The organism is Aeromicrobium changchenzhani, assembly GCF_057586615.1.
Genome location: NZ_CM172480.1, coordinates 3,423,827 through 3,538,280 on the forward strand (window position 1 = coordinate 3,423,827; position 114,454 = coordinate 3,538,280).

At 61.0% G+C, this 114,454-nt stretch carries 109 protein-coding genes and 1 riboswitch (2 of these 110 cut by a window edge); of the genes, 40 read left to right on the forward strand and 69 right to left on the reverse strand.

Features of this window, described 5'->3' with window-relative positions:
* On the reverse strand, nt 1–116 hold the 5' end (the start) of the coding sequence (locus tag AC2YB9_RS17225; protein WP_487266591.1) for a HelD family protein. The gene continues 2,005 nt to the left of window position 1, outside the view; the window shows 116 of its 2,121 coding nt (coding positions 1–116); its start codon is at nt 114–116; the stop codon falls past the left edge of the window.
* Between the two features lie 96 nt (nt 117–212).
* Nucleotides 213–2,444 carry a fibronectin type III domain-containing protein gene (locus tag AC2YB9_RS17230; protein ID WP_487266592.1) on the reverse strand — a complete coding sequence of 744 codons (2,232 nt, stop codon included), beginning with the start codon at nt 2,442–2,444 and terminating at the stop codon, nt 213–215.
* 246 nt (nt 2,445–2,690) lie between these two features.
* Between AC2YB9_RS17230 and AC2YB9_RS17235 the strand changes: the two genes are divergently transcribed.
* Nucleotides 2,691–4,439 (forward strand): O-antigen ligase family protein, encoded by a 1,749-nt coding sequence (locus tag AC2YB9_RS17235; RefSeq protein WP_487266593.1) that lies wholly within the window; start codon nt 2,691–2,693, stop codon nt 4,437–4,439.
* An 83-nt stretch (nt 4,440–4,522) separates the two neighbouring features.
* Here the strand turns inward: AC2YB9_RS17235 and AC2YB9_RS17240 are convergent, their stop codons facing one another.
* The 12 genes from AC2YB9_RS17240 to AC2YB9_RS17295 all read right to left on the reverse strand — a co-directional run bounded on the left by AC2YB9_RS17240 (nt 4,523) and on the right by AC2YB9_RS17295 (nt 20,608).
* Nucleotides 4,523–7,960: a carboxypeptidase regulatory-like domain-containing protein gene (locus AC2YB9_RS17240; RefSeq protein WP_487266594.1), complete on the reverse strand. Its 3,438-nt coding sequence runs from the start codon at nt 7,958–7,960 to the stop codon at nt 4,523–4,525.
* Nucleotides 7,961–8,206: 246 nt separating this feature from the next.
* Nucleotides 8,207–8,536: a hypothetical protein gene (locus AC2YB9_RS17245; protein ID WP_487266595.1), complete on the reverse strand. Its 330-nt coding sequence runs from the start codon at nt 8,534–8,536 to the stop codon at nt 8,207–8,209.
* 88 nt (nt 8,537–8,624) lie between these two features.
* A complete protein-coding gene (locus AC2YB9_RS17250) occupies nt 8,625–9,371 on the reverse strand; it encodes an enoyl-CoA hydratase-related protein (protein WP_487266596.1) in 747 nt (248 codons plus the stop codon).
* Between the two features lie 109 nt (nt 9,372–9,480).
* A complete protein-coding gene (locus AC2YB9_RS17255) occupies nt 9,481–10,641 on the reverse strand; it encodes an acyl-CoA dehydrogenase family protein (RefSeq protein ID WP_487266597.1) in 1,161 nt (386 codons plus the stop codon).
* Entirely contained in the window at nt 10,638–12,608 is a 1,971-nt protein-coding gene (locus AC2YB9_RS17260; RefSeq protein WP_487266598.1) for an acetyl/propionyl/methylcrotonyl-CoA carboxylase subunit alpha, read from the reverse strand. Before AC2YB9_RS17260 ends, AC2YB9_RS17255 begins: the two co-directional genes overlap by 4 nt.
* Before the next feature lie 2 nt (nt 12,609–12,610).
* Nucleotides 12,611–14,200: an acyl-CoA carboxylase subunit beta gene (locus AC2YB9_RS17265; RefSeq protein ID WP_487266599.1), complete on the reverse strand. Its 1,590-nt coding sequence runs from the start codon at nt 14,198–14,200 to the stop codon at nt 12,611–12,613.
* Complete coding sequence (locus tag AC2YB9_RS17270) at nt 14,201–15,373, reverse strand: acyl-CoA dehydrogenase family protein (RefSeq protein ID WP_487266600.1); 1,173 nt, start codon at nt 15,371–15,373, stop codon at nt 14,201–14,203.
* Nucleotides 15,370–17,184, reverse strand: a complete 1,815-nt coding sequence (locus AC2YB9_RS17275) for an acyclic terpene utilization AtuA family protein (RefSeq protein ID WP_487266601.1) — start codon at nt 17,182–17,184, stop codon at nt 15,370–15,372. The genes AC2YB9_RS17270 and AC2YB9_RS17275 overlap by 4 nt, the downstream gene beginning before the upstream one ends.
* Nucleotides 17,181–17,975: a TIGR03084 family metal-binding protein gene (locus AC2YB9_RS17280; protein ID WP_487266602.1), complete on the reverse strand. Its 795-nt coding sequence runs from the start codon at nt 17,973–17,975 to the stop codon at nt 17,181–17,183. The genes AC2YB9_RS17275 and AC2YB9_RS17280 overlap by 4 nt, the downstream gene beginning before the upstream one ends.
* Nucleotides 17,972–18,607, reverse strand: a complete 636-nt coding sequence (locus AC2YB9_RS17285) for a TetR/AcrR family transcriptional regulator (protein ID WP_487266603.1) — start codon at nt 18,605–18,607, stop codon at nt 17,972–17,974. Before AC2YB9_RS17285 ends, AC2YB9_RS17280 begins: the two co-directional genes overlap by 4 nt.
* Before the next feature lie 70 nt (nt 18,608–18,677).
* Nucleotides 18,678–19,865: an alpha/beta hydrolase gene (locus AC2YB9_RS17290; protein WP_487266604.1), complete on the reverse strand. Its 1,188-nt coding sequence runs from the start codon at nt 19,863–19,865 to the stop codon at nt 18,678–18,680.
* 89 nt (nt 19,866–19,954) lie between these two features.
* Nucleotides 19,955–20,608, reverse strand: coding sequence for an SIMPL domain-containing protein (locus tag AC2YB9_RS17295; RefSeq protein WP_487266605.1), 654 nt, complete (start codon nt 20,606–20,608; stop codon nt 19,955–19,957).
* 86 nt (nt 20,609–20,694) lie between these two features.
* On the opposite strand from AC2YB9_RS17295, the gene AC2YB9_RS17300 reads away from it, so the two are divergent.
* The 3 genes from AC2YB9_RS17300 to metX all read left to right on the forward strand — a co-directional run bounded on the left by AC2YB9_RS17300 (nt 20,695) and on the right by metX (nt 23,651).
* The gene (locus AC2YB9_RS17300; RefSeq protein WP_487266606.1) at nt 20,695–21,030 is read left to right on the forward strand and encodes a CAP domain-containing protein; all 336 of its coding nucleotides are present in this window, start codon (nt 20,695–20,697) and stop codon (nt 21,028–21,030) included.
* A 222-nt stretch (nt 21,031–21,252) separates the two neighbouring features.
* On the forward strand, nt 21,253–22,545 hold the full coding sequence (locus tag AC2YB9_RS17305; RefSeq protein WP_487266607.1) for a bifunctional o-acetylhomoserine/o-acetylserine sulfhydrylase: 1,293 nt from the start codon (nt 21,253–21,255) through the stop codon (nt 22,543–22,545).
* The gene (metX, locus tag AC2YB9_RS17310; protein WP_487266608.1) at nt 22,542–23,651 is read left to right on the forward strand and encodes a homoserine O-acetyltransferase MetX; all 1,110 of its coding nucleotides are present in this window, start codon (nt 22,542–22,544) and stop codon (nt 23,649–23,651) included. Before AC2YB9_RS17305 ends, metX begins: the two co-directional genes overlap by 4 nt.
* A 39-nt stretch (nt 23,652–23,690) precedes the next feature.
* Here the strand turns inward: metX and AC2YB9_RS17315 are convergent, their stop codons facing one another.
* From AC2YB9_RS17315 to AC2YB9_RS17330, 4 genes are all read right to left on the reverse strand, one after another.
* The gene (locus tag AC2YB9_RS17315; RefSeq protein ID WP_487266609.1) at nt 23,691–25,352 is read right to left on the reverse strand and encodes an alkaline phosphatase family protein; all 1,662 of its coding nucleotides are present in this window, start codon (nt 25,350–25,352) and stop codon (nt 23,691–23,693) included.
* A gap of 79 nt (nt 25,353–25,431) precedes the next feature.
* A complete protein-coding gene (locus tag AC2YB9_RS17320) occupies nt 25,432–26,190 on the reverse strand; it encodes an SDR family oxidoreductase (RefSeq protein WP_487266610.1) in 759 nt (252 codons plus the stop codon).
* Nucleotides 26,191–26,225: 35 nt separating this feature from the next.
* Nucleotides 26,226–26,867 carry a histidine phosphatase family protein gene (locus tag AC2YB9_RS17325; RefSeq protein WP_487266611.1) on the reverse strand — a complete coding sequence of 214 codons (642 nt, stop codon included), beginning with the start codon at nt 26,865–26,867 and terminating at the stop codon, nt 26,226–26,228.
* Complete coding sequence (locus AC2YB9_RS17330) at nt 26,867–27,667, reverse strand: SDR family NAD(P)-dependent oxidoreductase (protein WP_487266612.1); 801 nt, start codon at nt 27,665–27,667, stop codon at nt 26,867–26,869. The genes AC2YB9_RS17325 and AC2YB9_RS17330 overlap by 1 nt, the downstream gene beginning before the upstream one ends.
* A 112-nt stretch (nt 27,668–27,779) precedes the next feature.
* On the opposite strand from AC2YB9_RS17330, the gene AC2YB9_RS17335 reads away from it, so the two are divergent.
* Nucleotides 27,780–29,207: a hypothetical protein gene (locus tag AC2YB9_RS17335; RefSeq protein ID WP_487266613.1), complete on the forward strand. Its 1,428-nt coding sequence runs from the start codon at nt 27,780–27,782 to the stop codon at nt 29,205–29,207.
* 22 nt (nt 29,208–29,229) lie between these two features.
* Here the strand turns inward: AC2YB9_RS17335 and AC2YB9_RS17340 are convergent, their stop codons facing one another.
* The 3 genes from AC2YB9_RS17340 to AC2YB9_RS17350 are packed head-to-tail and all read right to left on the reverse strand — an operon-like array spanning nt 29,230 to nt 31,207.
* On the reverse strand, nt 29,230–29,895 hold the full coding sequence (locus tag AC2YB9_RS17340) for a nitroreductase (protein WP_487266614.1): 666 nt from the start codon (nt 29,893–29,895) through the stop codon (nt 29,230–29,232).
* Nucleotides 29,892–30,755 carry an alpha/beta fold hydrolase gene (locus AC2YB9_RS17345; protein WP_487266615.1) on the reverse strand — a complete coding sequence of 288 codons (864 nt, stop codon included), beginning with the start codon at nt 30,753–30,755 and terminating at the stop codon, nt 29,892–29,894. The genes AC2YB9_RS17340 and AC2YB9_RS17345 overlap by 4 nt, the downstream gene beginning before the upstream one ends.
* Nucleotides 30,756–30,766: 11 nt before the next feature.
* Nucleotides 30,767–31,207 carry a hypothetical protein gene (locus tag AC2YB9_RS17350; protein ID WP_487266616.1) on the reverse strand — a complete coding sequence of 147 codons (441 nt, stop codon included), beginning with the start codon at nt 31,205–31,207 and terminating at the stop codon, nt 30,767–30,769.
* 68 nt (nt 31,208–31,275) lie between these two features.
* Here AC2YB9_RS17350 and AC2YB9_RS17355 point away from each other — a divergent pair, with 68 nt between their 5' ends.
* On the forward strand, nt 31,276–32,136 hold the full coding sequence (locus AC2YB9_RS17355) for an SDR family oxidoreductase (protein ID WP_487266617.1): 861 nt from the start codon (nt 31,276–31,278) through the stop codon (nt 32,134–32,136).
* 2 nt (nt 32,137–32,138) lie between these two features.
* On the opposite strand, the gene AC2YB9_RS17360 is transcribed toward AC2YB9_RS17355, so the two are convergent.
* Entirely contained in the window at nt 32,139–33,056 is a 918-nt protein-coding gene (locus tag AC2YB9_RS17360) for an alpha/beta fold hydrolase (protein ID WP_487266618.1), read from the reverse strand.
* Between the two features lie 45 nt (nt 33,057–33,101).
* A complete protein-coding gene (locus AC2YB9_RS17365; RefSeq protein ID WP_487266619.1) occupies nt 33,102–33,542 on the reverse strand; it encodes an OsmC family protein in 441 nt (146 codons plus the stop codon).
* Nucleotides 33,543–33,674: 132 nt separating this feature from the next.
* On the opposite strand from AC2YB9_RS17365, the gene AC2YB9_RS17370 reads away from it, so the two are divergent.
* Together AC2YB9_RS17370 and AC2YB9_RS17375 are read left to right on the forward strand one after the other, a co-directional pair.
* Nucleotides 33,675–33,986 carry an amino acid permease gene (locus tag AC2YB9_RS17370; RefSeq protein WP_487266620.1) on the forward strand — a complete coding sequence of 104 codons (312 nt, stop codon included), beginning with the start codon at nt 33,675–33,677 and terminating at the stop codon, nt 33,984–33,986.
* On the forward strand, nt 33,946–35,010 hold the full coding sequence (locus AC2YB9_RS17375) for an amino acid permease (RefSeq protein WP_487266621.1): 1,065 nt from the start codon (nt 33,946–33,948) through the stop codon (nt 35,008–35,010). The genes AC2YB9_RS17370 and AC2YB9_RS17375 overlap by 41 nt, the downstream gene beginning before the upstream one ends.
* A gap of 27 nt (nt 35,011–35,037) precedes the next feature.
* Here the strand turns inward: AC2YB9_RS17375 and AC2YB9_RS17380 are convergent, their stop codons facing one another.
* Nucleotides 35,038–36,312, reverse strand: a complete 1,275-nt coding sequence (locus AC2YB9_RS17380) for a DUF222 domain-containing protein (RefSeq protein ID WP_487266622.1) — start codon at nt 36,310–36,312, stop codon at nt 35,038–35,040.
* A gap of 154 nt (nt 36,313–36,466) precedes the next feature.
* Here AC2YB9_RS17380 and AC2YB9_RS17385 point away from each other — a divergent pair, with 154 nt between their 5' ends.
* Both AC2YB9_RS17385 and AC2YB9_RS17390 read left to right on the forward strand, forming a co-directional pair.
* Complete coding sequence (locus tag AC2YB9_RS17385) at nt 36,467–37,756, forward strand: integrase core domain-containing protein (RefSeq protein WP_487266623.1); 1,290 nt, start codon at nt 36,467–36,469, stop codon at nt 37,754–37,756.
* 164 nt (nt 37,757–37,920) lie between these two features.
* Nucleotides 37,921–38,571 carry an MBL fold metallo-hydrolase gene (locus AC2YB9_RS17390; protein WP_487266624.1) on the forward strand — a complete coding sequence of 217 codons (651 nt, stop codon included), beginning with the start codon at nt 37,921–37,923 and terminating at the stop codon, nt 38,569–38,571.
* On the opposite strand, the gene AC2YB9_RS17395 is transcribed toward AC2YB9_RS17390, so the two are convergent.
* From AC2YB9_RS17395 to AC2YB9_RS17405, 3 genes are read right to left on the reverse strand one after another with little or no spacing between them, the layout of a single operon-like run.
* Nucleotides 38,513–39,328 carry an ABC transporter ATP-binding protein gene (locus AC2YB9_RS17395; protein WP_487266625.1) on the reverse strand — a complete coding sequence of 272 codons (816 nt, stop codon included), beginning with the start codon at nt 39,326–39,328 and terminating at the stop codon, nt 38,513–38,515. The two genes, AC2YB9_RS17390 and AC2YB9_RS17395, sit on opposite strands and share 59 nt — an antisense overlap.
* On the reverse strand, nt 39,325–40,353 hold the full coding sequence (locus tag AC2YB9_RS17400; RefSeq protein ID WP_487266626.1) for a FecCD family ABC transporter permease: 1,029 nt from the start codon (nt 40,351–40,353) through the stop codon (nt 39,325–39,327). Before AC2YB9_RS17400 ends, AC2YB9_RS17395 begins: the two co-directional genes overlap by 4 nt.
* Nucleotides 40,353–41,438 carry a FecCD family ABC transporter permease gene (locus tag AC2YB9_RS17405; RefSeq protein ID WP_487266627.1) on the reverse strand — a complete coding sequence of 362 codons (1,086 nt, stop codon included), beginning with the start codon at nt 41,436–41,438 and terminating at the stop codon, nt 40,353–40,355. The genes AC2YB9_RS17400 and AC2YB9_RS17405 overlap by 1 nt, the downstream gene beginning before the upstream one ends.
* Before the next feature lie 95 nt (nt 41,439–41,533).
* Here AC2YB9_RS17405 and AC2YB9_RS17410 point away from each other — a divergent pair, with 95 nt between their 5' ends.
* Complete coding sequence (locus AC2YB9_RS17410) at nt 41,534–41,923, forward strand: MmcQ/YjbR family DNA-binding protein (RefSeq protein WP_487266628.1); 390 nt, start codon at nt 41,534–41,536, stop codon at nt 41,921–41,923.
* Nucleotides 41,924–41,937: 14 nt separating this feature from the next.
* On the opposite strand, the gene AC2YB9_RS17415 is transcribed toward AC2YB9_RS17410, so the two are convergent.
* The 6 genes from AC2YB9_RS17415 to AC2YB9_RS17440 all read right to left on the reverse strand — a co-directional run bounded on the left by AC2YB9_RS17415 (nt 41,938) and on the right by AC2YB9_RS17440 (nt 50,145).
* Entirely contained in the window at nt 41,938–42,651 is a 714-nt protein-coding gene (locus AC2YB9_RS17415; RefSeq protein WP_487266629.1) for an ABC transporter ATP-binding protein, read from the reverse strand.
* The gene (locus AC2YB9_RS17420; RefSeq protein WP_487266630.1) at nt 42,648–44,396 is read right to left on the reverse strand and encodes a branched-chain amino acid ABC transporter ATP-binding protein/permease; all 1,749 of its coding nucleotides are present in this window, start codon (nt 44,394–44,396) and stop codon (nt 42,648–42,650) included. Before AC2YB9_RS17420 ends, AC2YB9_RS17415 begins: the two co-directional genes overlap by 4 nt.
* A gap of 1 nt (nt 44,397) precedes the next feature.
* On the reverse strand, nt 44,398–45,273 hold the full coding sequence (locus tag AC2YB9_RS17425) for a branched-chain amino acid ABC transporter permease (protein ID WP_487266631.1): 876 nt from the start codon (nt 45,271–45,273) through the stop codon (nt 44,398–44,400).
* A 69-nt stretch (nt 45,274–45,342) separates the two neighbouring features.
* Entirely contained in the window at nt 45,343–46,512 is a 1,170-nt protein-coding gene (locus tag AC2YB9_RS17430; RefSeq protein ID WP_487266632.1) for an ABC transporter substrate-binding protein, read from the reverse strand.
* A gap of 181 nt (nt 46,513–46,693) precedes the next feature.
* Nucleotides 46,694–48,895: a 3-hydroxyacyl-CoA dehydrogenase NAD-binding domain-containing protein gene (locus AC2YB9_RS17435; RefSeq protein WP_487266633.1), complete on the reverse strand. Its 2,202-nt coding sequence runs from the start codon at nt 48,893–48,895 to the stop codon at nt 46,694–46,696.
* Between the two features lie 35 nt (nt 48,896–48,930).
* Nucleotides 48,931–50,145 (reverse strand): acetyl-CoA C-acetyltransferase, encoded by a 1,215-nt coding sequence (locus AC2YB9_RS17440; protein ID WP_487266634.1) that lies wholly within the window; start codon nt 50,143–50,145, stop codon nt 48,931–48,933.
* Between the two features lie 126 nt (nt 50,146–50,271).
* Between AC2YB9_RS17440 and AC2YB9_RS17445 the strand changes: the two genes are divergently transcribed.
* The gene (locus AC2YB9_RS17445; protein ID WP_487266635.1) at nt 50,272–50,991 is read left to right on the forward strand and encodes a MerR family transcriptional regulator; all 720 of its coding nucleotides are present in this window, start codon (nt 50,272–50,274) and stop codon (nt 50,989–50,991) included.
* 23 nt (nt 50,992–51,014) lie between these two features.
* Here the strand turns inward: AC2YB9_RS17445 and AC2YB9_RS17450 are convergent, their stop codons facing one another.
* Nucleotides 51,015–51,983 (reverse strand): alpha/beta hydrolase, encoded by a 969-nt coding sequence (locus AC2YB9_RS17450; protein WP_487266636.1) that lies wholly within the window; start codon nt 51,981–51,983, stop codon nt 51,015–51,017.
* A 36-nt stretch (nt 51,984–52,019) separates the two neighbouring features.
* Complete coding sequence (locus AC2YB9_RS17455; protein WP_487266637.1) at nt 52,020–53,792, reverse strand: glycoside hydrolase family 15 protein; 1,773 nt, start codon at nt 53,790–53,792, stop codon at nt 52,020–52,022.
* 30 nt (nt 53,793–53,822) lie between these two features.
* On the opposite strand from AC2YB9_RS17455, the gene AC2YB9_RS17460 reads away from it, so the two are divergent.
* Nucleotides 53,823–55,199, forward strand: coding sequence for a glucose-6-phosphate dehydrogenase (locus AC2YB9_RS17460; protein ID WP_487266638.1), 1,377 nt, complete (start codon nt 53,823–53,825; stop codon nt 55,197–55,199).
* A gap of 1 nt (nt 55,200) precedes the next feature.
* Here the strand turns inward: AC2YB9_RS17460 and AC2YB9_RS17465 are convergent, their stop codons facing one another.
* Both AC2YB9_RS17465 and AC2YB9_RS17470 read right to left on the reverse strand, forming a co-directional pair.
* Nucleotides 55,201–56,343, reverse strand: coding sequence for an acyl-CoA dehydrogenase family protein (locus tag AC2YB9_RS17465; RefSeq protein ID WP_487266639.1), 1,143 nt, complete (start codon nt 56,341–56,343; stop codon nt 55,201–55,203).
* An 8-nt stretch (nt 56,344–56,351) separates the two neighbouring features.
* Nucleotides 56,352–57,515 carry a CaiB/BaiF CoA transferase family protein gene (locus AC2YB9_RS17470; protein ID WP_487266640.1) on the reverse strand — a complete coding sequence of 388 codons (1,164 nt, stop codon included), beginning with the start codon at nt 57,513–57,515 and terminating at the stop codon, nt 56,352–56,354.
* Between the two features lie 110 nt (nt 57,516–57,625).
* Between AC2YB9_RS17470 and AC2YB9_RS17475 the strand changes: the two genes are divergently transcribed.
* The 3 genes from AC2YB9_RS17475 to AC2YB9_RS17485 all read left to right on the forward strand — a co-directional run bounded on the left by AC2YB9_RS17475 (nt 57,626) and on the right by AC2YB9_RS17485 (nt 59,802).
* Entirely contained in the window at nt 57,626–58,477 is an 852-nt protein-coding gene (locus AC2YB9_RS17475) for an alpha/beta fold hydrolase (RefSeq protein WP_487266641.1), read from the forward strand.
* Nucleotides 58,474–59,292, forward strand: coding sequence for a hypothetical protein (locus tag AC2YB9_RS17480; protein ID WP_487266642.1), 819 nt, complete (start codon nt 58,474–58,476; stop codon nt 59,290–59,292). The genes AC2YB9_RS17475 and AC2YB9_RS17480 overlap by 4 nt, the downstream gene beginning before the upstream one ends.
* An 87-nt stretch (nt 59,293–59,379) precedes the next feature.
* Complete coding sequence (locus AC2YB9_RS17485) at nt 59,380–59,802, forward strand: universal stress protein (protein WP_487266643.1); 423 nt, start codon at nt 59,380–59,382, stop codon at nt 59,800–59,802.
* A gap of 1 nt (nt 59,803) precedes the next feature.
* On the opposite strand, the gene AC2YB9_RS17490 is transcribed toward AC2YB9_RS17485, so the two are convergent.
* Genes AC2YB9_RS17490 through AC2YB9_RS17505 form a run of 4 tightly spaced genes read right to left on the reverse strand, consistent with a single transcriptional unit; the run spans nt 59,804 to nt 63,279 of the window.
* The gene (locus AC2YB9_RS17490) at nt 59,804–60,823 is read right to left on the reverse strand and encodes an alpha-hydroxy acid oxidase (RefSeq protein WP_487266644.1); all 1,020 of its coding nucleotides are present in this window, start codon (nt 60,821–60,823) and stop codon (nt 59,804–59,806) included.
* Between the two features lie 14 nt (nt 60,824–60,837).
* Nucleotides 60,838–61,563 carry an amino acid ABC transporter ATP-binding protein gene (locus AC2YB9_RS17495; protein ID WP_487266645.1) on the reverse strand — a complete coding sequence of 242 codons (726 nt, stop codon included), beginning with the start codon at nt 61,561–61,563 and terminating at the stop codon, nt 60,838–60,840.
* Nucleotides 61,564–61,567: 4 nt separating this feature from the next.
* Entirely contained in the window at nt 61,568–62,344 is a 777-nt protein-coding gene (locus AC2YB9_RS17500; RefSeq protein ID WP_487266646.1) for an amino acid ABC transporter permease, read from the reverse strand.
* A gap of 59 nt (nt 62,345–62,403) precedes the next feature.
* Nucleotides 62,404–63,279 carry an ABC transporter substrate-binding protein gene (locus AC2YB9_RS17505; RefSeq protein WP_487266647.1) on the reverse strand — a complete coding sequence of 292 codons (876 nt, stop codon included), beginning with the start codon at nt 63,277–63,279 and terminating at the stop codon, nt 62,404–62,406.
* 104 nt (nt 63,280–63,383) lie between these two features.
* Between AC2YB9_RS17505 and AC2YB9_RS17510 the strand changes: the two genes are divergently transcribed.
* Nucleotides 63,384–63,929: a PadR family transcriptional regulator gene (locus AC2YB9_RS17510; RefSeq protein ID WP_487266648.1), complete on the forward strand. Its 546-nt coding sequence runs from the start codon at nt 63,384–63,386 to the stop codon at nt 63,927–63,929.
* Here the strand turns inward: AC2YB9_RS17510 and AC2YB9_RS17515 are convergent.
* Nucleotides 63,902–64,144: an SCO4848 family membrane protein gene (locus AC2YB9_RS17515; protein WP_487266649.1), complete on the reverse strand. Its 243-nt coding sequence runs from the start codon at nt 64,142–64,144 to the stop codon at nt 63,902–63,904. The two genes, AC2YB9_RS17510 and AC2YB9_RS17515, sit on opposite strands and share 28 nt — an antisense overlap.
* Before the next feature lie 49 nt (nt 64,145–64,193).
* Between AC2YB9_RS17515 and AC2YB9_RS17520 the strand changes: the two genes are divergently transcribed.
* The 6 genes from AC2YB9_RS17520 (at nt 64,194) to AC2YB9_RS17545 (ending at nt 70,548) form a co-directional block, all read left to right on the forward strand.
* Entirely contained in the window at nt 64,194–64,595 is a 402-nt protein-coding gene (locus AC2YB9_RS17520) for a nuclear transport factor 2 family protein (RefSeq protein WP_487266650.1), read from the forward strand.
* A gap of 1 nt (nt 64,596) precedes the next feature.
* Nucleotides 64,597–66,621 (forward strand): oxidoreductase, encoded by a 2,025-nt coding sequence (locus tag AC2YB9_RS17525; RefSeq protein ID WP_487266651.1) that lies wholly within the window; start codon nt 64,597–64,599, stop codon nt 66,619–66,621.
* A gap of 140 nt (nt 66,622–66,761) precedes the next feature.
* Nucleotides 66,762–68,204: an MDR family MFS transporter gene (locus AC2YB9_RS17530; protein WP_487266652.1), complete on the forward strand. Its 1,443-nt coding sequence runs from the start codon at nt 66,762–66,764 to the stop codon at nt 68,202–68,204.
* A gap of 98 nt (nt 68,205–68,302) precedes the next feature.
* Nucleotides 68,303–68,845, forward strand: a complete 543-nt coding sequence (locus AC2YB9_RS17535) for a DUF1697 domain-containing protein (RefSeq protein ID WP_487266653.1) — start codon at nt 68,303–68,305, stop codon at nt 68,843–68,845.
* On the forward strand, nt 68,832–69,653 hold the full coding sequence (locus AC2YB9_RS17540) for an NAD-dependent protein deacetylase (RefSeq protein ID WP_487266654.1): 822 nt from the start codon (nt 68,832–68,834) through the stop codon (nt 69,651–69,653). Before AC2YB9_RS17535 ends, AC2YB9_RS17540 begins: the two co-directional genes overlap by 14 nt.
* Nucleotides 69,654–69,687: 34 nt before the next feature.
* A complete protein-coding gene (locus tag AC2YB9_RS17545) occupies nt 69,688–70,548 on the forward strand; it encodes a patatin-like phospholipase family protein (protein ID WP_487266655.1) in 861 nt (286 codons plus the stop codon).
* A gap of 24 nt (nt 70,549–70,572) precedes the next feature.
* On the opposite strand, the gene AC2YB9_RS17550 is transcribed toward AC2YB9_RS17545, so the two are convergent.
* The 5 genes from AC2YB9_RS17550 to AC2YB9_RS17570 form a co-directional block, all read right to left on the reverse strand.
* A complete protein-coding gene (locus tag AC2YB9_RS17550; protein ID WP_487266656.1) occupies nt 70,573–70,848 on the reverse strand; it encodes a hypothetical protein in 276 nt (91 codons plus the stop codon).
* Complete coding sequence (locus AC2YB9_RS17555; RefSeq protein WP_487268640.1) at nt 70,845–71,531, reverse strand: RNA polymerase sigma factor; 687 nt, start codon at nt 71,529–71,531, stop codon at nt 70,845–70,847. The genes AC2YB9_RS17550 and AC2YB9_RS17555 overlap by 4 nt, the downstream gene beginning before the upstream one ends.
* A 192-nt stretch (nt 71,532–71,723) precedes the next feature.
* The gene (locus AC2YB9_RS17560; protein WP_487266657.1) at nt 71,724–72,449 is read right to left on the reverse strand and encodes a hypothetical protein; all 726 of its coding nucleotides are present in this window, start codon (nt 72,447–72,449) and stop codon (nt 71,724–71,726) included.
* A gap of 190 nt (nt 72,450–72,639) precedes the next feature.
* On the reverse strand, nt 72,640–73,884 hold the full coding sequence (gene serA / locus AC2YB9_RS17565) for a phosphoglycerate dehydrogenase (RefSeq protein WP_487266658.1): 1,245 nt from the start codon (nt 73,882–73,884) through the stop codon (nt 72,640–72,642).
* 56 nt (nt 73,885–73,940) lie between these two features.
* A riboswitch (ZMP/ZTP riboswitch) is annotated at nt 73,941–74,027 on the reverse strand.
* A gap of 9 nt (nt 74,028–74,036) precedes the next feature.
* Nucleotides 74,037–74,456, reverse strand: coding sequence for a PaaI family thioesterase (locus AC2YB9_RS17570; RefSeq protein WP_487266659.1), 420 nt, complete (start codon nt 74,454–74,456; stop codon nt 74,037–74,039).
* Between the two features lie 56 nt (nt 74,457–74,512).
* On the opposite strand from AC2YB9_RS17570, the gene AC2YB9_RS17575 reads away from it, so the two are divergent.
* The 3 genes from AC2YB9_RS17575 to AC2YB9_RS17585 are packed head-to-tail and all read left to right on the forward strand — an operon-like array spanning nt 74,513 to nt 77,210.
* Nucleotides 74,513–74,803, forward strand: a complete 291-nt coding sequence (locus AC2YB9_RS17575) for a metal-sensitive transcriptional regulator (protein ID WP_487266660.1) — start codon at nt 74,513–74,515, stop codon at nt 74,801–74,803.
* An 11-nt stretch (nt 74,804–74,814) separates the two neighbouring features.
* The gene (locus AC2YB9_RS17580) at nt 74,815–75,039 is read left to right on the forward strand and encodes a heavy-metal-associated domain-containing protein (protein WP_487266661.1); all 225 of its coding nucleotides are present in this window, start codon (nt 74,815–74,817) and stop codon (nt 75,037–75,039) included.
* A complete protein-coding gene (locus AC2YB9_RS17585) occupies nt 75,036–77,210 on the forward strand; it encodes a heavy metal translocating P-type ATPase (protein WP_487266662.1) in 2,175 nt (724 codons plus the stop codon). The genes AC2YB9_RS17580 and AC2YB9_RS17585 overlap by 4 nt, the downstream gene beginning before the upstream one ends.
* Before the next feature lie 27 nt (nt 77,211–77,237).
* Here AC2YB9_RS17585 and AC2YB9_RS17590 read toward each other — a convergent pair whose 3' ends face one another.
* Both AC2YB9_RS17590 and AC2YB9_RS17595 read right to left on the reverse strand, forming a co-directional pair.
* On the reverse strand, nt 77,238–77,942 hold the full coding sequence (locus AC2YB9_RS17590; protein ID WP_487266663.1) for a response regulator: 705 nt from the start codon (nt 77,940–77,942) through the stop codon (nt 77,238–77,240).
* Nucleotides 77,932–79,569: a sensor histidine kinase gene (locus AC2YB9_RS17595; protein WP_487266664.1), complete on the reverse strand. Its 1,638-nt coding sequence runs from the start codon at nt 79,567–79,569 to the stop codon at nt 77,932–77,934. Before AC2YB9_RS17595 ends, AC2YB9_RS17590 begins: the two co-directional genes overlap by 11 nt.
* Nucleotides 79,570–79,729: 160 nt before the next feature.
* Here AC2YB9_RS17595 and AC2YB9_RS17600 point away from each other — a divergent pair, with 160 nt between their 5' ends.
* The 3 genes from AC2YB9_RS17600 to AC2YB9_RS17610 are packed head-to-tail and all read left to right on the forward strand — an operon-like array spanning nt 79,730 to nt 82,760.
* On the forward strand, nt 79,730–80,713 hold the full coding sequence (locus AC2YB9_RS17600; RefSeq protein WP_487266665.1) for a Bug family tripartite tricarboxylate transporter substrate binding protein: 984 nt from the start codon (nt 79,730–79,732) through the stop codon (nt 80,711–80,713).
* Nucleotides 80,710–81,219 (forward strand): tripartite tricarboxylate transporter TctB family protein, encoded by a 510-nt coding sequence (locus AC2YB9_RS17605; RefSeq protein WP_487266666.1) that lies wholly within the window; start codon nt 80,710–80,712, stop codon nt 81,217–81,219. Before AC2YB9_RS17600 ends, AC2YB9_RS17605 begins: the two co-directional genes overlap by 4 nt.
* A gap of 14 nt (nt 81,220–81,233) precedes the next feature.
* Nucleotides 81,234–82,760, forward strand: a complete 1,527-nt coding sequence (locus AC2YB9_RS17610; protein ID WP_487266667.1) for a tripartite tricarboxylate transporter permease — start codon at nt 81,234–81,236, stop codon at nt 82,758–82,760.
* Between the two features lie 7 nt (nt 82,761–82,767).
* Here the strand turns inward: AC2YB9_RS17610 and AC2YB9_RS17615 are convergent, their stop codons facing one another.
* Complete coding sequence (locus AC2YB9_RS17615) at nt 82,768–83,661, reverse strand: homocysteine S-methyltransferase family protein (RefSeq protein WP_487266668.1); 894 nt, start codon at nt 83,659–83,661, stop codon at nt 82,768–82,770.
* Between the two features lie 263 nt (nt 83,662–83,924).
* The gene (locus AC2YB9_RS17620; RefSeq protein WP_487266669.1) at nt 83,925–85,007 is read right to left on the reverse strand and encodes a fatty acid desaturase family protein; all 1,083 of its coding nucleotides are present in this window, start codon (nt 85,005–85,007) and stop codon (nt 83,925–83,927) included.
* Between the two features lie 66 nt (nt 85,008–85,073).
* Here AC2YB9_RS17620 and AC2YB9_RS17625 point away from each other — a divergent pair, with 66 nt between their 5' ends.
* From AC2YB9_RS17625 to AC2YB9_RS17645, 5 genes are all read left to right on the forward strand, one after another.
* On the forward strand, nt 85,074–85,988 hold the full coding sequence (locus AC2YB9_RS17625) for an SDR family oxidoreductase (RefSeq protein ID WP_487266670.1): 915 nt from the start codon (nt 85,074–85,076) through the stop codon (nt 85,986–85,988).
* Nucleotides 85,989–86,006: 18 nt separating this feature from the next.
* Complete coding sequence (locus tag AC2YB9_RS17630) at nt 86,007–86,318, forward strand: YbaY family lipoprotein (RefSeq protein ID WP_487266671.1); 312 nt, start codon at nt 86,007–86,009, stop codon at nt 86,316–86,318.
* Nucleotides 86,315–88,285 (forward strand): ABC transporter ATP-binding protein, encoded by a 1,971-nt coding sequence (locus AC2YB9_RS17635; protein WP_487266672.1) that lies wholly within the window; start codon nt 86,315–86,317, stop codon nt 88,283–88,285. The genes AC2YB9_RS17630 and AC2YB9_RS17635 overlap by 4 nt, the downstream gene beginning before the upstream one ends.
* Nucleotides 88,286–88,356: 71 nt before the next feature.
* A complete protein-coding gene (locus AC2YB9_RS17640; protein ID WP_487266673.1) occupies nt 88,357–88,989 on the forward strand; it encodes a hypothetical protein in 633 nt (210 codons plus the stop codon).
* A 4-nt stretch (nt 88,990–88,993) separates the two neighbouring features.
* Entirely contained in the window at nt 88,994–89,335 is a 342-nt protein-coding gene (locus AC2YB9_RS17645) for a DUF488 domain-containing protein (protein WP_487266674.1), read from the forward strand.
* 237 nt (nt 89,336–89,572) lie between these two features.
* Here AC2YB9_RS17645 and AC2YB9_RS17650 read toward each other — a convergent pair whose 3' ends face one another.
* A complete protein-coding gene (locus tag AC2YB9_RS17650; RefSeq protein ID WP_487266675.1) occupies nt 89,573–91,027 on the reverse strand; it encodes an NAD-dependent succinate-semialdehyde dehydrogenase in 1,455 nt (484 codons plus the stop codon).
* 44 nt (nt 91,028–91,071) lie between these two features.
* Nucleotides 91,072–91,740, reverse strand: coding sequence for a DedA family protein (locus AC2YB9_RS17655; RefSeq protein ID WP_487266676.1), 669 nt, complete (start codon nt 91,738–91,740; stop codon nt 91,072–91,074).
* Between the two features lie 4 nt (nt 91,741–91,744).
* Between AC2YB9_RS17655 and AC2YB9_RS17660 the strand changes: the two genes are divergently transcribed.
* The 3 genes from AC2YB9_RS17660 to AC2YB9_RS17670 all read left to right on the forward strand — a co-directional run bounded on the left by AC2YB9_RS17660 (nt 91,745) and on the right by AC2YB9_RS17670 (nt 94,871).
* Nucleotides 91,745–93,202 (forward strand): hypothetical protein, encoded by a 1,458-nt coding sequence (locus AC2YB9_RS17660; RefSeq protein WP_487266677.1) that lies wholly within the window; start codon nt 91,745–91,747, stop codon nt 93,200–93,202.
* 122 nt (nt 93,203–93,324) lie between these two features.
* The gene (locus AC2YB9_RS17665) at nt 93,325–93,738 is read left to right on the forward strand and encodes a Crp/Fnr family transcriptional regulator (protein ID WP_487266678.1); all 414 of its coding nucleotides are present in this window, start codon (nt 93,325–93,327) and stop codon (nt 93,736–93,738) included.
* Nucleotides 93,735–94,871 (forward strand): adenylate/guanylate cyclase domain-containing protein, encoded by a 1,137-nt coding sequence (locus AC2YB9_RS17670; RefSeq protein WP_487266679.1) that lies wholly within the window; start codon nt 93,735–93,737, stop codon nt 94,869–94,871. Before AC2YB9_RS17665 ends, AC2YB9_RS17670 begins: the two co-directional genes overlap by 4 nt.
* Nucleotides 94,872–94,895: 24 nt before the next feature.
* On the opposite strand, the gene dnaB is transcribed toward AC2YB9_RS17670, so the two are convergent.
* A complete protein-coding gene (gene dnaB, locus AC2YB9_RS17675) occupies nt 94,896–96,296 on the reverse strand; it encodes a replicative DNA helicase (RefSeq protein ID WP_487268641.1) in 1,401 nt (466 codons plus the stop codon).
* A 346-nt stretch (nt 96,297–96,642) separates the two neighbouring features.
* Between dnaB and AC2YB9_RS17680 the strand changes: the two genes are divergently transcribed.
* A complete protein-coding gene (locus AC2YB9_RS17680; RefSeq protein WP_487266680.1) occupies nt 96,643–97,950 on the forward strand; it encodes an MATE family efflux transporter in 1,308 nt (435 codons plus the stop codon).
* 9 nt (nt 97,951–97,959) lie between these two features.
* The gene (locus AC2YB9_RS17685; RefSeq protein WP_487266681.1) at nt 97,960–98,622 is read left to right on the forward strand and encodes an alpha/beta fold hydrolase; all 663 of its coding nucleotides are present in this window, start codon (nt 97,960–97,962) and stop codon (nt 98,620–98,622) included.
* A gap of 48 nt (nt 98,623–98,670) precedes the next feature.
* Here the strand turns inward: AC2YB9_RS17685 and AC2YB9_RS17690 are convergent, their stop codons facing one another.
* The 7 genes from AC2YB9_RS17690 to AC2YB9_RS17720 form a co-directional block, all read right to left on the reverse strand.
* Nucleotides 98,671–99,384, reverse strand: a complete 714-nt coding sequence (locus tag AC2YB9_RS17690) for a gamma-glutamyl-gamma-aminobutyrate hydrolase family protein (RefSeq protein ID WP_487266682.1) — start codon at nt 99,382–99,384, stop codon at nt 98,671–98,673.
* Entirely contained in the window at nt 99,381–100,148 is a 768-nt protein-coding gene (locus tag AC2YB9_RS17695) for a 3-oxoacyl-ACP reductase (protein WP_487266683.1), read from the reverse strand. Before AC2YB9_RS17695 ends, AC2YB9_RS17690 begins: the two co-directional genes overlap by 4 nt.
* A 115-nt stretch (nt 100,149–100,263) precedes the next feature.
* Nucleotides 100,264–101,625 (reverse strand): aldehyde dehydrogenase family protein, encoded by a 1,362-nt coding sequence (locus AC2YB9_RS17700; RefSeq protein WP_487266684.1) that lies wholly within the window; start codon nt 101,623–101,625, stop codon nt 100,264–100,266.
* A 5-nt stretch (nt 101,626–101,630) separates the two neighbouring features.
* On the reverse strand, nt 101,631–103,058 hold the full coding sequence (locus tag AC2YB9_RS17705; protein ID WP_487266685.1) for a glutamine synthetase family protein: 1,428 nt from the start codon (nt 103,056–103,058) through the stop codon (nt 101,631–101,633).
* The gene (locus AC2YB9_RS17710; protein WP_487266686.1) at nt 103,024–103,743 is read right to left on the reverse strand and encodes a FadR/GntR family transcriptional regulator; all 720 of its coding nucleotides are present in this window, start codon (nt 103,741–103,743) and stop codon (nt 103,024–103,026) included. The genes AC2YB9_RS17705 and AC2YB9_RS17710 overlap by 35 nt, the downstream gene beginning before the upstream one ends.
* Before the next feature lie 70 nt (nt 103,744–103,813).
* Nucleotides 103,814–106,267: a GcvT family protein gene (locus AC2YB9_RS17715; protein WP_487266687.1), complete on the reverse strand. Its 2,454-nt coding sequence runs from the start codon at nt 106,265–106,267 to the stop codon at nt 103,814–103,816.
* Nucleotides 106,264–107,202, reverse strand: a complete 939-nt coding sequence (locus AC2YB9_RS17720) for a phosphotransferase (RefSeq protein WP_487266688.1) — start codon at nt 107,200–107,202, stop codon at nt 106,264–106,266. Before AC2YB9_RS17720 ends, AC2YB9_RS17715 begins: the two co-directional genes overlap by 4 nt.
* A 73-nt stretch (nt 107,203–107,275) precedes the next feature.
* Between AC2YB9_RS17720 and AC2YB9_RS17725 the strand changes: the two genes are divergently transcribed.
* Nucleotides 107,276–107,953 (forward strand): HAD family hydrolase, encoded by a 678-nt coding sequence (locus AC2YB9_RS17725; protein WP_487268642.1) that lies wholly within the window; start codon nt 107,276–107,278, stop codon nt 107,951–107,953.
* Here the strand turns inward: AC2YB9_RS17725 and AC2YB9_RS17730 are convergent.
* The 8 genes from AC2YB9_RS17730 to AC2YB9_RS17765 all read right to left on the reverse strand — a co-directional run.
* The gene (locus tag AC2YB9_RS17730; protein WP_487266689.1) at nt 107,925–108,746 is read right to left on the reverse strand and encodes a GntR family transcriptional regulator; all 822 of its coding nucleotides are present in this window, start codon (nt 108,744–108,746) and stop codon (nt 107,925–107,927) included. The genes AC2YB9_RS17725 and AC2YB9_RS17730 overlap by 29 nt on opposite strands.
* Before the next feature lie 38 nt (nt 108,747–108,784).
* Nucleotides 108,785–110,326, reverse strand: a complete 1,542-nt coding sequence (locus AC2YB9_RS17735) for an amino acid permease (RefSeq protein ID WP_487266690.1) — start codon at nt 110,324–110,326, stop codon at nt 108,785–108,787.
* Between the two features lie 274 nt (nt 110,327–110,600).
* Nucleotides 110,601–111,047 carry a 50S ribosomal protein L9 gene (gene rplI, locus AC2YB9_RS17740; protein WP_487266691.1) on the reverse strand — a complete coding sequence of 149 codons (447 nt, stop codon included), beginning with the start codon at nt 111,045–111,047 and terminating at the stop codon, nt 110,601–110,603.
* Nucleotides 111,048–111,058: 11 nt separating this feature from the next.
* On the reverse strand, nt 111,059–111,295 hold the full coding sequence (gene rpsR, locus AC2YB9_RS17745) for a 30S ribosomal protein S18 (RefSeq protein WP_487266692.1): 237 nt from the start codon (nt 111,293–111,295) through the stop codon (nt 111,059–111,061).
* Between the two features lie 30 nt (nt 111,296–111,325).
* Nucleotides 111,326–111,856 (reverse strand): single-stranded DNA-binding protein, encoded by a 531-nt coding sequence (locus AC2YB9_RS17750; protein ID WP_487266693.1) that lies wholly within the window; start codon nt 111,854–111,856, stop codon nt 111,326–111,328.
* Between the two features lie 118 nt (nt 111,857–111,974).
* The gene (rpsF, locus tag AC2YB9_RS17755) at nt 111,975–112,265 is read right to left on the reverse strand and encodes a 30S ribosomal protein S6 (protein ID WP_487266694.1); all 291 of its coding nucleotides are present in this window, start codon (nt 112,263–112,265) and stop codon (nt 111,975–111,977) included.
* Between the two features lie 225 nt (nt 112,266–112,490).
* A complete protein-coding gene (locus AC2YB9_RS17760) occupies nt 112,491–113,483 on the reverse strand; it encodes a hypothetical protein (RefSeq protein ID WP_487266695.1) in 993 nt (330 codons plus the stop codon).
* A 174-nt stretch (nt 113,484–113,657) separates the two neighbouring features.
* Nucleotides 113,658–114,454: the final stretch of an ABC transporter permease gene (locus AC2YB9_RS17765; RefSeq protein WP_487266696.1), read on the reverse strand. 1,759 nt of this gene lie beyond the right edge of the window; only the last 797 of its 2,556 coding nucleotides appear in the window; its start codon lies beyond the right edge, outside the window; it ends in the stop codon at nt 113,658–113,660.

Genomic DNA, 114,454 nt, shown 5'->3' on the forward strand with positions numbered 1-114,454 from the left:
ACCAACGATTGGGCGACTTTGGTTGATTCGTCGAGTTGTTCGTAAACCGCATCGACATAGGCCTGCTCGGCGGCAATTTCCTGCTGTGCGACGTACTCAGCGTTGCTGGAAGACACCCGACTCCTTTGGCCCGTTACCGAACTCATAAGTCTATGCCGTGGGTGACTTATTCCCTACGCCTGCCCGGAATTCGCAAGCGTCGGACGCATCAATCATTTTTTCGATGTTGTAGCGGATCGGGTTTTCGAGATCTTGCTCAAGAGCTTCGTAACCCGTGCATCTACGACATAGACCGTGAAGTAATACTTCGTGCTGGCCTTCAACCCCTTGATCGTCCCCGACGACTTAGTGAACGTGTAGTACTTCGGCGAACTCATATTCGACGACCTCGACAGCCGCACGCGGTATTTCGGCGCACCCGAAACCGACTTCCAGTCCAGGCCGATCGACGATTTGGTCACGTGTGCCGCACGCAGACCGGCTGGCGCAGTGAAAGAACCCGACTTCGCCCGCGTTTTAGCGGTGGAAACCGGCGAGACCGGGCTCAGACGTGTCTTGACCCGTGCATCTACGACATAGACCGTGAAGTAATACTTCGTGCTGGCCTTCAATCCCTTGATCGTCCCCGACGACTTGGTGAACGTGTAGTACTTCGGCGCCTTCATACTCGATGACGTCGACAACTGCACGCGATACATCGGGGCACCCGAAACCGACTTCCAGTCCAAGTTCAACGCGCTCTTCGTCTGGCTGGTCGATTTCAGCTTTTGTGGCGCCGAATATGTCGCGGCATCGGCTTTCTTCGTCGCTGTCGTTGCGCTCGCGGTGGCGGAGATGCCGCTCATCCGCTTCTTGCCGGTCGCATCTGTGACCCAAATCCGGAGGTAATATTTTGTTGCGGACTTCAGGTCCTTGATCGTCCCGGACGTTCCATCGAACGTGGATGTCTTCGCCGACGTCATATTCGTTGAGGTCGACAGTTGGACCTGATACTTCTGCGCACGCGGCACGGCGGCCCAACTAAGGCTCAACGCGTCGGTCCCCTTTGCGGTGGCGCTGAGCGCGGTTGGCGTCGGCAGGCTCTCGCCGGCTGGCCTTGTCACGGCTTCTGCATTGGCCGATATTTCACTCAACCGATTCTTGACCGCCGCATCCACGACAAAGATCCGGAAGTAATACTTTGTACTGGCTGTAAGCCCGGTAACGGTACCGGTCGTGCCGGTGAACGAGTGATATTTTGACTCGGCCATGTCGCTTGTGGCTGATATCTGGAGCTGATATTTGGCAGCCTTCGGAACCGCATTCCAGGCGAGTGTCAGAGCAGTGTCAGCTTGTTCGGTCGATCGCAATTGATCCGGCACTGCGAAGGCATACGCCGCAGCGACTGCCGCCGTCTTCCCCGTCGTCACAGACTTGCTCGAATAGCCAGCCAATGACGCCCTGACCGTCGCGGAGATCTTTGTGGCCGCGTCTGTGGCGATCGGCGTGTAGGTCGATTCGGTGGCTCCGGCAATCGCAACGCCATTGCGCAGCCAACGATAGGAGTATCCAGCAGCCGCCGGCGCCCAGCCACCAGGCAGGACACTGAGCTTCGCGCCAACCTTCGGGGTCCCGGCGATCGTTGGACCTGCGGTGTTGGCCAAAGTACCGGCGCGGACCGCGTCAGTCGGTGCCGATGTCTCGGCTGCCGTTGCGTAACCAGTGCGCTTGCCGCTGACTTGCACCGCAAGTTTTTTGCCTAGGTCGCTCGCATCGGGTGTGTAGGTTTTCGCGTTCGCACCGCGGATCACCGTGTCATTGCGGAGCCACTTATAGGTGAACGCGACGCCCGTTGGCCGCCACGATCCAGCTGATGCGGTAACCCGTGAACCGACTGCCGCAGTTCCGCTGACGACCGGCGTCGCGCTAGAGATCAGGTCCTTGAAATGGATGAACTCGGTTGGATAGCTGCGGTCGCCCTTGTAAATCTTGAGCTTTTGGTAGATTCCCTTGGGGTAATAACCGGGGTAGTTATCTTCCTGGGTGATGATGTAGTTGGAACCGACCTCGACGACATACGTGACGTGGTTCTTGGTCTTGCCGTTCTTGTCCTTGCCCCAGGCACCGACCGATCCGACTGCTGGCGTCTTGTTGACCGTGTAGCCCTCTTTTTTGGCATTGGCGGACCAGTCACGTGCATTGCCCATCAACCGTTTGGGTGTGGGCACGCCGTTCTGTCCCAACTGCCAAGCCACATAGTTGACACAGTTGTGTCCGCCATACATGCGCCAGTGCATCTTCGACATGTCCTTGGCATAGGCGGGATTGCACTTCGCCACTTCTGCCTTCGAGACGCCTTTGCATACAACTTGGATCGTGGCGCTGACTGGCGCGACGGTGAGACCAAGACCAACCAAGGCGACTGAGGCGACCATTGTGGTGAGCCAGAACCGGAAACGATGCACCGGCACACTCTAGCGGCAAAACCCCACCAATAACATACGTATCTATAATTCACTTCTGCAACACGCTGAGTGTTGCGGGATTTTTGCGTCGGCGCTACGCGGCCATCACCCGGACTGTCTGGGTGATCGGCGTTCGAATCTCAGGAGCACGCCAACCTCTGGTTCCTCGCTGTCACACGGGAGACTGCGCTATGCAAAACGGGGAGTTTGGTGCCAATTCGTTCTGAATTCTGCAAAACTTCAGCCGTGTCCCTCAATCCGCTTGCCGTCCCCCGTTCCGGGACCGTGGCGATTTGGCTGATGGCCTGCGCCCCTATCGCCTTCATACCTGGCGGGTTTATCCGCTTCGTCTTTCCTAAGCTGTTGCTGGTCGCCCTCGCTATCGGAATCGGTATGTTCGCCAACCGCTCTGGACGGCTCCCTCGCACCGTCACGATCGGGCTGTCCCTCGGCACCCTCCTCATTCTCGCCGCTGCCGTCAGCTCTGAGAGTCCGGTCGCGGCATTGATGGGACGTTGGCCACGCTATGAAGGTGTGCTGGTGCTCGGCCTCTATGTCGGTTCGGGCTGGTTGGGCGCCAGGCTCCTTGGTGGAGAGAACCGCGGCCACAACAACACCACGCTTGGCCGCGCCATCGCGGTGATGGCGCTCATCCTTGCTGTGTTCGCAGTCCTCGACGCCGTTGGCTTATCACCACTCGGCCGGTCGGATGCCTACCGATCCGGCGCATTGCTCGGCAATGCGACCGACGAAGGCCTCGTCGCCATGTTCGCGGTCGCGATTCTGCTGCGTCCAGCCATTGAAGATCGTCATTGGTTGCTCAGCTCCGGGCTGATGGCAGCGCTGGTGACCGTCGCGCTGTCTGCCTCACGTGCTGTGTTGGCAGCAACCGCCATCATCATGCTGATCCATCTTTTGGTCATGACCGGGCGTTCGGCGAAGTACCTTTACGGAGGCCTGGCGACCTTGGCGCTCTTCGTTCTGGCCATTCCGCAGGCACGCGAACGGCTGTTCAACACGGCCACCTTTACTGGCCGATCCGTGCTCTGGAAGGAAACCGTCCGATTGGACTGGGATCACCTGGCGTTGGGGATCGGACCTAGTCGGTATGTCGATGCAATCGGGCGCTATCACGACCAGGAATGGGTTTCAAAGGTAGGCATCGCAAATCCCCCGGACTCCCCGCACAGTTGGCCGCTGCAGGCACTCACCGTGGGTGGCATTCCGCTCTTGATCGTCGCGCTCGCGCTTGCCGGCTGGGTCGTGTATCGCGGTTGGTTGACGATTCGTCAGGACCCCACCGATCTGTTCACTCTTGGCGCATTCAGTGCCCTGATCGGCTTCGGACTCGTGCTGCTGACACATTTCACAATTGCTGGCACAACATGTCTCGCGGCATTCCTGATCGGTGGTCTGATTGCCGACAACGCGGGCTCAACGGTCGACCACCGCTTGTTACGACCCATCGGCTCGGTGCTGGCCGGTATCGCGACCGTTCTGATGCTTCTCTCATCGCTCGCCGAAGTCTCGCTCGAGAATGGTGTTCAAACATCGTCCGCTGGGGACACAACTGCCGCCGATAATTCCTTCGGCCACGCCTACCGGCTCCGATTGGGCGACGGCGATGTTGCGATGATCGCAGCGCAATCATTGGCCGGCGCTGCCAGCCTCGGCAACGAGCAGGCCGGCCCGCTCGCCGAAATATGGGCCCGGCGAAGCCTGCAGCGCACACCCGAATCGTATGAGGCCAATGTCGCCCTCGCGGTTGCCCAGTTAGCAGCCAACGATTCGCGCGCGGCGCAGGCAACGCTCGACCCGGTAATCGAACTCTTCCCGACCGGTGCGACCGCCTTCGTTCAACGCGGCATCGCACGATTCGGCCAGCGCGATATTACCGGCGCCCGGTCCGATCTGCATACCGCGATCGAGTTGGACCCCAAGGACACGACTGCTCAGCAGGTGCTCAACGCGATCGAACAGCGCGTGCGCGGCTGAGCACATGACGGCGGCCCCGGAGCGATATTCACGCCCGGGGCCGCCGTCATGTCGCACCGGTTCCAGGGCGTCAGACTGCTGACCTACTTAATCTTCACTTTCTTGGTTGACACGACCTCGGACGTAGAGGAACTACCTCCATACGTGATCGTGAACGTTTGGGCTCCCTTCTTAAGCTTCGTTAATTTCAACGTCGCCTTGCCCTTTGAAAGTTTGGCCTGCTTCAGTGTCTTGTTGCCAAGCTTGATCGTGACGGTTCCAGATACGTACTTGACGCCCGACACACTCACCGAAATTTTGAACTGAGCCTTCTTCTTACCTGGCTTTGCTGACGTCGACACCTTCGGCAGATATTTCACCGCACTAGTTGACGCGCTCGACTTCACATACTGGACATAACCAGTTTTGCTGGCAGTGACCTTGACCGAAATCTTGTGCTTAATATCTGACTTTGAAAGCTTGTACGTTGAACTCGTTGCTTTAGCAACGGACTTTCCGTCCCTCAGCCACTGGTAGTACACCTTTACGCCCGGTGTTGACCAACTTCCAAGTTTGACCGCCAACGTCTTGCCGGCGTTAGAGGTACCAGTGATCGCGGGGGCGGCCGAGTTCGTGAAGGCTCCCTGTGCCACGCCCGCTGTCTGCGTCGTCGTCTTGGTCAACGACGTATAGCCAGCCTTCGAGCCGGTCACTTCGACCGTTATCTTCTTACCCACATCACCCACAGCCGGCGAATAGGTAGCACCATTCGCGCCACTAATGACGGCCCCGTTAGCCAACCACTGACGAGTAAACGCGACACCCGACGGCGCCCACGTCCCCTCGGATACGGTCAACACCTTGCCGACCTGGGCGGTCCCCGTAACCGTCGGCGCAACTGAATTCGTAATGTCACCTTGGACCACGCCCGCTGTCTGCGTCGTCGTCTTGGTCAACGACGTATAGCCAGCCTTCGAGCCGGTCACTTCGACCGTTATCTTCTTACCCACATCACCCACAGCCGGCGAATAGGTAGCACCATTCGCGCCACTAATGACGGCCCCGTTAGCCAACCACTGACGGGCAAACGCGACACCCGACGGCGCCCACGTCCCCTCGGATACGGTCAACACCTTGCCGACCTGGGCGGTACCCGTAACCGTCGGCGCAACTGAATTCGTCACCGCAGTCACGGTGGCCTCGCCGTAGACGATGTCGTGCGGCAAAGTTACAGAACCACCAAGAGTCGTCGCGATACCGACAGCCTCATTCGCATTAGCCGACGTTGCACCCGTTGCCTTGTTCGTCAGGTAACGGACCGGCCCACAATTGCCGCCCACTGCAATCTTGTAGATTCCAGTCGACAGGCCACCGATTGTGACGTCGTTACTGCTACCAACGGTATAACCCGTCCGTGTCACGAGTTTGTCGTCGCTCGTGTAGGCGGACAGGCCCCCGTCGCAATCCTCGGTGATGGACTCGCCGGCGCTGTTGACGATCGCGGCCTTGATCGTGCCACCCGTGGCCATCGTCGCGTTGACACCCGGTTTGGCCTGGCTCGTGGTCAGAGACACCGGTGTTGCAGCGCCAACGCCACTGCTCTCCGGCACGCTGTTGTAGAACTGCGCGGCCGTCGTCGACATCCCACTAGCACGGGCAAACTCGACGCGGTAGGAGCCGGCAGCCAGGCCGCCGATGGAATAGGTTCCATCCTCATCGTCGGCATAGCTCCGACGGATTTCCTCACCGGTTGTCGTATCGATCGCTGCCACCACGTGTGAAGTGTCGTCGTAGTCTTCCGGATCAGTCCCTGCAGGTTGTGTCACCTTGCCCGAGATTGATGCGCCGAGCGCCAAGAGTGCGTTTTTACCGGTGGTCACTTCACTAGTCGTGAGGACAATGTCCGTCGCGTCACTGAACGTGGCCTTGTTGTTCCAGTATTGCGTCTCATAGACCGCAGCGTCATCTTCGCCGTAGTCGACGAATTTGACACGGTAGGTGCCGGGAGGCAATCCGGCGACGTCATAGCTTCCCGAACTGTCCGTGTAAAAGCTGGACTCAATATCCCAGGTTGTCTTGCCACCGACGGTCTCTCCTTTATAAGCCATAACGTCGATGTTCGGCACACCCGCACCCCCAGCCTTCGTCACCTTGCCGGTAATGTGGCCCGCCTTCGCGAGCGTCGCATTGATGTTGGCCCTGGTCGCGGAAACACCAACCACGACATCATTCGCAACCTCAACGGTCGCCTTGTCGTTATAAAACTCATCAAGGTAGTTACCGTTGTGGTCCTCGAAACCGACCCGATACGTCCCAGCCGCTAGCCCGCCCAGGTCATAGGCACCAACTGCATCCGCATGGACTGAGTCGAACGAATCCCAGTACGTCCCGCCATCACCATCGTCGGTCAACTGATACACGTCAACGTGCGCACCGTCGATACCTGCGGTGCCATCACTGGTCACTTTGCCGATGATGTGGCTCGCTTTGGAGAGCGTCGCATTGATGTTGGACTTGGTCGCCGAAGCACCCACAACAACATCAGTCGCATCTTCGACAGTCGCCTTGTTGTCGTAGTACTCATCGAGGTAGTTACCACGATTGTCTTCGAAACCGACCCGATACGTTCCGGCCCTCAGCCCGTCCACATCGTAATTACCGTCAGCATCGGTGTTGGCATTGTCGAAACTGTCCCAGTACGTTCCACCATCACCATCGTCTTCCAATCGGTAAAGCGTGACGGTCACATCGTTGATACCCGCGGTGCCGTTACTCGTCACCTTGCCAGTGATATGACTCGCCGCCGCGAGCGTCGCATTGATGTTGGGCTTGGTCGCCCCGCCGCCAACCACAACATCATTCGCCGTCTCAACGGTCGGTTTGTCGTTGTAGAACTCCTCGACATAATTGACGCTGTAATCGTTGAAGCCGACCCGATACGTCCCTGCCTTCAGATCACCCACATCGTAATTGCCATCCTCATCCGTGTAAGAACTGTTGACGGAATCCCAATACGAGTCGTCACCATCGTCGGTCAACTGGTACACCGTGACGTTCACATCGTCGATACCCGCGGTGCCGTCGCTCGTCACCGTGCCGGTGATATGGCTCGCCGCCGCGAGCGTCGCATTAATACCCGACTTGGTAGCTGAGGCACCAACAACGACATCCTGCGCATCTTCGACAGCGGCCTTATCGTTGTAGAACTCACCGAGATAGTTACCGCTGTCGTCAGAAAAGCCAACCCGATAGGTTCCGGCCGTCAGATAACCCACATCGTAGGTGCCGTCCTCATTCGTATCGACGCCGACGACTGAGTCCCAATACATGTCCCCATCACCATTGTCGACTTCTTGGTAGACCATGGCGGTCACACCACCGATGCCCGTGGTGCCGTTGCTCGTCACTACGCCGGTGATGTGTCCGTCGTCCGCGGCGGAGGCCGAGGACACGGTTGCGCCAAGCAGCCCGGCGATCATAAATGTGGTGGTGGCGATGACGGTGAACCAGCGCGCATGCGCACGAGAGGGGCGAGTACTCATCAGGGAGCCTTCGGATCGGTGCGGGGAAGCGACAGATGAGAAGAAGATAGTGGGTTCCGCGACCTGCGCGCAGAAGAATCCAAGAAAAAGTCCCATTACCGAACAATGTTTTCGGCTTTCGTCCTGTCTCGGCCGCTGATGGGCCTACGTCACGCCTGCTGGCGTTGCCCACCAACCACGACCGTCGTGACGCGACCGCGATGGAACCTGTGGTGAGCCAAACCCCCAAATGGGGCAGCGTCGGCGCTACGGCCGAATGAGGCGCTGCAACATTTTTCCGATCACTAGGTAGGCGGCTGCTGCAATGCCCCAGTTGACCAACGCCGCCTTGATTACGGCGTTCTTGCCATCGAAGGTGAAGAGTCCGTTAGCGCGGGTGAGGGGCCCGTCGATCGCATCAGCGACACCGATGACGAAATTGCGGATGCTGCTGTCTGGGTTGGCCTTCAACGCGATCAGAAGCGCTCCGAGAACGAGGAAAACGGCGCAGACCGTGGCTACAAGCCCGACCACCCGGGCGATCTTCGTTCGAATCTCCAGGGCACTGCCCATGCTGTGCCGGCGCTCATCACTCATAGTTGCCTCCTTGGCGGCGAGTCAAACACTAAGTATTCCAGCAATCCGCGTTTCTGCAGGGGCGCACGGGATACCTTGCGCCGACCGTCTACTTCTTCCGACTCAAGAACGCCAGCATCGCTTCGCGTGCTTCGTCGGAACCAAACAGCGTCGCCGATTGTGCCGCGATCTGGTCGCCGCGTTCGTCGATCCGCGCGACGATATCGTAGTTGAGCAACTTCTTGGTTTCACGAAGCCCTTGCGGGTAGCCCTTGACCAGATCGCCGAGTACGCCAGTGACCACCGTGCCAAGGTCAGCAGTGGGTACCGCCCGGGTGATCAGGCCGATCGAGGCAGCCTCGATGGCGTCGAATTTGCGCGCGGTCAGGAACAGCTCCGCAGCCGCTCGGTCGGTGAAGCGTGGCAACAAGCTCAACGAAATGACAGCCGCGGCAAGGCCAAGGCGCACTTCAGTGAGCTGAAAGGTCACCGCCTCATCGGCGATCACGATGTCAGCCGCCCCCACAATGCCGAGTCCTCCGGCACGTACTGGACCGGCGAGCTCAACCACAACTGGCTTGTCGCCCACCGCAATCTGACGCTGCAGCGCAACGAGCGCTTTGGCGCCCTCCTCCATACCGCCGCTAGACGCTTCGGACAGGTCCGCGCCGGAGCAGAACACCGTGCCAGCCGAACGCACGTGGATCGCGCGCACGGCAGCGTCCGCATCCGCGGTCGCCAGATGAGCCGACAATTCGGTGAGCAGTTGACGGCTCAGCGCATTGCGATTGTGCTCGCTGTCGAGCGTGATGACGGCGACTTGGTTCGCAGTCTCAAGATGCACGAGTTCAGTCATTTGAGGATCTCCTTGGATGAGTAGTGACCATAACTGGCCCGCGGCCAGTGACCGCCCAAGGCGAGCGCCAGCGAGCCATGGATGCAGTGCGAGGAACGAGCACGAGCGGTCAGTAAGACTTGGGTAGGCCGAGGCTGAATTGGGCAATGAAGTTGAGCACCATTTCCTTACTCACCGGCGCAATGCGCGAAAGCCGCGAACCGGCCAGCATCTGCACGAGTCCATATTCATTGGCCAAACCGTTGCCGCCATGGGTCTGAATTGCCCGGTCGACTGCCGTGCACACTGCTTCACCGGCGGCGTACTTGGCCATGTTGGCAGCTTCGCCCGCGGCCATGAAATCACCGGTGACGTAGAGCGCGGCCGCTTTCTGCGTCATGAGCCGAGCCATTTCGATCTCGATATATGACTGAGCCAGCGGGTGTGCGATGGCCTGGTGTGAGCCGATCGGCGCCTTCCACACTTGACGGACCTTGGCGTATTCGCAGGCCTTTTCAAGCGCGAGGCGCGCCGTGCCGGTTGCGAACGAAGCGCCCATGATGCGCTCGGGGTTGAGCCCTGCGAACAGCTGCTCGATACCGGCATCCTCGCTGCCGACCAAGGCGTCGGCGGGCAGGCGTACGTCGTCGAAGAACAGCGTGAACTGCTTCTCCGGCGACACGATGCCCATGTCGATCTCCTGATAGGTGAAGCCTTCGGAGTCGGTCGGGATCAAGAACAATGCAGGCTTGAGATTGCCAGTCCGCGCGTCTTCCGTACGCGCGACAACCAGCACATGGCTGGCCTCGTCAACACCCGAGATGTAGGTCTTGGTGCCCTTGAGCCGCCAGCCGTCGCCGTCACGATAAGCCGTTGTGATGATCTTGTGCGAGTTGGAGCCGGCATCGGGTTCGGTGATCGAGAACGCGAATGTCGAGGTGCCATCGGCTAGGCCCGGCAACCAGCGTTCTTTCTGTTCCTGCGCGCCGTATTGGGCGATGATTGTGCCCACAATCGCAGGCGATACGACCATCAGCAGCAGCGGGCTGCCGGCTGCGGCGAGTTCTTCGCAAACCGCGGCGAGGTCGCCAATGTCGCCGCCACCGCCGCCGAATTCCTCGGGCACGGCAACGCCGAGGTAGCCGAGTTTGCCGGCTTCAGACCAGAGTTCAGTGGTCTTGCGACCTTCCTTGGCAGCCTTTTCGAAGTAGTCCCGGCCATACTTTTTGCCGAGATCGGCAACCGCCTTGCGCAGCGCGAGGCGCTCATCGGACTCACGGAAATTATTCATTCGGTTTCTCCTTGGCTGGTGCTGGATTCTATGACCGCTAGGACCGCACCGGACTCAACTTGGCTGCCCGCAGTGATGGAAAGCTCGGCGACAATACCGTCGCTGGGAGCGGTGATCGTGTGTTGCATCTTCATGGCTTCAAGGACGACGACAACATCGCCCTTCGAGACCTGTTGACCGTTTTCGACGTTGACGCTGACGACCGCGGCCGGCATCGGTGCCAACAGCGAGCCCTCTGCGACCTGTTCGGCCGGGTCGACGAACGTCGGCACCGGGACAAGATCGATCGAGCCACGCGGGCCATCAACATCAACCCAGCCGTCGCCGACGGCGACCGTGTAGGTCTCGACGACGCCGTTATTGTCGAGCGAAATGGTGGTCGGGTCAGCGGCGAGTACCGCCACGCCCTCAAGATCATGCTGCACCAGCCGATCGTGGTCGGCGGAGTAAGCAACGGTGATTTCCTCAGCGCCGAACGCATACGTCCGAGTACGCGGTTGCGATGGGACGTTGCGGAAAGCGGTCGGAATCCGGCCAAGAACCTTGGCGCCAGCGGTCGCATTCTTAGCTTCGGCCAGAGCTGCCGCCAGCGCGTACCGACGTAAGGTCTCGGTGTCGATCGCCGTCGCGACCCAGTCCTCGAGCCGCTCATCTAGCAGTGCCGTATGGACCCGCCCGGCGGCGAACTCCTCGTCGGCAAGGATGCCCAGCAACAGGTCAAGGTTGGTCTTCACACCATGCAGGCGGGTCCGACGCAGCGCGCTCGACAACTTTCGGATGGCCTGGCGGCGATCGGCGGCGTGCGCGACGACTTTCGCGAGCATGGCGTCGTAATGGATGCCAACGACCGAACCCGACTCGAAGCCGGTGTCGACCCGCAAGCCATCGCCAGTCGGAACGTCGAAGGTGCGAACCGTGCCGGTCTGCGGCTGCCAGTCATCGGACGGATCCTCGGCGTATAGGCGAACTTCCATCGCGTGACCGTTGGGGCCATCGGGCTCGCGCCCAAGCTGCTCACCTTCGGCAACGCTGATCTGGGCGGCAACTAGGTCGACCGAGAAAACTGCCTCCGACACGGGGTGTTCAACCTGAAGACGCGTGTTCATCTCCAGAAAGAACACCTTGCCGGTGTCAAGGTCGGCGTCCGCGACCAGGAATTCGACCGTTCCGGCGCCGACGTAATCAACTGCCTTGACCGCTGCCCGAGCCGCATCGTGGAGGATCGTGCGAACCGTGTTGGACACTCGCGGCGCCGGTGCTTCCTCGACAACCTTTTGGTGTCGGCGCTGGATCGAGCAGTCACGGTCACCGACGACCCAACACGTGCCGTGGGTGTCGGCCATGACCTGGACTTCGATGTGCCGTGCGGTCGGGAGGTAAGGCTCGACAAAAACAGTGCCATCGCCGAAGGCGGATGCTGCTTCGGCCTCGGCTTTGACCAATTCATTCGGCAGATCCTCGGCGCGCTCGACGACGCGCATACCGCGTCCGCCACCACCGGCCGAGGCTTTGACCAGCAGCGGGCCATTCCAATTCTTTCCGGCTTCTGCTGTGACCGTGGCGAGATCAACCGAGAGGATCGGTACGCCGCCGTTGCCCATAATTTCCTTGGCCCGAATCTTTGAGCCCATCGCGTCGATCGTCGCGGGCGTGGGCCCGATCCAGGTCAACCCAGCGGCAGAGACCGCACGCGCGAAGTCGGCGTTCTCGGACAGGAAGCCGTAGCCCGGATGAATCGCATCAGCGCCGGTCTTGAGTGCGGCCGCGATCACCAAATCACCACGTAGGTAGGTATCAGTCGGCGCGTTGCCCGGCAATCGCACAGCACGATCAGCCTCAGCAACAAATGGTGCACCGGCGTCTGCGTCGGAGAAGACCGCGACCGTGTCAATGCCCAACTCGCGGCAGGTACGGAAGACGCGTCGGGCGATCTCGCCTCGGTTGGCGACAAGAATTGAAGAAATCATCATTACATCCTGAAGACGCCGTAGGCCTCGGCGCCCTTGATCGGTGTGGTGTTGATGGCACTGAGGCAGATGCCAAGAATCGTGCGAGTGTCTCGCGGGTCGATAACACCGTCGTCGTACAACATGCCGGAGGTGAAGTAGGCGAGCGACTCCTCCTCGATCTGCTTCTCGATGAAGGCCCGCATCTGAACGTCAGCCTCCTCGTCATACGGCAGGCCCTTCTGTTCGGCCGCACCGCGAGCGACGATCGAGATGACACCTGCGAGTTGTGCCGGCCCCATCACCGCGGACTTCGCATTCGGCCAAGAGAACATGAAACGCGGATCGTAGGCACGTCCGCTCATGCCGTAATGGCCCGCTCCATATGACGCGCCGATGACGATCGAGATGTGCGGGACGGTCGAGTTGGAGACCGCGTTGATCATCATCGCGCCATGTTTGATGATGCCGCCCTGCTCATACTCGGCGCCGACCATGTAGCCGGTTGTGTTGTGCAAGAACAGCAATGGCGTGTCAACCTGATTCGCCAGTTGGATGAACTGGGTCGCCTTCTGCGCTTCCTCGCTGAACAGGACCCCCTGAGCGTTGGCGAGGATGCCAATCGGGTGGCCATGCAACTGAGCGAATCCGGTCACCAGCGACGTCCCGTAGAGCGGCTTGAACTCATCGAAGTCCGACCCGTCAACCAGCCGGTTGATGACCTCGTGCGGGTCAAACGGAATCTTGAGATCGGTCGGAATAACGCCGAGCAGCTCTTCCGGGTCATACACCGGCTCGGCGTAACCCGGCGCTGGCTCGATCCCCGTCTTGCGCCAATTGAGGTGCTTGATAATCGTGCGCCCGAGCCGAATCGCATCATATTCGTCGACCGCCAAATAGTCGGCGAGACCCGACGTACGTGCATGCATCTCGGCGCCGCCGAGCGACTCGTCATCGGACTCCTCGCCGGTTGCCATTTTGACCAGCGGTGGGCCACCGAGGAACACCTTCGCGCCCTCCTTGACCATCACGACGTAATCGCTCATGCCCGGGATGTAGGCACCTCCTGCGGTCGAGTTGCCGAAGACAAGTGCCACGGTCGGCACGCGTGCCGCGCTGGCTCGCGTGATGCTCCGGAATGAGCCGCCGCCGGGGATGAAGATGTCTTTCTGGGTGGGCAGATCCGCGCCACCGGACTCGACGAGGTTGATTGTCGGAAGCCGATTTTCGCGGGCAATCTGCGCGGCCCGCGCACCCTTCTTGAGGGTGCTCGGATTGGATGAGCCGCCCTTCACCGTCGGGTCGTTCGCGACGATCATGCACTCGACGCCCTCAACGACGCCGATGCCGGTGACGATCGAGGCGCCGACCGCGAAGTTGGTGCCCCAAGCAGCCAGCGGCGACAGCTCCAAGAAGGGCGCGTCCGGATCGAGCAATAGTTCGATCCGCTCCCGCGCGGTCAATTTGCCACGCTTGTGGTGCCGGTCAATATATTTTTCACCGCCGCCAGCCAATGCCTTGGCGTGTTCTTCTGCCAGCCCAGCGACCTTGGCAAGGTTGACTTCACGATTCTCGGCGTAGGCCGGTGACGTCGTATCGATTGTTGTTTTCATTCAGTACCCCAGGAGTTTGGCGGCTAGATCATTGAGCACTTCGGTTCCGCCGCCGCCGATGCCGAGGATGCGGGCATCGCGGTAGTGGCGGTCTATTTCGGACTCACGCATGTAGCCCATTCCACCGAAGATCTGAACGGCTTCGCTGACGACCCACTCGCACGCTTCGACGGCGGTGTTCTTGGCGAGCACCGCCTGCAAAATTGGTTCTTCGCCAGCGGCGGCCCGCTCGGCGGCTTCGCGAGTAATTGCCCGGGCAGCCCACGTACGGCGCTGCATCTCGACGAGTTTGTGTCGGATGACCTGACGCTGGATCAGCGGACGACCGAACGTCTCACGTTCGCGGGCGTAAGCAACTGCGAGATCAACTGCACGCTGAGCCGTCGCATACCCCTGGACCGCAAGACTGACGCGTTCGTTGACGAACTGCTGCATGATCAGCACGAAGCCACCATCGACCTCACCGACGATGTTGCTTGCCGGGACGCGAACGTTGTCGAAGGTGAGTTCGGCCGTGTCGGAGCAGTGCCAGCCCATCTTCTTGAGCGGCTTTGAGACCGTGAAGCCAGGCAGCCCCTTATCGATCACGAGCAAGGAGATGCCACCGAAGCCTTCGCCGCCGGTGCGGACCGCCGTTGTTACGAAGTCTGCGCGGACGCCTGACGTGATGAATGTCTTGGCGCCATTGACGACGAATTCATCGCCATCGCGAACCGCTTTCGTCGTGAGACCAGCGACGTTAGAGCCGCCGCCGGGTTCAGTAACGCCGAGCGAGCCGATCATTTCGCCGGCAAGCGTCGGGCGCACATAACGGTCAATCAACTCGACGCTGCCGCCGGCGATGATGTGCTGCCCCGTCGCGGCAGCGACAATATGAGGCAGCGCAATGCCGTGCGTGAATAGGCTCGCGAGCAGACCGCTCGAACCCCCGGCGCTGAGCACCGCTTCGGTCATAATTGAGGCGTCGATGATCGAGCCGCCTTGACCGCCAACTTCCTCGGCGAACGCAATGCCCAGCAGGCCCGCATCAGCTGCGGTCTTGTGGAGTTCACGTGGCAACAAGCCAGCGTCTTCCCAGGTCGGCATGTTCGGGGCGATTTCGTTCTCTGTGAACGCTCTGACCATCGCGCGCAGCGCCTTGCGTTCGGGAGTGTCCCAAATATTCGTACTCATGCGATCAGTTCCTTCGGCGTCAGTTCGGCGGGAATGTCCACATGCCGTGCTCGGATCCATTCGCCAAGAGCCTTGGCCTGTGGGTCGAATCTGGTCGACGAGGCAACGCCTTCGCCGAGCAGCCCGTGCACGATGATGTTGACCGCAAATAGATTGGGCAGCGGATAGATGTCGATCTCGAGCTCTGCGGCTTCAGGCAACAGCTGCCGGATTTTAGCGACGGTCAGCAGACCCTGCAACCATTTGAAGGCCGCCGCGCGATCCGGGTGTTCAGCTGGAATCCATACGCCGACATTCGCGTTGCCGCCCTTGTCGCCGGAGCGTGCATACGCCAGATTGCCCAGCGGCTGCCGCACAGTCTCCCCACTCCCCGCGACTGGCGCAGGGATGACAGATTCTGCCTGATTTTCCGTCATCCTTGCGCCACTCGAAGTCATCGTTGCGCCACTCGGCGGTGTGGTGGCGGTGGGGGGTGCGATGTTCAGGCGGGTGCCGTCAGCCAGCACCACAGCGTGTGGGACCTCGGCTTGCGGCACATATGCGGCCCGATAGATCCCATAGGGCGTCCCCGGTCCAGGCGGACGGGTTACGGCAAAGCCCGGGTATGACGCCAAGGCCAGCTCGATCGCAGCGCTGGTGAAGGCACGACCAACCGGCTCAGGGGCTGAACTTTTGACGTGACAGCGAAGCAGCGTCGTGGCTGCGGCCTGGGTCGCCGGATCAGCCACATCGGTGCGGTCGAGCTGCCACTCAACGACGTCGGGCCGGGTCGCCGCAAGAGCCACGTCAAGCTGGCCGCGAATCCACGCTGCCTTCTCCTCTATATCCAATCCGGTGAGAATGAATTCAACGCTGTTACGGAATCCGCCGAGCAGATTAAGACACACCTTCGTCGTGGCCGGCGGGGCCGAACCGGCGATGCCGGAAATCTCGACGCGATCGGCGCCATCCTGACTAAGCGTCATCGAGTCAAGATGCGCGGTGACATCGGGATTGAGATAGCGCTGGCTCTGGATCTCATAGACGAGCTGCGCCGTAACCGTGTCGACCGTGACGGCCCCACCAGTGCCAGCGTGCTTGGTGATGGCGACAGTGCCATCAGCAGAGATCTCGGCAATCGGAAAGCCCAGCGGCTTCGACCGGTTGATCGTGGCGAAGCCGGCAAAGTTGCCGCCGGTGGCCTGAGTTCCGCACTCGATGATGTGGCCGGCGATGACCGCTGAGGCCAACTGGTCGTATGACTCCCGCGCCCACTCGAAGTGTGCGATCGCCGGACCAACGATCACCGAGGCATCGGTGACTCGACCGGTGACGACGATATCGGCGCCCGCTTCCAGCGCTGCAGCGATGCCGAAGGCACCGAGGTAGGCATTAGCCGTCAAGGGTGAACCGCTGTGCCCCTCATTAAAGCCAAATTCTTTGGCGCGGGCGATCAGATCATCGCCCTCGACATGGGCGATCGAGACGTCCAGATCTTGCTCGGCGGCAATCTCGCGGAGTTTGTCCGCGCACGCTGCCGGGTTGAGCCCACCAGCGTTCGTGACGATCTTGACGCCCTTGTCCTTGGCCAATGCCATGCAGTCCTGCATCTGCCGGACGAATGTCTTAGCGTAGCCAAGATTGGCATCCTTCATCCGGTCGCGGCCGAGGATGAGCATCGTGAGCTCGGCGAGATAGTCGCCGGTCAAGTAGTCAAGCTCCCCGTCTTCGAGCATTTCGCGCATCGCCGACAGTCGGTCGCCATAGAAACCGGACATGTTTCCGATGCGCACAGGCCCAGTGCGTATCGAGCTGGTCTCCACGGCGCTCATCGGTCCGCCCGCCGCACTGGATCTGCGCCCGGTAAGCCGGCGAAAGCCTGCACGATTGTGAGCCAATGTTGGGCTTGTTCGCCGACCGCAGTGACATCGGCGTCGTCCAGGTGAAGGCGGCGGGTCGCCAAGAGGGCGAAGTCCCAGCCATCTCCGGTCACCCGTTGGACTGCATCCTCAGGACCCCAAACCCACACCGCGCCGCTCGGTGCAGTGAGTTCAACGCGGAACTCATCAGTCGGTGGCTGTTGCTCGCGCATGTGGTGAGCAAAGTCCCGGGTACGTACGCCCAGATGTGCGACGTGTTTGGCGCGATCGGTGCGCGGGACCTCGATACCAAGTGCTTCGGCGACATCGTGGGCATGTGCCCAGGTCTCCATCAGCCGGGCTGTTGCCATCGAGGTCGGGCTCATCGGCGGGCCGTACCAGGGCAGCTTGGTTCCCTCCGGCACCGCGCGCAGTGCTTCAACGAGGACGGTACGTGAGTGCTGCCACCGGACCAACAAGTCAGCCGGAGCCAGCGCGGCAAACTCGGCGGCAGCGGCATCGACGAATCCCTCGGGATTGGCCATCGCCGCAGTGACCGTTGCAGCGAAGGCTTCCGCATCCGTTGCGGCTTTGATCGAAGTCTCGTCGGTCCAGGCAAGGTGACCGATCTGGTGCCCGATCGTCCAGCCTGCGGCCGGTGTGGGGGTGGCCCACTGATCAGCGATGAGCGGGCTCACCCAGGTTTCAAGTTGTGCGCCTTCGGCGATCAGGTCGTTGAGAACCGCATTGAGTCTGTCGTTCATACGTTGTCCTTTACCGGCGTCGTATCGGGGATCTGGAGTTGAGCATCAAGTACGTGGGCCCAGGTATCAAGCAGCTGTTGACGGCGGGCGGCGTCATCGGAGAGCGCAGCGGCGAGGCCAAGCCCGCGCAACAGGTCGAGGGTCGACTGAACCAGCGCACGGTTGTCGCCGATCGATTCATCGACGTTCAGGAGTTCGACCGCATATTTGTGCGTCTCGCGGCCGACCCGCCGTTCGAGCGGTCCCACCGCTTCGAGCAACACCGGGTCCGTACGAGCAGCGACCCACAGCTCCAATGCGGCAAAAAACAGCGGACCCGTGAACTGTCCGCTGAGGGCGTCGAGCACGGCGCGCGTACGACCATGACCATGGGCCGGAAGTTCCTCGGCCGTACGTTCGAGCTCTTCGTGGCGGATCTGGGTGAGGTGCTCGACCGCAGCGACCACGAGGTCCTGCTTCGACGGAAAGTGATGTAACTGGGCACCGCGCGAGACGCCGGCGCGCTGGGAGACCTCGGTCGTGGTCGTGCCGGCCCAGCCGAGTTCGGCGAGGCTGTCGATCGTCGCGACCATTAGACGCAGCCGCATCGTTCGCGTGCGTTCGCCTTGTGGGGTTCGTGCTTGGGTGCTCACCTGTCAAGGATGACCCGATTTGTACAAACAGTCAAGCCTGATTGTTTATCTGGATCTACCACAGCGCGATTTACAACGCAGCGTAACTTTGCGATCGCCGCATGTCGTCCTCAACAACGCCACCAAGGATCCTGTCGACCGGGGCCTCGTCAGGTAGCAATTCGCCGATCACAACTTCCTCGCGCTCAACACCGAGCTCGCCGGCGGCACGGCGTGCGAACCGGGCGGCAAGTCGGAGCGCCTCGCGACCCTCGGGCAGGAGATCAGCGATAACTGGGAAGGCATGAACCCCGCGCCGCCAGATATGGGTCTCGACCTCGACCCCCTTGCCGGTAAGAAGCATCGACATTGCCTCGACCTCAGGGCGCAAGATTTCGTCCTCGACCACGGTCAGGAACACCGGTGAGGCGATGTAGGCACTCGCATGGAGCGGAGCTGCGAAGCCCTCGATGACCGCACCATTCGCGGTCCAGAGTTTGCGTATCTTACGAAATCGAGAGCGCGGGAGGTAGGCATCGCTAACCCGGACGATGCGCTCTACGGCCTTGTCTTCGCGTTCGGGGTCCAAACTCAGCATTGGCGAGAAGCCCAGAACAGCTGCCGGCGTGCAAAGGCCGCGCCGCGTGGCAAGCTCGGCAACCTTCATGGCGAGGTAGCCGCCCGCAGAGTCTCCGGCGACAACAATCTTGGTTGGATCGGGCGCCGATTGGAGCAGCACTTCATACGCCGTGATCGCGTCCTGAACCGAGTCGGCAATCGTGCCGTCCGGCAGTTGAATGTAGTCGACCGAAACCACAGTGGCGCCGGTCAATTTCGCCAGTGTTTCGCAGATCCGCCGGTGCGATTCGATACCGCAGGAGAAGAAACCGCCACCATGCAGGTAAAGGATTGTCATCGCGCTCTCGGGGCTGTAGCGATGGGTCATCGACTCCGCGGGAATACCGTTCAGTTCAAACCTGACCGGTTCAACATATTTCGAGTGCGGACTATCGGAATGCAAGCCGTCCAATCGCCGAATAGCGCGGATTGAGGAGTTCGTGAGGGGGACGACGCGCAGCATCGGTTGCAACACCAACCGCGCCGAACGCGAGATGATTCGGGCGCGATGACTATAAGTCTCATGCAGGATGGCACGGTCGTACGCGCTCGCCATCGGCCCCTGTCGACCAGGGACGAGGAGCTTGCTGCCGGCTCGGGCAGAGCGGCGACCGCGTCGGGTCAACCCGCTGATCCGCGCAAGAAATTGTGTCCAGTTCATTCGCCAACCGTACCGCCGGTATGTTCGTGCGCCAACTTCTCAACGTGTGTGCCTCGGCACATCTACGCAGGTCAGGCCGTTATTGACGCTCAATCCGTAATGAATTTTGCATCAACTTCGACGCGAATCACGAGTTCGCGCGGTGCCAATACGAGTCCCCCGGCATCGCCGGAGACCGCCGTCGCCATCCTGGCCATCGGTATATCGACCGATGCAGACGGTTCGTTCAGCATGCCCGGATCGGCGAGGCGGACCGCGTGTACGCGACCACCCCGCAAGGCATCGGAGTAGGCCTGCGCCTTGAGCACTGCGTCCTCGACCGCGGCACGGCGCATCTCGGCTTCGTACATGCGTCGGTTCTTAAGCGCCACGTCCCAGACAATCCCACCGATATCAACGCCCTCCCGGCCGGCCCAGTAGTCGATGAAGCCGCTGAGCCGCTCGAAGTCAATGAATTCCGCATTCACCACGACCGTCGCACTATGCGTCAGCGGCAGCCGGGCGTCGTCGGGGCCCCACGGCCGCTGACTGTGGACACGGACTTGGTCGCTGTCGTGGGACGTAACGGCATCCCGGCCGACCAATTCGGTCAACTGATCGAGGATCGGATCCTGGATCGCGACCGCATCGGCATAGACCTTTTGTTTGTCGAGTCCCTCGACCGCCGCGGACAAAGTCACCGTCGCCCGTTCAGCGGCATAACGCTTTTCTGCAAAGCCGCGAACTGTGATTTCCAACGCCATATCGTCATCCTCCCGCATGGTCCCAGCCAATAGCGACATCGCCGAGCTAAGCCGCCACTTCAATTCACTGCTATCTAGACCCTTTTTTGGGAAAGGCGCGAAGGTCACGCGCCAACGGAAAACCTGCGGTCAGACTCAGCTGCGGGATAAGCACCGTTGCTCGCAGCTGGGCGAAGCACCTGCACGACAAACGCATCTTCGAACACAACCCGAACTACTCCAAGCAGATTCCGAAGGGATGGACTCGGGCTGGCGAAAATATCGCCGCAGGTCAGACCTACAGCACCGTCGTGCAGGCCTGGATCAACTCGCCCGGCCACCGCGCCAATATGCTCGGCAACTTCACCCATATCGGCATCGGCTACTTCACTGGCCCGAATCGCTACCACACCTATTTTGTCCAAGACTTCGCAAAGTATTGAGCCGCCGCAGCCAGCGCGCCCCTGGTCCGCCTGCGAGTGACGCTCGGCACATCCACGTGATTGCCCGCGAAGATACACTGGCATCACACATCGGTTTCGTGGTCTAATAGCCAATGTCATCATATGGTCAGGCTGTCCAATATGTGAGACATGGCAAAGTGTCGGCACCTTCATGTCATTCTCGAAGGACACCCGAGACGTGCACGACGAGACGGAGAACCGATGAGCGAGAACTGGTCATTCGAAACCAAGCAGATCCATTCGGGTCAAACGCCTGACCCCACGACTGGCGCAATCGCGCTACCGATCTACCAGACCACCGCATTCCAGTTCGACGACACCCAGCACGCTGCCGACCTCTTCGGCCTTGCGAAGCCGGGCAATATCTATACGCGCATCATGAACCCGACGCAGGATGCCGTCGAGCAGCGCCTGGCCGCCCTCGAAGGCGGCGTCGGCGCGCTGCTGGTCTCCTCCGGCATGGCGGCAACCCACACGGCGCTGACGAATGTTGCCGAAGTCGGCGATCACATCGTGGCCGGCTCCAGCCTGTACGGCGGCACGGACAGCCTGCTACGCCACAGCCTCCCCAAGCAGGGCATTGAGGTCAGCTTCGTCGATGATCCGAATGACCCCGAGCAGTGGCGCGCTGCGGTCAAGGACAACACCAAGGCATTCTTCGCCGAGACCATCGGCAATCCGCGCGGCGATGTTCTCGACATCGAAGCCGTCGCAGCGGTCGCCCAGGAAGTCGGCGTCCCGTTGATCGTCGACAACACCATTGCAACTCCCTGGTTACTCAACCCGATCGCTCATGGCGCCAACACCGTCGTGCACTCGGCGACCAAATACCTCGGCGGACACGGCACCGTCATCGCTGGTGTCATCATCGATGCTGGCACTTTCGATTACGCCGCCCATGGCGACAAGTTCCCCGGTTTCACCGAACCGGATACGAGTTACCACGGGCTCAAGTACGCCGAAGCGCTCGGCCCGGCGGCATTCATCGCCAAGGCACGGGTCCAGATCCTGCGCAACCTCGGTCAGGCGATCAGCCCGTTCAATGCCTTCCTGCTCGCCCAAGGAATCCACACACTCAGCCTCCGCGTTGAGCGGCACGTCGAGAATGCAGTCAAAGTCGCAAACTGGCTCGAAGCCCGCGATGACGTCGCATCGGTCAACTACCCCGGCCTGGCCAGCAGCCCCTACAACGCGCTCGCCAAGAAATATCTGCCCAAGGGGGCAAGCGCGATCCTGACCTTTGAACTGCCCGGCGGCGTCGATGCCGGCCGTCGCTTCATCGACGCGCTCGAACTCCACTCCCATGTCGCCAACCTCGGTGACGTCCGCAGCCTCGCGATCCATCCAGCGAGCACGACGCACTCCCAGCTCACCGAAGAAGAGCAACTCGGCGGCGGCGTCACACCCGGAATGGTGCGCCTCTCAGTCGGACTCGAAGGCATCGAGGACATCCTCGCCGATCTCGAAGTCGGATTCGCTGCTGCCAAGTCGTGACTATCAACCCTGACGTCAATCCCTCTCTTGTCACCGGCGCGTGGCAAGAGGGGGATTTCGTCGGGTCCCGGCAGTTCGCCGATCTAGGTCCCATGGCCCTCGAGTCCGGTGCCGAACTGCCTGCCATACGCATGGCATATGAGACCTGGGGCCAATTCGACGGCAATAACGCGGTCCTCATTTTGCACGCACTTACCGGCGACAGCCATGTCGTTGGCGACGACGGTCCTGGACATGCCTCGCCAGGCTGGTGGGGCGATATTGTTGGCCCCGGCAAGGCGATCGACACCAATCAGTTCTTCGTCGTCGCGGCCAACATCCTCGGTGGCTGTCAAGGAACGACCGGACCGTCATCAATCAGTCCCGATGGCAAACCGTGGGGCAGTTCTTTCCCTGCGGTCACAATTCGGGACCAGGTCCACGCCGAAGCCGCCTTGACCGATCACCTCGGCATCGAGCGCTGGCATGGCGTCATCGGCGGATCGGCTGGCGGGATGCGTGCACTCGAATGGGCGATCGAATATCCCGAACGCGTCGAACGAATGTTCCTGCTGGCTGCTTCGGCGGCAGCATCGGCCGAGCAGATCGCCCTGTCCGGCACTCAGATCGATGCAATCCGGATGGATCCCAACTTCCACGGCGGCGACTACTACGACCAGCCAGCCGGCCCAGTCGATGGACTCGACATCGCCCGCCGCATCGCGCACATCAGTTATCGCAGCGAACAGGAATTGGCCGAGCGCTTCAGCCGGAAGGAACAAACCGACGGCCGGTATGCGGTTGAGTCTTACCTCCACCATCACGGCGCGAAGTTGCTCAACCGCTTCGACGCCAATTCTTACATCGTCATCAGCCAGGCCATGAACGACCACGATGTGGGCCGCGGCCGAGGTGGCACCAATGCCGCCCTCGCCAAGATCACCGCCCGCACAGTTGTCGCTGGCATTGACTCCGACCGGCTCTACCCACTCTCGCAACAGCAATTGCTCGCCGATGGGATACCGACCAGCGGACCGCTCGAAATCGTACGCTCGAGGGCTGGCCACGACGGCTTCCTCATCGAGACCGACCAGGTAGGCAAACTCGCCCTGAGCCTCCTCAACTGAGGTGGCTCAGGGCGAGTTGCCGCTTGTTGCTGCGCGTACTCAGCGGAGGCGCAGCTTGTAAGCCTTCCCGTCCAACTTATGCGTCGGTGTGATCTTCATTGCCGCAAGAATCGTGGGCATGATGTCGACCGACTTGATCACTGACTTTGACGTGGTCGGGCGCAAGCCACCACCAGCAAAGGCAATCGGAATCTGCTGCGCTCGGCGTTGAATACCACCGTGGTCACCGGCCACGCTGTATGTGGTGTTGTCACGCAATGCGGCAACCAAGTCTGGGCCATACGGCGCCGCCGACCCGTTGATCAGCTTGTTGGCATATTTGTTGAACCACTTCACCGAGGCCTTCGTCATTCCACGTGTTTTGGCCGTCGTGACGCGCTTGAACTTCGAACCATCACGAGAATAGACGGCAACGACATCTGGCATCTTCGCCATGATTGCGGCCGCCTCCTTGACCTTCGCTGGGCTCTGGTCCTTGAGATATACATGCAAACCGGAGTCGGAGTAGCTCAAATCGATGTTGCCAGTCGCGATCAGTTTCGACATGACCGGCGCAGGCTTCTCATAGTCGCCGTTGGCGGTGTTGCCGTAGTACCAGTTGTAGTAACCACGATCCTTGGTTCCATCGTCAACGCCGTGGAAATGACGCCCGGGAACTGAGCCGTGATCGGCAGTCAGAACAACCAACGTGTCGTCCAGTTGACCCTTGTCGCGCAGATAGTCCATCACGCGACCGATCTGAGCATCGGCGACCTGGGCCGCACGCTTCAGGTGAGTCATTGGCACCGCACCACCACGGTCATCGATGCTGCCCCACATGTGCGCGGCCTTGTCGACACCGGGAAGCGTCAGGAACACGCCGCTCCAGTTGGACTCGTGCTCCATGACCGATAGCGCAGCATCTGCCGCCCATACGTCGCCGCCCTGGTGCGCCGGATCAAAGCCGGTTGTGTAGCGATTTCCGTCGAGCGGATACAACCGCGCCGGCGACTCATTCGTGTCGTAGGTCTTCGCTTTGTCAGCATCGACATACCAGCGACCGCACTCGGGATCGCTCAGGTAGGACGGCACATTGACACCGTCCGGGCCACGCCAGTTCTTCACAGTATCGCCGTCACAGTCATACTTGGCACCCGAGAAGGTGACGACCATGTCCGAGTCGGCGCCACCGAGACCCCAGGCCGCGTAGCCCTTCGGGCTGATGGTCGCGACTTTGGAACCGGGCCTTTTCGCGTGCAAATATTCGGCCAGTTTGGGGTAGCCCGCGTGCGCCTGCAGCGCGAACATCTGCTCTTTCGACAGGTCGCTCGTGATCCACATTGGATTCTCCGGCTCGGAGGAAAGACCGGTTAGGACGCCCTCGGTGTCCCGGTAGCCCTCGCCAGCCCAGCCCATGTTCCGGGGAAGCGCTCCGGTGGTGACGACGTTGTGGGTCACGACCGTGATTGAGGGGTCATACCCCACCATCGCATTGGGGTAATTTGCGCCCGACTTCATCAGCGCCTGCGCATTGCGCATCTTGTATTTGGAAACGATCTCACTGGACAGCGCATCCACCATCAACACCACTACCCGTTTGGGCGGTTGAACGGCGGCTTTGGACGACATACTCTGAGGCTGCGCGACGCTCGGGCTTCCGGCGGCGAGGCACATGCCGCCCAAAGCCAGCGCGCCCACGGCGGCAACGAATGTTCTTTTCATTTGGGCTCCTTGATCGAACAGGCTTGTCCCGAGACTGAGGACACTAACCGTTCATGGGGTCAAGGTCTAGACCAATTGCTTAGACAAGTTTGCGCACCAGGCTCAACGGGGCATGTTTCATGACCTTGCCGAGCGGAAGCCAGGGCCAAGTCGGCACCTCGGCTTCGGCGACTTCCTTGTCGATGGCCTTGACCAACGCCCGGCAGCCAGTCTCGGTGTCGACCATCAATTTTTGTTCCGCGACAACCTGGTCATTCATTTCTGACGCGATGTAACCGGGGAAGAGCGTCGTGATCTTGATGTCTTGCCCTTTGCGCCCGACCTGGTCCATCCGAATACCTTCGGCGAGGTGCGCGATGCCCGCTTTCGTTGCGGCATAGGTCGTCATTGTCGACGGCATTCCACGCATTGCCGACATCGAGGAGATAACGACCAGGTGCCCCGCCTTGCGCTCATAGAAGTGTTCCATCGCAGCTTCGCACTGCGCCAAGGCGGCCACGAAATTGGTCTGTACGGTCTCGAGATTGGCTTGGAATGCGCCGGTGCCAATGCGTCCGCCCTTGCCCAGACCAGCATTGACGATAACCCGGTCGAGTCCGCCCAATTCCTCGGCCGCCGCGCTGAACACCGCGAACACCTGGTCGTGATCATTGACATCAAGCTGATGCACCACGACCGTGATGTTCGGATTCGCGGCCATAAGTTCGGCACGAAGCGCTTCGAGCCGGTCGAGGCGCCGCGCGGTGAGCGCCAGATTGTGACCCTTGGCGGCGAAGATTCGCGCCATCCCGGCGCCAAGTCCCGCACTCGCGCCGGTGATCAGGATGTTGGTACGCATGGAGCCGTCCTTCGTTAATGTGGGATTCAAGGGGTTTAACGGTAGGTGACCAGTTCGGCCGGCAGGTGGCCGTGCTCGTTGAATGACAGCAGCGTACGACCGGCACGCCCGGTCACGATCTTCATGACGCCGGTGTTGATGATGACGCTGTTGAGCTTGGACCAGAGCGTGCTGTCGCCGGTGAGCAGCTGCGCGGCGATGAGGCTAATCGGGCCGCCCGAGCTGAACACGACCGCCGTTTCACCGCTACCGGTCGAATCTGCAAGCCGATCGAATGCGCCGATGACCCGGGCGCGAAATTCTGCGAACGACTCGAATTCACCTGTGCTGCCCGCGGACCACGCAGTCGTCGCTTCGACGAAGGCGGCTTGGAACTCACGCGGATCGGTCGAGCTGAAGCCGGGTTTCAAACCCTTGAGGATTGCCTCATGGTCGAACTCGTTCCAGCCATTGTCGACCTCGTAGCCGTCGTCCTGACCGGCCATCGCGAGCGCGTTGAGTGCGGTGTCATGATGGCGCTGCATCGCCCCCGAGTAGGCCTTCGTCGGCAGCCAACCAGTCGCCTCCCACGCGTAGCCAAGTTGGCGGGATTGTTCGATGCCGGTCTCGGAAAGCACATCATAATTGGCCGCGCCGAAGGAAGCCTGTCCATGGCGGACTAGATAAATTGCGCCCACTAGTCTTTACGCGCCATCTGCGCCGATGCCTTAGCCATCATCCGATAGTAGAGGGGTCGAGCGAAGCGCTTGGCAGCGTATGCGATCCGGCCATCCCGGTCGGTCAAAATAATGTGTTTGCCCTTCTCGACGCCGCGAATCACAACCGCCGCGATGTCATCCGCGCTCCGTTTGGACCCGTCGATCAACTTAGCTGCCGACTTCCTAGCCTGCTCATCTTTACCGCGGAAGGATTCAGTCAGATTGGTCCGGAAGAACGTCGGACAGATCACTGAGACCTTGACGTCAAACGGCTTGAACTCGTGCAACAGCGTCTCGCTCAGCGCGACCACGCCGGCCTTGACCGCGTTGTATTCACTCATACGCGGCGGATGGATGAGCCCAGCCGCGGAGGCGGTGTTAACGATGTGGCCACTCTTCTGCGCCTTCAGCATGGGCGTGAACGTACGGCAGCCGCGTACGACACCGAGCAGATTGATGTCGACGATCCACTGCCACTGATCCAACTCGGAGAGCTCCAGCCGTCCGCCAGCCGCAACCCCAGCGTTATTGAACAAATAGTCGAGACCGTCCCAGTGCTCAACGACCCAGTCGTATGCCTTCGCCCAATCGACATCCTGAGTGACATCGAGGCGGCGATAGGAAACCCCGTCGAGATGGGACAAGGAATCGGGCAGCTCATTGTGAACGTCGGTCGCGAGAATCCGGCAGCCACGCTGAACGAATTGTTTGACCAACGCCAGACCGAGGCCCGAGGCGGCGCCGGTGATCAGGACTCGGGAGTTCGATGCGATTTCCATACTCGGATACTATCGGTATCTGAATATCTAGCACGGCGCCAACGATTGAGCACGGGAAAGTTACTCGCGCGGAAACTCGTCAGTAACCAGAATTGCCTCCTATTCTGGCGCCATGGGTTCACTCGACGGCGTCACTTTTCCGACCGACAGCACATCAGCAACCGGCCGCAAGGTACTCGCCGATGCGCTGCGTAAGACCGATCCGATTGGCGCTCGAGCGGTCGAACGCGAGACAAATTGGCGTCGCAACTATCTGACGCATTTCCGCCGTGCGGTCGAGGCTGGCATCGGTGAGCCGCCGGCAGCTCACTCGATCGCTGAGGACGGGCTGAAGTCGATCCATGCCGAGATGCGCTACGGCGATACCCCACTCGACGCGGCGATCGACACACTCGCGCTGGCGCAGGCATTCAATACCCAGACTGCAATTGGGACAAATGAACCCGAAACCACGCTGACGATCCCTTACAAAGGCGAGCAACTCAGCGGCAAAGCGCTACTCGACCAACTCGAGGCCTGGGTCGAGCGCGGCGTCATCACCCAGAGTTGCGCGCAGGCGCTGACAACAGTCGCGGACAACCCGGAGTGGCTCCGGCTCGAGGGCGACACCGTCGTGGCGCTCGGCGCTGGCGCCGAGATGGGGCCCCTGCGAGCACTGTTGCGGTGGGGTGCCGATGTTGCCGCGGTCGATCTGCCGCGCAAAAATCTCCAGCATCGGCTCGAGGCGATTGCCGCAGATGGCGCCGGTCGCCTCCACCTGCCGGCCCGCATCGTCACCGACGCCGAGTCGGGCAATGGTGCCGATCTGGTCAATGAACTCCCCGCGGTCGCACATTGGCTCGACACTCTCGACGGTCGGATTGTGTTGGGCAACTACTCCTACGCCGACGGACCGATGCACGTACGTCTGTCGATGGCAGCCGACGCACTCGGCCAGCACATGTCCTCGGTGCGCCCAGACACCGCGCTCGCGTTCTTGGCGACGCCAACCGATGTATTTGCTGTGCCCGGCGACGACGTCAACCGTTCCAACGATGCGTATGCGCGCCGATCGATCTCCAAGGTGATCCGCCAACCGCTGCGGCTCGCCAGCGGTGGCCGACTGTTGCAGCGCAACTATCCGCCCGGCGCCAATCCCGGCATTTGTGACGCGCTCGTTCCGCAACAGGGCCCCAATTACGCGCTGGCCAAACGCGTCCAGCGTTGGCGGGCAACGACCGCCCGCCATGCTGGCCAGACCGTCTCGATGAATGTCGCACCAGCCACTCGGACCCAATCCGTGCTCAAGAACAAGGCATTAGCGGCAGCGTATGCCGGCGCGCACCGTTTCGGCGTCGAAGTTTTCGATCCGTCGACGAGCAACACGATGATGGCGGCCCTGCTCGTACACGACCTGCGTGCTGGCGCGGCGCCGATGAACGAGCCGTGGCAGGACGAAGCCAATAACGCCGCGCATGGTGGATTGTGGACGGCCGCCTATCATCCACGCAGCGCGCTCGGCCTGGCTGCGGTGCTGGGAATTGGCGCGTTACGTAGCTGACCGGGCAACTGACTGGGCGGCGTCAGTCGACGAACGTGGCCGACTCGACGATTGGGACACGGCTGGTCCGATACGTGGCAGTCGGATGCTCTGGATCGGCATAGCCGAACGAGATGGCGCATACGACAAGGCGAGTCTCGGGCAGCGAGAACCATTCGCGTAGGAACGGCGCACGAGCAGCCAACGCGGCCTGCGCAATCGCACCGAGTCCGAGCGCTTGCGCGGCCAACAGGAAGGTCTCGACATACAGCCCACAGTCGATCGCACCGTAGACACCAAGATCGGCCTCAGTCGTGATGATGGCGGTATGCGGTGCGCCGAAGAACTCAAAGTTCCTCAACCCCTGCTGCATCGACGCATCGCGATCGCCCTTCTTGACGCCGACCGCATCGTAGAGTTGCCAACCACTTTCGCGACGGCGTTCTTGGAATGCGCCTGCATACCGCGCCGGGAAGTCGAAATCCGAGCCGTATCCATCGAAGGAAGCCAGCAACGCTTCACTCAATCGAGTCGTGGCAGCGCCCGAAGTTAGCGTGACATGCCAAGGCTGAGTGTTGCACCACGAGGGCGTACGTGCAGCGATCGCCAACAATCGCTCGATCGTCTCGAGCGGGACCTGTTCGTCGGTGAAGCCGCGGCAACTCCAGCGCTCGTCGAGCAATCGCTCTAAGGCCTCGAGATCACTCATGCGTTCCTCCACTGTCCGGCCAACGTTTGCAATGCGGAAATCAACGCAATCGGCTGATCAAGCATGATGTGGTGTCCACTGTCCGGGATGAGCGTGACCGGCACATGGCCGCCCAGTCGCGCCGCGACGAGCGCGGTGATGTCAGTCGTCGCCATGCCCCGTTCTCCGCGGATCAGCGCGACCTTGCATTCAGCCTCGGTCAAGTCCTCGGGTTCCATCAGTGCGCGGAAGAAGACTCGCGGATCGAATTTCCAGGTCCACCCGCCCTCGACCTCGACGACGGAGCCCGCAGCGATGTGCGCGCGAATGTATTCGGCAGTCGATTCATCGGACGGCAGCGTACGAAAACGCGCCTCGATGGCTTGGCGTGTCGGGTAAATCTTATTGCTCGGCGCCTCGCGGCTCTCTTCCATCCAGGCACGCGTTTCGGCGGAGATGTCTTGGACCGGCGAGTCGATCGCAACGACCCCGGCCAAACTCTTCCCGTGCACCTTGGCCGCGGTCAGCGCGACAAAGCCGCCCATGCTGTGACCGAAAACGATCGGCCGGGCCGAGCCTTCGGCTGCTGCGACTGCCAGCACCTCATCGGCCCAATTTTCGAGGTTGTAACTGTCGCGTCGATCGCTGTCGCCGTGGCCGGAGAGGTCGAGCGCGATGACGCGATGCTCGGCGGCAAGGAACGGTGCGATGTGATCCCACCAGCCCGCGTGGGCCGCCCCGCCGTGAACGAGCACGACCGCCGGATCGCCACTTTTGCCCCAAGCCCGATAGCTGATGCGAGCGCCATCAACTGTCGTCGCGCCATCATCATGTGATTGAGCGAGCGCGTCGGTAAACCAGGCAGGGAGCTCTGTTTTCATAGGCTGGATCGTCACAAGAGTTGTCCTTTGATGAAGCCGGCGAAGACCACGAGAAAGCCACCAACCTCGCCGAAAATGAGCGCAATCATGGCCGGCTTCAATGCCCGGACCGGATGCACGAATTGATTATCGGTGTCGCGCCGAAAGCCATGCCAAACATAACTGCAAATCGCGCCGACGAAGAAGGCAATCACAACGAGCGCGGCGGTGAGATCGACCGCGGTCGGCCAGACACTCAACTCGACAAACACCGCGAGCAGAAGAGTCGCGAAGGAATACATCAGCGCGGCGCGATGCGCGATGTCAACGTATGGATGCGCGAGTCCATTGGCGGAAGTCGACATCTGTCGGTATTTCCACACACCCAACAAAAGTGCGGCCACGAAGATGAGTCCGGTGGCAACCAACGTCACGCGGGTGTCGACGCCCAGAATCAGCTCGTGAGTCTTCACCAAATCCTCCAGATCAGTTACAGTCACTCTTGACTGTTTTTATCATGACAACGATATAGGGAGAGTTCATGTCGCTCGAAGGCACCACCATGATCATGTCCGGCGGAAGCCGCGGCATTGGCGAGGCGATTGCGGTTCGGGCCGCTCAGGATGGCGCCAATGTTGCGCTGCTGGCCAAAACGACGGAGCCCCATCCCAAACTGCCAGGCACAATTTACACCGCGGCGAAGGCCATCGAGGCCGCCGGCGGCAAGGCGCTCCCGCTGGTCGGCGACATCCGCGATGACGCCTTCGTCGAGTCTGCGGTCGCGCAGACGGCCGAGGCATTCGGCGGCATCGACATCGTCGTCAACAACGCGAGCGCGATCGACCTGAGTGGTATTGATGACGTCTCGATGAAGAAGTACGACCTCATGAATGACATCAATTCACGTGGGTCATTCCTACTCTCGAAGCTGGCAATCGCCTACCTGCGCCGCTCAGCCAATCCGCACATCCTGACGTTGTCGCCGCCAATCACCCTCGATCCCAAGTGGTTTACCAGCAGCACCGCCTACACGATCGCGAAATTTGGGATGAGTCTCGTGACGCTCGGCCTCTCCGAAGAGCTGCGTGCTGACGGCATCGCCGCCAACTCGTTGTGGCCGCGCACTGCGATCGACACCGCTGCGGTCCGCAATGTCGTGGGTTCGGACCTCGTGTCGCATTCGCGTACGCCGCAGATCATGGCCGATGCCGCCTACGAGATCTTGATCAAATCGGCCAAGGAGTTCACCGGCCAATTCGTCATCGACGACGATATCCTCGCCGACGCGGGCGTCACCGACTTCTCGATCTATCTCAACGAGGGTGGCACCGAGGAAGGGTTGGCGCTGGATTTCTGGGTTGAACCGAAGGGCCCACACGACCCGTCACTCAGACTGCACTAAAATTAATTTGCGTTGAGCCAATTGTCGATGATCTTGACCGTGTCTTGCGGAACCTCCAATTGGGGCGTGTGACCGACGCTCGGCAGGAATTTCGTCGTCCACGTCGGGTGCACTTTAGCGGCCCGGCGTGCGGCAGCGATCGGCACCAACCGGTCGGCCTCACCGTGGATCAATAGCACGGGTGCGGCGATCGACGCCATCTTCTTCTCAAGGCTGCGCGGCAGCAGTAGACAGCGCATGAGCGAGCGCGCGGCGGCGAGGAAGGCCGTCTCTTGATCAGGGATCTCCCGGCGTATGCGGATCAACTCAACACTGATAGGAAACATGTCCTTGTCTGCACGGGACGTATCGGCAAAGCACAGCTTGGCGATTCGCGTGACAAGTTCATCCGCGCTGAGGCGGGCTTGCATCGTCTTCATCGAGACCTCGCCGACGCCCGGAACCGCATAGACGATGAAGGTCGCGGCGACACCCGGATCAGGTAGCCGTCGCGGCAGTGGCAGCGCCGGATCAATCAGGATCAGCCGTTCAACGGTGTCCGGATGGGCTGCCGTTTGAAGGATCGAGATGAGTCCACCCATCGAGTTGCCGACCAGAACCACTGGTCGCCCAATCTGCTGGCGCAGGAAGGTGTCGACGAGCTTCGCATTGGCGTGGATCGATGAATTCGACCGATCGCCGGGGGTGAGCCCGAAGCCGTGCAGGTCGAGCGCATAAACATGTCGGCCCTGGGCGAGCGCCGGACCGATCAGCGTCCAGTTGAGGTGCGAGCCACCCAAGCCGTGAACAAACACCATCGGAGTCGCGTAATCCGGGCCGCCGAAGTCGATCCAGTGGATCGGCCCGTCGAGCGCAGCCATGTAGCCGGCCGCCCCCCAGTGCGCGGCGAGTTGCCAGTGGGCATCATCGATGGCCGTCATACATCGACCTTATACAGATCTTTCGTTCGGGGCAGCGACGGCCGCTTACGACGTGGAGCGGTCGGTTTGCACCATCTCGACCGGTGTACCCAATTGTACGGTCCGGCTCACCGTGCAGAGCCGATCGTGCGACTGGGCGATCGAGCGTGGGATCGACTCACGCGCCCTGTCGCCGGCTTCACCCTCGGGGAAACGAAGATCGAAAGTGACCTTGATGTTGGTCAAGTGATTGCCATTTTCGTCACGGACCTTGGTGCCCTCAGAGTCCACATCGAATGAGACCGGCTCAACTCGCTTGCCAGTGATGTAGTCGACGTCGATCGCGCTACAGCCGGCAATCCCGGCCAGCAACAATTCGACCGGGGTGAAATCGCTGTCGCTGCCTTCCCCGATCGAGATCGAGCCGCCGCGGATGTTGGTCAGGGAGTACTTCGCCTTCTCCAGACGTGCCAGTCGCACTGATCTCAGTTCGCCATCATCGCTCATCGGGAATCCTCTCGTTCTGGTTTTAGTCCAACCTAATCCAGTCGTATTTTTCTGGTTCGACACGCAAGGCTTTTCATTGCCAATCGCGGCCCCACAGGTCGACTACGAAAGAACGAGTTTGGGGAGAACCGCATGGGCGTATTTCGTATCAAAAGTGTCGAGCAATCCATCAAGGACACCAATGAGCCAGGTGAGACGCTCAAGAAGGAGCTGACCGCTTGGGATCTGACGTTTTTCGGTGTCGGCGTCATCATCGGCACCGGGATCTTCGTCCTCACCGGCCAGCAAGCGCACATAGACGCCGGGCCCGCAATCGTTCTGTCGTTCGTTCTTGCCGGCGTCGCCTGTGGTTTGGCCGCCCGCTGTTACGCCGAATTCGCGTCGACGGTCCCGGTTGCCGGCAGTGCCTACACATTTTCTCGTATGCAACCCTCGGCGAACTGATCGCCTGGATCATCGGTTGGGACCTGGTGTTGGCGTTGGCGCTCGGGGCTGCCGTCGTGTTGTTCGTCATCGTTGCCGGCCTGTTTTTCATCAAGGCCGCCAACTTCCATCTATTCATCCCCGCCTCGAAGCCCAGCAGCAGCGGTGGCACACCGTTGGCCGACGACACGCTGCTGCAGGCCATCTTCGGCATCCAACCGACTCATTTCGGGGTCTACGGAATCGTTGCGGCCGCCTCGATGGTGTTTTCGCCTATATCGGTTTCGAGATTGTCGCGACTGCCGCCGAGGAGACCAAGGACCCCAAACGCGACATCCCGCGTGTCATTATCGGCTCACTCGTCATCTGCACCGTGCTCTACATGGCGGTGTCACTGGTGATCAATGGCATGCTCAAATACAGCGACAAGCGGATGAGCACCGGCGCACCGCTGTCGGCCGCATTCGATGCAAACGGCGCCCACTGGGCGAGCAAACTCATTTCCCTAGGTGCAGTCTGCGGGCTGACAACAGTCATCTTGGTACTGATGCTCGGGCAAGCCCGCGTGTTGTTCGCGATGTCGCGTGACGGCTTGTTGCCACGCGGTTTGGCCCGCGTCCATCCACGTTTTGGTACGCCCTACATCATCACCATCATGACCGGTGCGTTCGGCGCCATACTGGCGGGCATCGTGCCGCTTGCCGAGCTGTCCAAACTGGTCAGCATCGGCACACTCTTCGCGTTCGTTCTCGTGTCTGCCGGCGTCATCATCTTGCGCCGCACACGCCCTGAACTCGAGCGGTCCTTCCGCGTTCCGGCCGTGCCGTGGGTCCCGGTCCTCGCGATCCTCGCGTGCGCTTGGCTGCTGGTGAATCTTTCGGTCGAAACGTGGATTCGCTTCGGGATCTGGCTCGTGATCGGCTTCGTCATCTACTTCACCTACGGGGTCCGCCACTCGCGTCTTGCGCTCGGGCTCAAACGGGTTCCAGCAGCTGCCACCGATTCCACCGGCGAACCGGCCAAACGCGACAAACCGACGGACTGACCGTGCGAATCAGCAGGTCCTGCGGGTTTAGGCGGTGATGCCGTGGGTGATGTCGTGTTCGGTGTGGGTGATGAATTCTGGGGTGAACCAGGGGTCGGGGTGCCAGGGTTGGACGGGGAGTGGGTCGGGGGATCGTTGGTAGTGGTGGCCGGTGCTGGTGGTCCAGTCGAAGGTGCCGGGTTCGGTTTGGGTGACCGATAATGTTCCGGCGGTTTTGAGTCGGTGGGCTCGTCGATGTAGGGCACCGAGGTTCGATGCGGTGGTCGGGGCCGGATGCGCGGTGGTGTGGTCGGTGTCGCAGTCGCTGGCCGGAACGGTTGAGGTGGGGAAGACGCTGGTGCCGTCGCGGAACCGGATCGCCATGCCCAGGTCGCCGGTGGCGAACCTGCCAACACGGGTTACGTCGAGTAGTTTGCCGGTCTTGTCGGTGAGGAGTCGCCAGAACAGGGTGCCGGGCTGGATGGCAAGATCGCGGATGTAGCTGGCGGGGACGGATGCGGACCGGTCGATCAGTTCACCGGGCGCATCGGATAAGCCCATGACTGATTGGATCGGGACAACGACACCGATATCGATTCGTGCCCGATTGGTTGGGCTGGTGGTGCCCGTGGCGGTTGTGTCGCCGAGGAGCAGGCTGCTGAGCGCGTCCGCGCGCTGTTGGGAGTGTGTCCGTCCGGCAGTTGGTTGTGTGCGGGCGGTTTGTTCGATGCGGTGGTCGATCGCTGCGGCTTCGGTTGAGGGCAGCAGGGCCATTAGCCAACTCATGCCGTCGTCGCCGACTTCCAGGTGGACACGGCGTTCGCGGCGGGCTTGGCGGTGTCGCTGTTCGGCGAGATCTGGTTCGATCCGGTCGACGAAACGGGCCAGCCAGCGACGCAACTGCTCCAACGTCCGGCTGCTGGCGATGTCCACAACCATGACGTCCAAACGAGTGATTGAGTCGGGGCGTTCGAGCCGGCCAGCGGTGGCCACGATCAGCCCGACATGGCCGGCACCAAGATGGCCACGGGCCCACCCGTCCCAGACGTGCGGCAGCCGGGCGCGGGCGTAGCGGGCGGCCGCGAGCAGCCGCTGCAGGACGCCGACCGGGATCAGTAGCGCGAGCGACAACTCGTGTACCGCGGCCTCGGCCTCCAACTGGCCAACTTTCTGGCCAACCGTGCGGCCATGGCCACCGATCATCTCGCCGTGGCTGCGGGCGTCAGCAACGAAGACCAGCATGTCCATAACCTGGGCACACTCAGCGACGAACGCTGTGCTCTGGCGTGCGACCAACCGGTCGATCAACACTGCATCCGCCATCACTGATTCACCCCGAATCCGCCACTAAAACATTCTATCGAACATATGTTCGATACTACTTGTCAGGTCTGACAAGAACAAGTGTTATCTCTCAGGACATCGGTGACGGTTTGGTTGGTCTTGGTGGTGACACTTCAGCCTTGAGGGTTGGGAGATGGCTACTAGTGAACCCATCGATCCTCGTGTCCGTCTCGCAATCGCGCAGTGGCCCGATGACGCGCCGCGCGGGGCAGTGTCGACGTTCTGTGCCGAGCACGGCATCTCGCGCAAGTCGTTCTACGAACTGCGCAAGCGCGCGAAGGCCGAGGGGCCGGCCGCGGTGCTCGAGCCCAAGTCCAGGCGTCCGCGGGCGAGCCCCTCGAAGCTGACCGATGAGGTCAAGGAACAGGCTGTGGCAGTGCGCGCGGCTCTGGAGGCCTCGGGTCTGGATCATGGGCCGATCAGCGTGCACGACAAGATGCACACGATGGGCCTGGACCCGGTCCCCTCCACGGCATCACTGGCACGGATCTTCCGCGAAGTAGGTGTAGCGCGTCTTGAGCCGAAGAAGAAACCCCGCTCGGCATGGCGGCGTTTCGTCTATCCGGCACCGAACGCGTGCTGGCAGCTCGACGCCACCGAGTATGTGCTGAGCGGCGGACGTAAGTGTGTGATCTTCCAACTCATCGACGGCCACTCCCGCTATGCGGTCGCGTCCCACGTCGCGGCCGGTGAGACCGCCAAGGACGCGATCATCGTGGTCGACAAGGCCATCGCTGCCCACGGTGTGCCGCAACGACTGCTGTCTGACAACGGGCTCGCACTGAACCCGTCGCGCCGAGGGGTTGTCGGTCAGCTCGTCGCGCATGTTGCCGCGCTGGGCACTGAGGCGATCACCGGCAAGCCCTACAAACCGACTACTCAGGGCAAGAACGAGCGCTTCCATCAGACCCTGTTCCGTTACCTGGACAAGCAGCCGATCGCCGAGTCGCTGACCGAACTGCAAGCCCAGGTCGACGCCTTCGACCACATCTACAACATCGAGCGTCCTCACCAGGGGCTGCCTGGACGTGTCACGCCGTTGACTGCGTGGGAGGCGACTCCCAAAGCCGAGCCGCCCCGTCCGAAGCAGGACCGGCCCGTCTACGAGCCCTCGACCCCTGCCTTACGTCCCCGACCGAAGCCGCCAGCCGATCTTCCCGCCGACACGCGTATCCGAACGGTGAACACGTCGGGCACCGTCCACGTTGACAGGGTGTTCTACAAAGTCGACGTGAGCCACAGGTTCGAGCAGGTCCTCGTCATCAGCGACGGTAATCAGGCCGGCGACAAGATCACCATCACCAACCTGCAAGGCGAGATCTTGGCCGAGCGCACCCGCCCCGCCCCCGGAGTGACCTACGTCGGCAACGGCAGACGCCCCGGAACCCGCCCGAAGAACCCGGGAGTGTCACCGAAGTCCTGACACATCAACCGTCACCGATGTCCTGATGCAGAACTGTCACCCATGTCCTGAGAGATAACATCTGACAAGAACAAGACACTTCCCAGAAATGTGGACAACTGTTGATGGCTGTCGGGGCATCCTTGGGTCTGGCTCGAATCCGGCCCAATCTTTATCATTGAGTCATGCCACCGCTTGTCAGTCAGGTCACCGACGGCACGTTTCTCGTCAGCGGTCATGCCGCCAACTGGGTACTCCTCACCGAGGACGACCAACTCACGCTGATCGACGCCGGCTACCCGGGCGATTTCGACGACGTGCTGACGTCGATCAATGCGATCAACTTCCGGCCTGAACAAATCGCGGCGATCCTGATTACCCATGCGCACGTCGACCACATCGGCGTGCTGCCAAAACTCCTGAATGTCGTTGATGCACCGGTGCTCACCTCCACCCAGGAGGCCGAGCATGCGCAACGCGACTACCTCGAACAGGCCTCGCGTAAGGATGTGGCGCTGCGTTGCTGGCGGCCATACCTGTTATTACGTGCCCACAGTTGGTGCGATAGCGACCAGCGACGCGCTCGTCACCGGCCATGCCATTTCGCGGTGGACCGGGCCGCAACTGCTCGAGGAGATGTTCCATCACGCCCTATCGGAGAACATCGACTCGCTTCGTCTGCTGTCGGGGTATTCCGCAGACACGCTGCTCCCGGGGCACGGACCAGTATGGAACGCGCCGATTGCCCAAGCCGTGACCCAGGCGCTGGGCTGAATCTCAAACCGACACGGCGCAATGATGCCGCCCACGCGGCACGACCATCGGCGTGCCGCTGATCGGATCGGGACAGACATTGCAGGACAAGCCGAACACCTCGGTGATGACTGCGGCATCGATAACGTCGGTCGGTGAGCCTTCAACGATGATCGAGCCGCGCTTCATCGCGATGATGTGATCGGCATAGCGACAGGCGAGATTGAGATCGTGCAGCACGATAACGATCGTCTTGCCCGACACCCGATTGAGGTCAGTCAGCAGGTCCAGCAACTCGACTTGATAATTGATGTCGAGGAACGTCGTCGGCTCATCGAGCAACAACAAATCCGTGTCCTGCGCGAGCGCCATCGCGACCCAGACCCGCTGCCGTTGACCTCCCGAGAGTTCGTTGATCCGCCGGTCGACAAGGTCCGAGGTCCCGGTCAGCGCCAACGCCTGGGCCACCGCCTGATCGTCCGCATCACTCCACTGGCGGAACCAGCCCTGATGCGGATAGCGACCGCGCCCGACCAGGTCGGCGACCGTAATTCCGTCCGGCGCAACCGGTGACTGCGGCAACAATCCAAGCACGGTCGCCACGTCATGGGTTTTCATCGTGTGGATCGCGCGGCCGTCGAGATAGACCGCACCGCGGCGCGGTTTGAGCAGGCGTGCCAGCCCGCGCAGCAGGGTGGATTTGCCGCAGGCATTGGCACCCACGATCACGGTGATCTTCCCATCGGGAATTCCAACGTCAAGCCCAGTCACGATGTCAGCGTCCGCGTAGCCGAGGGCTAAATCCTTGGTACTGAGTCTGGTTGTTGTTGAAGCGGTCATCCGCCGCGTCCTTCCCGGTTGACGGTGGCAAGAATCCACATCAGGTATGGCGCGCCGACCGCGCCAGTGACGACACCGGTCGGCAGGCTGGCCGGCAGCACGTGCTGCGCGATGAAATCAGCGCCGAGTACGACGATTGCGCCGACGAGCGCTGCCGCCAAGATCCCACCGCCGGCTGGCCCGAGCAAGCGCCGCGCGATCGGTCCCGCCACCAGCGCCACGAACACGATTGGGCCGGCGACTGCGGTGGCAAATGCCAACAACGCGACCGAGACCGCGATGAGTCCCAGCCGAGACAACTCGACGCGCGAACCCAGCGCTCGCGCCGTGTCATCGCCCAGTTCAAGTACGCCGAGTGGCCGGCTCAACAGGAGTGCAACCGGCAGCAGGACGATGAGGGCGCCGATCAACATACGCAGTTCAACCGCACCAGACTGGCCGATTGATCCGACCAGCCAACGCATCGCCTCACGGGCGTCATACAGATCAGCACGCGCGAGCAGATAGGTGACAATCGAAAGCATAAACTGAGAAACGCCGATGCCGACCAAGATCAGTCGGTAACCGCTGATCCCGTCCCGCCAAGCAGCGAGATAGATGACTAGGGCGCTGACGAATGCCCCGACCAGCGCCAGCATCGAGATGGTCAGGCCACCGGCGTGGAGCACCACGATCCCGACCACTGCGGCAAGACTCGCGCCCGAGGAAATGCCAATGAAGTCCGGCGAAGCCAACGGATTGGCAAGCAATTGTTGAAAGATCGTGCCGGAGACGCCGAGCGCAAGACCCACGCTCACGGCCGCGAGCGCGCGCGGCAGACGCAGGTCCTGGACGATGAAGTCGACCGCTGAGTTATTGCCCAGCTGCGTGATGGAACCGACGACATCGAGCGCCGAGACGAAGTAATTGCCGACCATCATGGCCAAGACGAATAGTGCCGCAGCAATCGTTGCGAGCGTCAGCCAGACGCGTATGGTCCGATGGCGACGTCGCAGCCGCCGGGAGCGTAGATCGGGCGACACCATCACAACTCCGCGAGATTGCGATAGCGGACAAGAGCGACAAACGCCGGCGCACCGATGATGCCGAGGACAACGCCGACTTCCAGCTCGCCGGGGCACAGCAGCAATCGGCCAGCGATGTCGGCAGCGAGGAACAGGATCGGCGTCAGCAGCAATGAATAGGGCAGAATCCAGTGGTAGTCGGGGCCGCAGATCATCCGTGCCAGATGCGGCACGATCAGGCCAATGAACACGATCGGGCCACAGGCCGCAGTGGCCGCGCCACACAAGATTGCAACCGCGATGAAGACCATCGCCCGGGTCAGGCCGACACGTTGTCCGAGCGCCCGGGCCGTGTCCTCGCCGAGTGCCAGACCATTGAGCGAACGACCACAGGCCAGCGCCAACACGCCACCGATGACGAGGAACGGCAGGACTTGCCAGAATATCGGCAGATACCGACCGGCGAGCGATCCCACCTGCCAGAACCGCATCTCGTTGAGCGCCTCGAGATTGGTCATCAGGATGCCCGCTGTAATCGACGAAAACGCGGCCGTGATTGCGGCTCCGGCGAGTGCGAGTTTGACCGGAGTGGCGCCCTCTCGGCCCAGCGAAGCAATCGAATAGACCACGACGGTCGCGCAAGCAGCGCCCAGCAGCGCCAGCCAGACATAGCCGCCAGCACTGCGGATACCGAAGACCGAAATACCCAATACGACAAATGCCGCCGCGCCAGAGTTGATCCCCATGATGCCCGGATCGGCGAGCGGATTGCGGGTCACTCCCTGCAACAGCGCCCCGCTCAAACCCAACGCAGCACCGACGAAGATGCCAAGCAGCGTACGCGGAACGCGCATGTCGCGAATGACGGCTTGCGCGGTGGAATTCGGATCGTAATGTCCGAATGCGTCGACGATCGTTGCGGGGGTGACGCCGCGCGATCCGAGCATGATGCTGGCAATCGCGGTGATGAAGAGGAGGGCCGTCAGCGCAACTAGGCCAGCGACGAGCGTGCGGCCACGTCGACTTTGAGGTTGCTGTTCGGCTGGAATCGCCGGCGCCGCGAGGTCAAGAGTCAACGTTCGGATTCGCCTCCTGCGCTTGCTCATTCGTCGTATGATTGACGGAACAAAGGTTAGCCTAACTTAGGCTTACCTTTGTTCCACGCTCAGGACACGTCGCAACAACCGTTTAGGCTGACGTCATGGATTTCAATGCGCTCCGCACGCACTGTCTGGAGTTCCCCGGCAGTTTCGAGGGCTTCCCGTTCGGGCCCGAATCAAGCGTCTTCAAGGTCGGCGCTGACGTCTCCGGGGCACGCCACCCGGCCAAGATATTTGCGCTGTGCAGTCAGGCGAACACGCCGCTGTCGATGAGTCTCAAATGCGAGCCGGACATTGCGATCCAGTTGCGCCTTGAGCACCCTGAGATCACCACCGCCTATCACTTCAACAAGCGGCATTGGAACGGCGTACGACTCGACGGCGATCTGCCCGAGCAGCTACTCCTTGAGCTGGTCGAGGACTCCTACGATCTGGTCGTCTCGACGCTCAACAAGGAGCAGCGAAGCCGCCTCGGCTGGGCCCGGCCCTGAGCCTGGTTGATCTCCTATTCGAGGCCGAGGTAAGCCTCGATAACTCGTTCGTCGAGCAGCAACTCCTGCGCAGGACCCGAGTGGGTGATCTCACCGGTCTCCAGCACATAGCCGAAATCGGCGGCAGCTAGTGCCCGGCGTGCATTCTGCTCAACGAGGACAACGGTCGTACCGGTCGTTCGGATCTGCGAAATGACCTCGAACACCTCATCGACAATTTTTGGCGCAAGCCCCATTGATGGTTCGTCCAGAAGCAAGACGGTCGGCTCGGCAATCAACGCACGAGCAATCGCGAGCATTTGCTGTTCTCCACCGGACAGCGAACCGGCCTGCAATTTTCGTCGCTCGGCCAACACTGGAAAGCGCTCGTACATTCGCTCGATGCTGGCCCGACGGGACTTGTGCCGATGCCATCCCCCCAGTTCAAGGTTGTCGGCGACGCTGAGTGTCCCAAGAATCTCTCGTCCTTCGGGAACCTGCACGAGTCCGGCCTCGACCATACGGTGCGCGGGCCACTTCGTAACATCCTTGCCGTTGAAGACAATGCGGCCACGGCGCGGGCGAAGCAGCCCTGACACAGCGTTCAGGATCGAGGTCTTGCCGGCACCGTTTGCCCCCACAAGTGTGACAACGGAACCCGTCGGCACCTCGAAGGACACATTGCGCACCGCGTCGACGTGGCCGTAATTGACTTGAAGTCCGTCGATCATCAGACACGGTTCGCTCATCGCTGGTCCTCCGTTCCGGCCGTGGTCGAATGATCGGCCGCGGCAGTCAATTCCTCGACCGCCAGAGCAGTTGTCGAGTCATCCGAACCGCTTGATCCCAAATAGGCCTCCAGCACTGCAGGGTCTCTGGCGATTTCGGCCGGGACACCATCGGCGATAACTTCACCGAAGTTCAGAACGATGATACGGTCGCAGGTTTCCAGCATCATTCGGACGTTGTGTTCGATGACCAAGACCCCCAGACCATCGCGTGCAAGGGAGCGGATGAGCTCGGCCAGTTTGGCGGCCTCGACCCGGTTCATTCCTGCGGCCGGCTCATCCAGCACAAGCACGCTTGGATGAGCGGCCAGGGCGCGAGCGATTTCAAGCCGTCGCTGGTCCCCATAGGACAATTCCCCAGCTGGCGTGCCGGCTTTGTCGTCGAGTCCCACGCGCGCCAACTGCGCGGATGCCAGCGCAATTGTCTGGCGTTCCTGGTGGCGTGCCGAGGGGAGGAACAGGAGTCGCCGCAACAGTGTGCCTCGGGACACGCGATAGGCACCCACGAGGACGTTTTCAAGCGCCGATAATTGGCCGAACAGTTTGATTTGTTGGAAGGTTCGGGCGACGCCGGCAGCGGCAAGTACATGTGCCTTGGTTCTGCTTGGCAGCCTATGACCAAGGACTTCGGCGGTCCCCGAGCTCGGCTTGGTCACACCCGTGATCATGTTGATTAGCGTCGTCTTACCGGCGCCGTTCGGGCCGATCAGGCCGACAATCTGACCGGCTTCCAATTCGAGGTCAACTGAGCGGACGGCAGCTACGCCACCGTATGACTTGCTGAATCCGCGTACCGTCACCAGCTGAGTGCCACGCGCCGGTAAGTCGTCGAGTGAAGGCAATTCACCGACGCCGACAGTGCGCTTTGCTGACCGTCGCCGCGGGATCAACCCGGCAAGGCCACCTGGCACAAAAAGGATCACTCCAAGCAGCAGCACTCCGGAGATAAATGGTCGCACCCAGCTCGCATCGATGCCCAATGAGCGTTGCAGTTCGGGCAAGACCGTGAGGAAAGCGGCACCCAGAACCGGTCCAATGAACAGTGCGATGCCACCGACGACAGCGCTCACGAGTCCGTCGACTGCGGCGGTGAAGGAAAATTCATTGGGGTCTGCGAAACGACTGAAGTAGGCGAGCAGTACGCCATACAGACCCGCCAGTGCGCCAGCGATGACGAAGGAATACATCCGATGCCGCTCGACATTGATTCCCATCGAAGTTGCCGCAAGTTCATCCTCGCGGATCGCATCGAAGGCGCGGCCCAACCGTGAGCCGGCAAGACGCCAAAACCAGAACGTGACAACTGCCAGCACAATCCAGGCGATCCCGGGTCCGACAAGTTTGGGAAAGGACAATCCTTGCGCGCCGTGCGTCCACGATTGATTGATCAAGAAGATACGCACCATCTCGGCGAAGGCGAGCGTTGCGATGGCAAGGAATACGCCACGCAATCGAGTCAGTGGCAAACCGAGAATATAGGCCGCAACCATCCCAACGATCATGCCAAAAATGATGGCAACGAGCAGCGGCGGCACGAATCCCCACAACGGTTCATCGGGGACAACGAGCGTCGAGGTGAATGCCGCCAACGAGGCAATGCCCAGTTGCGCGAGACTCAGTTGGCCAGCGAGCAGGACCGCGTAAAAGCTGAACGCGAGGATCGCGGCCAAAGCGATCAAGGTGATGAGCGAGGAGTACTGAGTCATGTCAGACCTCTCGTGTTTTCTTCGCGCCAAAGAGTCCCTGCGGACGGATCACCAGCACAGCGAACAGCAATCCGAACGCCACCATGTCGCGCCAAGAACTGCCGACGTAGTTGACGGCGTAGACCTCGGCTAAGCCGAGCGCTAGGCCACCGACCAAAGCACCCGGCAACGAACCCAATCCACCGACGATGATGATCGCCAGCCCTTTCAATTCGACCGCGTGCCCAGTGCCAAGTTGGGCGGAGTTGACGTTAAGGGTGAAAAGCACGCCGGCCGCGGCGCCCAAAGCCGACGAGATCGCGAACGTTACCGCGGTAACCCGGTTGACGTTGATGCCTAGGACCGCTGCGGCATGCGGATTTTCGGCGATCGTACGCATACCAAGTCCGAGCTTGGAATGGGCCACGAGCCAGGTCAGTAGGACGACCAGGCCGACACTGATGATCAAAATCAGCAACTGCAACAAAGAGATGGTGGCGCCGTTGAACTCGAACCGTTTCTTCGGGAACGCGTCGGGCGGGAATCGGGTCGTGTCCGGGCCGTAGCGCGCCTGAAGCAATGCCACGAAGATCGCACCAAGGGCAATCGAGGAGATCAGGCCAGCGAAATGTGCGTCAGGCCGCGAATTGAGCGGCCGGAACGCCACCCGTTCGATGATCAGTCCTAATATTGCGCCGACCACCATGACGATCGGCACTGCCAACCAGATCGAGATACCCAACCGGGTCACGACCTCGATGCCGATCAGTGCGCCGGCGGAAAAAACCGCCGCGTGCGCGAGGTTGAGCCGATCAAGCACCCCGAAGACCAAGGTGTAACCGACCGCGAACAGGGCATAGATCGAGCCCAGAAATACGCCATCCAACAGTTGCTGCATTCCGGTCCCCTGTCATGCGTTGTGCGCCGCGCTCTCGGGGAGCGACGGCGCACAACATGGTCATTCGAATTATTTCAAGATGGCGAACTTGCCGTTCTTGATGACTTGAACCAGTGCCTGCTGCACAGCATCACGATTCGAATCAATGCTCAGGTCACCGAGCACGGTGGGCAGATCTTTAACGTTCGACAAGTTCTTCTTGATCGCTTCACGACTGCCGTCGCAATCCTTGCGGACAGCATCGTTGACCGCCTGCATCCCGGCATATGCCTGGGCGGCAAACTGATCGGGCTCGGCGTTGTACTTCGCCTTGTAGTCAGTCAGGAACTTCTGGTTCTGCGGGTTGTCCGAAGCGGAGTTCCACGCTGCACCGACGATCACACCGTCGGCGGCCTTGCTGGCGCCCTTGATCAGCGCGGGCGAGTTGAAGCCATTGCCACCCACGATCGGAACGGTGATGCCTAGTTCGCGAGCCTGAGTGACCAGCGGAACCGCCGCGTCAATCAGGGCCGAAACGACGATCGCATCTGGCTGTTGCTTCTTGACCTTGTCTAAGATTGCGTGGAAGTCCGTGTCAGATTTGGAGAAGGTCAGCGTCTGATCAACCTTGACACCATCCTTCTTCAGCGCGGCGGCCATAGCCTTGTAGCCCGATTCGGTAAATGCATCGTCGTTGCTGTACATCACAACGACGTGCTTTAGACCGAGCTTGTCTTTTGCGGCCTTGATCGTCTGCGGGATTACCGCACCTTCGGTGAGCGACACACGGAAGACATAGTCACCGAGCGCGGTGACACCCTCGGCCGTGTTCGATACGCCAACAACCGGAGTCTTACCGTCCTGGGCAACCGGATCGGTCTGCATTGCAGCATTCGACAGGGTAGGGCCGATGATGACACTCGACTTGTCGTTGACGAATTTCTCGAACAGCTGGATGCCCTGCTTGGGATCGGTCTGGTCGTCCTCGACCTTGAGTTTATAAGTGACGCCGCCGTCCGCATTGATCTGGTCGACCGCGAGCTTGAGCGCATTCTTTTGACCAGCGCCATATTGAGCCGCAGCGCCGGTAAGGCTGAACGCTGCCGCGACAGGAACGGGTTCGCTGATCTTGCAATCTGCACCGCTACCTGTTCCGACGAGCGCGTCGCTGTCGCCGGAGCCGCCCGAGCCGCCGCAGGCCGCCAGAACGAGAAGCAATGCCGAAGTACCGATACCGGCGGAAATGAGTTTGCGATGCATGGGGCTCCTTGAAGAAAAGTTGCACGCCTACATGCCGTACCAGGTAATAGTCGGCTTCTGGCGTCCCCTTATTTCTAGTCCACAAGGGCGACCAGGGTCAATTTTGCTCATGCCAAGACAATGAGTGGGGCCACGGTCATTGACCGTGGCCCCACTCATGTTCAGTTGACTATCGAACTATTCAGACAAACAGTTCGCCGTTCTTTGCTTTGTCGAGGAGCAGCGCGGGCGGTTCGAAACGCTCGCCATACTTGGCAGCGAGCTCCTGAGTCCGCTCGACGAAAGCCTCGACACCGATGCGGCCGTCGGGTGCTTCGTAGCCGTTGATGTACTGCAACGCACCACCGAGCAAGGGCGGGAAGCCGATGCCGAAGATGGAGCCGATGTTGGCATCAGCAACCGTACGCAGGACATTTTCTTCCAAGCAGCGAACCGTATCCAGCGACATCACGAAGACCTGCCGGTCCTTGAGATCCTGGAATTCGGGCTGCTCGTCCGCAGCGGGGAACTTCTCAGCCAGACCCGGCCACAGGCCAGTCCGCTTGCCCGCTTCGTCATAATCGAAAAAGCCCTTACCGACGAGACGGCCGGAACGGCCCAACTCGGTCATCGTGTTGACGACCTGCTCAGAGGGATCCGGCGTCCAGGTGCCGCCCTCAGCCTCAACGCCAGCCTGCGACGCGATCCGGATCTTCTTCATCAGTTCGAGGTTCAGCTCGTCACTTATTTGGATCGGGCCGGTCGGATAACCCGACTGAGTCGCAGCGCGATCGATCGCCATTGGATCGACGCCCTCGGCCAGCATGCCAAGACCCTCGTTGATGAACTTTCCGATGACTCGGCTGGTGAAGAAACCGCGACTGTCATTAACGACGATCGGGGTCTTCTTGATGGCCTGGACATAGTCGAGCGCATGCGCGATCGTCGTGTCGTTCGTCTTCTTACCAGCGATGATCTCGACCAGCGGCATCTTGTCGACCGGCGAGAAGAAGTGGATACCGATGAAGTCGTCCGGGCGGCTGACGCCTTCGGCCAATTCGGTGATCGGCAGCGTCGACGTGTTGGAGCCCAACAGCGCATCCGCGTTGACGTGCGGCTCGAGCTCAGCGAACACCGAGTGCTTGAGCTCGACCGATTCAAAGACGGCCTCAACGACGATGTCGCAGCCCGCCAGATCGGCGTAGTCGTCGGTCGGCTTGATCTTCGCGAGGAATGCGGCCTTGGCATCTTCGGTGAGGCGGCCTTTGGCAAGTTGCTTGTCGAGCAGCTTCTCGCTGTAAGCCTTGCCCTTTTCGGCAGCTTCAAGACTGATGTCCTTGAGGACGACATCCATACCTGCCTTGGCCGAGACGTAGGCGATACCTGCGCCCATCATGCCCGCGCCGAGAACAGCAACCTTGGTGAACTTCTTCTTCTCGATACCGGCCGGGCGTGATCCGCCAGCGTTGATGGCACCGAGATCGAAGAAGAACGCCTGCGTCATGTTCTTGAACTGCTGACCAATGATCAGCGCGATGAGGTAGCGCGATTCGATCCGCGAGGCGGTGTCGAAGTCGACCTGGGCACCCTCGACGGCAGCGCTCATGATGCTGCGCGGCGCCTTGTAGTCAGCGCCCTTGACCTGCTTGCGCAGATTGGCTGGGAACGCGGGCAAGTTCGCCGCGAACGCCGGCGTCGACGGCGAGCCACCGGGGATCCGGTAACCCTTGCGATCCCAAGGCTTGGTGCACGCTTCTTCATTGTCGGCATTGGCTTCGATCCAGGCTTTTGCCGCCGGCATAAGGTCGTCCTGAGTGGCGACGAGTTCGTCGACGAGGCCGAGCTCTTTGGCCTGCGCCGGCTTCATCCGCTGCCCTTGCAGAAGGATCTTCATGAGTGCATCGGCGATACCGAACATGCGGACGGTGCGGGTGACGCCACCGCCGCCGGGCAGGAGGCCAAGGGTTGCTTCGGGCAGGCCAATTTCATAACGGCCGTCCACCGCGATCCGGTGATGGGTCGCGAGCGCGATCTCAAGTCCGCCGCCGAGGGCAGCGCCATTGATAGCGGCAACGACGGGCTTGCCGAGCGTCTCGAGCTGACGCAGAGTGGCCTTAATTCCTTCAACCTCGGCGAAGAGCCGCTCAGCATCCTCAGGCTTGGCCTGAGTCATGAGCTTCAGATCGCCACCGGCGAAGAAGGTCTTCTTGGTTGAGGTGATGACGACACCCTTGATGCTGTCGGGGTTGTCCTTCACCTCGTTGGCCAACCGATTGACGGCCTTGGCCATCGAGTCGGCATATGCCTGATTCATCGTGTTGGCGCTCTGGTTCGGGTCGTCGAGGATCAGGTTGACGATCCCGTCGGCGGCCGCATAGCGCACGGCTTCGGTGGTGCTTGTCATATGTGTGTGTCCTTGTGATGTGGGTCGACGGGAGGTCAGATGCGTTCGACGATGGTGGCGATGCCCATACCGCCGCCGACGCAAAGCGTGACGAGGCCGTAGCGCTGATCGCGCCGTTCGAGCTCGTCGATCACGGTGCCGAGGATCATCGCGCCGGTCGCACCCAGCGGGTGGCCCATCGCAATCGAGCCACCGTTGACGTTGGTCTGGTCGTGCGGGAAGCCGCCAAGATCCTTCATCAAACGCATCGCCACGGCGGCGAATGCCTCGTTGATCTCAAGCAGGTCGATGTCGCCAACGGTGAGCCCGGCCTTGTCGAGTGCCTTGAAGCAGGCGGGACCGGGGCCAGTCAGCATGATCGTCGGGTCAGCACCGGAAACTGCTGCGGAGACGATGCGTGCGCGTGGGGTGAGACCGTGACGTTCGCCGGCTGCGGCATTGCCAATTGCGACGAGTGCTGCGCCGTCGACGATGCCTGAAGAGTTGCCAGCATGGTGAACGTGGTTGATGCGTTCGACGCTGTAGTACTTCTCCAGCGCTACCGAGTCGAATCCGCCCATCTCGCCGATCATCGCAAATGATGGCGTCAACCCCGAAAGGCTCTCTGCGGTGGTGCCCTCGCGAACGAACTCGTCATGATCGAGGATCGTCAGTCCGCTGGCATCTTTGACCGGGATGACTGACTTGGAGAAATAGCCATTGGCGATCGCCTTGGCGGCACGAGCCTGTGACTCGGCGGCAAAGGTGTCAACGTCGGTACGGCTGTAGCCCTCAATCGTGGCGACCAAGTCGGCGCCGATTCCCTGCGGGACAAAGGAGGTATCGAATGCAGTTTGTGGATCCATTGCCCAGGCGCCACCATCGCTGCCCATCGGGGCACGGCTCATTGACTCAACGCCGCCGGCGAGGATGAGATCTTCCCAGCCCGAACGCACGCGGCTGGCTGCCTGATTGACGGCGTCGAGGCCTGAGGCGCAGAAACGGTTGAGCTGAACACCGGGAACCGTGTCGGGCAGCCCAGCGGCGATGGCAGCGGTCTTCGCGATGTCCATGCCCTGATCACCGACCGGAGTCACACAGCCAAGAATGAGATCGTCAATCCCATTGGGATCAAGCGTCGGATTGCGCTTCTGGATTTCATCGATCAATCCGGTCACCAACGAGATCGGCTTGACCTCGTGGAGCGATCCGGTCTTCTTGCCACGGCCGCGGGGGGTGCGGATGGCGTCGTAAACGAAAGCCTCACTCATTGCAATAGTCCTCTGAGATTGGGAAATGGAGCCACTAACTTGATTGTGACACTAGTACTGTCAGCATAATAGGCCTCAGGATGTGGTGCTGCTCACCACGATACGCAAAAATCAAAGGATTCCGCTATGAATGACGCACCGACCGCAACGATGAGCGTGGAGCAGTTGGCTGCGCGCGTCGGCATGACGGTGCGCACAGTTCGCTTCTATGCGGGCCGCGGACTCATACCTGCGCCGCGCCGCGAAGGCCGCAACGGCTATTACGGGCCAGACCACCTCGCCCGCCTCGAACTCGTCCGCGAGCTCCAGGCACACGGTTTCACCCTCTCGGCGATCGAGGGATATCTCGAGCGCATCCCAGCGAACGCCAGCCCCGAAGATGTCGCGGTCCACCGGACACTCCTCGCGCCGTGGATGCCGAACTTGCCCGAGACACTCAACCGCGCTGAGCTGGCAGTCCGTGCCGGTCGCGAACTCAGCGATGACGACATCGAAGTCCTCGTGGGAATTGGTGTCGTCGAACCGACGCCGACCGACGACACCTTCAATGTCGCCGGCGCCCATTTGGCGGTCGGTATGCAGTTGGTCGATCTCGGCCTACCGATGGACGTTATCTTGGCCACCCAGAAGATCTTCACCGAGCATGGCCGCGCGGCCGCAAATGAACTAACCGAAGTGTTTCGCAAACAGGTATGGCCACATTTGCGTGAGTCGACCGAGCCGCCTGAAGTCATTCAGTCGATGATTGAACGGTTCAAACCATTATCGATTCAAGGACTTGTTACGGCATACGAAACTGCTGTCGATGAAGCCAAACGCGACACGGTGCTGCACCGGAAGAGCTGAATCAACGGCTCAAAGCCGCTCGGCTAAAGCCCCTTGAGGAACGCGACTGTCCCCTCGAGGGCCTGCTGAGCAGCCGCATCCTTGAGGACGAATTGATATTCGTGCTTGAGCTTTGGCCGGTAATTGGCCGGGAAGAACAGCGACTGGACTGGGACGCCGAGTTCATCGAGGCGTTTGGCGAATGCTCGGCCCTGCGGCGTCAGCGGATCATCGTTGCCGCCGGAGATCCAGGTCGGCGGGAACGCCGCCGTTGCGTTCTCGGTGACCGACGCCGCGCTCAAATCGTCCGCGCGGAAGTAGGAGTCAACCACCTTGCGTACGAAGAAGCCGATAATTCCTGAGCTTGCCGTCGTGAGCTTCGCTGGCTCATAAGCTCCGCAGTTGAGCACCATCCCGGCCAGCTGAGTCGTTGCGGGATCCAGGCCAAGTCGCTTGGCGTATGCGGGAACGGACGTGGCAATCGCCACCTGCCCGGCGATTTGCGATCCGGCCGAGTCACCGGCGAGGACGATTTTTTTGGGATCGACGTGATAGCGCTCGGCTTGGCTCAGCACGTGCGCCAGCGCGGCGTTGGTTTGGCGGACCGGCGTCGGATACTTCGCGCCGGGTGCGGTCGAGTAGTTGATGCCGATGACAGTGAAGCCGCGGGCCGCGAGGATCTTCAGATAGGGCGTGACATCGGCTTTGTCGCCAGCGACCCAGCCACCGCCATGCACCCACAGCACGGTCGTCTGTTGATCCTGTGTCCCGGTGGGGAACCAGACATCGAGAGTTTCGTCGTCGTTCGAGCCATAAGACTCGTCGGTAATGCCAGCAACATTGCTCGGCACCCGCTTCTGCATTTCGGCGGCCATGGCTTTGCCACCATGCTCGAAGAATGCACGCACGACGAGCGCGCTCGGCCACGGCGACACGACAAACGCACCGACCAGCACCGCGAATGCGATGCCCACCGTGATCAGAAATTTCGCAAGTCGGCCCCGGAGCTTCATGCCCGCGACCCTATCGGTCGGCGGTTTCTGAGCCGTTCACCTGTTAGCGCGGATCGCGTCCGCAGCCTTCACGAGCGCCAGGTGTGAGAACGCCTGCGGAGTGTTGCCCGCCTGACGATCGCCAACGACGTCGTACTCCTCCGACAACAGGCCCACGTCATTGGCAAAGCCGACCAGCCGGTCCATGAGCGCGGTTGCGTCGGTCATTCGGCCGCTGTTCGCATACTGCTCGACGAGCCAGAATGAGCAAGCAAGGAAGGCATTCTCACCCGGCGCCAGCCCGTCCGCAGCGCCCCCGGTGCGATAACGAAGCAGCAGGCCATGCTCGAGCAGGTCGGACTCAAGGACCGCGACCGTACCGAGCATGCGGGGGTCGTCGTACGCACAGTAGCCAACCTGCGCGAGCACGAGAAGCGACGCATCGACCTCGGAGCTGCCAAAAGACTGCGTGTACGTGTTTCGCTTCGCATTGAAGCCGTTCTGTTCGATCGTCGCGGCGACCCGGTCGCGCAGGTCGGCCCACCGCTCGCGCGGGCCGTCGAGCTCAAACTCATCAATCGCCCGGACTCCTCGGTCGAATGCAGCCCACACCATCGCACGCGAATGGGTGAACTCGCGCGGATCGCCACGCATCTCCCACAGGCCCTGGTCCGGCGTATCCCAATGCGCCTCGAGATAGGCAAGCAGGAGGCATTGCAACGACCACGAATCGCCGGTCTCAACGACACCAGCGCGGCGCGCCTCGTGCAGCGCCACCATCACTTCACCGATCACATCGGCCTGAAACTGGCCAACCGCACCATTGCCAATCCGGACCGGGGCCGCGCCACGATAGCCGGGCAACGAGCCAATCTCCCGCTCGAACAGATCGCGCTCGCCGGCGATGCCGTACATAATCTGCACGTCCTCCGGGTCCCCCGCCACGGCACGCAACAGCCAGTTGCGCCAGGCCTGCGCCTCCTCGACATACCCGTGGCCGAGCAGCGAGGACAACGTCAGGGCGGCATCACGCAGCCATACGTATCGGTAGTCCCAGTTGCGGTCGCCACCGAAATGTTCAGGCAACGACGTCGTCGCGGCGGCGACAATTCCACCAGTCGTTTCATTACTCAAGGCGCGCAGCACCAGCATCGAGCGCACAACTTCGCGTTCGTACGGGCCGTCGTGCTCACAGCACTCCGCCCAATCGTTCCACCACGCTGCCGAGGCTTCGCACGCAGCATCGACGTCATTTGGCTCGGGAACGTCGGTGAACGACTTGAACCACGTCAGCTGGACATGGACCGTGTCGCCGGCGGCGACGGTGAAGTGCGATTCGTGGCCGTGGTCGTTGGCTTCAAGTTTTGGCCCACGCATGGCGATTGCGTCGGGACCGGCGATCGCGACAAGCACCGGCGCAGAATCATCACCGACCTGCCGTACCCACGGCATCGCCTCGGCATAACCAAATCTGATTCGTAGTTGCTGCCGCATCGGGACAGCGCCGGAGATACCCCGTACGACTCGGACAACGTCGGCACGATCATCGCGGCGCGGCATCACATCGCGGACTTCGACCTCACCTGCTGCACAGGTCCAGACAGTCCGAAGAATGAAGGTGTCATCGACGTAAGCGCGGCTGCAGGTCGCGCTCTCGTCCTCGGGCGCCAGTTTCCAACGACCATGCTCCGCATCGCCGAGCAATGCACCAAACATCGAGGCCGAGTCGTAGCGCGGCATACACAGCCAGTCGATGCTGCCGTCGCGGCCGACGAGCGCGCCGGTATGGCTGTCACTGATGAGTGCATAATCTTCGATATTGAGCGGCATACCTTTCATACTGCCCGTTACGGTGAAAATATGAGTTCTTCGATTTCGACGCTCCTCGTGCTCGGCGCGAGTGGTGATATGGCCGCAAGGCTCCTGCTCCCGGCTGTGGGGCAACTCCTCACCGCACAGCCCGAGCGTGAATTGCAGCTCATCGGCGCTGGCGCCGAGGAAGTCTCGCCGAGCGAGTGGATTGCCAAGGTCAAGTCGTCGTTCTCGACCGCTGAGGCCAAGGGCCCCGCCATCAAACGGCTACTCGCCTCGACGGTTTACCACCGCGCCGATGTGACCAAAACCGACGAGATGGAGCGGCTACTGGCCGAATGCGAGGGCACACCGGCGATCTATTTCGCGCTGCCGCCCTCGGTCACCACCAAGGTATGTGCTGCGCTGACCGGGTTGGAATTGCCCGCCGGAACCCAGCTGGCCCTGGAAAAACCATTCGGCACCGACGAAGCCTCCGCTGCGGCACTCAACACCCAATTGACCCAGCTCGTCGACGAAGATCAGATCCATCGCGTCGATCACTTCCTCGGGCGCTCGACCGTGCTCAACCTGTTCGGCCTGCGTTTTGCCAATCGGATTTTCGAACCAATGTGGAATTGCGAGCACATCGAGAAGGTCGACATCGTCTATGACGAGCAACTCGGGCTGGAAGGTCGGGCCGGCTACTACGACCGAGCTGGGGCCCTCGTCGACATGATCCAGAGCCACCTCCTGCAGGTCATGGCGACGTTGGCGATGGATCCCCCGGCGACACTCAATGCGGCCGATCTGCGCGATGCGAAGGCAATCGTGCTGCGCGCGACCCGCGTACGCGGTGGGTCATCGAAACGATCAAGCCGCCGTGGTCGCTACACCGCTGGGTCGATCGACGGCCGCAAATTGCCTGATTATCTCGATGAGCCGGGGGTCGTTGCCACGCATGGCGCCGAAACCCTTGCCGAGGTCACCTTCGAGATCGACAACTGGCGGTGGCAAGGCGTTCCATTTACGTTGCGCTCTGGTAAGGCGCTGGGGGCTCGTCGCCGCGAGATCGTCGTGACCTTCAAGCATGTCCCTCACATCCCGCACGGGCTGACCGGTGTTGAGCAGCCGACCGTCCTACGCATCATGCTCGCGCCCGACGAGATGTCGCTCGAACTCAACATCAACGGCCCCGGCGATCCGCACGACATCAATCGAGTTAGCCTCGACGCAGATTTCGGCCCCGGTCAGTTCTTGGCCTACGGCGAAGTCCTCGAGGGAATCCTCGAAGCCGATCCGAGCCTATCGGTGCGCGGCGATGTCGCCGTGCAGTGCTGGCGCATCGTGGCGCCGGTGCTCAAATCTTGGCGGGCCGGAACGGTTCCGCTCGAGGATTATCCGGCCGGCTCGAGCGGACCATCCGGTTGGACCCCAATCGGCTAGATCACAGGCCCATCGAACGACCGATGATCTCCTTCATGATCTCGGTCGTGCCGCCATAGATCGTCTGGATCCGGGTGTCGATGTACGCCTGCGCGATCGGATATTCGCTCATGTAGCCATACCCACCATGGAGCTGAAGACACTTATCGACGGTCTTCTTCTGCAATTCGGTGGTCCACCATTTGCCCATCGCCGCATCGGAGACCGACAAGGTCTTGGCGTTGAGTTCGGTGATCGAGCGATCGACGAACACCTGAGCGATCTGTTGCTCGGTCTCGAGTTCGGCGAGCACGAAGCGCGAGTTCTGGAATGACCCGATCGGCCTACCGAAGGCCTTGCGTTCCTTGACGTATTCAAGTGTCAGATCGATAACCCGGCGGCACGCAGCCGCAGCAACAACGGAGATAGCGAGTCGCTCCTGCGGCAACTTCTCCATCAGGTAGATGAAACCTTGGCCTTGCTCGCCAAGCAGGTTGCTCGCCGGCACGCGGACGTTATCGAAGGACAACTCGGCGGTGTCCTGTGCCTTGAGCCCGATCTTGTCGAGATTTCGGCCGCGTTCGAAGCCTTCGGCGCCACGCTCGATCACGATCAGCGAGAATCCCATCGCACCCGCATCGGGATCGGTCTTACACACAACAATGACGAAGTCGGCGTTGACGCCATTGGTGATGAACGTCTTGCCCCCGTTGATGACCCATTCATCGCCTTCGCGGACCGCCGAGGTCTGGATCGACTGCAGATCCGACCCGGTGCCAGGCTCGGTCATCGCGATCGCTGAAATCATCTCGCCGGTGCAGAAACGGGGGAACCAACGCGCCTTCTGCTCGTCGTTGGCATACGACAGCAGATAGGCCGATACGAGATCAGTGTGGATCACAAAACCGACGCCGCTCGCGCCGATCCGGGTGATTTCCTCTTGGAGCACCGTGTTGTAACGGTAGTCATCGACTCCGCCACCGCCAAATTCCTCGGGCATCATGAAACCGAGCAAGCCAAGGTCGCCGGCCTTCTTCCAAAGCTCACGCGGAACTATCCCCGCTGCTTCCCACTCCTTGTGATTGGGCGCGATTTCCTTCTCGCAGAACGTACGTACGGTATCGCGGAAGGACTCGTGATCGGCGTCAAAAATGTTGCGCTGCATGGTGATCCTCAGTCTTTTTGGACGGCGACGCCGTCGGTTATTAGCTGGTCAATATCGGTGATGCCCCAGGCCGTGAGCGCGTCGATTGTGCTTGCGCCGGCGGCCTCCGGCGGGGTGGTCAGATTTGCGGTAGTGCGCGAGAACCTCGGTGCGGGTGCCGGCTGGACGAGACCGTCCTTCTCGACGAACGTTCCGCGCGCGACATTGTGTGGATGGGTCGGCGCTTCCGAGATCGACAAGATCGGCGCAACGCAGGCGTCGGTGCCAGTGAAGATTTCAGTCCATTCAGCCTGTGTCTTCTGCGCGAATGCTTCAGCCAATCGAGCACGCAACACCGGCCACTCGGCGAAGTCATAGCGGTCCGGAAGGTCGGCAATACCGAGCCCGGCTTCCATGGCCGCATAGAACTGCGGTTCGAGTCCGCCGACCGACATGTACTTGCCATCGGACGTGGCATACACGTCGTAGAACGGGGCACCGGAGTCGAGCAGATTGGTGCCGCGGTCGTCGTTCCATGAGCCGGTCTGTTGCATCGAAACCATCATCGACATCAGATGTGCGGCGCCATCGACAATCGCCGCATCGACGACCTGGCCCTTACCCGAGGTCCGCGCCTCAATCACTGCGGCCAAGACACCAGCAATCAGATAAAGCGACCCGCCGCCGAAATCACCGACGAGGTTGAGTGGAATCTGTGGCGGCCCCCCGGCGCGACCGATCGCGCCCAAAGCACCGGCAATAGAGATGTAATTGATGTCGTGGCCCGCGCTCTTGGCGAGCGGCCCATCCTGACCCCAGCCGGTCATCCGGCCGTATACGAGTCGCGGATTGCGCGCGAAACAGACATCCGGTCCCAAACCAAGGCGTTCAGTCACACCGGGACGGAAGCCCTCGATCAGCACATCGGCCTGCTCAACGAGCTCAAGAACCAGTTCGACGCCGCGCGGATCTTTGATATTGATCGCAGTCGACGGGCGCCCGCGGCTCAGGATGTCTTTGTCGGACTGCGCCGTTTGGAGGGCATTGCCGCCGGGCCGATCAACGCGGATGACGTCCGCGCCAAGATCGGCGAGCATCATCGCGGCGAACGGCCCAGGGCCGATGCCGACAAGCTCGACGACGCGCACGCCGCTTAATGGTCCGGTGGATTTCTTCGTGGGTTCATTTGACACACGGTGATCGTAACAGTGTTACTGTAACGATCCCTCTATGATGCGTGCCACATACCGCCGGTACGCTCATTGCGAGATTATCACTGCCCCGTATCTGAAGGTGCTTAACCATGCCATTGTCCGAACTGGTCATCACGCGCAAAGGCGCCGGCGAGACCGTCGTCCTTCTCCATGGCATTGGCCACCGACGACAGGCTTGGAACCCGGTATTCGAACGGCTCGCCGAGTCATACGACGTGATCGCCGTCGATCTTGCTGGCTTCGGTGAATCTCCGGCTTATCCCAAAGGCGTCGCGTATGACATGGACAACGCCTGTGCCGACATAACCGCCAACTTTGCCCGCTGGGGCATCGAACGACCCCATGTCGTCGGCAATTCGCTCGGCGGCGCCATCGCACTCGAACTCGCCGCACGAGATCTCGTCGCGTCCGTCACTGCACTCAGCCCCGCGGGATTCTTCGGTTGGCCTGGCCGAATCCGAGCCGCCTTCGCACTGATTCCGATCCGTGCGGGTGCCCTACTATCGCTGTCAATCCTGCATCGGCTGCTTGGCTTCTCGATCGCACGCAGGCTGACTGGCTGGTCGCTCTACGCCAACCCGGATCGATTTGGGCGAGAAGACTACTTCGGCGATGCGAAGGCCTTGCACAATTCCAAGGCCTTCGAGCGGACGATGATCAACATCCCGACGTACGCGTTTCACGGCCAGTCGACCATACCTACGACGATTGCCTGGGGCGACAAGGACCGGATCCTCAATCCGAAGCAAGCCAACACTGCACGTACTCGACTGCCCGAAGCCAATCACGTCACGCTCCCTGACTGTGGCCACGTCCCAATGGTCGATGATCCCGAACTCATAATCCGTGTCATCAAGCAGACCATCGCACGGACCCAATCGGTACAGCCCCAATCGGTACAGCCCCAGTCGACCGTCACGGAGCTCGACGAATCGGCATGAGAGCAAAGACTTCCGGGCGACTCCGACGCCTCGATCTGCGGCAGGTCATCGAACTCATTCCGGCCTTTCGTGCCGAATGGGAGCACCTTAATTTCGATCCAGCCGGTGCGCTGATCAATCCTTTGTCGCACGAGGTCGTTCCCAAATTGCGGCTCCTCGGCGGTGAACACCGTAGTCCAGGCGCTCGCTATGCGGTTCTGATCGACAGCCACGAACCAGACCGTCCGCCGCAACGACTGGTCCTGACCACGCACGCCGATGACGGGCAACAGATCAAACTGAGCGTGACCGATGAAACCGAGATCTGGAGCGTCGACGCCGACCTGCAGCATGGACGACTGCCGACGATCAACGTCGATGGGACTATCGATCTCACCGAGCTGATTCGCAAGCAGGGCGTTCCCGGTTGTCTCGCCTGGCTGATCGGCGGGACTGGTAGCGGTCAGGCGATGGTTGACTTCACCACATTGGAGCGTCGCGGTGGCCGGCTGCTTGAGGCTAATGGACGAGCCAACCGATTCTGCGGCACGGCGATTGCCACGACGAAGAACTCCGCCAGTGAGTGGAAGGCGACCGGGCGCCTCAAGATCAGCGCGCGCGGGCTTGGCAGGATCGTGCTGTTGATCTTTGGTGGCCGGCTCAAGCGCGCGATCGATTCAGCTGCCGAGGAGTTCTGGCAGGACGCCGATCGGTGGCCGGCCGAATGGGCGGCACAGACCCGTGATCTGACCGCTGTAGTCGAGCGCGTCGGCGGCTACCAGGAGTTCGTACATCGCAGCCTGTGGGATCCGACCTTCGATCCCAATCCCGCATAATCAGCGACGACCAGTCCCTGACTCACCGCTGACCCGCGATTTGCCGTTAGGCTGCATGAAAGTGTTCATGTAGGTAGGGAGATCACCATGGCAAATGTCATTCTCGTCGGCGTCGACGGTACCGATACCTCACTCGTCGCAGCCCGCAGGGCAGCCGAACTCGCGGCCAGCACCGGCGCGAGGCTGCACATCCTGACAGCATTCGACAAATCTGAGGTCGATCGCGTCCAGGTTGGCCACGACGTTTGGGTCATCACCTCAGCTGACGGCGCCGAGGCGGTCGCCAACCGTGCTGCCGATGAGTTGCGCGAAATCACGCCCAATATCGAGAGCAGTCCGCTGTACGGCAAGCCGGCCGAAGCCTTGATCGAGGAGGCTAAGCGACTCAATGCGCGCCTGATCGTCGTCGGCAATAAGCGGATGCAGGGGATGACGCGGCTGCTCGGCAGTGTGGCGAACTCGGTGTCGCACAATGCACCGTGCGACGTCTACATCGTCAAGACGGTCTGACTCAGCGCCACGGCGCCGGCTGCACATACGACGCATCGAGTGCTCGGGCGTCGGGGCAGCCGAGCAATGCCAGGGTGTTGTCGAATTCGTCGAGCACTTGACGCAACGCTGTTTCGGCACCGGCCTGGCCGTCGTCGACCAAGCCCCACAGCAGATGGCGGCCAACAAGAACGGCATCGGCGCCGAGCGCCAAAGCTTTCGCAACCTGCCAGCCACGGCTGATGCCACCGTCGACGAGCACATCGATCCGCCCCGCGACCGTTTCGACAATCGGGCCCAGCGCATCGGCACCGGCCAGGACCGTATCAAGTTGACGGCCACCGTGATTCGAAACAATGATTCCCGCCGCGCCAACATCGATCGCACGAGCGGCATCGCCCGGCCGCAGGATGCCCTTGAGGATCACCGGTAGCCCACTCAAGGAAGCGAATCCGGCGATGTCATCCCAGGTCAGCGAGGCGTCGTGCTGGGCGAAGAGGTTGCTGATCTCAACCGAATCACGCCCCATGCCGGCTGCGACCGGATACGTGACCATGAAATCTGTTCCACGTTCACGCCAGCCCGCGACCGGAAAATCGACGGTGATGACGAGCGCTTCGTAGCCGTTGTCCTTCGCTGCTGCAACGAGGTCATATGAGATCTGGCGGTCCTTGTACACATACAACTGGAACCAGCGGTTGCCGCCAGGCGCCGCGGCAACAATATCGGCCGGGCTCGTCGTGGATTGCGAGGACAGCACCATAATCGAATCGGTCGCAGCAGCCGCACGTGCCATCGCGATTTCACCACCTGCATGTGCGTGCCGCTGATATGCCATCGGCGCAACGATGATCGGATGCGGCCGGTCGACCCCAAGCAGCCGTACGGCCGGATCACGTTTGCTGACGTCGACAAGAACACGCGGCCGCAGCGCATACCGGTCCCAAGCGGCAGCGTTGTCTCGCAGGGTGATCTCATCGCCCGCACCGCCGGCGAAATAATCGAACGCAGCCGCTTCGAGCCCGATCTGGGGATCATCCATGCCACGTAGGTTACTCAGCGGAGCCAGCGACTGAGGAACTTTTGTGTACGTGGGTCGGCGGGCGACCCGAGAATGGCCTCCGGGGTGCCGATCTCAACAATCTGACCATCCGCCATGAATGCCACCCGATCAGCTACTTCACGAGCAAAAGCCATCTCATGCGTTGCCATCATTACCGCGACGCCATCGGATTTCACCTCACGAATGACATCGAGCACCTCGCCAACCAACATGGGGTCGAGTGCCGACGTCACCTCATCGAGCAGCAACAACCGTGGCTTGAGCGCAAGCGCCCGAACGATTGCGACCCGTTGCTGTTGACCACCGGACAGGGAATCGGGATAAGCCTTTGCTTTCTCATCTAGGCCAACCCGAACAAGCAGCTCATGCGCACTGGCCGTGGCCGCCTTGCGCGATAGCCCACCCACCCGCGTCGGCGCCAGCGTGATGTTGTGCAGCACCGACAGATGCGGGAACAAGTTGTAGGCCTGGAACACGATGCCGATCTCGCGCCGAACCACATCGCTGTCGACCTTAGGATCAGTGATGTCTCGGTCGTCGAGGTAAATCACGCCGTCATCGACTGGTTCGAGCAAATTAATGCATTTGAGCAACGTTGACTTGCCTGAGCCAGACGCACCGATCAGGCATACGACCTCGCCCGGGACGACGGTTAGATCAATACCTCTGAGGACATGATGGCGGCCGAAAGACTTATGCAGTCCGGTGATTGTCAACATGGGATCACACCCCGTTCTCGCGGCGAAGCGATCTGATCGTCAGCCAATCGGTCAATCGTGCGAGCGGAATCGTCACGACGATGAAGAACACCGCAGCGACGACGATCGGCGTGAAGATGAAATCCCGGCCCGAATAGACCTGAGCTTGTCGTAATGCCTCGACCAATCCGATCGTCGACACGAGCGCGGTGTCTTTCTGCAAAGACACGAAGTCGTTAAGGAGCGGTGGCGCCACCCGCCGGATCGCCTGCGGCAAGACAATCGTGCGCATCGTCTGCCCGTAGGTCAGGCCCAAGGCCCGTCCGCTAGCCCACTGGGTCGGATGAACCGACATGATGCCGGCACGGATGACCTCGGAAACATACGCTCCATAGCTGAGCGTGAGTGCGATTGTGCCCAGCCAGAACAGGCTGGTGGGAGTCCCAGTGAGTTCAAGGGCGGGCACCCCAAAACCCACGAGAAGTACCACCAACAGCGTCGGCGTTCCGCGGAACGCATCGGTATAAATGGTCACCAAGAGTTTGATTGGCGCGAGCGCCGGCGACGGTACGACGCGAATGATCGCCACAGCTACCGCAATCACGAGGATGAAGACCTCAGCCACCATGAACAGCCGGATATTGAGGCCGAACGCATCCCAAATGCTTGGGAAGGTCCGCTTGACGTCGTCCCAGTTGAAGTAGGTTTGACGCACCCGCGGCCAGCCCGGGGATTGCATCATCGCGAAGACGAGTAGTCCCAGCACGACGATCGTTGAGATCGCGGCGATGGATCCGCGCATCTGCGCGCGTCGACGACGATAACGAGCTCGCGATTTCGCCAGCTCGCTCGGAATGTGACTCACTTCAGCTCAGGCACACTCGTCGCCTCGGAAAGCCATTGCTTCTGGAGCGCGGCAAGACTGCCGTCCTTGGTCAGCGACTTGATCGCGAGATCGAGGCATGGGGTGAGTTTGCTGCCCTTGGACAGCAACAGGCCGAACTGTTCGGACTCCCCGGTCTCGGGCTGGAACTGACCGACAATTGTGCCGCCGGTGATCTCGGCTCCGGTGAGATAATAGGCGGTCGGCAGATCGGCCACGATCGCGTCGACCTGCTTGTTCTGTAAGGACTGAGCAGCCTTGGTCGTGTCGTCATAGATGAGCGGCTTAGTGCTGGGATCGATCTGCGTGATCGCCTCCAACGACGTCGTCGCAATCTGAGCCCCTAAGCGTGCACCCTTAAGTTCGGCCAGGCTTCCGGCCGAGGCGTATTTCGAGCCCTTCAACGTGATGACTGCCTGCGCGGCGGAGTAATAGGGACTCGAGAAGTCGACCGCCTTCTTACGGGCAGCGGTAATCGAGAACTGGTTCACGTCAAAATCGAATTTTTTCTTGCCCGGCTGGATCGCCTGGTTAAAGCCAGCCTTGACCCACTTCACATCGGTCTTGGCGAAGCCCAACCGGTTGGCAATCGCATACGTCACGGCGCTTTCGAAGCCCTGGCCATTGCTCGGCTTGCCGTCCTTGAACCACGGATCGTAGGCGGGGTCGTCGGTCGCTGCAGTCAGGACGTTCTTGGTCAGCAGGGGCAACTTGTCCGGCGCGCACTGAGCAAGAGTCAGCGAAGCGTCGGCGGTGGCGGCGCTATTGTCAGTCGGCTGCGGGGAGCAACCTGCGGCAAGAGCAAAAATGGCGACGGCAGCGATGCTGCTCAGTCGAAAAAGGCGTGACGTCATGGCGTAATCCTAAGCGAGCATGAGCGGCGGTTATGACCACGCCCATCAGAGTCCATAATGCAACTCCTTGCTGTGCAACTAATTGCATAGTAAAGTCACCTTCCGTGGCCCTCGAACATGCGATCTTGGTGTCCCTCGCCGAGAAGTCGGCGTCGGGATATGACTTGGCACGTCGATTTGATCTGTCGATCGGGCACTTCTGGAATGCCAGTCATCAGCAGATCTATAAAGTCCTTGCACGCATGGAGGGCGATAAATGGGTCGAGTCCAATCTCGTCGAGCAGATCGGGCGCCCAGATAAGAAGCTCTACTCAATCACCGGCCAGGGCCGCGAAGAGCTGCACCGCTGGACCACCGAGCCAACACCGCCCGAAGCGTTGCGTAGCGAATTCGCGGTCAAGGTGCGCGGTATGCAGTTCGGTGACCACGATGCCGTGCTCGAGGACGTGCGCCGCCGGCGTGCCAACCACCAGGCGCAACTCGACTTCTACCTCGCGGACACCGCCAAGAATTTCCCCGATCCGACCGCCATCCCCGATCAGCACACCGGTGCCTATCTCGTGCTGCGTGGCGGAATTCGCGCCGAGCAGGGTGGCATCGATTGGTGCGATGAAATTCTTGCCTACTTGAGCGCGGCGGTGGACCGATGAGCTGTGACGCCCACCACCAGCACGCCGAGACCGATCAGCACCGCAACCGTGATCAACACCGCATGCACCCAGAAGAACGCGGTCGGGTCACTGTGCCAGTGCCGGCCCGCCCAAGCTCGATCGTCATCGACGACAGCCTTCGCGAAGCGCGGCCAGATCACCACATTGAAGATGCCCGCAAGGACCAAAAACCGGGCCGCATTTTTCGAGATCACCCGACCATCCCACCACACGCCCCATCACATCATCCGTCCAGGAGTAAGCATGAAAGAGTTCCGTGCAGCCGTCGAGGCTGGCGATTTCGAGTCGATCGGCGATCTACTCGCCGACGACGTCATCTTCCGCAGTCCGGTGGCGTTCAAGCCGTATGTCGGCCGACCCATCGTCCACGCGATCCTGCGCGGCGTCGGTCGCGTGTTCACCGATTTTCGTTATACGTACGACATCGCAGATGGTGACAACTCGGCGCTGATCTTCGACACGATGGTCAACGGGATAAGCCTCAACGGCTGCGATTTCATCAGGGTAAACGCAGCCGGCAAGATCAGCGAATTCACCGTGATGGTGCGCCCGTTGTCGGCTGCAAATGCCCTTGCCCAGGCCATGGGCGCCCAGTTCGAACAGATTCAAGCCGAGGCCGCCGCGGCCATGACAGAGGGTGAATGACATGACCGAATACCCACGCCTACTCTCCCCGCTCCAGGTCGGCAGCCAAACCCTGCGCAATCGCGTGATCATGGGCTCGATGCATACCGGCATGGAGGACCGAAGCAAACACATCAGTGAGCTGGCTGCCTACTTCGCCGAGCGGGCCAAGGGCGGCGTTGCACTATCGATCACCGGCGGATTCGCCCCCAATTGGCACGGCTGGCTATTGCCGGCGGGCTCGTTGATGGCCTCCAAGCGGGTCGCCGACAAACACCGTGAGATCACCGATGCGGTCCACGAACACGACGGCAAGATTGCGATGCAGATCCTGCACGCCGGCCGTTATGGCTATCACCCCTTCAAGCGCGGCGCTTCCACGATCCCGAGTCCGATCACCCCGCTCGGCAAACCCAAGGCTATGTCGACGAAAGAAGTTGACCGTTGCATTGATGATTTTGCCCGTGCCGCCAAACTTGCCCAACGGGCTGGCTACGACGGTGTTGAGATCATGGGCTCCGAGGGCTATTTGATCAACCAGTTCGTCACCGCCCGCACGAATGACCGCACCGACCGATGGGGCGGCAATGCCGATAACCGGATGCGCTTCCCGACCGAAATCGTCGACCGCGTTCGCGTCGCGGTCGGCGACGATTTCTTGATCCTCTATCGGTTGAGTCTGCTCGATCTCGTCGACGATGCACAGAGCTGGGATGAAACCGTCCAACTGGCCAAACAGGTCGAGTCGGCCGGTGCCTCGATCATCAACACTGGCATCGGTTGGCACGAGGCGCGCATACCCACGATCGTCACCTCGGTGCCGCGTGCCGCGTTCAGCTGGGTCACCGGCAAGCTGCGGCCCGAGGTCAACATCCCGGTCATGGCATCCAACCGAATCAACATGCCAGATGTTGCCGAGGGCATCCTCGCACGCGGCGAAGCCGATCTGATCTCGATGGCGCGCCCGCTGCTCGCCGACCCCGAATGGGTCAACAAGGCCGCTGCTGGCGAAGCCGATCTGATCAACACGTGCATCGCCTGCAATCAGGCCTGCCTCGATCACACCTTCCAAAACAAGCGCGCTTCCTGCCTGGTCAACCCGCGGGCCGGGCACGAGACCACTCTCGTACTGCTGCCGACCCGCGCGGCCAAGAAGATCGCTGTCGTCGGGGCTGGGCCAGCCGGACTCGCGGCGGCCACTGAGCTCGCCGGGCGTGGTCACAACGTCGAGTTGTTCGAGGGCGACCAGGAGATCGGCGGACAATTTCGCCTCGCGATGAAGATTCCTGGCAAGGAAGAGTTTGCTGAAACGCTGCGTTATTACAGCCGGCGAATCGAGACGACGGGCGTCAAGTTGCACCTCGGTCGCCGCGCCGCCGCGGCCGATCTCGATGGCTTCGACGAGATCGTCATCGCGACCGGCGTCACTCCGCGCATACCGTCAATCGAAGGCGTCGAGCACCCATCAGTGGTGTCGTATGCCGACGTCATCAAGGGCAAGGCAGCGGTCGGCAAGCGCGTCGCCGTGCTGGGCGCTGGCGGTATCGGCTTCGATGTCAGCGAGTTCCTGCTGCACGATTCGAATGAGTCGGTCGAGGACTGGATGGAGCGTTGGGGCATCGTCGATCCGTCGGTTGAACGAGGTGGACTTGGCACCAAGGTCAAGGCACCCCCGCGTCGTGAGGTCACGCTGCTGCAGCGCAAGACGACGTCGCTCGGCAAGGGGCTCGGCAAGACCACCGGGTGGGTCCATCGCGCAACGCTCAAGGATTCGGGCGTCGTCATGGTTCCCGGTGTTTCCTACAACCGGATTGACGACGAGGGTCTGCACATCACTCGCAATGCCGGGCAGGACAACGAATCGGTCGAGGTCCTGGCGGTCGACACGATCGTGCTGTGCACGGGGCAGGAATCAATGCGTGAGCTGATCGATCCGCTCGAGGCCGCGGGCAAATCCATACACGTCATCGGTGGTGCCGACGTTGCCGCCGAACTCGACGCCAAACGCGCGATCAAACAAGCGACCGAGCTTGCCGCCCGCCTCTGATTGAGGTTTCCCACGATAACCCCGAAAGCTGACGCTTATGACAGGTTGCAACCTGTTAGGAGTGACAGGAACCGGGGTTATCGTGGGAAACTGGCAACGGGTGGGAATGGTTGCGGGATAAAACCGGTTGTGACTGAACAATGACCACCGAGAGCTCACCGCAATCGGCCGTGGGTTTCCGCTCGGAGCGCGGCCCGATTCTGGTCGCCGTGATGCTGTGCGTGGGCCTTGTTGCGATCGACGCGACAATCCTCGCCACCGCAGTGCCGTCGGTGGTCAAGGATCTCGGCGGCTTCTCGCAGTTCCCCTGGCTGTTCTCGATCTACTTGCTCGCGCAGGCCGTCTCGGTACCGATCTACGGCAAGTTCGCCGATATGGTCGGGCGCAAACCGATGATGTTGCTTGGCGTCGCGCTGTTCCTGACCGGCTCGATTCTGTGCGGCGCGGCCTGGAGCATGGGCTCATTGATCGCTTTCCGCGCGTTGCAGGGCCTTGGTGCCGGAGCGGTCAACCCCATTGCGATGACGATCATCGGCGACATCTACTCGGTGGCCGAGCGCGCTCGCGTCCAAGGCTATGTCGCCAGCGTGTGGGGTATGGCCTCGGTGATCGGCCCAACCCTCGGCGGGGTGTTCTCCGACTACCTGTCTTGGCGCTGGATCTTCTTCGTCAACGTTCCGATCGGCGCCGCTGCGGCATATATGTTGATCCGCAAATTCGACGAAAAGGTCACCCGTAGGAAGCACAGCATCGACTACCTCGGTGCGGTGTTGCTGACAACCGGCTGCTCCTTGTTGATCCTCGGCCTGCTCGAGGGTGGAGTCCAGTGGGCGTGGAACTCCGGGCTCAGCATCACTACTTTGGCCGGCGGTGCCGTGCTCTTGGTCCTGTTCGCCCTAGTTGAGCGCCATGCGAAAGAGCCAATCTTGCCGCCATGGGTGTTCCGGCACCGTATTCTCAATGGCAGTTCGGCGGCGAGTCTCATTGTGGGTGTGCTGGTAATCGGCCTGACATCATACGTCCCGTTGTACGTGCAGGTTGTGCTCGGCCGGGGCAAACTCGTCGCTGGCTTAGCAGTCGCAACCTTATCGATTGGCTGGCCGATAGCGTCCGCCATATCTGGTTACTTCTATCTTCGTATCGGCTTCCGCAACACCGCCTACATGGGGGCCGCCGGAGTCATTATGGGGCTGGCGATCTTGCTGACTGTGGACGGCGACAGCACGGTCTATCACCTGTCTGGCGCCTGTTTCGTGATCGGCACCGGCCTCGGCTTCATTGCCGCACCGACCCTCGTCGCGGCCCAATCGGCGGTAAGTTGGCGGCAGCGCGGCGTTGTAACCGGGGCCAATCAGTTCGCCCGTTCGGTGGGCAGCGCAGTCGGCGTCGCGGCTTTCGGTGCGATTGCCAACGGTGTCGTCACGCGCCGGCTCGGCGCAAAGGCCGACGATCTCCAGCACGTGTCGCGCATGATCCTCGAACCGGCGATCCACAGTGTGTATGTCGCGGGTGCCATCGCCGGGGTCTTCCTGCTCGCGGCGATCATGATCATCCCGAGCACGATCACGCCGATCGACGAATGACGGGTTTACCACGGTCCCCCGGCAAACCTCATCTGGACGCAGCAAGTATGCCGTGCGCAGATCCAACTCTCCGGGGGACCGTGGTAAACCAGTGACGTATGGGGACGAAGCGAATCATCTGGTTGCGGGCAGTCAATGTCGGCGGCGCGAAACTGCCGATGGCCGAACTCCGTGAGCTCATGACGAGCCTCGGCGCGACCGATGTCCAGACCTACATACAGTCGGGCAATGCTGTATGCGTACCGCCGGGCGATCCGACTGATTTCGATCGGGCGCTGGAGCATGCGATCGAGGCGCGCTACGGATTCTTCCGCGAGTCGATCTCGCGCACGCCAACGGAGGTGCGCGACGCGCTCGCTACCTACCCCTTTGACGCCAATGATGTCGCCGGCCAACCCAAACGCGCCTATATATCGTTCCTGCTCACGCCACCGACGGCCGATGCAGTCACCAAGGCACAGACCTTTGCTACCGGCCGCGACGCTTGGCAGGTCATCGGCCGTGAACTCCACATCTTCCATGCTGGCGGTGCCGGCAAACCCGCAATGAAGACTGCCTCGGTGCTGCGCGCACTCGAGGTTCCGGCGACGGCCCGCAACCTGGCGACGATCGGGGCGGTGATCGCTCTTGCCGACAATTGACAATGGCCCCGGCCCGTTCAGGTCGCTCCTCGCCGACCACACGATGCTGGTGCTGACCGGCGCCGGCATCTCGACCGACTCGGGCATTCCCGACTACCGCGGACCCAACTCGCCAGCCCGGCTGCCGATGACATTTCAGGATTTCCGCTCCGGCCCGGCGGCTCGGCAACGCTATTGGGCACGCGCCCACATCGGCTGGCAACGAATGACCTCCGCTCAACCCAATGCCGCCCATCGTGCCCTCGTACGGCTGCAGTCGGCAGGTCGGCTGAGCGGCCTGATCACGCAGAACGTCGATGGCCTGCATGGCTACGCCGGCCATCGTGGCGTGATCGACCTGCACGGCCGCCTTGACCAGGTCACCTGTCTCGACTGCGGGGCAAGCACCACGCGTTCGGCGCTGCAAGACCGTTTGAGTCGACTGAATCCCGGCCATACCGAACGCGCCGTCAGTTTCGCGCCCGATGGCGATGCTGAGTTGGAGGACACCGCCGACTTTCACGTCGCTGACTGCGACCGTTGCGGCGGGATACTCAAGCCCGATGTCGTGTTCTTCGGTGAAAACGTGCCAAAGGATCGGGTCGCCCGCTGCGTCGATCTCGTCGACATGGCGGAGTCGCTCGTTGTTCTCGGCTCGTCACTGCAGGTCATGTCGGGATTGCGATTCGTACGACAGGCGCGCAAACGCGCCATCCCCATTGTGATCGTCAACCGTGGTGCGACGCGCGGCGATGATCTTGCCGACCTGAAACTTGAGGCTGGGTGCGCCGAAACGTTGACGGCCTTGGAGCGCGCTACTATCATGTAGATATCTATTTTTTAGAACTAAGTCCGGTGTTCTGATGAAACAACGAACCGCATTCGTGCTCTCTGGTGGCGGAAGTCTGGGCGCCGTCCAAGTCGGCATGTTGCAGGCGCTGCAGGAACGCGGCATCGTCGCTGACCTATTGGTCGGCACCTCGGCCGGAGCCCTCAACGCGGCCTATATCGCTAGTCACGGCATGTCCGATGAGAGTTTGTCCGGACTCGCCGCCACCTGGCGCTCGGCGCGGCGGACTGATCTGTTTCCGGTGGATCCGATCCGGCATACCTTGGCGCTCCTCGGCCGCCAGCGCTCTCTGTTCTCCAGCCGCGGACTGCGCAAGATGATTGAGCACAATCTTGATTTTTCTGATCTCCAAGATGCTCCGATTGAGTTTCACGTCGTCACAACCGATCTGCTGTCAGGGAAAGAAGTGGTGCTATCGAAGGGCGATGCCACCGATGCGATTCTCGGCAGCACCGCGATACCGGGCTTGTTGTCACCCGTCCAGCGAGACGACATGTCGCTCGTGGACGGCGGTCTTGCCGACAACGCTGCGATCTCGGTGGCCGTCGACGCCGGCGCCGATCGGGTATTCGTCCTCCCGACCGGATACTCCTGTGCACTCGCTGAGCCACCAAAAAGTGCGTTAGGCGTTGCCATGCACGCGGTGACGCTGCTCATTCAACAGCGGCTGATCACCGATGTTGCCTACTACGCCACTCGCATCGATCTCAATGTTCTGCCGCCGATCTGCCCGCTTGCGGTGTCAGCGATCGACTTCGGTCACGCCGACGAGCTGATCAACCGCGCGCATGCTTCCTCTGCAGCCTGGATCGATGAGGGCGGACTCGATCGACCGCATCCGGAGGCATTCCTCTCGATGCATCGCCACGAGTGACCACCCAAATAATGACGTTAAGCGTCACCCGGCGGTCAAACGAGCCAAGATCGGTTCGGGCTCGATTCCACTATCGACGGACACTAGGACAGCCAAGGTCTGTGCTTCTTCGAGACAGGCCGAGCAGCCAAGCAGATGAGCTTGCATCGTCGGCATCGAAACCGACGCCCCGGCCGCAAGAAGTTCGACATACTGGTCGATCAACCGAAAACAGTCATCGCATGACAACCACGGATCGGTGTCCAAAATCAACAGCCGTGCTGTCGCTTCGGTCAAAGGTCGCGAAGATGTTTTCATCATTTCACCTCCTGTGAAGTCGTTGTAGCGAGTAATCCGCTCGAGCTCAGATGGACGCGCAGCCGTCGTCGCGCATCATGGAGCGTCTTGTACAGCGCGTTTCGTGTCGAATTCAGACGATCCGCGAGCACATCGACCGGAACGTTGTCCACCAGCAACGCGACCACGACGCGCCGTTGATGCGGGGTCAACACGTCGTCAAGAGCCTCCGACACTGCAGTCACAAACTCAGTGCCCTCGACATACTGCTCCGGCGAACTGCCCGACGACGGCGGGTCCGGGAGCTGTTCAAGTGGCACCTCACGATGCCGCCACATATTGCGTCGCACTTCGACAGTTGCATGCAAAACTCCAAATTTGTAAGCCCAGGTCGTGAAGCGGCTTCGGCCCTCGAACGTCGCCAGCTTGCCTAACGCGGCAACGGTCGCCTCGTCAGCAGCCTGGTGAATGATTTCGTCCCAACGGACCGCGCCGATCTCCGGCAATGTCATATACATTCGCGATATCTGGTGTCGAGCGGCGCGCAGCATCAATTCGTGCAGCCGTTGCACCGCCGCATCATGCTCAGCACCAGACCCTGACAGCGGCCCGATCCATTCGATGTTGGCCGCTTCAAGCATCGGCACCTGATGCGCATCGAGCCCCGCCGAATCTATTTCTTGGACCCGTTCAAGCGGCGACATCATCACGACTCGCGCCCAAACGTCTCGCCGTGAACACGAGAATCTTGCTTCGGTCGATAAACGGCGAGATCAATCCTCATGTTTAGTTAGTATCACCGTTTGCGCCAGTCTTACGCCGTTTTGCAAATAAACTTTAGTTGCGGGGTGCTTACCCGACGATTGGTCAGGAGCACCCCACAACTCAGGCGCTACTCTTCAGGCCGCGAACTTCTTCGGGAAGGCCGCAATGATGCCGGCACTGAGCATGTCGGCCATGTCGATCATGTGCTTCTCGGCGATTTCATAGGCCGTGATGCTGTCGGCGTACTTTCCTTTGATCTGATCGCTGGCATAGACAACGGTCTGGTCGATGTGGCCCTTCATCATCGAGCGCATCTCGGCCTGCTTCCAGTTGTCCGGGTTCGCCTTAGCGAGGAAGTCTGCGATCGCGTCAGCGTTGGCGTAGGTCTTCGTTGCGGCCGCCTTGAAGGCAGCATCGTCGCCGGCCTTGGCTGCGGTCACAACCGCGACTGCATCGGCGATGTGCTCCTTGAGCAGTTTCGTCAGCGCCGCACCAGCGTCGTCGCCGTAGTAGGTCTTGATCGCATTGCCGATGTCGTCTTGATTCTTCATGAGGCGTGCTGCGGTCGCGTCAAAACCCTTCGAGCCTGCTGCGGCAGCCGCGATCGCGGCGTAGGTCCACTCCATGTGTTGCGACCACAGCGAGCGCATCGCGTCGTACAGAGCCACTTGCGAAGTATTGCGCACACCTGCGGGTGTCACCGCATTGTCGTGCGATTGTGCGGTCGAGGAGTTTTGTCCGGCAGCTGAGGAATCGTCGGACCCGCACGCGGCCAGTCCGGTAGTAGCGATCAGCGCGGAAGCAATCAGTGCGACCGCCTTGAGCCTCGGCGAGGTTCCGGTCTTCATTGCTGTATTCATGATGAGCACCTTTCGTAGGGTGCCCAGTTAGTGACCGTATGCGGCCCGCTCTTACCGACTAAAAAAAGATGATTAATAACGGTAAGAACCGCAACAATCAGGAGAGCTTGTCTTTAAAACCCGCTGGGTCCGACGTTTCGGCCCCAAAGTCGCTGAAAATAGGGCCGAAACGTCGGACTCACGGGGTTGGTCAGGAGAGCTGGCGCAACCTGACCGTCTCAGGCAGATCGTTGAGCGCGGTCAGCACCTCGATCGCCACGGGCTCACCGAGGTCGGTGATGACATAACCATTCTCGCCCTTGGTCGACAACGACTGCGCCTCGATATTGACCTTGTGCTCACCGAGGATGCCATTGATCGTCGCAAGGACGCCCGGTGCATTGCGGTGAACGTGCACGAGGCGATGCCTAGTCGCATCTGCGGGCAGGTTGATCTCGGGCAGGTTAACGCTTAACGACGTGCCGCCATTGGCGACGTAGTTGTAGAGCTTCGACGCCACGAAGCGGCCGATATCCTCTTGGGCTTCCTCGGTCGAACCACCGACATGCGGTGTCAGGATGACGTTGGGCAGCCCGCGGACCTCGGAGTCGAATGCCTCGCCCTGCTTCTTGGGCTCAATCGGGAAAACGTCGAGCGCGGCACCGGCAATGTGGCCCGATTCGATGTGCTTACGGAGTGCGGCAGTATCAACGGCGATGCCACGCGACAGGTTGATGAACAGTGAACGCGGCCGCATACGACACATCTCGGCGTCACCGAACAGGCCCGCATTGCCCGGTCGACCGTCGACGTGCAACGTGACCACATCGGAAACCTCGAGCAACGCTTCAAGGGTCGAGCAACGGGTCGCGTTGCCGAGCGCCAATTTATCGTCAATGTCGAAGAAGTAGACCTTGAGGCCGAGCGCCTCCGCGATAACCGAGAGTTGGCTGCCAATATTGCCGTAACCGACGATGCCGATATTGCGGCCGCGGATCTCGTGGCTGCCGGAGGCCGACTTGTTCCAGATGCCGGCATGCATGTCGGTGTTCTTCTCGTGCAGACGGCGCGCCAACGAGATGATCTCGGCGATCGCGAGTTCGACGACACTGCGCGTGTTGGAGAACGGCGCATTGAAGACCGCGACGCCGCGCTTGGCGGCCGAGGCCAGATCGATCTGGTTGGTTCCGATGCAGAACGCGCCGACGGCGAGCAGGTCGGGAGCGTTCTCAAGCACCCGGTCGGTGACATTCGTGCCCGAACGTACGCCAAGAACATGGACGCCCTCGAGCGCCGCGATCAAGTCGTCCTCGGTAAGCGCACGATCGGCAGTCTCAACCTGATATCCCTTGCTGCGCAAGAAATCAGTGCCATCGACGTGAATGTTCTCCAGTAGGAGCACCTTCATATCGTGATCGGCAATTTTGTTCGTGGGGGCAGGGGCATTGTTGGTCATAGTCGTCATCGTGGTCACGCGGTCATACCTCTCGTCGGCTGTTGTGAACAGTGCAACGTGAGGGCCCAGGCGTACGGTCCCGCTGTCATTGGTCGGTCGCTCCCTGGTGGTCACCCACCTCAACGCCAGTCGCGTACCGATTTGCCTCCAGCCTACCGCGTGGCGAAACGCGCCAGAGCCTCCGGCGGAACCTCCTGCTCAAGGTTGGCGAGCCGCACCTGACCCTGTGCCATCAACTTGCCGTCCTGATTAACGGTATCGACGTGCCATAGTTGCTGCGAACGACCGCGATGGATCGGGGTCGCGGTCGTCGTCATGACATCGCCGAGCGCACCCTGGCGCAGGAAGTCAGTTGAATTGTTCGACCCAACCGCGACACCTTTGCCGGCTAACCAGAGGAAGGCAGCAATGCTGGCGGTTGATTCGTGCACCGCACAGTAGGCGCCACCGTGCGGCAGCCCGAATGGTTGCAAATGTTTCTCGGTGACCGGCCAGGACACGACGACGCGATCGGCCGTCGTCTCCACATAATTAACTTCGAGGACGCCATCTAAGCCCGAAATCTCACTCATGGGTCGACTGTATGCGGGGGATTGCTTTTCATACCCCTAGGGGGTACACATAACGTATGACTGGAACTCCGGGCTACAGCGACGACAAGGTCGCAGTGCTCAAGCGACTCAAACGGATCGAAGGACAGGTCCGTGGCATTGAGCGCATGGTCGAGGGCGATGTGTACTGCATCGACGTGCTGACCCAGGTTGCCGCGACCACCAAGGCGCTCGAAGCGGTTGCGCTCAAATTACTCGATGAACATCTCTCCCATTGCGTCGTGGACGCGGCTCGCAAGGGTGGTCCCGAGGCCGCCGAAAAGGTTGCTGAAGCATCCGCCGCGATCGCCCGACTAGTACGTTCCTGAAAGGACAACTTATGACCACCTACAACGTTTCCGGAATGACCTGTGAGCACTGCGTCGGAGCAGTTCGGTCCGAACTCAGCGAACTCGAGGGCATCGAGACCGTCGACATCTTGCTCGTCGCCGGTGGCATCTCGACCGTCACCGTGACCGGCAATGCCACCGATGATCAGATCGCCGAGGCAATCGACGAGGCTGGCTATGCGCTGGCCCGGCCGGGCGAGCTGCCGGTCGTATGACCACGCAGCTGCACGATGGCCAGACCACCCAAACGATCAAACTCGACGTCGGTGGCATGACCTGCGCATCGTGTGCCATGCGCGTTGAGAAGAAACTCAACAAAATGGATGGGGTCTCCGCGAGCGTCAACTATGCGACCGAGAAGGCCACCGTCCACACCACCGAAGGTGTGGATGTCGACGACCTGATCGCAACGGTCGAAAAGACTGGCTATTCAGCCACACGAGAAAGCACCGAAGGTGCGCCGACTGATGCCACCGCGCTGTTGCGCCGCGTGGTGATCTCCGCCGCGCTGGCGCTCCCCGTTGCGGTTCTATCGATGGTTCCGGCACTCCAGTTCGACTATTGGCAGTGGATTGCGCTCCTGCTCGCGACCCCAGTCGTGACATGGGGCGCATGGCCATTCCACGCTTCTACCTGGGTCAATGCACGGCACGGCGCAGTCACGATGGACACGCTAATCAGTATCGGCGTCAGTGCGGCCTACCTTTGGTCGCTGTGGGCGCTGTTCATCGGCGATGCCGGAATGATCGGCATGACGATGCAATTCGAATGGTTCGCGCAAGGCTCCGGAGCGCACGAAATCTACCTCGAGACGGCAGCCGTCGTAACGGTGTTCATCCTCACCGGAAATTACCTCGAGGCCAGAGCCAAACATCAATCCGGCGCAGCCCTTCGCGCACTGATGGATCTGGGCGCGAAGCAGGTGACCGTCGTACGCGATGGAACCGAGCAGGCGATCCCCGTCGAAAGCCTGGTTGTCGACGACGAATTCGTTGTCCGACCCGGCGAGACGATCGCGACCGATGGGCTTGTCATCTCGGGCCATTCCTCGATCAATGAGTCGATGCTGACCGGCGAATCCATGCCAGTCGAGGCGATACCGGGCGACACCGTGACCGGCGCGACCGTCAACCAGACGGGACGGTTGCTCGTACGTGCGACCGCCGTTGGCGCCGACACCCAGCTGGCACAAATGGCGCGTCTCGTCGCACAGGCCCAGGAAGGTAAGGCGGACGTTCAGCGTCTCGCCGACCGTATCTCGACGTGGTTCGTGCCCGCCGTCATTGTGATAGCGGCCGCAACACTCGGCACCTGGATCGTGCTGGGCAATCCGGTCGTGGATGCGTTCACCGCCGCAGTCGCCGTACTCATCATCGCCTGCCCGTGTGCCTTGGGTCTGGCGACACCGACTGCGCTGATGGTTGGCACTGGCCGCGGCGCGCAGCTGGGAATCCTGATCAAGGGTCCGCAGGTACTCGAATCAACCAAGAAGATCGACACGATCGTGCTCGACAAGACCGGCACGATCACATCCGGTCACATGACCGTCAGCGCTGTCACAGCACACGAAGGATTCACCGCCGACCAGCTTCTGGCCGCTGCGGCGGCGGTCGAGAACGCCTCTGAACATCCGATCGCACGGGCCATCACCACCCACGCACGGGACCTACTCGGCTCGGTGGCCCCGGTGTCTGATTTCAGCAGTACGACCGGCAGTGGTGTGCAGGGGATCGTCGATAGCCACACCGTCACAGTCGGTCGAGCGGCCGCCGAAGCGGTGACCACCGCCGAGGACGGAACCACCGTCGCGGTCACGATCGACGGGGTATCCGCCGGCACTATTGCGATTACCGACACGGTCAAGCCAACCTCAGCGAAAGCGGTCATGGATCTGCGCGGACTCGGCCTCGAGCCGATCCTGCTCACTGGCGACAACTCGACCGTCGCTCACGCGGTGGCGGCCGAAGTTGGCATCGAGCAGGTGTTCGCCGAGGTGACGCCAGCCGACAAACTCGCCATGATCATCAAGCTTCGTGCCGAAGGCAAGGTCGTCGCAATGGTCGGCGACGGCATCAACGACGCCGCAGCGCTCGCAGCCGCCGATCTAGGCATCGCGATGGGAACCGGCACCGATGTCGCAATCGAAGCCTCCGATCTGACGCTGGTCAAGGGCGACCTCGCGACCGCCGTCGACGCAGTCCGGCTCTCCCGGTCCACACTAAAGACCATCCAAGGCAACCTGTTCTGGGCGTTTGCCTACAACATTGCAGCGATTCCGCTGGCGGCTTCCGGCTTCCTCAACCCACTGATCGCCGGGGCCGCCATGGCATTCAGCTCGGTATTTGTCGTGACCAACAGTCTCCGGTTGCGGAGATTCCAGGCCTGATTGTTGTTAGCCGAACAAGGCCCACTCTCACCCATGCACCCAGCGATAACGGTTCTCTGGCCTTCCTACTTCGCCGTACTTTGGATCGAGTCGCACCCAACCGATTCGTACGAGGAAATCTAGATAGCGCCGAACGCTGACGCGCGACATGCCAATGGCCGCAGCCAACGATGTCGCTGAATAGTCAACCTCGGATTCCTTCAGCATCGCAACAACCGATGACATCGTGACATTCGACAGACCCTTGGGAAGGCTTCGCCGATCCAATTTGGCACCGGGCAGAGCGCCAAAGACCCGATCAATATCGACCTGCCCCAGGTCACGCGACGGAACCGAGTCCAGATGCAGTCGCACATCACGCACCTGTTTGAGCCGCTCGTACAGGTCGTTGTAACCGAACGGTTTTATTAGATAGTGCCGCGCGCCCAGACGAAGACTTGCCGAAACCGTCTCCGCATCGCGTGCGGCGGTCACGACGATGACATCGATCTGGGCGGCCGTGTCACGGCGAAGCTGCGCTAACGCTTCGAGCCCGGTCATATCGGGCAGGTAGACGTCCAACAAGATGACGTCGGGAAGCAGTCGGCGTGCTGCGCTCAACGCTGCTTCGGCGGTATGTGCCTCGCCGGCCACAACGAACCCACCCATACGCTCGACGAACCCCCGATGAATCCGGGCGACCATGAAGTCGTCGTCGACGATCAATACGCGGCAATCTCGATCATGACTCATATTCCACCGCCGCACTTCCACCCGTAGCCGAATCATGGTCGGACCCGGCATTCCCGATCTGCAAGACCGCGATCAACCGCGTGTTTCCATCGCTGCTGATCGTCACGTCGCCACCGTGGCGCTGACAAGCCATGCGGGTCAGCGCCAGCCCCCAACCGTGCTCTCGCCCCGAGCGGCTGGTCTTGCTCGTCCAGCCTGGCTCGAATACCCGGGGAATTGCCTCGGACTCAATGCCGGCACCGGTGTCAGCCACCTCCACCCTCACCCTGCGGCCGTCATCACGAATATCAATGACCACCGACCCGTCAGATGAGCCAAGTGCATCAAAGGCGTTGTCGACAAGATTGCCGATAACAGTGACCAGATCGGCCGAAAGGCGGGCCGAATGCGATTCCAAGCCAGCGTTCTCGGTGAGCACGAGGTCGATGGTCAGTTCATCTGCTCGGACCGCCTTGGCGACGAGCAGCGCCGCGACGGCAGGGTCATGGATCTGCTGCGCAATTCGATCCACCCGTTTGTCGAGCGCATGCGACAGCGCGCCGACGAAGTCGAGCAATTCGGCGCGCTCGCCCAACTCAACCATCCCAGCAATGACGTGCAGACGATTCTGGAACTCATGAACCTGTGCCCGAAGCGTGTCGGTGTGGTCTTGGGAGTCCGCGAGCTGGCGCTGAACATCAAGCAACTCCGTACGATCGCGCATCGAGATGACCGCGCCGGTACGGTGCCCGCGTACCTGCACCGGCATGCTGTTCAGTACGAGGATCCGATGCGAAGCCGCCGCCACAACGTCGGACAGACTGTCCTCGCTGCCGAGGATGCGCGACAGTTCCGGTGACGGGCTGACGTCGGCGACCCACATCCCCACCGGCGAACCGGTCAAACCCAGCAATCGGATCGCTTCGTCGTTCGCGAAGGAGATCCGGCCGCGCAGGTCAACCCCCACAACTCCTTCCCGGACACCATGGAGCATCGCCTCGCGTTGCTCTACCAATGCGCTGATCTCACGTGGCTCCAGGCCAAGGGTCTGTCGCTTGACCCGGCGCGCAAGGATCAGTGATCCGGCAACACCCAGCACACCGGCGAGGAGCAGATACAGGAGCACACTGGGTGCTGCTGTGCCCAACACTTGCCACCATGATGGATAGTTCCGGCCGACCAAAACATATCCGATCCGCTCACCCAGATGCTGCGGATCCGCCGAGAGCACCGGAACGTGAGCCTCAACGGTTCGACGGCCATACCGTTCGACCGTTCCGGTCCAGATCTGTCCCGACAATGTCGTGCCGACACCGACCGGAAGCCCCAAACCATCCGGTAGCGGGACAGTGGCGCTGCTGAGCTCGCCGCTGGCATCCATGACAATCACATAGGTGGCATCGGCATACGAGCGGCGGATTTCAGCCTCGACCTTGGCGGCTTCGGGCTGATCGTGGTGTTGCAGGTGCTGCTTGACCACCTCGTTGCCCGACAATGTCTCCGCGCTGGACAACATGCGCCGTTCAGTCTCGCGGCGCAGGGACGAATCGGTCTGCGCCGTAGACACCCCGGCGACTGCAAACACAACGAGGACGACGATGCCCATCTGCCAGAGCAGCAACTGTCCCGAAAGGCTGAGTCGACGCACGCGATGAGTATGGCCCATCCAGCCAACGCCAGCACAGCTTCGCGCCGACCACAAAGACCGAAAGGACCAATAAGGTCGAAATGACGACAACGGAGCGTGACCCCGGCCACGATGACACCGAAGCCGTTCAGTGCGGCCAGTACCGATGTCAAGGAGTGTCATGAACACATGGAAATCGATCGCCGCGGTCGGCCTCGCATCAGTTGCGATGGTGGCAGCCAGCGCGTGTGGCACGAGTTCAGGTGACGGCGGGAACGCATCAAAGGTGCGCATCATGGTGCCCAACTCACCCGGTGGCGGATATGACACAACTGCCCGGGTGGCAGCAAAGGTCATGGAGGATGAAGGCGTCGCCTCGAGCGCTCAGGTCTACAACCTCGAAGGTGCCGGCGGCACAGTCGGCCTCGCGCGCATGGTGCAGTCCAAAGGCGACGGCAACGAACTTATGCTCATGGGTCTCGGCGTTGTCGGGGCCGTGTTCACCAATCATTCGAAGGCAACCCTGGCCGACGCGACACCAATTGCCCGGCTGATCAGTGAACCCGACGTTCTCGTGGTTCCGAGCAAGTCGCCGTACAAGACGCTCGACGATCTCGTCGCGGCGTGGAAGGCCGATCCCGGCGAGTTCCCCGTCGGCGGTGGTTCGGCGCCCGGCGGACCCGATCATCTCGCCCCACACCTCGTTGCCGCCGAAGTCGGGATTCAACCAAAATCGGTGAATTACGTCTCGTATGATGGCGGTGGCCCACTACTGGCCGGCCTGCTGAACGGTGAGATCAAAGTCGGAGCCGCCGGAGTCAGTGAGTATGCCGACCAGATTGAAGCAGGTCAGTTGCGCGTGCTTGCAATAACGAGCGCCGAGCGGGTCCCCGGTTTCGACGCACCGACGCTCAAGGAGCAGGGCGTCGATCTTGAGTTCACCAACTGGCGCGGACTGATGGCCCCTCCGGGTATCAGCGCGAAGGACAAGAAGAATCTGATCGCCCTCGTGGACAAGATGCACGCGACCAAGGCATGGGAAGAAGCCGAGAAGAAGAACGGCTGGACCGATGCCTTCATCACCGGTGATGAGTTCGGCGATTTCATCACCGCCGAGAACGCTAGGGTCGAGAAGGTCCTGACCGATCTTGGCCTAGTCAAGTGACCCAGCCGGAAGTCGACACCCCTGACACCGCGTCAGGGACCGGCCGCTCCGAGTTCGGAGTGGCCGGCCTCCTGGCCGTGCTCGGCTGCCTTGTCCTGTTCGAAGCGACCCACATCAGCGAGACCCTTGCTGGCTCGAATCCGATCGGCCCGCGATTCGTTCCGTTCCTCGTTGGTGGGCTGCTCTTGGTGACCTCCGTACTGCTGGCCCTCGATATTGCCCGCGGCGGCCGCGGCGAAGCCGAGATCAGCGAGGATGTCGATCTGAGCCAAGGTTCGGACTGGCCGACGTTGCTTGGACTGATCGCGGTGATCGCCGCCGCTGGCCAACTCATCCCGATCCTTGGTTTCCCCGCAGCAGGCATGATCCTCTTCTTCTGCACCGCACGACTGCTGGGAAGCCGTCGACTGTGGCTCGATCTCATCGTCAGCGTCGCACTTCCGTTGATCGCATTCCTTCTCTTTACCCAACTCCTTGGCGTGTATCTCCCCGCCGGCCCCCACTAATCCCGAGGTATCCCATGGATTCACTCAATAGTTTGCTCGACGGACTCGCAATAGCCGCTCAGCCCGAAAATCTGATGTACGCACTGATCGGGGTCATCCTCGGCACCTTTATCGGTGTATTACCTGGCATCGGCCCAGCCATGACGTTGGCGTTGTTACTACCGGTGACGTTCACGCTGGATCCGGCATCTGCGCTCATCATGTTCGCCGGTATCTACTACGGCGGCATGTACGGCGGCTCCACAACGTCGATCCTGCTGAACACTCCGGGTGAGAGTTCATCGGTGATGACCGCAATCGAAGGCAACAAGATGGCCAAGGCCGGACGGGCCGCGCCGGCTCTGGCCACCGCGGCTATCGGATCCTTCGTTGCTGGCACGATCGCGACAATGCTGCTGGTGTTCACCGCACCGCTCGTGGTCAAGTTCGCGATCGGCTTCGGCCAGCAAGACTACTTCGCGATCATGGTCTTCGCGTTCATCGCGGTGAGCACCGTTCTGGGCAGTTCCGTCATCCGTGGATTCGCTTCGCTCGCACTGGGTTTGACGCTAGGGCTGGTCGGCATCGACTCAATCACCGGGCAACAACGCTTGACCTTCGGCGTTCCAGAGCTGTCGACCGGGATCGACGTGGTCGTGGTCGCAGTCGGACTGTTCGCCGTCGGTGAAGCACTGTGGATCGCGGCGCATCTTCGGCACGGAGTTCCTGAAGTGATCCCGGTGGGTCAGGCTTGGATGAACCGCGAGGATTGGCGCCGTTCGTGGAAGCCATGGCTCCGAGGAACAGCGCTAGGATTTCCATTCGGTGCGCTGCCCGCCGGCGGGGCCGAGATTCCAACATTTCTCTCGTACGCAACCGAAAAGAAGTTGTCCCGTCACCCCGAGGAATTCGGCCATGGTGCCATCGAAGGTGTGGCCGGTCCCGAAGCAGCCAACAACGCCTCAGTGGCCGGAACACTCGTGCCTTTGTTGACTCTCGGTCTGCCGACCACAGCGACGGCAGCGATTATGTTGGCCGCATTCCAACGCTACGATCTCCAGCCCGGCCCACTATTGTTCGAAAAGAGTCCCGATCTCGTATGGGGGCTGTTGGCAAGTCTCTTCATCGGCAACACTCTGCTCCTAGTGCTCAACCTGCCGCTCGCGCCCATCTGGGCAAAGCTTCTGCAACTGCCGCGTCCGTATTTGTATTCTGGGATCTTGTTCTTTGCCGTCCTCGGCAGTTACAGCGTTAACACCAGCACCGTCGACATCATGGTTCTGCTCGGCGTGGGAATACTCGGGTTCATCATGCGCCGGTTCGGCCTACCGGTGGTGCCGACCATCATAGGAGTAATTCTCGGGCCTTTGGCCGAAACGAAGTTGCGGCAATCCCTACAGATCAGCAACGGCGACTGGTCGATCCTGTGGTCGTCGGGATTCTCTGTCGGCGTGTATTCGGCCATCTTGCTCGTGCTCATTGGGGTATTCGTCCACGCTATACACAGCGCCCGACAACGATCCCGACAGAGCAACGAGTCGCCTCCACTGACCCGTGTCTGAGCGTCCCTCAGACCGACAGCGCTGACTCCAACGCCGCATGCATCGCGGCAGTATGAGCTGGCGTCGATCCACAACAGGAACCGATGATGTCGATGCCGAGATCCCTGAGGACCAGAGCGTGTTCGGCCATGACATCGGGCCCGGCGTCGTACTCAAAGTGATCACCGACAACCTGCGGCAGACCGGCATTCGACTCCGCGACCAAAAGCAATCCGTCGGGACGCGCCGCTGCCATCTGGGTCGCGATGGTCTCCATTTCGGCCGGACCGCGGCCACAGTTGGCACCGACCGCATCAGCTCCCGCGTCAGCGAGGGCGATGACCGCATCGGCCGGGCGTACGCCCATCATCGTGCGCAAGTTGGTATCGAAACTCATCAACGCAATGATCGGCAGATCAGGGACGATCGAGCGAGCAGCGTCGATCGCGGCGACCATCTCGGCCAGATCGCTGATCGTCTCGATCAGAACCAAATCAATGCCCCCATCACGTAGGCCACGCAACTGAGCTTCGAAAAACGCCTTCGCTGCATCGTGATCAACCACGCCAAGCGGTGCCATCAACTCGCCGGTCGGACCGAGGCCGCCGGCAGCGAGTATGCCGTGTTCCTGGGCTACCGAGTGCGCGATTTCGGCGGCTGCCTGGTTGAGTTCGTGGAGTCGGTCGGCGAGACCGTGCATCTCGAGCCGCGGGCGTGTGCCACCGAAGGTATTCGTCGTCAGGATGGTGGCGCCGGCAAGGGCATAACGTTCATGGCAGGAGCGAATGACCTCGGGCCGTTCGACATTCCAGAGTTCGCCGGCTGCGCCGCCCTCAAGACCCTCGTCCTGCAGGAGCGTGCCCATACCGCCGTCGAGCATGACCGTCGTACGGCCGTCGAGCAGCGCAGCAAGTCGATTCATTGGTTCTCCTAGAGGTGGTGCAAAAGCCGGCACCGAAGTCTACGGCCGGTTTCCCGTTGACGAACGGCAATCGACTCAATTCTCACGGAATTGCACGACCCCCGGGGCGTAGGCTTGCCGTATCGAAAGGGGATCAGTCATGATCACCAAGAGCACAGCCAGTTACGCCGAGTTACAGGTCAGTTCCGAAGAACGCTGGGACAACGAGGGTGGTCATTTGTCAGCGCCGATCACCGACTCAACTGCGGCCTAGCTCGACCAGCTCAACCTCTCAATTCTGCGGACAACGGGCAGCTGAATGGATCGCGGGCGCGCAACCCCACATTGTTGAGGTAGCCGACCACAATCGCGTACGAAGCGAATAGCCCGACCTCGCTGTAGGCGACGTCGCGCTCGGCACAGTAGGCGCGCACGATGGGCTGCGCCTTCTTCAAATTGCAGCGGGCCATACTCGGGAACAGATGATGCTCGATTTGATAGTTGAGCCCGCCCATCATGAAGTCAGTAAGCAATCCGCCGCGAACATTGCGCGACATCAGCACCTGGCGTCGCAAGAAGTCGATCTTCATCGTCGCCGGGACGATCGGCATACCTTTGTGATTGGGCGCGAACGTGGCACCGAGGCACAGCCCGAAGACCGCCATCTGGAGGAAGAAGAACGCGATGGCCTTGCCCAATGGCAAGAACATCAGCAACACAACGACATAACCGACCAGTCGGGTGAGCACGAGGAAGGCCTCGGTGCGCTGGAACGCGATCGTGCGTCGACCCAGAACCACACGCACGCTCGCGGCATGCAAATTGAGCCCCTCGAGCGTCAGCAGCGGGAAGAAGAACCAGCCCTGGTGGTGCGCGAACCAGCCGGCAAAGCCGGTCCGGCTGTCGGCGATGGTCTTGGTGAAGGCAAGTGCGCCAGCGCCGATGTCGGGATCAGCGCCCTCCTGGTTCGGCGCAGCGTGATGCCGATTGTGCTTGGTCCGCCACCAGCCGAAACTCAGGCCAGCGAACGCCCCCGAAAGCACCCTCGAGGTCCAGTCGTTCCAGCGTGCGGTTGCGAACACCTGGCGATGCGCGCAGTCGTGTCCCAAGAAGCCGAACTGGGTTGTGACGATGCCGAGCAGCGCGGCAATGATGAGCTGGAACCATGAGTTTCCGAGCGCGAAGAAGCCCACCCATACGGCAACGAAAGCGGCGATAAGCATCGCGATCTGCGTCCAGTAATAGCCATAGCGCCGGCGGAGAAGACCGCGATCGCGCACATCTGCGAGCAGGTCGGTGAAGAGGCTCGTGTAACTCTCACTTGGCCTGGATACCGGTTTATCGGGATCCTTCGTGGCAGTGCTCATGCGTGATTGCCCCCTCCGGGCCGCCGGGCGCATCCGAATTGAGCACCCCGGCCTAACTTCTCCATCATGACACCCCTGATCCACTTGGGCACACCGTGCAATCTGGTTGGGAATCCAATTGCTATGCGTATGGTTGTCGCTGACATGACTCTGATCGGCATCACCGGCGCGACCGGCGCGGTTGGCGGCCGCGTTGCCCGCCACATCAGCGAAGCTGGCCTGACTTCACGGCTGCTCGTACGCGAAGCCCGGCGCGCACCCAAGTTGCGGCGCACCAAGGTTCGGGTCTGCTCGTACGCTGATGACGCCGCGGCCCGCGCAGCGCTTGAGGGCGTGACCGTGCTGTTCATGGTGTCGGCGCACGAGTCAGCAGACCGGCTCGACCAGCACAAGGCGTTCATCGCCGCGGCCGCTGCGGCCGGTGTCGAACACATCGTCTATCTGTCCTTCATCGGTGCCAGCGCTCGCTCAAAATTCAGCCTCGCTCGTGATCACGGTGCCACCGAGGACTACATCCGCAGCTCGGGAATGGTGTGGACATTCCTGCGGGACAACTTCTATGCAGAGGTCTTTGAGCAGTTCGCCGACGCCAAGGGTGTCATCCGTGGACCCGCGGGACGCGGTCGAGTCGCCCCGGTCTCGCAGATCGACGTCGCGGACGTCGCCGCCCAGGTGCTCCGCGATGCGCAAACGCACGCCCACAGCACCTACGATCTGACCGGCCCCGAAGCGCTGACCTTGACCGAGATCGCCGCCGATCTCACCCGCGTGACGGGCCGCAGCCATACGTTCGTCAACGAGACGATAGCCGAGGCCCACGCCAGTCGCGCCCATTACGGCGCGGATGCGTGGCAACTCGAGGCTTGGATCAGCACCTACACCGCGATCCGTGACGGCGAACTGAATGCGGTCAGCACCGATATCGGCCGCCTTATCGGTCGGCCACCACTGGGGTTTGCGCAGGCAATCGCCGTGGGCTGAGGCAGATACCATCTCCATATGTCGAAATTCCTGCACGAGATCACCGGCTCGGTCACCTTCCGCGAGAAGATCGAGCTTCCGCGCGGCTCGATCGCCTCAGTAAAAGTCGTCAACCGCAAGGCCGAAGTCCTCGCTGCGACCGCCTTCGAGGTCTTCCAAGTCCCCCACGAGTTCACCTTGACCGTCGACCGCGCCGACGCCCCCGACCCGACCAAGCTGTCGGTCTGGGCGGTGTTGCGCTCCGATGCGGGGGTCTGGGGCACTCCCGATTTCGTCTCGGCCGCTGAGCTGCCCGTGACGATCCACCTGCGCAAGATCGACATCGAATGACCCCAGCTGCCGCGGCGCTTGACGCCGACGAAGCCCAGGTGATTCCACGGGTCGCGCGGTTGTTGCGGCCCTATCGAGTCCAGATCGCCTTGGTTGGAGTCGCGGTTGTCATCGCGGCAGCACTCAACTCGATCACCCCATTCCTTACCAAAGCTGTCTTCGACAACGCGCTGTTCCCAGCGTCCAAGCAACCCGATCTCCACCTGCTGACTTTACTTGTCGTCGGTATGATCGCGATCCCTGTCGTCGCCGCGCTGATCGGTATCGGCCAGAACTTCCTGACCAGCAGGGTCGGCAACTCGGCGATGGCCGATCTGCGCAGCGATCTGTTCGCACATTTACAGAAGATGGAACTCGCGTTTTTTACCGCCACCAAGACCGGTGCAATCCAGTCCCGCTTGGCCAATGACGTGAGCGGCGTGCGCACGGTGCTGACCGACACCGCCACCACGATCCTGCAGAACACGGTGACCGTGATTGCCGCGTTTATCGCGATGGTCCTGCTGTCGTGGCAGTTGACGATCCTGACCCTGATCGTGATGCCACTGTTTGTGTGGATCCAATTGCAGGTCGGCAAGCGGCGGCAACGCTTGGCCCGGCGGATGCAGGAGTCGCTCTCGGACATGACCGCAATCACCGAGGAAGCGCTCTCCGTGTCGGGGATCTTGCTGTCGAAGGTTTTTAACCGTGCCGAGTCTGAGTCCCAGCGCTATCGACGCGCCAATAACAACCAGACCCGGCTTCAGGTCGAGCAGGCAATGACCGGTCGCGCCTTCTTCGCGATCGTCCAAACTTTTTTCGCAATCACACCGGCACTGATCTATCTCGTTGCGGGCCACATGCTCGGGGCCGGGACCACGCTGACCGCTGGCACGCTGGTCGCGTTCACGACGCTGCAGGCACGCCTGCAAATGCCACTCATGCAGTTGATGCGCGTGACTCTTGACGTGCAAACCTCGCTCGCGCTGTTTCGCCGAATCTTTGAATACATTGACCTCGAACCGGCTATCACCGAGCGTCCCGGTGCCTACGACCTGACCGGCGACGAGTTGAAGGGCCGGATCGAGTTCCGCAACGTCTCATTCCGCTATCCGGAGTCGCGCAGTTTGAACGGTCCAGATACCGAAGACCGTTTCGGCGCAACCGGAGTCCGGATCGAGCGCGACGACACCGATCCCGTCGACGGGCCTGCGTGGACACTGCACGATTTGTCGCTGCGCGTCGAGCCCGGCCAGTTGGCCGCGATCGTCGGGCCGTCCGGCGCCGGAAAGACCACGATGACCTATCTGGTGCCCCGCTTCTATGACGTGACCGAAGGTGCACTCCTGATCGACGATCACGACGTCCGCGATCTCACGATGGGATCACTGGCCGATGCGGTTGGCATGGTGACCCAGGAGCCGTACCTTTTCCACGGCACGATTCGCGACAACATTGCCTACGCAAAACCGGATGCAAGCGCCGCAGAGATTGAGCAAGCCGCCCGTGATGCCAACATCCACGATCGAATAATGAGTTTCGCCGAGGGTTATGAAACGGTGACCGGTGAGCGTGGCTATCGCCTGTCCGGCGGCGAGAAACAGCGCCTCGCGATCGCCCGCGTACTGCTCATGAACCCGCGCATCCTGATCCTCGACGAAGCCACGTCAGCGCTTGACACCGAGACCGAGCGACTCGTGCAGGAAGCACTTGAACGCGCGACCCAGAACCGTACGACGATCGCGATCGCGCACCGACTCTCGACGATCCGCTCGGCCGATATCATCTTCGGGCTCGAGGACGGCGTTCTAGTCGAGGAAGGCACGCACGACGAACTGCTCGCGCTAGGTGGCCTCTATTCGCGACTGTACGTGGAACAGTTCGGCTCCGGCCAGATTGAGGCACACTTCCAGGACGGCGTGAAGTTTGCCGACGGCACGTGCGACCGCAAATCTCGTGACGAACGAAGGGCTGACATCCCATTCTGATGGTCACCACCTGATTGTCGCCGCCTGATTGTCGCCGCGCGGACGCCGCACATCGACGGTAGCGTCGAACTATGGTTTCTTCCTCGCCACGATCTCGGCGACGAATGGCTGCGTTGGCCATTTTGTTCGCACTGCCGGGCGTGCTTCTCGCGATCGCCGGCGCCACACACCCGCGGCACCTGACGTATGCCACGTCCGGGCACTGGACTTCGATGCATATCGTCGCGATCTTCATCTTTCCGTTGGTCGGTGTCGCGCTGATGGCACTGGTTCGCGGCCGCCGCGATCCCGCCGCCCTCCTGGTCTTCGTTGCCGCTTACGTCTACGCCACCAGCTACACGGCCCTCGATGTCATCAATGGCGCCGGTGCGGGGCACATCACCCACCGGCTCGGTCCGGGCGTCCCGCGTCCGCCAGAAGTCCGCTATCTCTTCGAGCTCGGCGCGCCGCTTGAGTTCATTGGAGCCGGCGGCCTGTTCGTCGCCGGCGTCACGGTCGCGGTCGACGCGGTTGTTCGATACGGTCATGCGGCCACGATCCCGGCGCTCCTGTTGACCATGGCAACGATCTCGTTCTTCACGAGCCACATTTTTTGGTTTCGCGGTGCGGCGACCATATTGGTTATCGGCATCGCCACCGGCTGGTTGGCAGCTCTCCGCGAGCGTGCGAGGGACGCTGAGCCTGCAGAGCCGGGAGTATCGTGAAGTTATGGAGTTCCGGATGAAGCGTGTGTATGACGAACCCGCCGCCGATGACGGGGTACGCGTGCTGGCCGATCGACTGTGGCCACGCGGATTGTCCAAGGAGAAGGCCAAGCTCGATCAATGGCCCAAAGAGGTGACTCCATCAACTGATCTGCGTAAGTGGTACCACCAGAACCCCGACAGTTTTGCGGAGTTCTCCAAGCGCTACCGGATCGAACTCGACGCACATACGTCCGCCGTCGAAGAACTTCGCTCAGCCGGCGACACTGTCACCCTGTTGACCGCGACCAAAGATGTCGAACACAGCCAGCTCCCCGTTCTGCTGGACTATCTCCAGAACAACTAACCCTCGACGGTTTCCCACGATAACCCTCGATCCATACGCTTATAACAGGTTGTAACCTGTCATAAGCGTTAGGTTTCTGTTATAACTTCGGCGCGCTGCCTTCGAAACATGACACTCCGGGGCGATTCGTATGTCGGTCGGTATCGCCCATACTTCTAACACTTATCTGGCACTCCTAACAGGTTGTGACGTGTTAAGAGTGCCAACTTTCGGGGTTATCGTGGGAAACTACAATGGTTAGAGGGCTAGGCCTACGTACTTCGTTTCGAGGTATTCGTGGATGCCTTCGGCGCCGCCTTCTCGACCGAAGCCGCTGGCCTTGACCCCGCCGAAGGGTGCCGCCGGATTCGACACAACGCCCTGATTGATGCCGACCATCCCGGTCTGCAGCCGCTCCGAAACCGTGATCGCACGAGCGAAGTTCTGCGTGAACGCGTAAGCGACCAACCCGAACTCAGTGTCATTGGCCATCGCAATGCCCTCGTCGTCCTCATCGAAGGTGTAGATCGGCGCGACCGGCCCGAAGATCTCCTCGCGAAACATTCGTGCCGCTTGCGGCACATCGGCCAGCACTGTCGGTTGATAGAAGTAGCCATCGCTCTCGACCGTGGACCCACCGGTGACAACGGTTGCTCCCTGCGCGACCGCATCATCAACAAGTTCGGCGACTTTGTCACGCTGCTTGGCTTCAACGAGCGGACCGACATCAACCCCGTCAGCCGACCCACGGCCGATCGACAGCGCGGCCATACGCTCGGCCAGCTTTGCGGTAAATTTCGCCGCCACGGAGCTGTGCACGATAAAACGGTTCGCGGCGGTGCAGGCCTCACCGATGTTGCGCATCTTGGCGAGCATCGCGCCCTCGACGGCCTTGTCGAGATCCGCATCGGCAAACACCAGGAAGGGCGCATTGCCGCCCAGCTCCATCGACACTCGCAGGACACCCTGCGCGCTCTGCTCGATTAAGCTGCGACCGACCTCGGTGGAGCCAGTAAAAGTGAGTTTGCGCAGCCGCGGATCAGTGATGATCGGCTCCATAACCGAACCCGATGAGGACGTCGTGATGATGTTGAGTACGCCCGCTGGCAACCCGGCTTCGGTGAGAATGTCGCCAAGCGCCAGCATCGACAATGGCGTGAGTGAAGCTGGTTTGACCACCATCGTGCAGCCGGCTGCAATCGCGGGGCCGATCTTGCGGGTGCCCATCGCGAGCGGAAAGTTCCACGGCGTGATCATGAGACACGGGCCGACCGGCTGCTGCATGGTCAACAGTCGCGTCGCACCGTTCGGCGCAGTGGAATAGCGACCGGAAATGCGCACTGCCTCTTCTGCGAACCAGCGGAAGAACTCCGCACCATAGCCGATCTCAGCCTTCGACTCGGCGATCGTCTTGCCCATCTCAAGGGTCATCAATAGCGCTAGTTCGTCGGTACGCTCGGTAATCAACTCGAACGCCCTGCGGAGGATTTCGCCCCGGTCGCGCGGCGCGGTGGCCGCCCACGATTCCTGTGCGGCAACGGCAGCGTCGAGCGCGGCTTTGCCGTCAGCAACACTCGCATCGGCAACACTGGCCAACACGCGCCCAGTCGACGGATCTTCGACATCGAGCGTCTTGCCGCCCTCGGCAGCGCGCCAAGATCCGGCGATGAACAGTTCTTTGCTGACGTTTGCGATGACGGTTTCTTCGCTCATACCCCGATGCTAACTCGCGGTGCTTGAGCGTGCATTCGGCTCCCTCAGACTTCGCCACGGCGGGTGCGCAACAGCTCGCGCACTCGTATGAACACGAAGCTGCCGATCACAACCAGGACCGCGCCGATCACAACCTTCTGGAAGACCGATGAATACGGCTCGACGGCGCCCCAGTTCTCGCCCAACCGGTAGCCGGCGATGACAAACACTGAGTTCCAGATCAGGCTGCCGACAGTAGTGAGGACAAAGAAATGGGCGAAGTGCATCTTCTCCACTCCGGCTGGCAGTGATATGAGGCTCCGGAAGATCGGCACCATGCGGCCGAAGAAGACCGCCTTGCCACCGTGCCGAGCGAACCAAGCCTCGGTGCGTTCGAGATCGCTGACCTTGAGGAGCGGAACTTTGTCGAACACGAGAACTGCACGTTCGCGGCCGAAGACTCGGCCGAACCAATACAGCAGGAGCGCGCCGGCGACAGATCCCACGGTCGTCGCGATCAGTGCCCCAGTGAGGCTGAATGTGCCCTGGCTCGCCGCAAACCCGGCCAACGGCAGAATAATTTCGCTGGGAATGGGCGGGAAAATATTATCCAAGCCAACCGCGAGCGCCGCGCCAAACAAGCCGAGCCGGTCCATCAGTGCGACTGTCCAACCGGCCAGTCCGCTGGTCGGGACGTTCGCCGTTTCCTGGGCGATCAAGGCAAGTAGGGTCACAGGCGTGAGCATATCCAGTCGCCGAAAACCACGCGTACTGATTCCCGTGCTGCTCACAGTGATCTTCGTCCTGCTGTCGCTCCTCGCCGGACGGACCGCAAGCCCCGAACAACACGTTCAAACGCGTATGCCGACTAGAGCTCTGACAATCGTTCCGGGCACAACCCCGGACGAATTGACGCTCGGCACCGCGCGCGAGTTTTATCGTCGTGCGCCAGTCGTGGTTGTCGCCAGCCCCGATCCTCCCGCGAGTCGCCTCGCCGCTAGGACGGCAGCCCGACTCCGGCTGCCACTTTTACCGGCCGGCTCAGAATTGCCCGGAGAGCTCAAACAACTGCATACCGATCGCGCAATTGTCTTCGGCGACGTCACCGTAAGCGCTCTCAGCGGAGTCAAACGCGTGTCCGCCACCGATCTCACAGCCGCCCCCACCGCACCGGCAATCGACACGATTGTCGTCACTCGCTCGACCCGCAAAGATTCGGCCGCGCTGGTCAACGCGCGCAACGTCGGCGCGACTATTCTCGAGCTACCCGGTGGCGATCCCCGGCGCGACGCCCGCGCGGCCAAACTGCTCAAGGCCCGACCCGACAGTCCCGTCATCGCACTCGGCAGCAGTTTCAAGGCCGCGTTCAGCTACACCCTCGATGTCGTGCGCCACGCTCCGGCGCAGCCCGGCGGCGGCTACTTCGTCTTCCCGGGCCGAACTATGGTCGCACTGTATGGCCATCCGAGCAGCGGCGCGCTCGGCGTCCTAGGCGAGAAGCGACTCAGCACGAGCATCGCCCGGGCTAAACGCACCGCGCGGGCATACCAGCGCCTGAGTAAGAAGCCGGTTGTGCCCGCCTTCGAGATCATCGCGACTGTTGCCAGCGCCGGGAAAGGCAAAGACAAGAACTATTCGAGCGAAACGCCGCTCTCGGTGCTCAAACCGTGGGTGAAAGCGGCCACCAAGGCTGGCATGTATGTCGTACTCGATCTGCAGCCCGGTCGCAGCGACTTCCTGAGTCAGGCCAGACGATATGAGTCATTGCTCGTGTTGCCACACGTGGGTCTCGCACTCGATCCCGAATGGCGACTCACTCGACACCAAGTGCCGTTGCAACAGCTCGGCTCGGTCGACATCGGCGAGATCAATCGAACCGCCGATTGGCTGGCAGCGCTCACCCGCAAGCATTCACTCCCGCAGAAGCTGCTGATTCTGCACCAGTTCCAACGACGGATGATCCACGGCCGCAAGCACCTGTCGATGCATCATCCCGAGCTGTCGATCTTGATTCACGTCGACGGTCAGGGATCACAACCGGAAAAGCGTGCGACCTGGAAAGCCATCCGCAATGATGCCCCGCACGGCGCCTTCTGGGGCTGGAAGAACTTCTACGACGAGGACAAACCGACCCTATCGATCGCGAAGACCTGGCGGAATGTCAAACCACGGCCGGAGTTCATCAGCTACCAATGATCGGCATGTCAGCGGCGTCACATACCCCAACTGCTAGACACGCCCTGATCGCGATGACAAGATTCGACCCAAGAGGGAACAATGGAGAATCATCTCGGGACTCCAAGACAAGGACAATATTCATGCGTCATGCAGCCGATCCAGCAGTCGTGAGCCGTATCAAGGAGCTCGTCGCCCTTAACGACAGCGAGGCCAACGACGTCGCGGCCGCAGGGCGCGTCGTCAACGTGCCCGCAGCCTGGTCGCTGATCTGGGAGAAAACCCCCGCCGACAATGCCTATTTCATCCTCGAAGGCACCGTATCGATCCGACGCGACGGCGCCGAAATCGCGACCCTGACCGCCGGTGACTTCATCGGCGAGATGGCGATTGTCAGGCACGGCCTTCGTTCGGCTTCGGTGCTGACCTCCAGTCCGGTCAAGGCGATCAACTTTGCCACCGAGAACATCTCAGCGTTGGTGGAGAAGATTCCGCGTATCGGTGAAGTTCTCCGCGCCACCGCCGCTCAGCGCTTCGAGGCCAACCGCAGCAAATGAGCGAATCGGGCGAGGCAGACTTCGACCCGTCCGCGTTAATTTCGGCGATGTCGGTCTTCCTGCTCGGTGAGCAGCCCAACTTGACCCGGCAAGATGTGGCCGAGCGCTCGGGAATTCCTATCGACGTCGCCCGAGAGCGGTGGCGGACGCTCGGTTTCCCAGCAGTCGACGACGATGACGTGGCGTTCACAGCCGCCGACGTTGAGGCGCTCCGATTAACCCAAACCCTGATCGACATCGGTGTTCTGACCGCTGAGACCGAGCAGGCCTTCATCCGATCGACCGGGCACACCTTTGCGCGTCTGGCCGAATGGCATGCCCAAGCGATTCTCGGCCCCCTGCTCGCCAACGACGACGATCGGGTCCCGTTGGACATGATCGACGAGATCGTCCCGATAGCCGAGCGAGTGCAGTCCTATGTATGGCGCCGGCACCTGCTCAGCGCTGCCAACCGACTGCTGCTTCGCGAGACCAATTCTTCCGAGGGGTTCAAAATGTGCGCCGGTTTTGCCGACATCGTCGGTTACACCTCGCGCAGCCGCCAGCTGAGTACCAGCGAGCTCGCCACCATGGTTGAGCGATTCGAAGAGGTAACCACCCGGCTCATCACCGATCATGGCGGTCAGGTCATCAAGACGATTGGCGACGAAGTCCTGTTCGTTGTCGATTCACCCTATGAATGTGCACTGCTTGCGCTGGAACTCCTTGAGCAACATCTTGCCGACGATGATTTCCCCGAGGTGCGGGTCGGTATGGCCTACGGACACGTGCTCAGCCGGCTCGGGGATGTGTTCGGTCCAGTCGTCAACGTGGCTTCACGGTTGACGTCGGTCGCGCGGCCCGGTCGCGCCGTCATGGACAACGCGATGGCCGAGGTCTTGCGGGACGAAGAGAGCCTTCGAGTCCGAGCGATGCGTCGCACCTCAGTAAAAGGCTACGAACATCTCGAACCATGGTCGCTCAAACGGCCGCGCGACACCGACCGCAGCCGGACCGATCTGCGTGAAGCGATCGAAGATGTCATTGAGGACGTCACTGACGGTGTGAGCCTGATTCCACCGCGCCGCGAGCGACCAGCCGGGTCTAAGAAGACCCGATCTCGCACCACTAAGCATTCGGACGAAGACCAATAATCTTTGGCTGACGCCCGCGGCCGCCTAGTAAAAGTCGCCGGCGGCGCTGCCTCCTGCTGCCTCGACCTCCGGCGACATTGGGGTGAACCGCGAGTAGTGGCCCTGGAAGCTGACCGCAACCTTGTTGGTTGGTCCTGAGCGGTTTTTGGCGATAATGATGTCCGCCTCACCGGGTCGCTCGGAGTCACCGGCCGGGCTGTGCGCATCGGGCCGGTTGAGCAGCATGACGATGTCAGCATCCTGCTCGATCGAGCCAGACTCACGCAGGTCCGACAACATCGGCGTCTTATCGGTGCGCTGCTCCGAGCCACGGTTGAGCTGGCTGATCGCGACGATCGGAACTTCGAGCTCCTTGGCCAGCAGTTTGATCTGACGAGAGAACTCCGAGACCTCGACCTGACGGTTCTCGACCCGTTTGCCTGAGGTCATCAACTGGAGGTAGTCGATCACGATGAAGTCGAGCCCATTGGACTTCTTGATCCGCCGCGCCTTTGAGCGAATTTCCGGCATCGTCATGTTGGGGCTGTCATCGATGATGATCGGCGCCGCCTGAACCTTGGGCATGACCTTGGTGATCGCATCCCAGTCACGTTTGGACATGCCGCCGCCACGCATATTGCCGATGCCGACTTTGGCCTCGGCGGACAGCAATCGCATCGCGATCTCGGCGCCGGTCATTTCGAGCGAGAAAATCGCACTGCACAGGTTGTTGCGGATCGACGCGGCCCGGCAGAAGTCGAGTCCGAGTGTCGACTTGCCGACACCGGGTCGAGCCGCGACGACGATCATCTGGCCGGGCCGGAACCCGGTCGTGTATTTGTCCAACTCCGGGAAGCCGGACGGAACGCCATACATCTGGCCGTCGCGGTTCTGGATTGCGTCGATCTCGTCGATCGTGAGCGGCATCAACTCGCTGACCGAGCGGTAGTCGAGTTTGTTATTGGAGCCGTCGACATCGAGCACTTCGGCCTGGGCGCGGTCGACGAGTTCGGACACTTCGCCCTGCTCCGCATAGCCAAGTTGAGCGATCTTGCCGCCGACTTCGACCAAGCGCCGAAGGATCGCTTTTTCGCGGACGATCTCAGCGTAGAAGTCGACGTTGGCGGCGATGGGGACGCCCGCGACGAGAGTGTGGAGATAGGGTGCGCCGCCAATGCGGGCGAGCTCGCCGCGACGCTGCAACTCGGCAGCAACCGTGATCGCATCAGCGGGCTCACCACGCTGACTCAACGAGCCGATCGTCTCGAAGATCAATTCGTGCGCAGGCCGGTAGAAATCGCGGCCGGTCAGAACATCGGTGGCGGGGTCGATCGCCTGTCGGCTGAGCAACATCGCACCGAGCACGCTCTGCTCGGCCGGAAGGTCCTGTGGCGGAACTCGCCCAGGACCGTGGCCGTCATCAGGCTCGGTCTGCGCTTCGTACAGGTCCGTGACGCTCAACAAAAATCCTTAATTCGAATCTGGAACCAACCATAGATGCAGGGTCTGACAGACCGATGCCCTCACACTAGGCTTCGGGAGGGATCACCTGAAAGCGCAGCGCGCACAGGGGGTGTGTACAACTCGGTGATAGTTGTGGAAAAACGCCGAAATACATGTGCACAGTCTGTGTACAGCCCTGTGGACAACAAAATGAGACATCCTCAACAAAGGGCTCTGAACTGCATAGATGCAATATGCAAGGTGTGGAGACAAAATAGTTCGTGACAATCTTGATGTGGGTCAGCCTGTTCATAGACTTGTCGACATAATTGGTCGGAATGGGGTCTGAATGGCGCTGTGGACACGCGATGACCGCGATATTTTTGCCCTTGCGATTCCCGCCTTTGCCGCGCTCGTCTCCGAGCCGCTGATGCTGCTGGCCGACACCGCGATCATTGGCCATCTGGGCACGACCCAACTCGCCGGGCTCGCGGTCGCGTCAACGATTCTCGCGACGATCGTCGGCCTGTGCATCTTCTTGGCCTACGGCAGCACTGCCGCCGTTGCCCGCCATCACGGTGCCGGCGACGACTCCGGAGCGCTCAGTCTCGGTCTCAGCGGCGTATGGCTCGCGGCGGGTCTCGGCGTCGCGCTCGCAACCCTCACCGCAATCACCGCAAAACCGATCACCGCAGCGCTGTCCAGCTCCAGTCCAGTGGCTAGCGAAGCCCGGACCTATCTGCTCATCTCATGCCTCGCGATACCGGCGATGTTGGTGGTGCTCGCGGCGACCGGCGCGCTACGCGGCGTCCTCGACATGCGCACACCGTTGATCGTCATGATTGCGGCCAACATCCTCAACGTGATTCTCAACCTGACACTGGTCTACGGATTCGATCTTGGCATCGGCGGAGCCGCGATCGGCACGGCAGTCGCTCAATGGTCAGCCGCCGTATGGCTGACCGTCAGCGTCCTTCGCCGCGCCCGCCGCGTCGATGCACCGGTCCGACCTAAACCGGCCGAAATCATTTGGTCGGCACGCCAGGGGTTCCCGCTCATCATCCGTACCGCGACCTTGCGCGCCGCTCTTTTGATCGCCACGGCGGTCGCGGCAACCCAGGGCGACGCACCCCTGGCCGCCCATCAGGTCGCGCTCACGATCGTCACATTGTTCGCCTTTGCCCTCGACGCGATAGCCATCGCCGGGCAGGCTCTGACCGGACAATCGCTGGGTGCCGGCGATGCGTCCCGAACGCGGCACCTCACGAACCGCATGATGGCGTGGGGATTAGCCAGTGGTTTCCTCGCGGCTGCGATCTTGTTGATCGTCCATTCTTTCGTGCCGCAACTGTTCAGCCCAGACCCGGATGTGCGCTCGGCGCTGCTACCCGTACTCGTTGTCGTGGCCATCATCCAGCCGCTGTCCGGACTCGTATTCGTACTCGATGGCGTACTGATCGGTGCCGGCGACGGCACCTACCTGGCCAAGGCTGGGCTCGTGGTTCTCATCGTTTATGCACCACTGGCCTATTTCGTATGGCGATATGACGCTGGCCTGACCTGGTTGTGGATGGCCTATGGCGCATTCATCGCGGCGCGGCTCGTCACGTTGTATGCGCGTCAGCGGGGCGACCACTGGTTGGTGTTGGGTGCCTAGGCTGGCAGCATGATCGAGACACTCGAATATGCGCCCGGCCGCCTGCTCGACGTGCACGGTGAGCCGCCGGCACCGACGGTGCTGTTGTGGCACGGCCGTGGACCCGATGAACGCGAGGTCCTACGGCCGTTTGCCGAACGAATCGCCAAAGGCGGCGTCCGCGTCGTCGTACCCGACTGGGATGCCAGCGCTCCCAACGGTGGCCGCAACGACCTGCTGCAGTCGGTCAAGTTCGTCCGCGAACTCGCCCAACCGTTCATCATCGCGGGCTGGTCCCTTGGGGGTGCAGCCGCGGCAAGCCTTGCCCTCAACGCACGCCGTCTCGGCCTCGGCGAGGTCCCCGTCGTATGCCTTGCCGGTGGCTTCTCCAAGGAGGACCCATTGTCGGGTGAACGCTTCGACGAATCGACGCTCCCCGAGCGCAATCAGGGCTCAATAGCACTGGTTCGAGCTATCCACGATGCTGTCGTTCCGCCCACCGATACGCCCGACTTTTACGAACGCCTGGTGGCTGCTGGCTGGCGGACCGAGATCACCGACCTTGACACCGATCACTTCGGGATCGTCGGACTTGCCCACGATCGGACGACGGACACGTGTGCTCCGATCGAGGATGATTCAGCTGCCCGTGCGGCCGCGGCAATCGTTGTCGAAGCCGCCCAACATATCTAGTCCACCGATGCTTACGTCATAGCAACTGAGGCCCATAGCCCTCGTTCGTTATGACGTAAGGGCGGCAGCCGCAATCAGCGCCCTAAACAATCCCGCATCCGGCTGAGTTTCAGGATGCCACTGGACGCCGAGCCAGAACGGCCGATCGGGATTCTCGATCCCTTCCAGACCGCCATCAGTCGAGTGCGCCGAGGCGATGAGCCCTGGATGAGTGGCGACCGATTGGTGGTGATGACAACGGACCGAGGGGGCGGTCGTCAAAATCTTGGCCAACTGGGTGCCGTCGACGAGCGTCACCGCGACCTCACCGAAGACATCACCGCCAGGCGAATGCTCCTCGTTGCCCAACGAGTCAGGCATATGCTGGTCGAGCCGACCACCGGCCTGTACGGCCATAACCTGCATACCGCGACAGATGCCGAGCACGGGAAGATCGGACTGCTCAGCCGCGGCGAGCAGCGCCAACTCCCAGCCGTCGCGATCGTCCCGCCATCCCGACGTATGCGGATTCGGCGCTTCGCCATAACGGGCCGGATCGACGTCTGCCCCGCCGGCGATGATGAGTCCATCAAGTCTGGCCACGACCGATTCGGCTGCGGCCGAATCTGACGGCGGCAACAGCACTGCAACGCCACCGGCCGCCTCAATCGAGCGTGCGTAGGCCGCGTGCAGAACATCGGCCGGCTCATCCCACACACCCCACCGCGTCTGCTCGCGGTAGGTCGTGACGCCGATCAGCGGCCGGGTGGGTTGGCTGGTCACTGCGGGGTCACATAGGCCCCGGAGATGCCGCCATCGACAAGGAACGTCGACGCGGTCATAAAACTAGACTCATCGGAGGCCAGGAAGAGCACCGCATTGGCCATCTCCTCCGGCTCGGCGAAACGTCCGACCGGTACGTGGACGAGTCGACGGGCGGCACGCTCGGGGTCACTCGCGAACAACTCGCGCAGCAGCGGCGTGTTGACCGGCCCCGGGCAGAGCGCGTTGACGCGTACGCCTTCGCGTGCAAACTGCACGCCGAGCTCACGTGACATCGACAGGACTCCACCCTTGGAAGCTGAGTAGGAGATCTGTGACGTCGCCGCACCCATGACCGCGACGAATGATGCCGTGTTGATGATTGAGCCCTTTTTCTGCTCCAGCATGTACGGCAGCGCGGCCTTGCAGCACAGGTAAACGCTGGTCAAATTGACCTCTTGGACCTTGCGCCACGCCTCGAGTTCGGTGGTCAGGATCGAATCATCCTCCGGCGGCGAAATGCCGGCATTGTTGAACGCGATGTCGACCGAACCGTAGGTATCTTTGGCGGCCTTGAACAGCGCATCGACCTGTTCTTTGTTGGTCACATCGGCATGCACATACATACCGCCGACCTCGTCGGCAATGCCCGGACCGCGCGCGTCATCAAGATCGCCGATGACGACTTTGGCGCCTTCCTCGGCGAACCTGCGAACGGTCGCCAGGCCAATTCCGGAGCAGCCACCGGTGATAACTGCGGTCTTGCCCGCAAGGCGTCCTGTCATGATTCTTCCTGTCTGTGTGGGAGCTGATTTCGATCCGCTGACTCTTGGTTTCGATACGCCGTTCGTTCCTCGCGGCTACTCAACAGCGAGTGTCCGGGCTAATCATTTGAAATGTCTATTCATTTGAAATGAAGATGTTTTTAACGTCGGTGAAAGAATGTGGCGCGTCGGGACCGAGCTCACGGCCGATGCCGGACTGTTTGAAGCCGCCGAACGGGGTCCAGTAGCGGACCGACGCGTGCGAATTAACGCTCAGATTGCCCGCTTCGACCGCGCGCGAAACGCGTAATGCCCGCCCGATGTCACGGGTGAAGATCGATCCGGACAACCCGAACTCCGTGTCATTGGCCAGCCGGATGGCATCGGCCTCGTCCTTGAACGGCATGACCGCGACGACTGGCCCGAAGACCTCTTCGCGCCAGATCCGCTGATCGGGTGAATCGGCGAGTACGACGGTCGGTGGAAACCAAAAACCGCTGCCGCTCGGTGCACTGCCGCTAAACGCGACTTCGACCTCGTCGACAAAGCCTTTGACCGTCGCATGCTGGGCGGCCGAGATGAGCGGTCCCATCTCGCTGGTCTTATCGATCGGATCGGCAACCTTGATGCTGCGTACCGCGGGCTCAAGCAGCGAGACGAACTCTTCGTAGGCGGACTGTTCGACCAAAATTCGTGACCGAGCACAGCAATCCTGGCCGGCATTGTCGAATGCCGAACTAGGTGCCGAGGCCGCAGCCTTGGCCAGGTCGGAATCGGCGAACACAATATTGGCATTCTTGCCGCCGAGCTCGAGGGTCACGCGTTTGAGCTGATCAGAGCAGCCGGCCATGATCTTCTTGCCGACTTCGGTCGAGCCGGTGAAGCACACCTTGCGGACCAGTGGGTGGGTCACGAAGCGGTCACCGACCACTGAGCCTTTGCCGGGGATGACGGTGAAAACGCCTTCCGGAAGGCCGGCTTCGCGACCGAGTTCGGCAAGTCGCATCGCGGTCATCGGAGTGAGTTCGGCCGGTTTGAGGACTACCGTGTTGCCGGCGGCCAGTGCGGGGCCGAAGCCCCAGCCCGCGATCGGCATCGGGAAGTTCCACGGCACGATGATGCCGACAACCCCGAGTGGTTCGTGAAATGTGACGTTGATGCCGCCGGGCACCGGGATCTGATGTCCGGTCATCCGCTCCGGAGCAGCCGAATAATAGTTGAGGACATCGCGTACGTTGGCCGCCTCCCAGGTCGCGTTGCCCCAGGTGTGGCCGGCGTTGCGGACCTCGAGTTCCGCCAACTCATCAATGTGGTCATCGACGACAGCAGCGAAGCGGCGCAGGACCCGCGCGCGCTCGCCCGGAGCAAGGTCGCGCCAAGCCGGGAATGCTTCGGCGGCCCTTTCGATCGCGACATCGGTCTGCTCGACCGACGCCAATGCGATCTCGGTTACCTCAGCCTCGGTGGCGGGATTGATGACGACGTACGTGTTGCTCACAGTGCTCACATTCTCTCGAAGGTACGGCGGAGTTCCCAGTCCGTGACGGCGGCGTCGAAGGCTTTGACCTCGACGTCAGCCATGTGCGCGTAGTGGTCGACAACCGTGTCGCCGAGCACCTGACGGGCGACCTGCGAGCTGCTGAAAGCCTCGCGCGCCTCACGCAATGTGAACGGTACATGCGGCTTATCCGAGGTGTAAGCATTGCCCGACAACTCAGCTTCGAGGGGAAGCTCATTCTCGATGCCATACAGCCCACCAGCCAGCATTGCGGCTAGCGCCAAATAGGGATTGACGTCGCCGCCGGGCAACCGGTTCTCCATGCGCGCGCTGCCGCCGGAGCCGACCAGACGCACCGCGCAGGTGCGATTGTCCAAGCCCCAAGCCACCGCAGTGGGCGCAAACGAGCCGTCCGCGAAGCGCTTGTATGAGTTGATGTTAGGCGCATACAGGACGGTGAAGTCGTGCATCGTTGCCAGCACTCCGGCGATGAAGTGATCGTAGATCGGAGTCCGACCGCCCGCGCCCTGATTAAGCGACTTGTCCCAGAACACCGTTTCGCCGTTCTGGCCGCGCAACGACAGGTGGATGTGACAGGAACTGCCCTCAAGCTCATTGTATTTGGCCATAAAGGTGATCGACTTGCCGTGCTGCGCAGCGATCTCCTTGGCGGCAGTCTTGTAGACGCTGTGGTTATCGGCCGACACGAGCGCCTCGTCGAAGAGGAAGCCGATCTCGTGTTGGCCGTAATTGCATTCGCCCTTGGCGCCTTCGACATTCATACCGCCGGCATACATGTGATTACGAATGTCACGCAGTAGCGGCTCTACCCGGGTGCTGCCAAGGATCGAGTAGTCAACGTTGTACTGATTGGAAGGCGTCATATCGCGATATCCCGACTTCCAGGCCTCCTCATACGTTGTGTCGAACACGATGAACTCGAGCTCGGTGCCGGCTAGGACGTCGAAACCGAGCTCAGCGGCGCGCGCCAGCTGTGCCTTCAGGATGCTGCGCGGCGACTGTACGACCGGAGTGTGATCGAGCCACACGAGGTCGCATTGAATCATCGCGGTTGCCGGGAGGTGCGTGAGCAACCGAATGGTGTTGAGATCGAGCGCGAACTCCATGTCGCCGTAGCCCTTTTCCCACGACGTCATCTCATAGCCGTCGATCGTGTTCATGTCGACGTCGACGCTCAGCAGATAGTTGCAGCCCTCGGTGCCATGCTCGAGTGCGAAGTCAACAAAGAACTGGGCATGTAGGCGTTTGCCTTGGAGGCGGCCCTGCATGTCAGTGAATGCCAACACGACCGTGTCGATCGTTCCGTCGGCGATCAGCTCTTTGAGCCGATCGAGTTGCAGCAGGCGGGGATTACTCTTAATCATCGTGATCCTTTTCTCATAAAAGCCCTCGTAGGAGAGCTGCCGTGTCATCGCAGTGGCTCTCCATAACCCGTCTCGCCTTCGGAGCATCGCCGGCGAGGATGGCTTTGGCGATATCGGTATGTTGCTGGCGGGAGTGATCGATGTTGCGGTCGAGCACCGGTATGGCGTTCAACATGTCGTGCAGGCTTTTTTGAACATTGGTGACCGCTTCGATCAGTAATTGCGATTCCGAGAGCGACGCAATCGCGAGGTGGAACAGCGAATCGGCCTGCCGGTGTCGACCCGGGTCCGAAGCGTTGCCGACCTCCTCGAGGGCATGGGCAAGCATGTCCTGTTGATCGGGCGTCAACGTTTTTCTGGCGGCAGCATGAGCCGCTCCGGGCTCAACGATCCGGCGGAAGTTGAGTGCGTCGATGAGTTCTTCGGGTGGACGATTCAATGACCCCGTGGTGCCGGGGGCTTCGGGACGAAAATCCACGATAGTTCCGCCACCACGGCCACGACGGGTCAGCACTAGCCCGGCAGCGCGGAGTGCAGCGATGGCTTCACGCAGAGTTGCTCGCGAGACGCCCAGTCGTTCAGCGAGTTCGCGCTCCGGTGGCAGCATCCGGCCATCCTCGAAAACACCAAGTCTGATAGCCGTTGCCAGCTGTTCGACGCAGGACTCGAAGGCATGGTTTCCACGGATGGGACGCAACACTGCATCGCCCAAACCGCTTATGTTGTCCGTCATCACGACACCTTCGATCAAGTTCCTGAAGTGATGCTATGGCGAACGCTAAGCATGAGTCAATGGCCTGACTTCATACCTCTAGTCGTTTCGGATCATACGGGGCCTTCAGCGAGACCGCGATCGTGGCGAGCTTCCCCCCGACATTGACCTGATAGCTACCTGCTCTGACGTATTCAGCGGACGCCTTTTGGTCCAGCGCCGCCGTGATGTACGCCAACCCCACACTCGCTCCAACGGCCTCCCCCCAGGCCGCCGACATCACCTGACCGGCGACTTCACCATCACGAAGCACGAGTTCACCGCCCCACAGCATGAGCACGGAGTCATCGCAGACGAACGAGATGAGCCGTGTCCTCGGGCCGTCGACCCGCGCCTGCTCCACGGCGCTCCGACCGAGAAAGTCGATATCGCCTTTGAGCTTGCAGGCGAACAGAAGTCCGGCCTCAACCGGGTTGTAATCCGGCGTTAATTCACGGCCGAAGGCTCGGTAGCCCATTTCGAGTCGCATCGATTCGATCGCATAATAGCCCGCATTGGCCACGCCAAGATCCTTGCCGGCTGCCATCAGATCGTCATAGACGCCGACCGCAAACTCGGTCGGAACATACAGCTCCCAGCCCAACTCACCGACATACGTGATGCGTGTGGCCCGCACGGTCGCATAACCCAGATCAATCTCGCGGCTAGTCCCGAACGGGAACGCTTCATCGCTCATGTCGGCACTCGTCAGTCGGCTGAGTAGTTCACGTGACTTCGGTCCCATGACGCCATAGACCGCATAGGCCGAGGTGACATCCACAATCCGCGCGTCGAGCCCAGCAGCGATATTGCGCCGAATCCAATCTTGGTCGCGCTCGGTGGTCGCCGAGCTACTGACCAGCATGAACTCCTCGACGCCGGTCCGCGTGACCGTGAGATCGGACTCGTAGGTGCCGCGCTTATTAAGCAGCGCTGTGTAGACAGTTCGCCCAATTTCGACAGCGACATCATTGCTGCAGATCCATTGCAGCGCCTTTTCAGCATCTACCCCAATCATTAAATATTTGGAAAACGATGTCTGGTCGAAGACCGCAACCGCGCTACGGGTCGCCCGCTGCTCGGCCGCGGACCACGGCAACCAGTTCTGTTTGCCCCATGCATACTCGATCGCCGGATCAACGTCTGCCGGCGCAAAGTAGTTGGCCCGCTCCCAGCCCATACGACTGCCGAAACACGCATTGGCTGCGACGAGTCGCTCGTACGCCGGAGAGCGACGAAACGGTCGCGCTGTCTCATACTCACGGTTGGGCCACGGAATCGAGTAGTGCAATCCCAAGACTTCACCGACCCGCGCGCGCAACCACTGGCTATTGCCGTTGAAGGCCGCAAAGCGACGGATGTCGACCGCAACGAGATCGGAGGTCGGCTCGCCAGCAATGATCCATTCGGCCAGCGCGCGCCCGGCGCCACCGGCCGAAGCAATTCCGACAGAGTTGAAGCCCGCGCCGACGAAAAAGTTCTTGACCTCTGGTGCCTCACCGAGGATGAACTGATTGTCCGGGGTGAAACTCTCCGGACCGTTGTAGAACTTGCGAATTCCCGTGTCATTGAGAACCGGGATTCGCACTACCGCGTTGTCCATCAGCACCTGGAAGTGGTCCCAGTCCTCCTCGAGCAACTGGAACTCGAAGGGATAGGGGATCTTGTCGGGGGACACCCACGGTTTGGCGACCGGCTCGAAGCCACCCACGACAAGCCCGCCGACCTCTTCCTTGAAGTAGGTGTAGCCATCGGGATCGCGCAGAATTGGCATATCGGTGTGCATGCCCTCGATCTGATCGGTGACAACGTAGAAGTGCTCTGCGGAGTGCAGTGGCACCGTGACACCGATTTTCGCCGCGAGCTGATTTGCCCATTGACCGGCGCAATTCACCACGATTTCGGCCTCAATGTCGCCGCGGTCGGTTCGAACGCCGGTGACCGCTCCGTCGCTGAGCAATACCTCATCGACGCGTACGTGCTCGATGACCGTTGCTCCGCGCAGCCGGGCACCCTTGGCCAGAGCGTTGGTCAGATCAGTCGGATTGGCCTTTCCGTCACCCGGCAGCCAGATGGCGCCGACGAGATCATCGGTCGCAATTAGGGGGAAGTGTTCCAGTGCTCCTGCGGGCGTAAGCAGCTCGCAGTCAAGCTCGAAGGCCGCCGCGGTCGCCGCGGTACGCCGCAGTTGCATCATCCGGTCCTCGGTGCGGGCCACGATCACGCCACCGCATTGCTTGTAGCCCGCGCTCAATCCGGTCTCGGCCTCGAGCTGCGCATATAGCTCGGTCGAATATTGAACCAGTCTCGTTCCTGCCTGGGTGGCACGAAGCTGGCCAACCAAGCCAGCGGCATGCCACGTTGTTCCGCACGACAACTCACCCTGTTCGAGGAGAACCACATCGGTCTGTCCGGCCTTCGTGAGGTGGTAAGCCACGCTGGTGCCGATCACACCGCCACCAATGATCACGATCCGCGCCCGCGATGGCCATTCGACGCTGCTCATCGGACGATCTCCTTGTCGTCCTGCACGGCAAGTTCGAGCAATCGGACAAAATCAGCGGACTCGAACTCCTTGACCGCTCCTTCGAACCGCTCCATGCCCCAGTTGTGGAAGTCGAAATCGAAATCATTGGTTGCGGCCTGGATATAGCCCCACAGCGACCACCCGTATTGGGACACGATCGACTGCAATCGTGTCCGTGCGATCAGGACCGGTGAATGGCGTCCCACATACGCCGTAACGAATTCGTCTAAATGTTCCAAATCGAGCCCGCATTCGGTCCAGGTGTTGCCAAGCTCGAAGTAGGGATCGTTATTACCGGAATATTCGTAGTCAATGATCCACAACTTTGACCCGTCATCGACAAAGTTGCCAGCCAGAAGATCGTTGTTGCACGGTACGGTCGGCCCCGCCTGCACCGCGAGAGCGGCCTTGATCTGCTGGAACTTATCGTCGAAATCCGTATAACCCGCGGGCAACCAAAAGCCCTGCTCGAGAATTATCCGCAGATAGCGCGCCTGACGAGCGAACATATCGAAGTCATTGGCAAATCGCGGCCCGGCATGCAGGGTCCGGCATGCCTGCGCCGCACGCGGCAGCATTCCAGGTTGACGCAAGTCCTCATTCACCAAGCCGGGACCGTCGATGTAGGCAATGACTAGGACTTCAAGCTGCGGGCAATATTCAACGAACGGCGCGCCGATGCCCGCCTGCTCGGCGGCGCGGGTGTTGAGCTGCTCAGCATTGCGATCAATCCCCAACAGCTTAATATCGCTGCGGCTGCAGCGAGCGACGAGCACGTTTTGTCCGGCATTAATTTTGATGTTGAGATTGGTGAGCCCGCCGGGGAGTTCCTCAAAAGTTCGGGGCCGATCACTCAGGCTGGGAATTTGGTCAAACAGAATCTCAAGCCGCTGCCGATCAGCTGAATCAAGCATCCGGGAACCACCTTCCATGAAGTGTGAGCAGCCTACCCCGCGCTCGCCTTAAAGGTCTAGACTATTGCGCGTGATGGGCGCACGTGGAATACCGGCGGCAATTTTCGATTTCAACGGCACGCTGTCCGACGACGAGCCGGTGTTGTTCAGAATCTTTGGTGAACTGTTTGCTCAGCAATGGGGCTATCAACTGGGACGCGCAGAATATTTCGACCAGCTTGCCGGCCACAGCGACCGCGAGATCATCCAAACGGTCGTCAACCAGTGCATGGCCGGCAGCACCAGGGCTGAACGCGATCGCATCGTCGACGATCTGCTCGCCAAGCGGCAGGTTCGCTATCGGGAAATCGTGGCCCAGAACAGCCCAATCTTGCCCGCCACCGTTGAGCTCGTACGGATGTTGGCCGCCCAAGGTAGTGCGCTGGCGATCGTGACCGGCGCGCAACGCGCCGATGTCCAACACGTACTGGCCCACAGTTCGATCCCTAATGCGTTCGCCCGCGTGATCGCTCAGGAGGACGTCGATCGCGGCAAGCCCGACCCGCAGGGATTCCTGCTCGCCGCGGCTGCGCTCGACGTCGACCCGCCCGACATCGTCGTTTTCGAGGACTCACTCGCCGGTATTCGGGCCGCGCGCGCCGCCCGAATGAGATGTATCGCCGTTTGTGGCACCCACGATGAAGCGACGCTGCGGGCCGAATGTGCGCTCGTTGTGGCTGCGCTCAGCCCTTCGGTTCTTGACTTATTGTGAGTTCCGCAGCCACGGGGCTGGAGATTCCCGTGCGCAGGCCGATCCGCGTGCGATCGGCACGATAGCGGTCGAAGGCATGCTCGACCGGTTGTCCCGTCGCGGTGAATGACGTGCGCGTCACCAGCATCAGCGCAGCACCGGCCTCAATTGACAACAGCTCAGCCTGTTCCTGCGTTGCGAGCGTCGGCTCCAGCCATTCCTGCGCGTGATGGGGAGCCAGATCATAATCCTTGCGCATCACCGAATAGAGCGATCCGGTGAGCGGGCGTTCAACCAGTCCGGGGAACAGGTTGGCCGGAAGGTAGGTCTGCTCCAATGCCAGCGGTACGCGATTTGCCGAGCGAACGCGGATGAGTTCGCAGACTTGGGCATTTCGCGCCAGGTTCAACGCCGCGGCCACCGGCGTAGCGGCCGTCATCAGTCGGAGGCTGATCACACGAGCGCCGGCACGCACATCGGCGCGACGCATTTGTTCGGTGAAGCCGGGAAGTCCGGTCAGGTCGCACTCGATCTGAATCTCACGAATGAAATTGCCGCCAGCTCGGCCGCGGTGCGATTCGATCAGGCCCCTGGCCTCTAGGGTTCCCAACGCTTGTCGCAACGTCATACGACTGACCCCGAGGGAATCGGCTAGGTCATCCTCCCGCGGCAGTTTGTCGTCGGGCCGAAGCTTCCCTGATTTGATTGCGCGAAGCAGCCATCGTTCAATCAAAACATGTGAGGGTTCTGCCGTCTTGGTACCGAACGTGGGCTTATTGCCCAGTGCCCGATGATTGACGTCCAGAACCCTCACATGCGAAACCTTACCGATATTGCAGAGACACTCCCCGATTAGTCATCAAATGCCTGGACGACATCGGGATCGAAGGTGTTCTTCGGACCCGTGAACCACTTGCGTGCCGAGATGAACCACCACAAGGTCAACACGATCAAGGTGCCGATCGTCAGGATCGGTGCGTAGTTCACATCGCTCCACGTGAAGGAGGAATCAAACGGGTTTCCCGAGGGAGTGAACGGCAGGATGAAATAAATGCAGATGATGACGATCTCAGTGCACGCGATCAGATTCATCCACTTGTACTTCTTGCCATTTGTCCAACTGCCTGGCGCAAATGCGTCACCCATCCGCCAGCGGAGGAAGATCGGGATGAGGAAGGCCAGATACAGCCCGATCACCGCGACCGATGTCACCGCGTAGAACGCAATCGGGATTCCACCAATACCTTTGAGTGCCGGCAATGTGATGATGGCACCGATCACGGCAACGAAAATAACGGCGTTTCCGGGGACTTTGGTCTTCGGATTAACCTTTGACCACAACTTCGAACCCGGGATCGCACCGTCACGCGAGAACGCGAACGTCATACGTGATGAACTCGTCAGGCACGCGATCGTGCAGAAGAACTGGCCGGCCGTCGCAATGGCCAAAATAATGAAATGCCAACCCTCGCCGAGTGCCTGACTGAAGATTGCATCGACCGCACCGCCGCCGTCGGTGACGCCTTGGGGGTCTTGAACCGCGAACAGGAACGAGAGCAAGAGGACCCAGCCGCCAATCGCGGAGTACGCGATCGAGCGCCAAATTCCCTTCGCTGCGCCTTCGGCGGCACCCTGCGTTTCTTCCGACATGTGAGCCGAGGCATCGAAGCCGGTGATCGTGTATTGCGTCAGCAGGAAGCCCAACGGAAGCACCAGGAACCAGTACTTACCATCGGCGAAGCCAGAGTTGTTGATCCGCTCGGTGAACACGAAGTCCATGCTTTGGTGGGTTTCGGGGATGATCACCAGGATGAGAATCACCGCTGCTGCGCCCGCCACGTGCCACCACACCGAAATGTTATTGAGCACGGCGAGCAAATGACCGCTGAAGATGTTCAGCGCTGCGGCGACCGCCAGAATGATCACGAAGATCACATACACACGACCAAGACTGTAGCTGTGGAGATAGCTGTCACTCACGGTCTGCAGCGTCAGGTCTAAGAAGGTCGCACAGCCGTAGGCGACCGAGGCCGTGACCGCGAGGAGGCCGATGAGGTTGAGCCAGCCGGTATAGAAACCGGTAGCCGGACCGCCCATCTTGGACGCCCACCAGTAGATGCCACCTGACGTCGGATAGGCCGACACCAGTTCTGACATCGTGAAACCGATGACAAGAATGAACAACGAAATGATTGGCCAGCCCCAGGAAATAGCGACTGGGCCGCCGTTGTTCCACGCCTGGCCAAAGGTCGTGAAACAGCCGGCGAGGATCGAAATGATCGAGAACGAAATTGCAAAGTTCGAAAAGCCCGACCAGTTCCGATTCAGTTCTTGTTTATAGCCGAGGCTCGCGAGCAGTCGCTCATCCTCAGAAAGGTTATTGGGATCTGCCATGTTCGGTCCACCAATTCTCGAAGAAGTTGGTTGATGCTAACCCAACTATTGGATTGGATCTAGACCTTTAACCAGAAAAGTTTCTGACCTGTGGTGCCGGTGACTGTCATCAAGTACGCCCGGGAATAAGTGAACCGCCCCACACGGCGAGGTATGGAGCGGTTCACTGATGAGGATACGGCTGACCGTCAAATCGGGCTCGGCGGGGTCGGCCAATGGGAAAGGTCAGGATCGGCCGACAGCCGATCCTGACCTTTCGTCGCGCGAGTTACAACTAGTTCGCGGCAACCACGTTGAGTTTGACCTCTGCGCTGACCTCGAGATGAACCCGAACGCGAACCGTGTGGACACCGAGCGCCTTGATCGGATTGCCGATCTCGACGCGTCGCTTGTCGACCGAAGCGCCGGCCGCCTCGAGCGCATCGGCGATATCGGCAACGGTCACGGCCCCGAACAGGCGACCCGAATCGCCGGCGCGGACCGCGAGGTTGGTCGTACCGTTCTCGAGCGTCGCCTTGATGGCCTTCGCTTCATCGAGATCGTGGACAGCGCGCGAGTCGCGCGCAGCCTTGATCGACTCAACCTGCTTGGCAGCACCCTTCGACCAACGGATGGCGAAGTTGCGCGGCAGCAGGAAGTTGCGGCCGTAGCCGTCCTTGACGTCGACAATGTCGCCAGGCGTTCCGAGGTTCGAGACCTCGTGCGTGAGGATAAGTTTCATCGTCAATCCCCTCAGCGGCTGTTCGACGTGTAAGGCAACAGAGCCATTTCGCGGGCGTTCTTGATTGCCTTGGCGATGAGACGCTGCTCCTGGACCGAGACACCAGTGACACGACGGGCGCGGATCTTCCCGCGGTCCGAGATGAATTTGCGCAGGAGCGCGGTGTCCTTGTAATTGATTTCTGTGACTTTTGCGGCCTTGAGCGGATTGCTCTTTTTCTTAGGGACGCGGATAACTGGCTTTGCCATGAAATTCCTTTTGATCCTTCTGACGTGTGATTAGAACGGGGGCTCTTCGGCTGAAGCGCCACCGCCCCATGCGCCAGCACCACCTTGCGGAGCGGCAGGAGCCGTCGACCACGGATTGTTATCCGCTGCCGGACGTGCCTGGCCGCCACCCTGATTGCCCTGATTGCCTTGATTGCCGCCGAAGTCGCTATTGGACCGGTTGGCTTTCGTCACCTTGGCAGTGGCGTAGCGCAACGCGGGGCCGACTTCGTCGACATTCATCTCGACGCTCGTGCCCTTCGAGCCATCCTGGCGTTCAAAATTGCGAACTTTCAGGGCTCCGGTCACGATGACGCGCTGCCCCTTCTGGAGGGACTCAGCGACATTTTCGGCGAGCTGGCGCCATGCTGCACACCGCAGGAACAGTGCATCGCCGTCTTTCCATTCGTTCGTCTGCTTATCAAACGTACGGGGGGTGGAAGCAACGGTGAAGTTGGCAACGGCCGCGCCCGAAGGAGTGAATTTCAGCTCCGGGTCATCGGTGAGGTTGCCCACAACGGTGATGATTGTTTCGCCTGCCATGAGAGATGGCCTTTCAGGTGGGTGGTGTCTGACTCAAGTGAACAACAACCCGGTGACATTTTCGAGGTGAGTATCCACAGCTTGAAATGTTCCGGGCCAGTCCTTGGGACCGAACGGACTACTTGACGTCCGGGCGGGTGACCTTCGTACGCATCACGGACTCATTGAGCGTCAACTGACGGTCAAGTTCCTTGACAGTCGCGGGCTCTGCTTTGAGATCCACGACGGCGTAGATGCCTTCGGACTTCTTGTTGATCTCGTAGGCAAGACGACGCTTACCCCACACATCAACATTGTCAACGGATCCACCATCTTGACGAACCACATTCAAATAGGTGTCAAGGCTGGGGGCTACGGTGCGTTCCTCGAGGTCGGGATCGAGGATGATCATCAATTCGTACTGACGCAAGGCGACTCCACCTCCTTCGGTCTAGGCGGCTACGGACGGTCCGTAGCAGGAGGGCGCTGCATCAACCGGCCGAAACCGGTCAACGTTGTCAACAAGACAACTGCATCAGCCTACCCGTATTGGCCCCATCGAAGCGAATCCACCCCACCCCCACCCCACAGTTCCGCCGAGTGGCGCAGATTCGGGGATTTGAACTGCGAAAAACCCCGAATCTGCGCCACTCGTTCACAGATCTGCGCCACTCGCCGAGTTTGCCGGTCTGGGAGTCGTGGTTCGTGCGAAACGTGCAAGCCTGCGTATGAGCGCCCGTCGACCATTGGCGCTGAGCGAAGATGCCTCAAATTCATGCTGCCAAGCCTTGAGCCGACGCGCATCGTGGCGCAGACCAAGCGCCGCCTCTGCATCAGCGATGATCAAGCCCGGATTACGATCAATCTCGATCGCGGTGTAGCCAAAGCGCTCGAAGCCTAATCGGACACAGGCCTTCTCGCGGCTGAGGTCAGTTCGATGTTGAGCCCGATCACGGTGAACTGCGCCGTCGTATTCGGCAAGCCGATTCGTGCCACGGATGAGTAGGTCAGCTCTCGCCACGAACTGTCCATCCCTATCTCGAAGGACCACTTGCGGCTCGACACGGATGCCGGAGAGTTCGAACAACAATCGAAGAACAGTCTCCCAGGGAGATTCGCTACGCCCATCGCAGTGATCAAGCGCTCGTCGGAGTACACGTACGCCACGTCGCCCCTTGCACATCGTGGCCCGAATTGAAGCGACCGTGACTTCGCTGCGATGCAGAGCGCAGTCGATCACAATGACTAAATCGATGAGCGACAGATGCTCGGCAAGTTCGATAATCGTCCACTCCGCCGATGCGACCGGTAGCTTGCGGATCTCCGACCGGTGCCCCCGCGGGATATCGCAGCGGCGCACATACACACCCCGCCGATCGTGGTGCGGCGCTTCACCGTCTGTGCCAGCGATGATCGGCGAATCCGGAACGTACGGCAACCACCATTCACGCAGTTGAGCGCTGGTCAGGTGCGTGAACACGGCGTTGCCCGCGAGCATCATCATCACTGCTTCACAAACCACGATGAGATCGCTGGAATCGTCGCGGTGCACGGCAACGCCATCGGTTGGATGGTCAAACATTGGTCGACGCAGTTGATCGGGAGTGAATCCGGCCATCGCTGCATCCCGGTGTCGAATCGGTCGCATAGGCCGACTTTGGTCCCCGCCGCGTACGCCCGACAATCACCAAATCAGAGCCTGTGGACAAACTCAGCTATCCACAGCCCCGCGAGTGGCGCAAATCTGACGTCGAGTGGCGGGGGGGGGGGGGGGGTGTGACCACGAAAAACCCCGAATCTGCGCCACTCGCGGGGTTGGGGGTTACTCGGTTCCGATGGCGTTGAGCACGTTGAGTTTTGCCGCCCGACGAGCCGGTAACACGGCGGCGAGTATGCCGACCAGAGCCGAGACGATGACGAACGCGATCAGTCGGACCCACGGAACGGCCAGATTGGTGATGCCTTGATCGGCCACCGCCCGCTGCAGCACGACGCCGAAGATCAGTCCGAGACCGATACCAAGAACCGCACCGAGGACCGCAATCGCGACTGCTTCGAGTCGGACCATGCGCCGCAACTGCCGCCGACTCATCCCGACCGCCCGCAACAGGCCAACCTCCCGGGTCCGCTCGATGACGCTCAGCGCGAGCGTGTTGACGATGCCAAGCGCCGCGATGATGATCGCGAGCCCCAGCAGCGCATAGATCAGGTAGAGCAGCTGATTAACTTGGGAGCGTTGCGCGTCGGCGAAGTCCTTCTTGTTCTGGACTGTCACGGTCGGGAAGTTCTTCGTGACCCGCTCGATCTTCTTGCCCAGCGCAACCTTGTCGACGCCCGGGGCAGCATTGACACTGATATTGGAGTCGACCCGTTTGAGCTTCGCCGCAGTCACGGTCGAGAACGGCACCATGACCGGGCCAACGACATAGGTTTTGGCGTAGATTCCGGCGACCGTCGCTTTGAGCGGTCCCGAAGCGAACTTGAGGGTGAGCGAGTCACCGACCTTAACGCCGTACTTGCTCGCTGTGTCCTCGGTCAGTGCGATCTGACCGGCTGCCAGGGTTTTGACCCCGTCGCGATACTTCAGCTGGTAAATCCGGTTGATCTCGGTCGCATCAA

Bases quoted from the DNA above. Each gene is read 5' to 3' on its own strand.
- AC2YB9_RS17240 (WP_487266594.1), bottom strand. From the start codon at position 7,960: ATGAGTACTCGCCCCTCTCGTGCGCATGCGCGCTGGTTCACCGTCATC.
- AC2YB9_RS17245 (WP_487266595.1), bottom strand. From the start codon at position 8,536: ATGAGTGATGAGCGCCGGCACAGCATGGGCAGTGCCCTGGAGATTCGA.
- AC2YB9_RS17250 (WP_487266596.1), bottom strand. From the start codon at position 9,371: ATGACTGAACTCGTGCATCTTGAGACTGCGAACCAAGTCGCCGTCATC.
- AC2YB9_RS17255 (WP_487266597.1), bottom strand. From the start codon at position 10,641: ATGAATAATTTCCGTGAGTCCGATGAGCGCCTCGCGCTGCGCAAGGCG.
- AC2YB9_RS17260 (WP_487266598.1), bottom strand. From the start codon at position 12,608: ATGATTTCTTCAATTCTTGTCGCCAACCGAGGCGAGATCGCCCGACGC.
- AC2YB9_RS17265 (WP_487266599.1), bottom strand. From the start codon at position 14,200: ATGAAAACAACAATCGATACGACGTCACCGGCCTACGCCGAGAATCGT.
- AC2YB9_RS17270 (WP_487266600.1), bottom strand. From the start codon at position 15,373: ATGAGTACGAATATTTGGGACACTCCCGAACGCAAGGCGCTGCGCGCG.
- AC2YB9_RS17275 (WP_487266601.1), bottom strand. From the start codon at position 17,184: ATGAGCGCCGTGGAGACCAGCTCGATACGCACTGGGCCTGTGCGCATC.
- AC2YB9_RS17280 (WP_487266602.1), bottom strand. From the start codon at position 17,975: ATGAACGACAGACTCAATGCGGTTCTCAACGACCTGATCGCCGAAGGC.
- AC2YB9_RS17290 (WP_487266604.1), bottom strand. From the start codon at position 19,865: ATGAACTGGACACAATTTCTTGCGCGGATCAGCGGGTTGACCCGACGC.
- AC2YB9_RS17295 (WP_487266605.1), bottom strand. From the start codon at position 20,608: ATGGCGTTGGAAATCACAGTTCGCGGCTTTGCAGAAAAGCGTTATGCC.
- AC2YB9_RS17305 (WP_487266607.1), top strand. From the start codon at position 21,253: ATGAGCGAGAACTGGTCATTCGAAACCAAGCAGATCCATTCGGGTCAA.
- AC2YB9_RS17315 (WP_487266609.1), bottom strand. From the start codon at position 25,352: ATGAAAAGAACATTCGTTGCCGCCGTGGGCGCGCTGGCTTTGGGCGGC.
- AC2YB9_RS17320 (WP_487266610.1), bottom strand. From the start codon at position 26,190: ATGCGTACCAACATCCTGATCACCGGCGCGAGTGCGGGACTTGGCGCC.
- AC2YB9_RS17330 (WP_487266612.1), bottom strand. From the start codon at position 27,667: ATGGAAATCGCATCGAACTCCCGAGTCCTGATCACCGGCGCCGCCTCG.
- AC2YB9_RS17335 (WP_487266613.1), top strand. From the start codon at position 27,780: ATGGGTTCACTCGACGGCGTCACTTTTCCGACCGACAGCACATCAGCA.
- AC2YB9_RS17340 (WP_487266614.1), bottom strand. From the start codon at position 29,895: ATGAGTGATCTCGAGGCCTTAGAGCGATTGCTCGACGAGCGCTGGAGT.
- AC2YB9_RS17345 (WP_487266615.1), bottom strand. From the start codon at position 30,755: ATGAAAACAGAGCTCCCTGCCTGGTTTACCGACGCGCTCGCTCAATCA.
- AC2YB9_RS17355 (WP_487266617.1), top strand. From the start codon at position 31,276: ATGTCGCTCGAAGGCACCACCATGATCATGTCCGGCGGAAGCCGCGGC.
- AC2YB9_RS17360 (WP_487266618.1), bottom strand. From the start codon at position 33,056: ATGACGGCCATCGATGATGCCCACTGGCAACTCGCCGCGCACTGGGGG.
- AC2YB9_RS17365 (WP_487266619.1), bottom strand. From the start codon at position 33,542: ATGAGCGATGATGGCGAACTGAGATCAGTGCGACTGGCACGTCTGGAG.
- AC2YB9_RS17370 (WP_487266620.1), top strand. From the start codon at position 33,675: ATGGGCGTATTTCGTATCAAAAGTGTCGAGCAATCCATCAAGGACACC.
- AC2YB9_RS17380 (WP_487266622.1), bottom strand. From the start codon at position 36,312: ATGGCGGATGCAGTGTTGATCGACCGGTTGGTCGCACGCCAGAGCACA.
- AC2YB9_RS17385 (WP_487266623.1), top strand. From the start codon at position 36,467: ATGGCTACTAGTGAACCCATCGATCCTCGTGTCCGTCTCGCAATCGCG.
- AC2YB9_RS17390 (WP_487266624.1), top strand. From the start codon at position 37,921: ATGCCACCGCTTGTCAGTCAGGTCACCGACGGCACGTTTCTCGTCAGC.
- AC2YB9_RS17395 (WP_487266625.1), bottom strand. From the start codon at position 39,328: ATGACCGCTTCAACAACAACCAGACTCAGTACCAAGGATTTAGCCCTC.
- AC2YB9_RS17400 (WP_487266626.1), bottom strand. From the start codon at position 40,353: ATGGTGTCGCCCGATCTACGCTCCCGGCGGCTGCGACGTCGCCATCGG.
- AC2YB9_RS17405 (WP_487266627.1), bottom strand. From the start codon at position 41,438: ATGAGCAAGCGCAGGAGGCGAATCCGAACGTTGACTCTTGACCTCGCG.
- AC2YB9_RS17410 (WP_487266628.1), top strand. From the start codon at position 41,534: ATGGATTTCAATGCGCTCCGCACGCACTGTCTGGAGTTCCCCGGCAGT.
- AC2YB9_RS17415 (WP_487266629.1), bottom strand. From the start codon at position 42,651: ATGAGCGAACCGTGTCTGATGATCGACGGACTTCAAGTCAATTACGGC.
- AC2YB9_RS17420 (WP_487266630.1), bottom strand. From the start codon at position 44,396: ATGACTCAGTACTCCTCGCTCATCACCTTGATCGCTTTGGCCGCGATC.
- AC2YB9_RS17425 (WP_487266631.1), bottom strand. From the start codon at position 45,273: ATGCAGCAACTGTTGGATGGCGTATTTCTGGGCTCGATCTATGCCCTG.
- AC2YB9_RS17430 (WP_487266632.1), bottom strand. From the start codon at position 46,512: ATGCATCGCAAACTCATTTCCGCCGGTATCGGTACTTCGGCATTGCTT.
- AC2YB9_RS17435 (WP_487266633.1), bottom strand. From the start codon at position 48,895: ATGACAAGCACCACCGAAGCCGTGCGCTATGCGGCCGCCGACGGGATC.
- AC2YB9_RS17440 (WP_487266634.1), bottom strand. From the start codon at position 50,145: ATGAGTGAGGCTTTCGTTTACGACGCCATCCGCACCCCCCGCGGCCGT.
- AC2YB9_RS17445 (WP_487266635.1), top strand. From the start codon at position 50,272: ATGAATGACGCACCGACCGCAACGATGAGCGTGGAGCAGTTGGCTGCG.
- AC2YB9_RS17450 (WP_487266636.1), bottom strand. From the start codon at position 51,983: ATGAAGCTCCGGGGCCGACTTGCGAAATTTCTGATCACGGTGGGCATC.
- AC2YB9_RS17455 (WP_487266637.1), bottom strand. From the start codon at position 53,792: ATGCCGCTCAATATCGAAGATTATGCACTCATCAGTGACAGCCATACC.
- AC2YB9_RS17460 (WP_487266638.1), top strand. From the start codon at position 53,823: ATGAGTTCTTCGATTTCGACGCTCCTCGTGCTCGGCGCGAGTGGTGAT.
- AC2YB9_RS17465 (WP_487266639.1), bottom strand. From the start codon at position 56,343: ATGCAGCGCAACATTTTTGACGCCGATCACGAGTCCTTCCGCGATACC.
- AC2YB9_RS17475 (WP_487266641.1), top strand. From the start codon at position 57,626: ATGCCATTGTCCGAACTGGTCATCACGCGCAAAGGCGCCGGCGAGACC.
- AC2YB9_RS17480 (WP_487266642.1), top strand. From the start codon at position 58,474: ATGAGAGCAAAGACTTCCGGGCGACTCCGACGCCTCGATCTGCGGCAG.
- AC2YB9_RS17485 (WP_487266643.1), top strand. From the start codon at position 59,380: ATGGCAAATGTCATTCTCGTCGGCGTCGACGGTACCGATACCTCACTC.
- AC2YB9_RS17490 (WP_487266644.1), bottom strand. From the start codon at position 60,823: ATGGATGATCCCCAGATCGGGCTCGAAGCGGCTGCGTTCGATTATTTC.
- AC2YB9_RS17495 (WP_487266645.1), bottom strand. From the start codon at position 61,563: ATGTTGACAATCACCGGACTGCATAAGTCTTTCGGCCGCCATCATGTC.
- AC2YB9_RS17500 (WP_487266646.1), bottom strand. From the start codon at position 62,344: ATGCGCGGATCCATCGCCGCGATCTCAACGATCGTCGTGCTGGGACTA.
- AC2YB9_RS17505 (WP_487266647.1), bottom strand. From the start codon at position 63,279: ATGACGTCACGCCTTTTTCGACTGAGCAGCATCGCTGCCGTCGCCATT.
- AC2YB9_RS17520 (WP_487266650.1), top strand. From the start codon at position 64,194: ATGAAAGAGTTCCGTGCAGCCGTCGAGGCTGGCGATTTCGAGTCGATC.
- AC2YB9_RS17525 (WP_487266651.1), top strand. From the start codon at position 64,597: ATGACCGAATACCCACGCCTACTCTCCCCGCTCCAGGTCGGCAGCCAA.
- AC2YB9_RS17530 (WP_487266652.1), top strand. From the start codon at position 66,762: ATGACCACCGAGAGCTCACCGCAATCGGCCGTGGGTTTCCGCTCGGAG.
- AC2YB9_RS17535 (WP_487266653.1), top strand. From the start codon at position 68,303: ATGGGGACGAAGCGAATCATCTGGTTGCGGGCAGTCAATGTCGGCGGC.
- AC2YB9_RS17545 (WP_487266655.1), top strand. From the start codon at position 69,688: ATGAAACAACGAACCGCATTCGTGCTCTCTGGTGGCGGAAGTCTGGGC.
- AC2YB9_RS17550 (WP_487266656.1), bottom strand. From the start codon at position 70,848: ATGATGAAAACATCTTCGCGACCTTTGACCGAAGCGACAGCACGGCTG.
- AC2YB9_RS17555 (WP_487268640.1), bottom strand. From the start codon at position 71,531: ATGATGTCGCCGCTTGAACGGGTCCAAGAAATAGATTCGGCGGGGCTC.
- AC2YB9_RS17560 (WP_487266657.1), bottom strand. From the start codon at position 72,449: ATGAATACAGCAATGAAGACCGGAACCTCGCCGAGGCTCAAGGCGGTC.
- serA (WP_487266658.1), bottom strand. From the start codon at position 73,884: ATGACCAACAATGCCCCTGCCCCCACGAACAAAATTGCCGATCACGAT.
- AC2YB9_RS17570 (WP_487266659.1), bottom strand. From the start codon at position 74,456: ATGAGTGAGATTTCGGGCTTAGATGGCGTCCTCGAAGTTAATTATGTG.
- AC2YB9_RS17575 (WP_487266660.1), top strand. From the start codon at position 74,513: ATGACTGGAACTCCGGGCTACAGCGACGACAAGGTCGCAGTGCTCAAG.
- AC2YB9_RS17580 (WP_487266661.1), top strand. From the start codon at position 74,815: ATGACCACCTACAACGTTTCCGGAATGACCTGTGAGCACTGCGTCGGA.
- AC2YB9_RS17585 (WP_487266662.1), top strand. From the start codon at position 75,036: ATGACCACGCAGCTGCACGATGGCCAGACCACCCAAACGATCAAACTC.
- AC2YB9_RS17590 (WP_487266663.1), bottom strand. From the start codon at position 77,942: ATGAGTCATGATCGAGATTGCCGCGTATTGATCGTCGACGACGACTTC.
- AC2YB9_RS17600 (WP_487266665.1), top strand. From the start codon at position 79,730: ATGAACACATGGAAATCGATCGCCGCGGTCGGCCTCGCATCAGTTGCG.
- AC2YB9_RS17610 (WP_487266667.1), top strand. From the start codon at position 81,234: ATGGATTCACTCAATAGTTTGCTCGACGGACTCGCAATAGCCGCTCAG.
- AC2YB9_RS17615 (WP_487266668.1), bottom strand. From the start codon at position 83,661: ATGAATCGACTTGCTGCGCTGCTCGACGGCCGTACGACGGTCATGCTC.
- AC2YB9_RS17620 (WP_487266669.1), bottom strand. From the start codon at position 85,007: ATGAGCACTGCCACGAAGGATCCCGATAAACCGGTATCCAGGCCAAGT.
- AC2YB9_RS17625 (WP_487266670.1), top strand. From the start codon at position 85,074: ATGACACCCCTGATCCACTTGGGCACACCGTGCAATCTGGTTGGGAAT.
- AC2YB9_RS17630 (WP_487266671.1), top strand. From the start codon at position 86,007: ATGTCGAAATTCCTGCACGAGATCACCGGCTCGGTCACCTTCCGCGAG.
- AC2YB9_RS17635 (WP_487266672.1), top strand. From the start codon at position 86,315: ATGACCCCAGCTGCCGCGGCGCTTGACGCCGACGAAGCCCAGGTGATT.
- AC2YB9_RS17640 (WP_487266673.1), top strand. From the start codon at position 88,357: ATGGTTTCTTCCTCGCCACGATCTCGGCGACGAATGGCTGCGTTGGCC.
- AC2YB9_RS17645 (WP_487266674.1), top strand. From the start codon at position 88,994: ATGGAGTTCCGGATGAAGCGTGTGTATGACGAACCCGCCGCCGATGAC.
- AC2YB9_RS17650 (WP_487266675.1), bottom strand. From the start codon at position 91,027: ATGAGCGAAGAAACCGTCATCGCAAACGTCAGCAAAGAACTGTTCATC.
- AC2YB9_RS17665 (WP_487266678.1), top strand. From the start codon at position 93,325: ATGCGTCATGCAGCCGATCCAGCAGTCGTGAGCCGTATCAAGGAGCTC.
- AC2YB9_RS17670 (WP_487266679.1), top strand. From the start codon at position 93,735: ATGAGCGAATCGGGCGAGGCAGACTTCGACCCGTCCGCGTTAATTTCG.
- AC2YB9_RS17680 (WP_487266680.1), top strand. From the start codon at position 96,643: ATGGCGCTGTGGACACGCGATGACCGCGATATTTTTGCCCTTGCGATT.
- AC2YB9_RS17685 (WP_487266681.1), top strand. From the start codon at position 97,960: ATGATCGAGACACTCGAATATGCGCCCGGCCGCCTGCTCGACGTGCAC.
- AC2YB9_RS17695 (WP_487266683.1), bottom strand. From the start codon at position 100,148: ATGACAGGACGCCTTGCGGGCAAGACCGCAGTTATCACCGGTGGCTGC.
- AC2YB9_RS17705 (WP_487266685.1), bottom strand. From the start codon at position 103,058: ATGACACGGCAGCTCTCCTACGAGGGCTTTTATGAGAAAAGGATCACG.
- AC2YB9_RS17710 (WP_487266686.1), bottom strand. From the start codon at position 103,743: ATGACGGACAACATAAGCGGTTTGGGCGATGCAGTGTTGCGTCCCATC.
- AC2YB9_RS17715 (WP_487266687.1), bottom strand. From the start codon at position 106,267: ATGAGCAGCGTCGAATGGCCATCGCGGGCGCGGATCGTGATCATTGGT.
- AC2YB9_RS17720 (WP_487266688.1), bottom strand. From the start codon at position 107,202: ATGCTTGATTCAGCTGATCGGCAGCGGCTTGAGATTCTGTTTGACCAA.
- AC2YB9_RS17725 (WP_487268642.1), top strand. From the start codon at position 107,276: ATGGGCGCACGTGGAATACCGGCGGCAATTTTCGATTTCAACGGCACG.
- AC2YB9_RS17735 (WP_487266690.1), bottom strand. From the start codon at position 110,326: ATGGCAGATCCCAATAACCTTTCTGAGGATGAGCGACTGCTCGCGAGC.
- rplI (WP_487266691.1), bottom strand. From the start codon at position 111,047: ATGAAACTTATCCTCACGCACGAGGTCTCGAACCTCGGAACGCCTGGC.
- rpsR (WP_487266692.1), bottom strand. From the start codon at position 111,295: ATGGCAAAGCCAGTTATCCGCGTCCCTAAGAAAAAGAGCAATCCGCTC.
- AC2YB9_RS17750 (WP_487266693.1), bottom strand. From the start codon at position 111,856: ATGGCAGGCGAAACAATCATCACCGTTGTGGGCAACCTCACCGATGAC.
- AC2YB9_RS17760 (WP_487266695.1), bottom strand. From the start codon at position 113,483: ATGCGACCGATTCGACACCGGGATGCAGCGATGGCCGGATTCACTCCC.